The 115,343-nt window shown below is 72.9% G+C and carries 57 protein-coding genes and 1 pseudogene (2 of these 58 running past the window's edge); 36 read left to right on the top strand and 22 right to left on the bottom strand.

Features of this window, described 5'->3' with window-relative positions; translation table 11 throughout:
• The 6 genes and pseudogenes from DXZ73_RS38015 to DXZ73_RS09095 form a co-directional block, all read left to right on the top strand.
• On the top strand, window positions 1-2,667 hold the 3' end of the coding sequence (locus DXZ73_RS38015) for a type I polyketide synthase (RefSeq protein WP_425315907.1). It extends 17,748 nt beyond the left edge of the window; the window shows 2,667 of its 20,415 coding nt (coding positions 17,749-20,415); its start codon lies off the left edge, out of view; its stop codon occupies window positions 2,665-2,667.
• A gap of 130 nt (window positions 2,668-2,797) precedes the next feature.
• Window positions 2,798-22,171, top strand: coding sequence for a type I polyketide synthase (locus DXZ73_RS09110; protein ID WP_116210515.1), 19,374 nt, complete (start codon window positions 2,798-2,800; stop codon window positions 22,169-22,171).
• Window positions 22,172-22,214: 43 nt separating this feature from the next.
• A complete protein-coding gene (locus tag DXZ73_RS09105; protein WP_116210514.1) occupies window positions 22,215-33,011 on the top strand; it encodes a type I polyketide synthase in 10,797 nt (3,598 codons plus the stop codon).
• 99 nt (window positions 33,012-33,110) lie between these two features.
• Window positions 33,111-48,869: pseudogene (locus DXZ73_RS09100) on the top strand (type I polyketide synthase); the annotation flags it as partial.
• A 132-nt stretch (window positions 48,870-49,001) separates the two neighbouring features.
• Window positions 49,002-49,763, top strand: coding sequence for a thioesterase domain-containing protein (locus DXZ73_RS40555; protein WP_425315906.1), 762 nt, complete (start codon window positions 49,002-49,004; stop codon window positions 49,761-49,763).
• Between the two features lie 110 nt (window positions 49,764-49,873).
• Window positions 49,874-50,719, top strand: a complete 846-nt coding sequence (locus DXZ73_RS09095; protein WP_116210512.1) for an SAM-dependent methyltransferase — start codon at window positions 49,874-49,876, stop codon at window positions 50,717-50,719.
• 57 nt (window positions 50,720-50,776) lie between these two features.
• Here the strand turns inward: DXZ73_RS09095 and DXZ73_RS09090 are convergent, their stop codons facing one another.
• On the bottom strand, window positions 50,777-51,100 hold the full coding sequence (locus tag DXZ73_RS09090) for a nuclear transport factor 2 family protein (protein WP_116210511.1): 324 nt from the start codon (window positions 51,098-51,100) through the stop codon (window positions 50,777-50,779).
• 74 nt (window positions 51,101-51,174) lie between these two features.
• Between DXZ73_RS09090 and DXZ73_RS38010 the strand changes: the two genes are divergently transcribed.
• Window positions 51,175-51,324, top strand: a complete 150-nt coding sequence (locus DXZ73_RS38010; RefSeq protein ID WP_162890125.1) for a hypothetical protein — start codon at window positions 51,175-51,177, stop codon at window positions 51,322-51,324.
• 25 nt (window positions 51,325-51,349) lie between these two features.
• Here DXZ73_RS38010 and DXZ73_RS09085 read toward each other — a convergent pair whose 3' ends face one another.
• On the bottom strand, window positions 51,350-52,060 hold the full coding sequence (locus tag DXZ73_RS09085; RefSeq protein ID WP_116210510.1) for a TVP38/TMEM64 family protein: 711 nt from the start codon (window positions 52,058-52,060) through the stop codon (window positions 51,350-51,352).
• Window positions 52,061-52,490: 430 nt separating this feature from the next.
• Here DXZ73_RS09085 and DXZ73_RS09080 point away from each other — a divergent pair, with 430 nt between their 5' ends.
• Together DXZ73_RS09080 and DXZ73_RS09075 are read left to right on the top strand one after the other, a co-directional pair.
• Window positions 52,491-53,615 carry a GTP-binding protein gene (locus tag DXZ73_RS09080; RefSeq protein ID WP_116210509.1) on the top strand — a complete coding sequence of 375 codons (1,125 nt, stop codon included), beginning with the start codon at window positions 52,491-52,493 and terminating at the stop codon, window positions 53,613-53,615.
• Between the two features lie 78 nt (window positions 53,616-53,693).
• Window positions 53,694-54,539 (top strand): spermidine synthase, encoded by an 846-nt coding sequence (locus tag DXZ73_RS09075; protein WP_116210508.1) that lies wholly within the window; start codon window positions 53,694-53,696, stop codon window positions 54,537-54,539.
• Between the two features lie 21 nt (window positions 54,540-54,560).
• Here DXZ73_RS09075 and DXZ73_RS09070 read toward each other — a convergent pair whose 3' ends face one another.
• A complete protein-coding gene (locus tag DXZ73_RS09070; protein ID WP_116210507.1) occupies window positions 54,561-55,583 on the bottom strand; it encodes a hypothetical protein in 1,023 nt (340 codons plus the stop codon).
• 83 nt (window positions 55,584-55,666) lie between these two features.
• On the opposite strand from DXZ73_RS09070, the gene DXZ73_RS09065 reads away from it, so the two are divergent.
• Complete coding sequence (locus tag DXZ73_RS09065; protein ID WP_116210506.1) at window positions 55,667-56,119, top strand: DUF4442 domain-containing protein; 453 nt, start codon at window positions 55,667-55,669, stop codon at window positions 56,117-56,119.
• Window positions 56,120-56,168: 49 nt separating this feature from the next.
• On the opposite strand, the gene DXZ73_RS09060 is transcribed toward DXZ73_RS09065, so the two are convergent.
• A complete protein-coding gene (locus DXZ73_RS09060) occupies window positions 56,169-59,555 on the bottom strand; it encodes a BTAD domain-containing putative transcriptional regulator (protein ID WP_240351275.1) in 3,387 nt (1,128 codons plus the stop codon).
• 355 nt (window positions 59,556-59,910) lie between these two features.
• On the opposite strand from DXZ73_RS09060, the gene DXZ73_RS09055 reads away from it, so the two are divergent.
• The 6 genes from DXZ73_RS09055 to DXZ73_RS09030 all read left to right on the top strand — a co-directional run bounded on the left by DXZ73_RS09055 (window position 59,911) and on the right by DXZ73_RS09030 (window position 67,612).
• Complete coding sequence (locus tag DXZ73_RS09055) at window positions 59,911-62,061, top strand: BTAD domain-containing putative transcriptional regulator (protein WP_162890124.1); 2,151 nt, start codon at window positions 59,911-59,913, stop codon at window positions 62,059-62,061.
• Window positions 62,062-62,250: 189 nt separating this feature from the next.
• On the top strand, window positions 62,251-63,654 hold the full coding sequence (locus DXZ73_RS09050; protein WP_116210503.1) for an aspartate aminotransferase family protein: 1,404 nt from the start codon (window positions 62,251-62,253) through the stop codon (window positions 63,652-63,654).
• A 63-nt stretch (window positions 63,655-63,717) separates the two neighbouring features.
• Window positions 63,718-64,362, top strand: coding sequence for a nitroreductase family protein (locus DXZ73_RS09045; protein ID WP_116210502.1), 645 nt, complete (start codon window positions 63,718-63,720; stop codon window positions 64,360-64,362).
• Window positions 64,363-64,414: 52 nt separating this feature from the next.
• Complete coding sequence (locus tag DXZ73_RS09040) at window positions 64,415-65,419, top strand: aldo/keto reductase (RefSeq protein ID WP_116210501.1); 1,005 nt, start codon at window positions 64,415-64,417, stop codon at window positions 65,417-65,419.
• Window positions 65,420-65,458: 39 nt separating this feature from the next.
• The gene (locus DXZ73_RS09035; protein WP_116210500.1) at window positions 65,459-66,598 is read left to right on the top strand and encodes an acyl-CoA dehydrogenase family protein; all 1,140 of its coding nucleotides are present in this window, start codon (window positions 65,459-65,461) and stop codon (window positions 66,596-66,598) included.
• Window positions 66,599-66,652: 54 nt separating this feature from the next.
• Window positions 66,653-67,612 (top strand): 3-oxoacyl-ACP synthase III family protein, encoded by a 960-nt coding sequence (locus DXZ73_RS09030; RefSeq protein WP_116210499.1) that lies wholly within the window; start codon window positions 66,653-66,655, stop codon window positions 67,610-67,612.
• Between the two features lie 60 nt (window positions 67,613-67,672).
• Here the strand turns inward: DXZ73_RS09030 and argJ are convergent, their stop codons facing one another.
• From argJ to DXZ73_RS09005, 5 genes are all read right to left on the bottom strand, one after another.
• Window positions 67,673-68,854 (bottom strand): bifunctional glutamate N-acetyltransferase/amino-acid acetyltransferase ArgJ, encoded by a 1,182-nt coding sequence (gene argJ, locus DXZ73_RS09025; RefSeq protein WP_116210498.1) that lies wholly within the window; start codon window positions 68,852-68,854, stop codon window positions 67,673-67,675.
• Window positions 68,855-68,967: 113 nt separating this feature from the next.
• Window positions 68,968-69,942 carry a clavaminate synthase Cs1 gene (cs1, locus tag DXZ73_RS09020; RefSeq protein ID WP_116210497.1) on the bottom strand — a complete coding sequence of 325 codons (975 nt, stop codon included), beginning with the start codon at window positions 69,940-69,942 and terminating at the stop codon, window positions 68,968-68,970.
• Window positions 69,939-70,889: an agmatinase gene (gene speB / locus DXZ73_RS09015; RefSeq protein ID WP_116210496.1), complete on the bottom strand. Its 951-nt coding sequence runs from the start codon at window positions 70,887-70,889 to the stop codon at window positions 69,939-69,941. The genes cs1 and speB overlap by 4 nt, the downstream gene beginning before the upstream one ends.
• 70 nt (window positions 70,890-70,959) lie before the next feature.
• The gene (locus DXZ73_RS09010) at window positions 70,960-72,492 is read right to left on the bottom strand and encodes an asparagine synthase-related protein (protein ID WP_116215506.1); all 1,533 of its coding nucleotides are present in this window, start codon (window positions 72,490-72,492) and stop codon (window positions 70,960-70,962) included.
• Complete coding sequence (locus DXZ73_RS09005; RefSeq protein ID WP_116210495.1) at window positions 72,492-74,210, bottom strand: thiamine pyrophosphate-binding protein; 1,719 nt, start codon at window positions 74,208-74,210, stop codon at window positions 72,492-72,494. Before DXZ73_RS09005 ends, DXZ73_RS09010 begins: the two co-directional genes overlap by 1 nt.
• Window positions 74,211-74,560: 350 nt before the next feature.
• Between DXZ73_RS09005 and DXZ73_RS09000 the strand changes: the two genes are divergently transcribed.
• A complete protein-coding gene (locus DXZ73_RS09000) occupies window positions 74,561-75,220 on the top strand; it encodes a DedA family protein (RefSeq protein WP_116210494.1) in 660 nt (219 codons plus the stop codon).
• An 82-nt stretch (window positions 75,221-75,302) separates the two neighbouring features.
• Here DXZ73_RS09000 and DXZ73_RS08995 read toward each other — a convergent pair whose 3' ends face one another.
• Complete coding sequence (locus DXZ73_RS08995; protein WP_116210493.1) at window positions 75,303-75,518, bottom strand: response regulator transcription factor; 216 nt, start codon at window positions 75,516-75,518, stop codon at window positions 75,303-75,305.
• A gap of 297 nt (window positions 75,519-75,815) precedes the next feature.
• Here DXZ73_RS08995 and DXZ73_RS08990 point away from each other — a divergent pair, with 297 nt between their 5' ends.
• Genes DXZ73_RS08990 through DXZ73_RS08975 form a run of 4 tightly spaced genes read left to right on the top strand, consistent with a single transcriptional unit; the run spans window position 75,816 to window position 88,340 of the window.
• Window positions 75,816-77,111: an MFS transporter gene (locus DXZ73_RS08990; RefSeq protein WP_116210492.1), complete on the top strand. Its 1,296-nt coding sequence runs from the start codon at window positions 75,816-75,818 to the stop codon at window positions 77,109-77,111.
• Complete coding sequence (locus tag DXZ73_RS08985) at window positions 77,108-80,338, top strand: type I polyketide synthase (RefSeq protein WP_116210491.1); 3,231 nt, start codon at window positions 77,108-77,110, stop codon at window positions 80,336-80,338. Before DXZ73_RS08990 ends, DXZ73_RS08985 begins: the two co-directional genes overlap by 4 nt.
• Window positions 80,335-87,522, top strand: coding sequence for a MupA/Atu3671 family FMN-dependent luciferase-like monooxygenase (locus DXZ73_RS08980; protein ID WP_240351274.1), 7,188 nt, complete (start codon window positions 80,335-80,337; stop codon window positions 87,520-87,522). The genes DXZ73_RS08985 and DXZ73_RS08980 overlap by 4 nt, the downstream gene beginning before the upstream one ends.
• 59 nt (window positions 87,523-87,581) lie before the next feature.
• Window positions 87,582-88,340, top strand: a complete 759-nt coding sequence (locus DXZ73_RS08975; RefSeq protein ID WP_116210490.1) for an acyltransferase — start codon at window positions 87,582-87,584, stop codon at window positions 88,338-88,340.
• A 106-nt stretch (window positions 88,341-88,446) separates the two neighbouring features.
• On the opposite strand, the gene DXZ73_RS08970 is transcribed toward DXZ73_RS08975, so the two are convergent.
• Window positions 88,447-89,316: an EamA family transporter gene (locus DXZ73_RS08970; RefSeq protein WP_116215504.1), complete on the bottom strand. Its 870-nt coding sequence runs from the start codon at window positions 89,314-89,316 to the stop codon at window positions 88,447-88,449.
• 118 nt (window positions 89,317-89,434) lie between these two features.
• Between DXZ73_RS08970 and DXZ73_RS08965 the strand changes: the two genes are divergently transcribed.
• From DXZ73_RS08965 to DXZ73_RS08955, 3 genes are all read left to right on the top strand, one after another.
• Window positions 89,435-90,007, top strand: coding sequence for a helix-turn-helix domain-containing protein (locus DXZ73_RS08965; protein ID WP_116210489.1), 573 nt, complete (start codon window positions 89,435-89,437; stop codon window positions 90,005-90,007).
• A 326-nt stretch (window positions 90,008-90,333) separates the two neighbouring features.
• Window positions 90,334-92,178 carry an asparagine synthase (glutamine-hydrolyzing) gene (gene asnB, locus DXZ73_RS08960; protein WP_116210488.1) on the top strand — a complete coding sequence of 615 codons (1,845 nt, stop codon included), beginning with the start codon at window positions 90,334-90,336 and terminating at the stop codon, window positions 92,176-92,178.
• Between the two features lie 31 nt (window positions 92,179-92,209).
• Window positions 92,210-92,638: a MarR family winged helix-turn-helix transcriptional regulator gene (locus DXZ73_RS08955; protein ID WP_116210487.1), complete on the top strand. Its 429-nt coding sequence runs from the start codon at window positions 92,210-92,212 to the stop codon at window positions 92,636-92,638.
• 18 nt (window positions 92,639-92,656) lie between these two features.
• Here the strand turns inward: DXZ73_RS08955 and DXZ73_RS08950 are convergent, their stop codons facing one another.
• Complete coding sequence (locus DXZ73_RS08950) at window positions 92,657-93,064, bottom strand: CoA-binding protein (protein ID WP_116210486.1); 408 nt, start codon at window positions 93,062-93,064, stop codon at window positions 92,657-92,659.
• Window positions 93,065-93,121: 57 nt separating this feature from the next.
• On the opposite strand from DXZ73_RS08950, the gene DXZ73_RS08945 reads away from it, so the two are divergent.
• On the top strand, window positions 93,122-93,748 hold the full coding sequence (locus tag DXZ73_RS08945; protein ID WP_116210485.1) for a YigZ family protein: 627 nt from the start codon (window positions 93,122-93,124) through the stop codon (window positions 93,746-93,748).
• Window positions 93,749-93,766: 18 nt separating this feature from the next.
• Here DXZ73_RS08945 and DXZ73_RS08940 read toward each other — a convergent pair whose 3' ends face one another.
• Window positions 93,767-94,660: a polysaccharide deacetylase family protein gene (locus DXZ73_RS08940; RefSeq protein ID WP_116210484.1), complete on the bottom strand. Its 894-nt coding sequence runs from the start codon at window positions 94,658-94,660 to the stop codon at window positions 93,767-93,769.
• Window positions 94,661-94,769: 109 nt separating this feature from the next.
• Window positions 94,770-95,663 carry a LysR family transcriptional regulator gene (locus DXZ73_RS08935; RefSeq protein ID WP_116215503.1) on the bottom strand — a complete coding sequence of 298 codons (894 nt, stop codon included), beginning with the start codon at window positions 95,661-95,663 and terminating at the stop codon, window positions 94,770-94,772.
• 121 nt (window positions 95,664-95,784) lie between these two features.
• Between DXZ73_RS08935 and DXZ73_RS08930 the strand changes: the two genes are divergently transcribed.
• Window positions 95,785-96,624, top strand: a complete 840-nt coding sequence (locus DXZ73_RS08930; protein WP_116210483.1) for an alpha/beta fold hydrolase — start codon at window positions 95,785-95,787, stop codon at window positions 96,622-96,624.
• A 4-nt stretch (window positions 96,625-96,628) separates the two neighbouring features.
• Here DXZ73_RS08930 and DXZ73_RS08925 read toward each other — a convergent pair whose 3' ends face one another.
• Both DXZ73_RS08925 and DXZ73_RS08920 read right to left on the bottom strand, forming a co-directional pair.
• Window positions 96,629-97,003: a hypothetical protein gene (locus tag DXZ73_RS08925; protein ID WP_116210482.1), complete on the bottom strand. Its 375-nt coding sequence runs from the start codon at window positions 97,001-97,003 to the stop codon at window positions 96,629-96,631.
• Window positions 97,004-97,080: 77 nt separating this feature from the next.
• Window positions 97,081-97,476, bottom strand: a complete 396-nt coding sequence (locus tag DXZ73_RS08920; protein WP_240351273.1) for a roadblock/LC7 domain-containing protein — start codon at window positions 97,474-97,476, stop codon at window positions 97,081-97,083.
• 333 nt (window positions 97,477-97,809) lie between these two features.
• Between DXZ73_RS08920 and DXZ73_RS08915 the strand changes: the two genes are divergently transcribed.
• Entirely contained in the window at window positions 97,810-98,976 is a 1,167-nt protein-coding gene (locus DXZ73_RS08915; protein WP_116210481.1) for an exonuclease SbcCD subunit D, read from the top strand.
• Complete coding sequence (locus DXZ73_RS08910; RefSeq protein ID WP_116210480.1) at window positions 98,973-102,026, top strand: AAA family ATPase; 3,054 nt, start codon at window positions 98,973-98,975, stop codon at window positions 102,024-102,026. Before DXZ73_RS08915 ends, DXZ73_RS08910 begins: the two co-directional genes overlap by 4 nt.
• On the opposite strand, the gene DXZ73_RS08905 is transcribed toward DXZ73_RS08910, so the two are convergent.
• Window positions 102,016-102,462, bottom strand: coding sequence for an Lrp/AsnC family transcriptional regulator (locus DXZ73_RS08905; RefSeq protein ID WP_116210479.1), 447 nt, complete (start codon window positions 102,460-102,462; stop codon window positions 102,016-102,018). The two genes, DXZ73_RS08910 and DXZ73_RS08905, sit on opposite strands and share 11 nt — an antisense overlap.
• A gap of 137 nt (window positions 102,463-102,599) precedes the next feature.
• Here DXZ73_RS08905 and DXZ73_RS08900 point away from each other — a divergent pair, with 137 nt between their 5' ends.
• Both DXZ73_RS08900 and DXZ73_RS08895 read left to right on the top strand, forming a co-directional pair.
• The gene (locus DXZ73_RS08900; protein WP_116210478.1) at window positions 102,600-102,830 is read left to right on the top strand and encodes a hypothetical protein; all 231 of its coding nucleotides are present in this window, start codon (window positions 102,600-102,602) and stop codon (window positions 102,828-102,830) included.
• Entirely contained in the window at window positions 102,830-103,201 is a 372-nt protein-coding gene (locus DXZ73_RS08895) for a toxin Doc (RefSeq protein ID WP_116210477.1), read from the top strand. Before DXZ73_RS08900 ends, DXZ73_RS08895 begins: the two co-directional genes overlap by 1 nt.
• A 58-nt stretch (window positions 103,202-103,259) precedes the next feature.
• On the opposite strand, the gene DXZ73_RS08890 is transcribed toward DXZ73_RS08895, so the two are convergent.
• The 3 genes from DXZ73_RS08890 to DXZ73_RS08880 form a co-directional block, all read right to left on the bottom strand.
• Entirely contained in the window at window positions 103,260-104,945 is a 1,686-nt protein-coding gene (locus DXZ73_RS08890; RefSeq protein WP_116215501.1) for a DUF885 domain-containing protein, read from the bottom strand.
• 75 nt (window positions 104,946-105,020) lie between these two features.
• Entirely contained in the window at window positions 105,021-106,406 is a 1,386-nt protein-coding gene (locus DXZ73_RS08885) for a GNAT family N-acetyltransferase (RefSeq protein ID WP_116210476.1), read from the bottom strand.
• Window positions 106,407-106,528: 122 nt separating this feature from the next.
• Window positions 106,529-107,917 (bottom strand): dihydrolipoyl dehydrogenase family protein, encoded by a 1,389-nt coding sequence (locus DXZ73_RS08880; RefSeq protein ID WP_116210475.1) that lies wholly within the window; start codon window positions 107,915-107,917, stop codon window positions 106,529-106,531.
• 176 nt (window positions 107,918-108,093) lie between these two features.
• On the opposite strand from DXZ73_RS08880, the gene purB reads away from it, so the two are divergent.
• From purB to DXZ73_RS08860, 4 genes are all read left to right on the top strand, one after another.
• On the top strand, window positions 108,094-109,536 hold the full coding sequence (gene purB / locus DXZ73_RS08875) for an adenylosuccinate lyase (protein WP_116210474.1): 1,443 nt from the start codon (window positions 108,094-108,096) through the stop codon (window positions 109,534-109,536).
• A 173-nt stretch (window positions 109,537-109,709) separates the two neighbouring features.
• Window positions 109,710-110,135, top strand: a complete 426-nt coding sequence (locus tag DXZ73_RS08870) for an MscL family protein (protein WP_116210473.1) — start codon at window positions 109,710-109,712, stop codon at window positions 110,133-110,135.
• 37 nt (window positions 110,136-110,172) lie between these two features.
• A complete protein-coding gene (mug, locus tag DXZ73_RS08865) occupies window positions 110,173-110,679 on the top strand; it encodes a G/U mismatch-specific DNA glycosylase (RefSeq protein ID WP_116210472.1) in 507 nt (168 codons plus the stop codon).
• A 193-nt stretch (window positions 110,680-110,872) separates the two neighbouring features.
• Window positions 110,873-112,039, top strand: coding sequence for an ROK family protein (locus tag DXZ73_RS08860; RefSeq protein WP_116210471.1), 1,167 nt, complete (start codon window positions 110,873-110,875; stop codon window positions 112,037-112,039).
• A gap of 19 nt (window positions 112,040-112,058) precedes the next feature.
• On the opposite strand, the gene DXZ73_RS08855 is transcribed toward DXZ73_RS08860, so the two are convergent.
• Complete coding sequence (locus DXZ73_RS08855) at window positions 112,059-112,799, bottom strand: GntR family transcriptional regulator (RefSeq protein WP_116210470.1); 741 nt, start codon at window positions 112,797-112,799, stop codon at window positions 112,059-112,061.
• A gap of 176 nt (window positions 112,800-112,975) precedes the next feature.
• Here DXZ73_RS08855 and DXZ73_RS08850 point away from each other — a divergent pair, with 176 nt between their 5' ends.
• Window positions 112,976-113,755 carry an SDR family NAD(P)-dependent oxidoreductase gene (locus DXZ73_RS08850; protein ID WP_116210469.1) on the top strand — a complete coding sequence of 260 codons (780 nt, stop codon included), beginning with the start codon at window positions 112,976-112,978 and terminating at the stop codon, window positions 113,753-113,755.
• A 17-nt stretch (window positions 113,756-113,772) separates the two neighbouring features.
• Here the strand turns inward: DXZ73_RS08850 and DXZ73_RS08845 are convergent, their stop codons facing one another.
• Complete coding sequence (locus tag DXZ73_RS08845; protein WP_116210468.1) at window positions 113,773-114,669, bottom strand: RNA polymerase sigma-70 factor; 897 nt, start codon at window positions 114,667-114,669, stop codon at window positions 113,773-113,775.
• Between the two features lie 147 nt (window positions 114,670-114,816).
• On the opposite strand from DXZ73_RS08845, the gene DXZ73_RS08840 reads away from it, so the two are divergent.
• A protein-coding gene (locus DXZ73_RS08840) for an alpha/beta fold hydrolase (protein ID WP_116210467.1) crosses the window boundary here: on the top strand, window positions 114,817-115,343 show its 5' portion. The gene runs 304 nt beyond the window's last position; the window shows 527 of its 831 coding nt (coding positions 1-527); it begins with the start codon at window positions 114,817-114,819; its stop codon lies off the right edge, out of view.

Here is a 115,343-nt window from a genome sequence, read left to right as displayed (position 1 = left end):
GTGACGCGGGGCGCCGTGCCGGTGGAATCCGGCCCGGACGTTTCCGTACGGGACCTCCCGGTGAGTGCCGCGCGCGGGCTGCTGCGGTCCGCGCAGTCCGAGCACCCGGGTCGCTTCACCCTCCTGGACGTGGACGGGAACGACCTGGCGTGGTCGGTGCTCGTACCCCTGCTGACCTCGGACGAACCGCAGATCGCGGTGCGTTCGGGCGTCGCGTACGTCGCACGGCTGGCCCGCGGAACCACCGCGACGCTCCCCGTCCCGGCCGCAGCGGGGGCCCACACCTCGTGGCGGTTGGAGGCGGGTGGTGGTGGCACGTTTGAGGGTTTGTCGTTGGTGGGGTGCCCGGATGGGGTGCGGGTGTTGGGGGAGTTGGAGGTTCGGGTCGCTGTGCGTGCGGCTGGGGTGAACTTCCGTGATGTGTTGATTTCTCTGGGGATGTATCCGGGGGAGGCGTTGCTGGGTGGTGAGGGTGCTGGTGTGGTGGTGGAGGTCGGTTCCGGTGTGACGGGGCTGGCTGTGGGTGATCGTGTGATGGGGTTGTTCTCGGGTGGTTTCGGGCCGTTGGCGGTGACGGATCACCGGATGCTCGTCCGTATCCCGCAAGGCTGGTCCTTTACTCGGGCCGCCGCCACTCCCACCGTCTTCGTGACGGCGCTCTACGCCCTGCGGGACCTCGCCGACCTGCGCCCGGGCGAGTCGTTGCTGGTGCACGCGGCTGCCGGTGGTGTGGGCATGGCGGCGGTGCAGTTGGCCCGCGCCTGGGGTGTCGAGGTCTTCGCCACCGCCAGTCCCGGAAAGTGGGACGTGCTGCGCTCGCTCGGACTGGACGACGCGCATATCGCCTCTTCCCGCACGCTCGAATTCGAAGAGAGCTTCGTCAAGACATCCGAGGGTCGTGGTGTGGATGTGGTGCTGGATTCGTTGGCGGGTGAGTTCGTCGATGCTTCCTTGCGGTTGTTGCCGCGTGGGGGGCGGTTTGTGGAGATGGGCAAGACGGATATTCGTGGTGCTGAGGATGTGGCGGTTTCTCATCCGGGTGTGCGGTATCGGGCGTTTGATCTGGTGGAGGCCGGTCCGGGTCGGATCGGTGAGATGCTCGTGGAGATTGTGGGGTTGTTCGAGGCGGGGGTTCTTGAGCCTTTGCCGGTGAGTGTGTGGGATGTGCGTCGGGCGCCGGAGGCGTTCCGGTTCATGAGTCAGGCGCGGCATGTGGGCAAGGTTGTGCTGAGTGTGCCGGCGGTGCTTGATGGTGGGGGCACGGTTCTGGTCACGGGTGCCACGGGTGTGCTGGGTGGTCTGGTGGCGCGGCATCTGGTGGCTGTGCATGGTGTGCGGCGTCTGTTGTTGGTGAGCCGGCGTGGTCGTGCGGCCGAGGGTATGGCGGAGCTTGAGGCCGAACTGTCGGCTGCTGGTGCGCAGGTGAGCATCGAGGCGTGTGATGTCGCGGACCGTGACGCTCTGGCTGATCTGCTGGCGGGGATCCCTGCGGGGTATCCGCTGACTGGTGTGGTGCATGCGGCGGGTGTTTTGGATGACGGTGTGGTGGAGTCGCTGACGCCGGAGCGTGTTGATGTGGTGTTGCGGGCGAAGGTGGATGCTGCGGTCAACTTGCATGAGTTGACGCTGGATTGTGATCTGGCGTTGTTTGCTTTGTTCTCGTCGGCGGCTGGTGTGCTGGGTGCTGCGGGGCAGGGTAATTACGCGGCGGCGAATGCTTTTGTCGATGCTCTGGCTGCGTGTCGTCGGTTTGTGGGTTTGCCTGCGGTGTCGTATGCGTGGGGTCTGTGGGCCGAGCGCAGTGCGATGACGGGGCATCTGGATACGGTGGATCTGGCGCGTATGGCGCGTGGGGGAATGGTCCCGCTGCCCTCCGACGAAGGACTCGCACTCTTTGATGCCGCCCAAGCGGCCGCCGACGCGGTCGTGGTGCCCGTACACCTCGACACGGCGGCCCTGGCCGACAGCGCCGATCCGCTGCTCCGCGGTCTCGCCGTCCGGCATCCGGCCGGGAGCGGGGCGGCCGTCACCCGGCGATCCGCGCGGACGGCGCCTCAGCAGGACGGGCCCGCCTCGTTGCGGCAGCGCCTGGCGGGGCTGGGCGAGACGGAACAGCAGCGCGTCGTCCTGCGGTTGGTGCGGGAGCACGCCGTCGCCGTCCTCGGACACACGTCGGCCAACTCCATCGCGCCGGACCGGGGCTTCCTCGAGCTCGGCTTCGACTCGCTGACCGCAGTGGAGCTGCGCAACCGCCTCAACGCGGCCACCGGCCTCCGGCTGCCCGCGACCCTCGTGTTCGACCACCCGACCCCGGCGTCCCTGGCCCGCCACATACGGGAAGAGGTCGCCCCGGCCGTCGAGGAGACGGCACCGGACGCCCCGCAGGCCGCCGGATCCGCGGCGGAATTGGCGGCCGAACTCGACCGACTGGAATCGGCGTTGCTCACCTCGGTGCGGCCCGACGACGCCACGCGGGAATCCGTCACGAACCGGCTGAAGAGCCTCCTCTCCCAATGGGAGGCGACTTCTTCGCCGACTGCCCCACCGGTGGTGAAGCAGTCTCCCGCCGACGTTCCCGAGAGCCCGGAAAGCGTCGCCGAGCAACTCGAATCGGTGTCGGCCGACGAGCTGTTCAAGTTCATCGACTCGGAATTCGGGGACTCCTGACCGTGCGATCCATCCCACTCCTGCCACGGGGCTCCGGCTCCGCACCCGGTGTCGGCACGCCCGGCCCCGGCCCGTGTCCCAAGCCCCTGAATTCCCCGAATTCTCTCCAGCACAATCTCGTGAGGTTCTGATGACGGATCAAGACAAGCTCCTTGGTTACCTCAAGCGGGTGACGGCTGATCTTCATCAGACGCGATCCCGTCTTCAGGAAGTGGAGGCCGCGGGCCGGGAGCCCATCGCCATCGTGTCGATGAGCTGCCGCTTCCCCGGCGGGGTGCGTTCCCCGGAAGCGCTGTGGGAACTGGTCAGGGACGGTGGGGACGCCATCTCCGGGTTCCCCACCGACCGCGGCTGGGACCTCGACGCCCTCTACGACCCGGATCCCGACCGGCCCGGCACCTCGTATGTGCGCGAAGGCGGCTTCCTGCACGATGTGGGCGACTTCGACCCGGCGTTCTTCGGGATCTCGCCGCGTGAGGCCCTCGCGATGGACCCGCAGCAGCGGCTGCTCCTGGAGACCTCCTGGGAGGCCGTCGAGCGGGCGGGTATCGACCCCGCCTCGATCAAGGGCAGCCGGGCCGGCGTCTTCGTGGGCGCCGTGGCTCCCGACTACGGGCCGCGTGTGCACGAGGCGCCCGACGGCGTCGAAGGGCACCTGGTCACCGGCAGCGCGATCAGTGTGGTCTCCGGCCGCATCGCCTACTCCCTCGGCCTCGAAGGCCCCGCCGTCACCGTCGACACGGCGTGCTCTTCGTCGCTCGTCGCCCTGCACCTGGCCGCGCAGGCGCTGCGCCAGGGCGAGTGCTCGCTGGCCCTCGTCGGCGGCGTGACCGTGATGGCGACGCCCGGCACCTTCACCGGGTTCAGCAGGCAGCGCGGGCTGGCCGCGGACGGCCGGTGCAAGCCCTTCGCCGCGGCCGCCGACGGCTTCGGCCCGGCAGAGGGCGCCGGAATGCTGCTGCTGGAGCGGCTCTCCGACGCCCGCCGCAACGGACACCCGGTGCTCGCCGTCGTGCGGGGCACCGCGACCAACCAGGACGGCGCGAGCAGCGGCCTCGCCGCGCCCAACGGCCCGTCGCAGCAGCGCGTCATCCGCCAGGCCCTGGAGAACGCCGGGCTCACCGCGGGCCAGGTCGACGTCGTCGAGGCGCACGGCACCGGCACCAAGCTCGGCGACCCGATCGAGGCACAGGCCCTGATGGCCACCTACGGCCGCGAGCGCTCGGCGGAACACCCGCTGTGGCTGGGCTCGGTGAAGTCGAACATCGGCCACACCCAGGCGGCCGCCGGTGTGGCGGGCGTGATCAAGATGGTGCTCGCCATGCGCCACGGCCTGATCCCGCAGTCACTGCACCTCGACGAGCCGTCGCCGCACGTGGACTGGTCCAGCGGCACGGTCCGGCTGCTCACCGAGGCGACGCCGTGGCCGGAGGGCGAGGAGCCGCGCCGCGCCGGTGTGTCCTCGTTCGGCATCAGCGGCACCAACGCGCACGCCATCATCGAGCAGGCCCCTGAGCCCGAGCCCGTCGCCTCCGAGACCGCCCCGGCCGCGGGGACCACGCCCCCGCCCGTCGTGCCCTGGGTGCTCTCGGGCCGGTCCGCGGCCGCCCTGCGCGCGCAGGCCGACCGGCTGCTGTCCCACGTACGGGCCGGCGTCGAGCAGGCCGACATCGGTCTCTCGCTGGTGGCGTCCCGCTCGAAGTTCGAGCACCGCGCCGTCGTGCTGGGCGCCGACCACGCGGACGCCGTCCGCGCGCTGGAGGCGCTGGCCCAGGGCGGGACGGCGGCCGGACTGGTCGAGGGCGTCGCCCGCCCGGCGGCGGACGTGGCCTTCGTCTTCCCCGGCCAGGGCTCGCAGTGGGCGGGCATGGCGGCCGGCCTGCTGGACGCCTCACCCGTCTTCGCCGAGCGCGTCGCCCAGTGCGAGGCCGCGCTGGCACCGCACGTGGACTGGTCGTTGACGGACGTGCTGCGAAACGCTCCCGGAGCCGCCTCGCTGGAGCGCGTGGACGTCGTCCAGCCCGTCCTGTTCGCCGTGATGGTCTCCCTGGCGGAGCTGTGGCGCTCGTACGGCGTGGAACCCGCGGCCGTCATCGGCCACTCGCAGGGCGAGATCGCCGCGGCGTGCGTCGCGGGCGCCCTCTCTCTGCAGGACGCGGCCAAGGTCGTCGCCCTGCGCAGCAAGGCGCTGCTGGCACTTTCCGGGCAGGGCGGCATGGTGTCCGTACCGCTGGCGCAGGCCGAGGTCGAGGCGCTGCTGAACGACCGGCTGTCCGTCGCGGCGGTGAACGGCCCGTCCTCGGTGGTGGTCTCCGGCGACACCGACGCGCTGGAAGAACTGCTCGCCACGTGCGAGGCGGACGGGATCCGCGCCCGCCGCATCCCGGTCGACTACGCCTCCCACTCCGCCCACGTCGAGCGGATCCGCACGGAGGTGCGCAACGCCCTCGCCGGGATCACCCCGCGCTCCTCGACCGTCCCGTTCTATTCGACGGTCGAGGCCGCGGAGATCGACACGGCGGTCATGGACGCCGACTACTGGTACCGCAACCTCCGTCGTACGGTCCGTTTCGACGAGACCGTACGCGCCCTCCTTTCCGACGGTGTCGGCGTCTTCGTCGAGGCCAGCGCGCACCCCGTGCTGACCGTCGGCATCCAGCAGACCACCGAGGCCACCGGGGCCGAGGCCACCGCCGTCGGCTCGCTGCGCCGTGACGAGGGCGGCCTGGACCGCTTCCTGACCTCGCTCGCCGAGGCGTACGCCGTCGGCGCCCCCGTCGACTGGCGCCCCCTCTTCGCGGGCGCCCGGCAGGTCGAACTCCCCACGTACGCCTTCCAGCACCAGCGCTACTGGATCGAGCTGTCGAAGGCGGCGGCCACGAGCAGCGGCGGCGACGCACTGGACACCGCCTTCTGGGACGCCGTCGAACGCGAGGACGCCGAAGCCGTCGCCGCCACGCTGCACTTCGACTCCGAGGAGCAGCAGGCGCTGCTGGGCACGTTCCTTCCGGCCCTCTCGCAGTGGCGCCGTCAGCGCCGCGCCGAGACCACTGTGGACGACTGGCGCTACCGCGTCACCTGGCGCCCCGCGGGCGCCGCACCGACCGCGACGCCGTCGCTCTCCGGCACCTGGCTGCTGGCCGTCCCCGCCGACGGCACCGGCGCCGAACTCGCCGCCGCGTGCCGGGAGCTGCTGGAGGAGCACGGCGCCGACGTCGAGACCCTGGAAACGGCGCTCGTGGACCGCGCGGCCCTCGCCGAGCGGCTGCGGGCGGCCGGCGCCGCCGGACGCCCCACCGGGATCCTCTCCCTGCTCGCCCTGGACGACGCACCGCACCCCGACCACCCCGGCGTCACCACCGGTCTCGCCCTGAACCTGGCCCTCGTCCAGGCGCTCGGTGACGCGGGCATCACCGCACCCCTGTGGTGCGCCACCCGCGGCGCCGTCTCCGTCGGCAACTCCGACCGCCCCGCCGACGCGGCACAGGCGGCGGTCTGGGGCATGGGCCGCGTGGCGGGCCTGGAGCACCCCGACCGCTGGGGCGGCCTCGTCGACCTGCCCGAAGACCTCGACCGGCGCGCCCGGGCCCGGGTCGCCGGAGTGCTGGCCGGCACCACCGGCGAGGACCAGGTCGCCGTCCGCGGCTCCGGGGTGATGGCGCGCCGACTGGAGCCGGCTCCGCTTGGCGACCGGCGCCCGCGCCGCGACTGGAAGCCGCGGGGCACCGTCCTGATCACCGGCGGCACGGGAGCGCTGGGCTCCCACCTCGCCCGCTGGCTGGCCCGCAACGGCGCCGGCCATCTGCTCCTCACCAGCCGCCGCGGCCCCGACGCGCCCGGCGCGGCCGAACTGGTCGCCGAGCTCGACGGACTCGGCACCCGCGCCACCGTCGTCGCCTGCGACGTCGCCGACCGGGCCGCCCTCGCGGCGGTCCTCGACGCGGTGCCCGGGGACCGCCCGCTCACGGCCGTCTTCCACGCCGCCGCCCACATCGACCTGGCCGGGCTCGCCGAGACCTCGCTCGCCGACTTCGCCGACGTCATCGGCGCGAAGGTCGCGGGCGCCGTACACCTCGACGCCCTGCTCGCCGACCGCCCGCTGGACGCCTTCGTCCTCTTCTCCTCCGTCTCCGGGGTCTGGGGCGTCGGTGACCACGGCGCGTACGCCGCGGCCAACGCCCACCTGGACGCCCTCGCCGAGGACCGGCGGGCACGCGGCCTGACCGCGACCTCCGTCGCCTGGGGCGTCTGGGACGCGACCGGCGACGAACTGCCCGAGGGCCTGGACCTCGACCAACTGCGCCGTCGCGGACTGCGGTTCATGGACCCTGACCTCGGCATCGACGCCCTGCGGCAGACACTGGACCACGACCAGACGTTCCTCGCCGTCGCCGACATGGACTGGGAGAGCTTCCTCCCGGTCTTCACCTCGGCCCGCCCGAGCCCGCTCTTCGACGAGCTGCCCGCGGCCCGGCGCCTGAAGGACGCGGCGGCCGCCGCCGGCACGGAGGACGCGACCGACGCGGCGTCCCGGCTGCGGCAGCGGCTGCGGGACATGACCCCGGCCGAGACCGGACACGCCCTGGTCGAGCTCGTCCGCACCCAGGTCGCCGCCGTGCTCGGCCACTCCACCCCCGACGCGGTCGACGCCGGGCGGGCGTTCAAGGAGCTGGGCTTCGACTCCCTCACGGCCGTCGAGCTCCGCAACCGCCTCAACACCGCCACCGGCCTGCGCCTCCCCGCGACCCTCGCCTTCGACTACCCCACGGCCACGGCACTCGCCGAGCACGTACGGGCCGAACTGCTCGGCGGGCAGCCGGAGACCGCGGACCGGCCGTCCGCCCCGGCACCCGTCGCCGTCGACGAGGACGACCCCGTCGCGATCGTCGCGATGAGCTGCCGCTACCCCGGCGGCGTGCGGTCCCCCGAGGAGCTGTGGCAGCTCATCATGGACGGCGGGGACGCGATCGGCGGGCTGCCCACCGACCGCGGCTGGGACCTCGACGGCATCTACGACACCGACCCGGAAAGCCCCGGGAAGACCTACGTCCGGCAAGGCGGATTCCTCTACGACGCAGGCGAGTTCGACGCGGACTTCTTCGGCATCTCGCCGCGTGAGGCCGTCGCCATGGACCCGCAGCAGCGACTGCTGCTGGAGGCGTCCTGGGAGGCGTTCGAGCGGGCCGGCATCGCGGCCCTGTCGATGCGGGGCAGCCACACGGGCGTCTTCATCGGCTCGAACTACCAGGAGTACGGCCCGCGCGTCCACGAGGCACCGGCGGGCTCGGAAGGCCACCTGATGACCGGCAGCGCGTCCAGCGTGGTGTCCGGCCGCATCGCCTACTCCCTCGGCCTCGAAGGTCCGGCGGTCACGGTGGACACGGCGTGTTCGTCGTCGCTGGTGGCGCTGCATCTGGCGGCGCAGGCGCTGCGCCAGGGCGAGTGCTCCCTCGCGCTCGCCGGTGGCGTGGCCATCATGCCCAACCCCGGTTCCTTCATCGGCTTCAGCCGGCAGGGCGGCCTCGCCCGCGACGGCCGGTGCAAGGCGTTCTCCGCCGACGCGGACGGCATGGGCCTCGCGGAGGGCGTGGGTGTGCTGCTGCTGGAGCGGCTGTCCGACGCGCGTCGCAACGGCCATGAGGTGTTGGCCGTGGTGCGTGGCAGTGCGGTGAATCAGGATGGTGCGTCGAATGGTTTGACGGCGCCGAATGGTCCTTCGCAGCAGCGGGTGATCCGGCAGGCGTTGGCGAGTGCGGGTCTTTCTGCTGCGGATGTCGATGCGGTGGAGGCGCACGGCACGGGTACGACGTTGGGCGACCCGATCGAGGCGCAGGCCCTGCTGGCGACGTACGGCCAGGAGCGGGCGGATGACCGTCCGTTGCTGCTGGGCTCGGTGAAGTCCAACATCGGTCACACCCAGGCTGCTGCCGGTGTGGCGGGTGTGATCAAGATGGTGCTGGCGATGCGGCAGGGAGTGCTGCCGCAGTCGCTGTATGCCGATGAGCCGTCGCCGCATGTGGATTGGTCGGCGGGTGCGGTGGAGTTGCTGGCGGAGTCGGTGCCGTGGCCGGAGGTGGAGCGGCCGCGTCGGGCGGGTGTGTCGTCGTTCGGTATCAGCGGTACGAACGCCCATGTCGTGCTGGAGCAGGCGCCCGAGCCGGTGGTTGAGGCGGATGTCGCCGAGCCGGTTGTGGGCGTGCTGCCGTGGGTGGTGTCGGGTCGTTCCGTGGCGGGTTTGCGGGCGCAGGCGGGGCGGTTGGTGCCGTTCGCGGGTGCTGATGTCCCGGTGGCGGGTGTGGCGCGTTCGCTGGTGGTGACGCGGTCGCATCTGGAGCATCGTGCGGTGGTGCTGGCCGACGGTCGTGAGGGTTTTGCGGCTGGGCTGGCTGGGTTGGCTGCGGGTGGGTCTGTGCCGGGTGTGGTGCAGGGGTCCGTGGTGGCTTCGGGTAAGTCGGCTGTGTTGTTCTCGGGTCAGGGGAGCCAGCGGGCGGGCATGGGCCGCGAGTTGTACGAGGCCTATCCCGTTTATGCCGAGGCTTTTGATGCTGTGTGTGCGCGGTTCGATCTTGAGCGGCCGTTGCGGGACGTCGTGTTCGGTGGGTCGGAGCTGCTGGATCAGACGGTGTTCACTCAGGCGGCTTTGTTCGCGGTTGAGGTGGCGTTGTTCCGGCTGGTGGAGTCGTGGGGTGTGCGTCCGGATTTCGTGGGCGGGCATTCGATCGGTGAGATCGCTGCCGCGCATGTGGCGGGTGTGCTCTCGTTGGATGATGCGTGTGTGTTGGTGGCCGCTCGCGGCCGTCTGATGCAGGCGCTTCCCGCTGGTGGTGCGATGGTGGCGGTGCAGGCTTCGGAGGCCGATGTGCTGCCGTTGCTGGTGGGTCGTGAGGCCGAGGTCGGTATTGCGGCGGTCAATGGGCCTGTGTCGGTGGTGCTTTCGGGTGTCGAGGACGCTGTCGAGGATGTGGCGTCGAAGCTTGCGGCGCAGGGCGTGAAGACGAAGCGGCTGCGGGTTTCGCACGCGTTCCACTCGCCGTTGATGGACCCGATGCTGGCCGACTTCGCGAAGGTCGCCGAAAGCCTGGCGTATGCGGCTCCCTCGATCCCGGTGGTCTCGAACCTCACCGGTGTCATCGCGTCCGCCGACGAACTCTGCTCTCCCGCGTACTGGGTGCGTCACGTCCGCGAGGCCGTCCGCTTCGCCGACGGTGTGCGGGCTCTCGCGGACCGGGACGTGGTCACGTACCTGGAGCTCGGGCCGGACGGTGTGCTGTCCGCGATGGGCCAGGACTGCCTGCCGGAAGCCGTGTTCGCCCCCGCCCTGCGCTCCGGTCGCGACGAGGTCGAGACCGTCTCCGAGGCGCTGGCACAGCTCTATGTCCATGGCGCGGCCGTCGACTGGACCGAGGTGCTGCGCGCGGGCGGCGTGACCGGCGGTCGCCGCGTCGAACTGCCGACGTACGCGTTCCAGCGTGAGCACTACTGGCTTGAGTCCACGACTCCGGCTGCTGCCGGGGAACCGGTGGACGCCGGGTTCTGGGATGCGGTGGAGCGTGAGGATCTTCCCGCGCTGGCCGACGCGTTGGACACTGAGAGCAGTGAGTCTCTCGCGGCTGTTCTTCCTGTTCTCTCCGCTTGGCGTCGGCAGTCCCGTGAGCGGTCGCTCGTGGACAGCTGGCGCTACCAGGTGACATGGTCGCCCGTCTCCGACGCGACGGTTCCGGTGTCCGGCGGTCGGTGGCTGGTTGTGGTTCCTGCCGGTCTCGCGGAGGATGCGTGGATCGCGGAGTGCGTCCGGGCGCTGGAGGTGTCCGGCGTCGGGTTGTCGGTGGTCGAGCTGGATGCCACGGTCGCCGACCGTGCTTCTGTGGCCGAGCGGCTTCGAGGAGTGCAGGCGTCGTACGACCGTGTGGTCTCCCTGCTCGGCGAGGCCGGGGGCCGGGACCCGTACGCGCCGTCCGTGCCGGCGGGTGTCGCGCTGACGCTCTCGCTGGTCCAGGCCCTCGGTGACGCCGATATCGACGCGCCCCTGTGGTGCGTCACCCGGGGTGCGGTATCCACCGGCTCCTCGGACCCTCTGCGCAATGCCGAGCAGGCCCAGATCTGGGGCCTCGGACAGGCAGTGGCGTTGGAACTGCCGGACCGCTGGGGCGGTCTGGTGGACCTGCCGGACACGCTGGACGAGCGGACGGTCGCCCGTCTCCTCGCCGTGGTCGGTGGAGCGACGGCGGAGGGGCAGGTCGCCCTCCGCACGGCAGGCGTGTTCGCCCGCCGTCTGACGCCCGCCGCCGCGCGGCCCGGCGCGGCCGAGTGGCGGCCGTCGGGAAGCGTGTTGGTCACTGGTGGTACGGGTGCCCTGGGTGGGCACGTAGCGCGTTGGCTGGCCGGTAGTGGTGCCGAGCATCTGGTGTTGGTGAGCCGTCGTGGTCTCGCTGCCGAAGGGGCGGGGGAGCTGGAGGCCGAGCTGACGGCTCTTGGCGTGCGGGTGACGGTGGCCGCGTGTGACGCGGGCGACCGCGACGCGCTTGCCGGGCTGCTCGCGGGCATCCCCGACCTGACTGCTGTGGTGCATACGGCGGGTGTTCTCGATGACGGTGTGCTGGACGCGCTGACGCCCGAGCGGTTCGAGGCCGTGCTGCGGGCCAAGGCCGAAGCGGCCCGGCACCTGCACGAGTTGACGCTGGACCGCGACCTGTCGGCCTTCGCGATGTTCTCGTCCGCGTCGGCCACGGTCGGCGGCGCCGGTCAGGCCAACTACGCGGCCGCGAACGCCTTTCTCGACGCGCTCGCCGAGCAGCGCCGGGCCGCGGGCCTGCCCGCCACGTCCATCGCCTGGGGCCCCTGGGCCGACGGCGGCATGGCCACCACCGGCAGCGAGGCGGACCGTACGCTCAAGCGCGGCGGGCTCACCGCCATGGCGCCCGAGTCGGCGATCGCCGCACTCCAGCAGGCCCTCGACCAGAACGACACCTTCCTCGCCGTGCTCGACGTCGAGTGGGAGCGGTTCGCCGGCGCCTTCGACGCGGAGCTCCTCCGGCGGCTGCTGGCCGAACTGCCGCAGCTCCGGCAGCTGAGGGCCGCCGACGCGGGCGCGTCCTCCGCCGACCCGGGTCACTCCGGCGGAGCCTCGGCCCTGGTGCGGAGTCTCACGGGCCTCTCGTCGGCCGAGCAGGAGCGAACGCTCCTGGATCTGGTGCGCGCCGACGTGGCCGTCGTGCTGGGACACACCGGGCCCGAAGCGGTGGGCGCGGGCCGTGCCTTCAAGGAGCTCGGCTTCGACTCCCTGACCGCCGTCGGACTGCGGAACCGGCTGAACACCGCCACCGGGCTGCAGTTGCCCGCCACGCTGGTGTTCGACTATCCCACCCCGACCGTGCTCGCCCAGCACCTGCGGACCGAACTGCTGGGCGCGCGGGCCACGGACGACGCCGTGGACACCCTGGCCCCGATGGACGACGACCCGATCGCGATCGTGTCCATGAGCTGCCGCTTCCCGGGCGACGTACGGTCCCCCGAGGAGCTGTGGCAGCTGCTCGCCGACGGCCGGGACGCCGTATCCGCTTTCCCGACGGACCGCGGCTGGGACCTCGACGGCCTCTACGACGCGGACCCGGAAGCGGTCGGCAAGAGCTATGTGCGCGAAGGCGCCTTCCTCTCCGGAGCGGACCGCTTCGACGCGGCCTTCTTCGGCATCTCCCCGCGTGAGGCCCTCGCGATGGACCCGCAGCAGCGGCTGCTGCTGGAGACCGCGTGGGAGCTCTGGGAGCGGGCGGGCATCGACCCGACGTCGGTCAACGGCACCCGGGCCGGTGTCTTCCTCGGCACCAACGGCCAGGAGTACGTGTCCCTCCTCGACCGGGCACCCGAGGTCGCCGAGGGCTACCTCGCCACCGGCAACGCCGCGAGCGTGGTCTCCGGCCGTATCTCGTACACCTTCGGTCTCGAAGGTCCGGCGGTCACGGTGGACACGGCGTGCTCGTCCTCGCTGGTGGCCCTGCACCTCGCCGCGCAGGCGCTGCGCCAGGGCGAATGCTCCCTGGCGCTCGCGGGCGGCGTGACCGTGATGGTCTCGCCGCGTGGCTTCGTCGAGTTCAGCAGGCAGCGCGGGCTGGCGGCCGACGGCCGCTGCAAGCCGTTCGCCGCGGCCGCCGACGGCACCGCCTGGGGCGAGGGCGTCGGCCTGCTCCTCCTGGAGCGGCTGTCCGACGCCCGCCGCAATGGCCACCCTGTGCTGGCCGTGGTGCGTGGCAGTGCGGTGAATCAGGATGGTGCGTCGAATGGTTTGACGGCGCCGAATGGTCCTTCGCAGCAGCGGGTGATCCGGCAGGCGTTGGCGAGTGCGGGTCTTTCTGCTGCGGATGTCGATGTGGTGGAGGCGCACGGTACGGGTACGACGCTGGGTGACCCGATCGAGGCGCAGGCCCTGCTGGCCACTTATGGCCAGGGCCGCGAAGAGGGCCGGCCGCTGTGGCTCGGCTCGATCAAGTCGAACATCGGTCACACGCAGGCTGCTGCCGGTGTGGCAGGTGTGATCAAGATGGTGCTGGCGATGCAGCAGGGTGTGCTGCCGCGGTCGTTGCACGTGGACGAGCCGTCGCCGCACGTCGACTGGTCGGCGGGTGCGGTGGAGTTGCTGGCGGAGGCGAGGGAGTGGCCCGGGAGCGGTGAGCCGCGTCGGGCCGGTGTGTCGGCCTTCGGCGTCAGCGGTACGAACGCCCACGTCATCCTGGAACAGGTTCCGAACGACGCCCCCGAGGAGCCGGACGCCCCGTCGCCGCGAACGCTCGTGCCGTGGCTGGTCTCGGCCAAGTCGAACGCGGCGCTGCGTGCCCAGGCCGAGCGCCTGAAGACGTACGCGGCCGACCACCCGGAGCTGTCGCCCGCCGACGTGGGGGCGGCGCTGACGGCCACGCGTGCCGTCTTCGACCACCGTGCGGTCCTGCTCGCGGAGGACCGGGACGGGTTCCTGAACGGTCTGACGGCACTGGCCGAGGGCCGCGACACGGTCGGCCTGGTGCAGGGTGCGCTCGCGCCCGAGGCCGGGGACCGGGCTGTGTTCGTCTTCCCGGGTCAGGGTTCGCAGTGGGTGGGGATGGCGGCGGGGCTGCTGGATGCCTCGCCGGTCTTTGCCGAGTGGATTCATGAGTGTGCGACTGCTCTGAGTGCTTATACGGACTGGTCGTTGGTCGATGTGCTGCGTGGTGCGGATGGTGCGGCGTCGCTTGAGCGGGTGGATGTTGTCCAGCCCGCGTTGTTCGCGGTGATGGTGTCGCTGGCGGAGCTGTGGCGCTCGTACGGTGTTGAGCCCGCGGCCGTGATCGGTCACTCGCAGGGCGAGATTGCCGCAGCGTGCGTCGCGGGTGCGCTGTCGCTGGACGATGCGGCGAAGGTGGTCGCGCTGCGGAGCAAGGCGTTGCTGGCGCTCTCCGGTCAGGGTGGGATGGTCTCGGTTGCCCTGCCTGTCGGTGAGGTCGAGGCGCTGCTGAATGACCGGCTGTCGGTCGCGGCGGTGAACGGCCCGTCCGCGGTGGTGGTTTCGGGCGATGTGGATGCTCTGGATGAGCTTCTGGCGACGTGCGAGGCGGGCGGGATTCGTGCCCGTCGTATCCCGGTGGATTACGCCTCGCATTCCGCGCATGTGGAGCGGATCGAGGGCGAGCTGCTGGAGATCCTGAAGGGGATCGAGCCGCGCTCGTCCTCGGTGCCGTTCTATTCCACGGTTTCCGCCGAGTTGATCGACACGTTGGTGATGGACGCGGGTTACTGGTACCGCAATCTGCGTCAGACGGTTCGTTTCGACGAGACCGTACGTGCCCTGCTGGCCGACGGTATCGGGATCTTCGTAGAGGCCAGTGCGCATCCCGTGCTGACCGTCGGTATCCAGCAGACCGCCGAGGACGCGCGCGTCGAGATCTCGGCCGTCGGCTCCCTCCGCCGTGACGAAGGCGGCCTGGACCGCTTCCTGACCTCCCTCGCCGAAGCACACATAGCCGGTGCCCCGGTGAACTGGGAGTCTCTCTTCGCCGGAGTGAGCGCGCGGCGCGTCGAGCTGCCGACGTACGCCTTCCAGAGCCGACGGTTCTGGGTGGAGCCCTCCGCTACCACGGGTGATGTGGCCTCGGCCGGTCTGGGGGCAGCCGACCACCCGCTGCTCGGTGCCGCCGTCGCGCTGCCCGCCTCGGAGGGGCACCTCTTCACCGGGCGCCTGTCCGTACAGTCGCACCCCTGGCTGGCGGACTACAGGATCTCCGGCGCGGTGCTGCTGCCCGGTACGACGTTCGTCGAGCTCGCGCTGCGGGCCGGTGACTCCGTCGGCTGCGACCGGGTCGAGGAACTGATCCTGGAGGCGCCGCTGGTGCTGCCGGAGCAGGGCGCGGTGCAGATCCAGTTGGCGGTCGGCGGGCCGGACGAGTCCGGGCGGCGTTCGCTGGACGTCCACTCCCGGCCGGAGGGCGCGGCGGACGATCTTCCGTGGACCCACCATGCGTCGGGTTCCTTGACCGTGGGTGGGCACCCGGAGCCCGCCGAGTTCGGCCAGTGGCCCCCGGTGGGCGCCGAGCCCGTCGACATCGACGGGCGCTACGAGGGACTCGCCCTCGCCGGCCTGGAGTACGGCCCTGCCTTCCAGGGCCTGCGGGCCGCCTGGCGGCGCGGTACGGAGTTCTTCGCCGAGGTCGCGCTCGCTGAGGAGCAGTCGGAGGAGGCGGCCCGGTTCGGGCTGCACCCGGCGCTGCTCGACGCCGCGCTGCACGCGGGGGAGGACGGCGAGACCGCACGGCTGCCGTTCGTGTGGAACGGCATCTCGCTGCACGCGACCGGTGCGACCGCACTGCGCGTGAAGCTGTCGGCCAACGACTCGGGCGACGTGTCGGTCCTGGTGGCCGACGAGGCGGGTCGGCCCGTCGCGTCGGTGGACTCGTTGACGGCCCGCCCGGTCGCACCGGAGCAGCTCGTGGGCGGCGGTCTGCCGCACAAGTCGCTGTTCCAGGTGGACTGGGTCGGCGCGCCCGCGCTGCCGGCCGCTGACACCGGGTCCACATGGGGCCTGGTCGGCACACCGGCCGAACTGCGGGCCCTCGAGTCGGCCATCGGTACCACCGGGCGGCAGTTCGAGAAGGCCGCCGACCTGGAGACGCTGGCCTCCCTCACCGTGCCCGAGCTGGTCTTCGTACCGTGCCTGACCGAGGACGGGGCCGAGTCGGGACGGCTCGCCGCGGCGACACGCGCGGCCACGCACCGGGTGCTGGCCCTGCTCCAGACGTGGCTGGCGGACGAGCGGTTCGCGGACTCCCGGATGGTGCTGGTCACGCGGGGCGCGGTGGCGGCCGCCGCGGACACGGACGTCACCGACCTGGCGGCGGCCTCCGTCTGGGGCCTGGTGCGCGCGGCGCAGTCCGAGCACCCGGGCCGTCTCACGCTGCTCGACCTGGACGACCAGGACGTCCCCTGGGACACGCTGGCGCCCGTCCTCGCGTCGGACGAGCCGCAGTTGGCGGTCCGGGAAGGCGCGGTGTCCGTGCCGCGCCTGGCCCGTCTGCGTACCTCCGGCGCTGTCGGCGAAGCTGTCTGGAACTCCGAGGGCACGGTGTTGATCACCGGCGCGAGCGGCACCCTCGGTGGTCTGGTGGCGCGGCATCTGGTGGCTGTGCACGGTGTGCGGCATCTGTTGTTGGTGAGCCGGCGTGGTCGTGCCGCTGAGGGTATGGCGGAGCTTGAGGCCGAACTGTCGGCTGCTGGTGCGCAGGTGAGCGTCGAGGCGTGTGATGTTGCGGACCGTGATGCTCTGGCTGGTGTGCTGGCGGGGATTCCTGCGGGGTATCCGCTGACTGGTGTGGTGCATGCGGCAGGTGTGCTGGACGACGGTGTGGTGGAGTCGCTGACGCCGGAGCGTATCGACGCTGTGTTGTGTCCGAAGGTGGATGCGGCGGTGAATCTGCATGAGTTGACGTCGGGTGTGGATCTGTCGGCGTTTGTGTTGTTCTCTTCGGCTGCTGCGACGTTCGGTGCGGCGGGTCAGGGTAATTACGCTGCGGCGAATGCGTTTTTGGATGGTCTGGCGTCGTCGCGTCGTGGTCTGGGTCTTGCGGGTGTGTCGTTGGCCTGGGGTTTCTGGGCCGAGCGCAGTGAGATGACCGGTCATCTGGGCGGCACCGACATGACCCGCATGGCACGCTTCGGCATGACACCGCTGTCGTCCGCCGAAGGTCTCGAACTGTTCGACGCGGCCCATGCCGTGGACGCCTCGTTGCTCGTACCGACCCACCTCGACGTCGCGACACTGCGCGCCCAGGCGAGGACCACGGCCATGCCCGCGCTGCTGCGCGGCCTCATCGGCGCCCCGGCGCGGCGGGCCGTGAGCACCGTCGCCACCAATGGCGACGCGAGCTCGTCCCTGGCCGCCCGGCTCGCCGGGCTGTCCCGGGCGGAGCGCGACCGCACGCTGCTGGAGCTGGTCTCCACCGGCGTCGCGTCCGTCCTCGGTCACGCCACCCCGGACGCGGTCGAGGCCGGCCGGGCCTTCAAGGAACTCGGCTTCGACTCCCTCACCGCGGTGGAGCTCCGCAACCGTCTGAACGCGGCCACCGGGCTCAAGCTCCCCGCCACGCTCGTCTTCGACCACCCGACGCCGGCCGCGGTCGCGCGCTACCTCCACACGGAGGTCATGGGCCCGGACACCGCGGCACCCACTGCCGCGCACCCGGCGCCGACCGCCGTGAACGATGACGAACCCATCGCCATCGTGGGCATGAGCTGCCGCTTCCCGGGCGGCGTGCGTTCCCCGGAGGAGCTGTGGCAGCTGCTCGCCCGAGGAGGGGACGCGATCGGCGGACTCCCCTCGGACCGAGGCTGGGACGTGGAGGGGCTGTACGACCCGGACCCCGACGCGCCCGGCAAGACGTACGCCCGCGAAGGCGGATTCCTCTACGACGCGGGCGACTTCGACCCGGCGTTCTTCGGGATCTCCCCGCGTGAGGCCCTCGCCATGGACCCCCAGCAGCGCCTGCTGCTGGAGACCTCGTGGGAAGCCCTCGAACGAGCGGGCATCGACCCGGAGACCGTGCGCGGCACCCAGACCGGTGTCTTCTGCGGTCTCACCTACCACGACTACAGCGCGGCCGTGCAGCAGGCGCAGGAGGCGTCCGAGGGCTATCTGCTGACCGGCAACGCGGGCAGCGTGGCCTCCGGCCGGATCTCCTACACCCTCGGCTTCGAGGGGCCGGCGGTCACGGTCGACACGGCGTGCTCGTCCTCGCTCGTCGCGCTGCACTGGGCGGCGCAGGCGCTGCGCCAGGGCGAGTGCTCGCTGGCCCTGGCCGGTGGCGCGACCGTGATGGCCAGCCCGGTGGCCTTCGTCGAGTTCAGCCGCCAGCGCGGGCTGGCGCCGGACGGCCGCTGCAAGCCCTTCGCCGCCGCCGCTGACGGCACCGGCTGGGGCGAGGGCGTCGGCATGCTGCTCCTGGAGCGTTTGTCGGACGCGCGCCGCAACGGTCACCAGGTGCTGGCCGTGGTCCGTGGCTCCGCCATCAACCAGGACGGCGCGAGCAACGGCCTCACCGCCCCGCACGGTCCGTCGCAGCAGCGCGTCATCCGCCAGGCGCTGGCGACCGCCGGCCTGTCGGCCGCCGAGGTCGACGCGGTGGAGGCGCACGGTACGGGTACGACGTTGGGCGACCCGATCGAGGCGCAGGCCCTGCTGGCGACGTACGGCCAGGAGCGCACCGGGGACGAGCCGCTCTGGCTGGGTTCCATCAAGTCCAACATCGGCCACGCACAGGCCGCGGCCGGTGTGGCCGGTGTGATCAAGATGGTGCTGGCCATGCAGCACGGCACGCTGCCGCAGTCGCTGCACGTGGACGAGCCGTCGCCGCACGTCGACTGGTCCGCGGGTGCCGTGGAACTGCTGGCCGAATCGGTGCCGTGGCCGGAGACCGGCCGCCCGCGCCGCGCGGGCGTGTCGTCGTTCGGCATCAGCGGTACGAACGCCCATGTCGTGCTGGAACAGGCGCCGGAGGCGCCGGTCGAGGACGACGCGAACGGCCCTGAGGCCGCGGATGGCGTACTGCCCTGGGTGATCTCCAGCCGTTCCGCGGCGGGCCTGCGGGCCCAGGCCGGGCGACTGCTGACGCACGTCAACTCCGAGCGGACCACCACGTCGGCGTCGGAGGTCGGGGTGTCGCTGGTGACGACGCGCTCGGCGTTCGATCATCGTGCGGTGGTGCTGGCCGGCGGTCGTGAGGGTTTTGAGGCTGGGCTGGCGGGGTTGGCTGTGGGTGGGTCTGTGCCGGGTGTGGTGCAGGGGTCCGTGGTGTCGGGTAAGTCGGCTGTGTTGTTCTCGGGTCAGGGGAGCCAGCGGGCTGGCATGGGCCGTGAGCTGTATGAGGCATACCCGGTGTATGCCGAGGCTTTCGATGCTGTGTGTGCGCGGTTCGATCTTGAGCGGCCGTTGCGTGATGTGGTGTTCGGTGGGTCGGATCTGCTGGATCAGACGGTGTTCACTCAGGCGGCTTTGTTCGCTGTTGAGGTGGCGTTGTTCCGGCTGGTGGAGTCGTGGGGTGTGCGCCCGGATTTCGTGGGCGGGCATTCGATCGGTGAGATCGCTGCCGCTCACGTTGCGGGTGTGCTCTCGTTGGATGATGCGTGTGTGTTGGTGGCCGCTCGTGGACGTCTGATGCAGGCGCTCCCCGCTGGTGGTGTGATGGTGGCGGTGCAGGCATCGGAGGCCGATGTGCTGCCGCTGCTGGTGGGTCGTGAGGCCGAGGTCGGTATCGCGGCGGTCAATGGGCCAGTTTCCGTGGTGCTTTCGGGTACTGAGAGTGCTGTCGAAGATGTGGCGTCCCAGCTCAAGGCGACGGGCGTGAAGACGAAGCGGCTGCGGGTTTCGCACGCGTTCCACTCGCCGTTGATGGATCCGATGCTGGCCGACTTCGCGAAGGTAGCGGAGGAACTGACGTATGCGGCTCCCTCGATCCCGGTGGTCTCGAACCTCACTGGTGTCCTCGCGTCTGCTGAGGAGCTGTGCTCTCCCGCGTACTGGGTGCGTCACGTCCGCGAGGCCGTCCGCTTCGCCGATGGCATCGAAGCCCTTGGCTCCGAAGGTGCTTCAACCTTCCTGGAGTTGGGTCCCGACGGTGTGCTGTCCGCGATGGGCCAGGACTGCCTGCCCGACGCGACCTTCACCCCCGCCCTCCGCACCGATCGTGCTGAGGCCGAGGCAGTGCTGCACGCGCTGGCGACGCTGCATGTCCGCGGTGTGACCGTGGACTGGATCAAGCTGTTCGGCGCCGACGGCCCGCCCGCTCGCCGGGCGGAGCTGCCGACGTACGCGTTCCAGCGCGAGCGCTACTGGCTGGCGCCCGCGGCCGCACCCGAGGCCGTGGCCGACCCGGCCGATGCCGGGTTCTGGGACGCGGTGGAACGTGAGGATCTGCCCGCGCTCGCAGGCACGTTGGACACCGAGAGCAGCGAGTCACTCGCGGCCGTCCTCCCCGTTCTCTCCGCCTGGCGTCGCCAGAGCCGGGAGCGGTCGCTGATCGACGGCTGGCGGTACCGGGTCTCCTGGTCGCCCGTCTCCGACACGGCGCCCCCGGCGCCGGGAAGCACCTGGCTCGTGGTCGTGCCCGGCGGGTCCGAGTGGATCGCCGAGTGCGCTCTCGCCCTGGCGCGGTACGGTGCCGAGCCGGTGACCGTGGAGCTCGCGGCCGGCGACGACCGGGTCACCGTGGCCGATCGGCTCCGCAAGGCCGTGGCGGACACCGGTGTACGGTTCGACGGCGTCGTGTCCTTGCTCGGCGAGGCCGGGGGCCGGGACCCGTACGCGCCGTCCGTGCCGACGGGTGTCGCGCTCACGCTCTCGCTGGTGCAGGCCCTCGGTGACGCCGATATCGACGCGCCCCTGTGGTGCGTGACGCGGGGCGCGGTGTCCGTGGGAGGAACCGAGGCACCGCGGAGCGCGGCGCAGGCCCAGCTGTGGGGCATGGGTGCCGTCGCGGCCGCCGAGCTCGCCGAGCGCTGGGGCGGTCTGGTCGACCTGCCCGAGGCGCTGGACGACCGGGCGGCGGAGCGTCTGGTCGCCGTGCTCGGCGGTGCGACGGGCGAGGACCAGGTCGCCGTGCGCGCGGCCGGTGTCTTCGCGCGGCGCGTGGTCCGGGCGGCGGTACGTCCCGGCACCACCGAGTGGCAGCCGTCGGGAAGCGTGTTGGTCACCGGCGGTACGGGCGCCCTGGGTGCTCATGTCGCGCGTTGGCTGGCTCGTAACGGTGCCGAGCACCTGATGTTGGTCAGCCGTCGTGGTCCCGCGGCCGAAGGGGCGGAGGAGCTGCGTACGGAGCTGACGGCTCTTGGCGTGCGGGTGACGGTGGCCGCGTGTGACGCGGGTGATCGTAAGGCGCTTGCGGGGCTGCTCGCGGGTGTCCCGGATCTGACTGCTGTGGTGCATACGGCGGGTGTTCTCGATGACGGTGTGCTGGACGCGTTGACGCCTGAGCGGTTCGAGACCGTGCTGCGGGCCAAGGCGGAAGCGGCCCGGCACCTGCACGAGTTGACGCTGGACCGCGACCTGTCGGCGTTCGTGATGTTCTCGTCGTTCTCGGGGACCGTGGGCGCGGCCGGTCAGGCCAACTACGCGGCCGCGAACGCCTTTCTCGACGCGCTCGCCGAGCAGCGCCGGGCCGCGGGCCTGCCCGCCACATCCGTGGCGTGGGGCCCCTGGGCCGACGGCGGCATGGCCGCCCAGGGCGTGGCCAGCAGCCGGATGGAGCGCTTCGGGCTCCCCGCGATGGACCCCGAGTCGGCGATCGCCGCACTCCAGCAGGCGGTGAATCAGGGCGAGGCCCGGGTGGCGGTCACCGACATCAACTGGCAGCGCTTCGGGGCGGAGCTGGGCGCGACGCGCCTCGGCCTGCTCTTCAGCGAGCTGCCCGAGGTGCGGCAGCTGCGGCAGGCGGCGCCGGGCACCGGCGGGGCCGGTGACAGCGCCCCGACCGACGGGCCCGCGCTCGCGCAGAGCCTGGCAGGCATGCCGGAGAACGAGCGTGAGCGCGTACTGCTCGACCTGGTGCGCACGCACACGGCGGCCGTGCTCGGACACACCTCGCACGAGGGCATCGACGCCGACCGCGGATTCTTCGAGATGGGTCTCGACTCGCTCACGGCCGTGGAGCTCCGCAACCGCCTTAACGCGGCCACCGGGCTGCGCCTCAACCCGACGACGCTGTTCGACTACGCGGCGCCCCTGGCGCTCGCCCGCCATCTCCGCGCGGAGTTGGTCCAGGACGGTGCGCCGGGCAGCGCCTCGCTGTCCGAGGAAATCGACAAGCTTGAATCCGTCATTTCCACAATTTCGCTCGATGGCATAGGACGGGCCAAGGCGGCGGTCCGACTCCAGGCATTGCTCGCGAAGTTGACCGAGGGTGAGAGCGCACCCGTTGATAACGTGAACTACGATCTCGAAGACGTGTCGGTGGACGAGCTCTTCGATGTCATCGACCGGGAACTCGGGGATGCCTGAGATGAGCACGGAATATCTGGTTTCTTCGAGGGGGCAGGGCTAGATGTCGAACGAAGAGAAGCTCGTCGATTACCTGAAGCGCGTCATGGGCGATCTCCGCCAGACACAGCGCCGACTGCGCGATGTCGAGGAGAAAGCGCGGGAGCCCATCGCGATCGTGGCGATGAGTTGCCGGTTTCCCGGTGGCGTGCGCTCCCCGGAAGAAATGTGGGAACTCCTGGCCCGGGGCGAGGACGCCGTCTCCGGATTCCCGGAGGACCGCGGCTGGGACATCGAGGCGCTCTACGACACCGACCCCGACCGCTCGGGCACGTCATATGTGCGCGAGGGCGGATTCCTTTACGAAGCCGGGGAGTTCGACCCGGCGTTCTTCGGGATATCCCCGCGTGAAGCGCTCGCCATGGACCCGCAGCAGCGGCTGCTCCTGGAGACGTCCTGGGAGACCCTCGAACGGGCCGGTATCGCGCCCGCGTCCCTGCGCGGCAGCAAGGCCGGCGTGTTCATGGGCACCAACGGCCAGGACTACGCGGTGGCCCTCCGGCAGGCGCCCGAAGGCGTCGAGGGCTACCTCGCCACCAGCAGCGCCGCCAGCGTGGTCTCCGGCCGGCTCTCCTACACCTTCGGCCTCGAAGGCCCGGCGGTCACGGTCGACACGGCGTGCTCGTCGTCGCTCGTGGCATTGCACCTGGCCGTACAGGCGCTGCGCCAGGGCGAGTGCTCCCTGGCGCTCGCGGGCGGTGTGACCGTGATGTCCACCCCTGGCCTGTTCGTCGAGTTCAGCAGACAGCGCGGGCTGGCCCCCGACGGCCGCTGCAAGCCCTTCGCGGCCGCGGCGGACGGCACAGGCTGGGGCGAGGGCGCGGGCGTCCTCCTGCTGGAGCGGCTCTCCGACGCCCAGCGCAACGGGCACCCGGTGCTGGCGGTCGTCCGTGGCTCCGCCGTCAACCAGGACGGCAGCAGCAGCGGCCTGACCGTCCCCAACGGCCTCTCGCAACAGCGCGTCATCCTGGAGGCCCTGGCCAACGCCCGGCTCTCGGCCACTGACGTCGATGCGGTGGAGGCGCACGGTACGGGTACGACGTTGGGCGACCCGATCGAGGCGCAGGCGCTGCTGGCCACTTATGGCCAGGACCGCGCCGAAGGACAGCCGTTGTGGCTGGGTTCGGTGAAGTCGAACATCGGTCATACGCAGGCTGCTGCCGGTGTGGCGGGTGTGATCAAGATGGTGCTGGCTATGCAGCAGGGTGTGCTGCCGCGGTCGTTGCACGTCGATGAGCCGTCGCCGCACGTCGACTGGTCGGCGGGTGCGGTGGAGTTGCTGGCGGAGGCGAGGGAGTGGACCGGGAGCGGTGAGCCGCGTCGGGCCGGTGTGTCGGCCTTCGGCGTCAGCGGTACGAACGCCCACGTCATCCTGGAAGAGGCCCCGGACGAGGCGGCGCCGGCCGATGCCGCGGACACGCGGGAGGCGCCGGGCGCGCTGCCTTGGGTGCTCTCGGGTCGTTCGGAGGCTGCGCTGCGGGCGCAGGCGGAGCGGTTGCGGGTGTTTGTGGATGGCCGTCCGGAGTTGAGTGTCGGCGATGTGGGTCTGTCGTTGGCGACGGGGCGGTCGGTGTTCGAGCACCGTGCGGTGGTGGTCGCCGGGGACCGGGCCGGATTCCTCGACGGTTTGGGCGCGTTGGCGGAGGGTCGTAGCGCTGCGGGTCTGGTCGAGGGTGTGGCTGGTGCCGGTGCCCGGGTGGCGTTGGTGTTCCCGGGTCAGGGTTCGCAGTGGGTGGGGATGGCGGCGGGGCTGTTGGACGCCTCGCCGGTCTTTGCGGAGCGGGTTGCTCAGTGTGAGGTTGCGCTGGCGCCGTATGTGGACTGGTCATTGACCGGTGTGCTGCGTGGTGCGGATGGTGCGGCGTCGCTTGAGCGGGTGGATGTGGTCCAGCCCGCGTTGTTCGCGGTGATGGTGTCGCTGGCGGAGCTGTGGCGTTCGTACGGTGTTGAGCCGGCGGCCGTCATCGGTCACTCGCAGGGTGAGATCGCTGCGGCGTGTGTGGCGGGCGCTCTCTCATTGGAGGACGCGGCGAAGGTCGTCGCGCTGCGGAGCAAGGCGTTGCTGGCGCTCTCCGGTCAGGGCGGGATGGTGTCCGTCTCCCTGCCTGTTGAGGACGTCGAGGCGCTGCTGAACGACCGTCTTTCGGTTGCTGCGGTGAACGGCCCGTCTGCGGTGGTGGTTTCGGGCGATGTGGATGCTCTGGATGAGCTTCTGGCGACGTGCGAGGCGGGCGGGATTCGTGCTCGTCGGATTCCGGTCGACTATGCCTCGCATTCCGCGCATGTGGAGCGGATCGAGGGCGAGCTGCTGGAGCTCCTGAAGGGCATCGAGCCGCGTTCCTCTTCGGTGCCGTTCTATTCCACAGTTTCCGCCGAGTTGATCGACACGTCGGTGATGGACGCGGGCTACTGGTACCGCAATCTGCGTCAGACGGTGCGTTTCGACGAGACCGTGCGTGCCCTGCTGGCCGACGGTATCGGGATCTTTGTAGAGGCCAGTGCGCATCCCGTGCTGACGGTCGGTATCCAGCAGACCGCCGAGGACGTGAACGTCGAGATCTCGGCCGTCGGCTCCCTCCGTCGTGACGAGGGCGGCCTCGATCGCTTCCTGACCTCTCTCGCCGAAGCGCACACAGCCGGCGCCCGCGTCAACTGGGAATCGGCGTTCCAGGGCGCCCGGCAAGTCGCCCTGCCGACCTATGCCTTCCAGCGTCAGCGCTTCTGGGTGCAGCCCCCGCCCTCCGCCGTGGGGGACGTCGCTTCCGCCGGGCTCGGTGCCGCCGATCACCCCCTGTTGGGTGCGGTGGTGTCGTTGGCGGACGCCGACGGGCTCGTCCTGACCGGGCGCCTCTCGCTGCGTACGCATCCGTGGCTGGCCGACCACGCCGTGCTGGGCACGGTCGTGGTGCCCGGAACCGCCCTGGTCGAGCTGGCGGTTCGAGCCGGTGACCAGGTGGGCTGCGACCGGGTCGAGGAACTGACCCTGGAGGCGCCGCTGGTGCTGCCCGAGCAGGGCGCGGTGCAGGTGCAGCTGGTCGTCGAGGGCCCGGACGGCTCGGGCCGCCGTGCCGTGACCGTCTACTCCCGCGCGGAGGACGCGCAGGCCTCGGACTGGACGCGGCACGCCACGGGAACCCTCGCCGTGGCCGGGACCACGGACGTTCCGGCGGATCTGAGCGCCTGGCCGCCTGCCGGTGCCGAGGCCGTCGGGATCGACGGCCTGTACGAGCGGCTGGCCGGGATCGGCTTGCAGTACGGCCCGGTGTTCCAGGGGCTGCGCGCGGCCTGGCGGCGTGGCGAGGAGGTGTTCGCCGAGGTCGTGCTCCCGGAGGGGCAGCGGCGTGAGGCGGCGCGCTTCGGCCTGCACCCCGCGCTGCTGGACTCCGCGCTGCACATGGCCGGGCTCGGCGGCTCCACGAGCACGGAGGACGGGACCGCCCGGCTGCCGTTCGCGTGGACCGGTGTGACGCTGTACGCGACCGGGGCCGACGCCCTGCGCGTACGCCTGGTGCCGCAGGGGAGCGAGGGGCTGTCGGTGCTGGTCGCCGACGCTGCGGGAGCGCCCGTGGCATCCGTCGACTCGCTGGTCGCGCGCCCGGTGGACCCCAAGCAGCTGACTGGCGCCCGCACGGCGCACGAGTCGCTGTTCGGGGTGGAGTGGGCGAGCGTGTCCGCCGCTTCCGCGACCGCCGACGCGGATCCGTGGGCGATCGTCGGAGCGGACGAGCTGGAGCTGGGCGCGGGCCTGGAGTCCGCCGGACGCCCGATCGAGGCGTACGCGGATCTGGAGGACCTGGCCGGGAGGGACGTACCGGCGCTCGTCCTCGCGCCGTTCGCGTCCGGAGACCGGACGGGCGGCATCGCCCCGGCCGCGCACGACGCGGCGCGCCGCGTGCTGGCTCTTCTCCAGGCGTGGCTGACGGACGAGCGGTTCGCCGGCTCACGGCTCGTCGTCGTGACGCGCGGTGCCGTGGCGGCCGTCGCCGACGCGGAGCTCACCGACCTGGCCTCGTCGACTGTCTGGGGCCTGGTGCGCACGGCGCAGACGGAACACCCGGGCAGATTCGCCCTGGTCGACGTGGACGAGGACGATGCCTCCCTCGCCGCCCTCGGGGCAGCGGTCGCCCAGGACGAGCCGCAGCTGGCCGTACGCGGCGGAGCCCTCTTCGCGCCGAGGCTCGTACGGGTGCCTGCCGTGACGGATGAGACGACGGACTCCGTCTGGGGCCCGGACGGGACCGTGCTCATCACCGGTTCCACGGGTGTGCTGGGTGGTCTGGTGGCGCGGCATCTGGTGGCTGTGCATGGTGTGCGGCATCTGTTGTTGGTGAGCCGGCGTGGCCGTGCCGCTGAGGGTATGGCGGAGCTTGAGGCCGAACTGTCGGCTGCTGGTGCGCAGGTGAGCATCGAGGCGTGTGATGTTGCGGACCGTGGTGCTCTGGCTGGTGTGCTGGCGGGGATTCCTGTGGATCGTCCGCTGACTGGTGTGGTGCATGCGGCGGGTGTTTTGGATGACGGTGTGGTGGAGTCGCTGACGCCGGAGCGTGTTGATGCGGTGTTGTGTCCGAAGGTGGATGCGGCGGTGAATCTGCATGAGTTGACGTTGGGTGTGGATCTGTCGGCGTTTGTGTTGTTTTCTTCGGCTGCTGCGACGTTCGGTGCGGCGGGGCAGGGTAATTACGCTGCGGCGAATGCGTTTTTGGATGGTCTGGCGTCGTCGCGTCGTGGTCTGGGTCTTGTGGGTGTGTCGTTGGCCTGGGGTTTCTGGGCCGAGCGCAGTGAGATGACCGGTCATCTGGGCGGCACCGACATGACCCGCATGGCACGCGGCGGAGTGATCCCGCTGTCCTCCGCCGAGGGCCTCGCTCTCTTCGACGTCGCGACCGCAGTGGACAGTGCCCTCCTTGTGCCGGCCCGCCTCGACCCCGCCGCCCTGCGCGGCGGACGCGGGCCCGTGCCGCCGCTGCTCCGCAAGCTGGTGAGCGCGTCGACGCGCCGGACCGCCAAGTCGGGTGCCGATTCGGACGATTCGCTGAGGCGACGCCTCGCCGGGGTGCCGGAGGCCGAGCGGGACCGTGTCCTCCTGGACCTCGTGAGCACCGCTGTGGGAGCCGTCCTCGGCTACGCGGAGAACGACGTCGTCGACGCCGGGCGGGCGTTCAAGGAACTGGGCTTCGACTCCCTCACCGCGGTCGAGCTCCGCAACCGCCTCAACGCGGCCACCGGCCTCCGGCTGCCCGCCACCCTCGTCTTCGACTACCCGACGCCGCTCGCCCTCGCCCGCCACCTGCACGGTGAACTGGCCGGGGACGAGCAGCGGTCCGGGGCGTCCGCGGCGGCACCGGCGCCCTTCGCCGCGTCGGACGACGAGGCGATCGCCATTGTGGGCATGAGCTGTAGGTACCCGGGCGGAGTGCGGTCCCCGGAAGAGCTGTGGCAGCTCGTCGTGCGCGGAGGGGACGCGATGTCCGACTTCCCCGACGACCGGGGCTGGGACCTGGAGCGCCTCTACCACCCGGACCCGGATCACCGGGGCACGGCTTATGCCCGACAGGGCGGATTCCTTTATGAAGCGGGCGAGTTCGACCCCGCGTTCTTCGGGATATCCCCGCGCGAGGCCATTGCCATGGATCCGCAGCAGCGACTTCTCCTGGAGACGTCCTGGGAGGCGATCGAGCGGGCCGGAATGGATCCGGAATCCCTGCGCGGCAGCCAGACCGGCGTCTTCGCCGGAATCATGCACCACGACTACGCCTCGGGAATTCGGACGGCCCCCGAGGACATCGAGGGATACATCGGCAACGGAACTGCCGGAAGCGTGGCATCGGGCCGGATCTCCTACACCTTCGGTTTCGAAGGACCGGCGGTCACGGTCGACACGGCGTGTTCTTCCTCGCTCGTGGCATTGCACCTGGCGGCGCAGGCGCTGCGCCAGGGCGAGTGCTCCCTCGCACTCGCGGGCGGCGTGACGGTGATGTCGACCCCGGGATTGTTCGTCGAATTCAGCCGCCAGCGCGGGCTTTCCCCGGATGGCCGCTGCAAGGCATTCGCGGACGCGGCGGACGGCACGGGATTCTCCGAAGGCGCCGGCGTGCTGCTGCTGGAGCGTTTGTCGGACGCGCGTCGCAACGGCCACGAGGTGCTGGCCGTGGTCCGTGGCTCCGCCATCAACCAGGACGGCGCTAGCAACGGCCTGACGGCGCCGAACGGCCCTTCGCAGCAGCGGGTGATCCGCCAGGCGCTGGCGAGCGCGCGGCTGTCGGTTGCGGATGTCGATGCGGTGGAGGCGCATGGTACGGGTACGACGTTGGGTGACCCGATCGAGGCGCAGGCTCTGTTGGCGACGTATGGGCAGGAGCGTGCGGACGGTCGTCCGTTGTTGCTGGGTTCGGTGAAGTCGAACATCGGTCATACGCAGGCTGCTGCCGGTGTGGCGGGTGTGATCAAGATGGTGCTGGCGATGCGGCACGGTGTGCTGCCGCAGACCTTGCACATCGACGAGCCCAGTACCCACGTGGACTGGTCCGCGGGCGCGGTCCGGCTCCTCGACGCTACGACGCCCTGGCCCGAGACCGGGCGGCCGCGCCGCGCGGGAATCTCCTCCTTCGGCGCCAGCGGCACCAACGCCCACGTGGTGCTCGAACAGGCCGAGACGGCGCCCGTCGCCGACAGCGCCGCCGTGCACGTCCCGGTCGTCCCCTGGCTGATCTCCAGCCGTTCCGCGGCGGGCCTGCGTGCCCAGGCCGGACGGCTGCTGCCGTACACCGATGCCGAAGCCGCCGTTTCCACGGCCGATGTGGCGCACTCGCTGGTGACGACGCGCTCGGCGTTCGATCATCGTGCGGTGGTGCTGGCTGGTGGTCGTGAGGGTTTTGCGGCTGGGCTGGCTGGGTTGGCTGCGGGTGGGTCTGTGCCGGGTGTGGTGCAGGGGTCCGTGGTGGCTTCGGGTAAGTCGGCTGTGTTGTTCTCGGGTCAGGGGAGCCAGCGGGCGGGCATGGGCCGCGAGTTGTACGAGGCCTATCCCGTGTATGCCGGGGCCTTTGATGCCGTGTGCGCGCGGTTCGATCTTGACCGGCCGTTGCGTGATGTGGTGTTCGGTGGGTCGGATCTGCTGGATCAGACGGTGTTCACCCAGGCGGCTTTGTTCGCGGTTGAGGTGGCGTTGTTCCGGCTGGTGGAGTCGTGGGGTGTGCGTCCGGACTTCGTGGGCGGGCATTCGATCGGCGAGATCGCTGCTGCTCACGTTGCGGGTGTGCTCTCGTTGGATGATGCGTGTGTGTTGGTGGCCGCTCGTGGCCGTCTGATGCAGGCGCTCCCCGCTGGTGGCGCCATGATCGCGGTGCAGGCATCGGAGACCGATGTGCTGCCGCTGCTGGTGGGTCGTGAGGCCGAGGTCGGTATCGCGGCGGTCAATGGGCCGGTGTCGGTGGTGCTTTCGGGTACCGAGAGTGCTGTCGAGGATGTGGCGTCCCAGCTCAAGGCGACGGGCGTGAAGACGAAGCGGTTGCGGGTTTCGCACGCGTTCCACTCGCCGTTGATGGATCCGATGCTGGCCGACTTCGCGAAGGTAGCGGAGGAACTGGCGTATGCGGCTCCCTCGATCCCGGTGGTCTCGAACCTGACGGGTTCGATTGCCGCGCCGGAGGAGCTGTGCTCTCCCGCGTACTGGGTGCGTCACGTCCGTGATTCCGTCCGATTCGCCGACGGCATCGAAGCCCTTGGCTCCGAAGGTGCTTCAACCTTCCTGGAGTTGGGTCCCGACGGTGTGCTGTCCGCGATGGGTCAGGACTGCCTGCCCGACGCGGCCTTCACCCCCGCCCTCCGCTCCGGTCGCGACGAGGTCACCGCCCTGTCCGAGGCGCTGGCACAGCTGTACGTGCGCGGCGCGGCCGTCGACTGGACCGAGGTGCTGCGCGCGGGCGGCGTGACCGGCGGTCGCCGCGTCGAACTGCCGACGTACGCCTTCCAGCGCGAGCACTACTGGCTGGAGTCCACGGCCGACGCGGTCGGCGACGTCGCCTCGGTCGGTCTCGGCACGGTGGAACACCCGCTGCTGGGCGCCGCCGTCGCTCTCCCGGACTCCGACGGATGGCTGTTCACCGGCCGCCTCTCGCTGCGTACACACGCCTGGCTCGCCGACCACACCGTCATGGGCTCGGCCGTGCTGCCGGGTACGGCTTATGTCGACATGGCGCTGCACGCGGGGGACCGGGTCGGGTGCGGGCGGCTGGCGGAGCTGGTGCTGGAGGCGCCGCTCGTCCTGCCGGAGCGCGACGGTGTCCACCTCCGGGTGGTCGTCGAAGGCCCCGCCGAGAGCGGCGACAGGCCCGTACGCGTGTACTCCCGGCCCGAGCAGGCGCACGACAGCGACCTGCCGTGGACGCGGCACGCCACCGGAACCCTCGCTCCCGGCACGGCCGAGGGCACGCCGGACCTGAGCGCCTGGCCGCCCGTGGGTGCCGAGGTGCTCGACACCGACGGCATGTACGAGAGCTTCGCCCTCGGCGGCCTCGGGTACGGGCCGGTGTTCCAGGGTGTCCGGGCTGCGTGGCGGCGTGGCGACGAGGTGTTCGCCGAGGTCGTGCTGCCGGAGGAGGAGCGGCGTGACGCGGCCGGGTTCGGCCTGCACCCGGCGCTCCTCGACGCGGCCCTGCACTCGGCGGGCCTGGCCGGGCGGCCGGAGCCGGAGGCGCGGCAGCAGGTGCGGCTGCCGTTCGCCTGGACCGGTGTGTCCCTGTACGCCACGGGCGCCTCCGCGCTCCGCGTACGCCTCGTGCCGGCCGGGGCCGACGGCATCGCCGTGGCCGTGGCCGACGAGTCCGGGCGGCCGGTGGCGTCGGTGGATTCCCTGGTCGTGCGCCCGGTCTCGCGCGAGCAGATCGACGAAGCGCGCGGCGGGTTCGCCGAGTCCATGTTCCGCGTGGAGTGGAAGAGCGTGCCGGTCCCGGCGGAGCCGCCGGCCGCCGCCACCCGCTGGGCCTTCGTGGACGCCCGGGCGGCGGCCTCGATCGCCGACGTCGACGCCTCACACACGGACGTCGTCTGCGTCTCCCTGGAGTCCGGGCACCCGGCCGACGCCCCTCTCGACCCCGCCGCCGTGCGGGCCGCGACCCACACGGCACTGGAACTGGTCCAGCGGTGGCTGGCGGACGAGCGGTTCACCGACACCCGCCTGGTCCTGGTGACCCGGGGCGCGGTCGCGGCGGGTCCCGGCGATCCCGTGCGCGACGTGACGTCGGCCGCCGTCTGGGGCCTGGTGCGCGCCGCGCAGTCCGAACACCCGGACCGCTTCGTCCTCGTGGACACCGACGAGGAAGGGACGCCCGCCGACAGGCTGGCCGCGGCCGTCGCCACCGGAGAGCCGCAGCTCGCCCTGCGCCGTGGCGCCGTCCTCGCCCCGCGCCTGAACCGGGCCGCGCCCGCCGCCGAAACGGCGGCCACCGGGTGGGACCCCGACGGCACCGTCCTGATCACCGGCGCGAGCGGCGCCCTCGGCGGGCTCGTCGCGCGGCACCTGGTCGCCGAGCGCGGCGTACGGCACGTGCTGCTCGTCAGCCGACGCGGTGCCGACGCGGCCGGAGCCGGGGAACTGGAGGCGCAGCTCGGCGCGCTGGGTGCCTCGGTGGCCTGGGCCGCCTGTGACGTGGCCGACCGTGGGGCCCTCGCCTCCGTCCTCGCCGCGATACCGGCGGCGCACCCGCTGACCGCCGTGGTGCACGCGGCCGGTGTGCTGGACGACGGGGTCGTCGAGTCCCTGACGCCCGGACGGCTGGACGCGGTGCTGCGCCCCAAGGCGGACGCCGCGGTGCATCTGCACGAGCTCACCCGGGACTCCGGGCCGGCGGCGTTCGTCCTGTTCTCCTCCGTGTCCGGCACGTTCGGCGGCGCCGGGCAGGGCAACTACGCGGCGGCGAACGCCTTCCTGGACGCACTCGTCGCCCACCGCAGGGACCAGGGCCTGCCCGGCGTGTCGCTGGCCTGGGGCCTGTGGGACCAGCAGGGCGGCATGACCGACGGGCTGGGCGCGGCCGACGTCCACCGCATGGGCCGGGCGGGGATCGGCGGACTGTCACCCGCCGAGGGCCTGGCGCTCTTCGACGCCGGGTGCGCGGGCGGGGAACCGGTGGCCGTACCGGTGCGCCTGGACCTCGCGGCCGTGCGCTCCGCCGCGCGGGAGTCCGGACAGCCGGTGCCGCACCTGCTGCGGGACCTCGTACGGGTCCCCGTCCGCCGCGCGGCCCTCGAAGGCGGCGCGGGCACGGGCGAGGACGCGGCGGCCGCGCTCCGGCAGCGGCTGTCCGGAGCCACCGGACCCGAGCGCGAACGGGCACTGCTCGACGCGGTGCGCGGACACGTCGCCGCCGTGCTCGGGCACGCCGACGCCGGGGCCGTCGAGCCGGAACGAGCCTTCAAGGACGTCGGGTTCGACTCGCTCACCGCCGTGGAGCTCCGCAACCGCCTCGACGCGGCCACCGGTCTGCGGCTCACCGCGACCCTCGTATTCGACTACCCCACACCCCTGGCCCTCGCCCAGCACCTCCACACGGCGCTGTTCCACGACGGCACGACGCGGGACGACGTCCCGGTCGCCGTGGAACTCGACCGGCTGGAAGCCGGGCTGGCGGCCATGGACTGGGAGGAGATCGGCCGCACCGGTGTCGTGGCGCGGCTGCGGGACCTTCTGACGAAATACGGCGACGCGCAGGACCTGTCGCACAGCACTGCCCTTGTCGACAAGCTCGATTCGGCGACCGACGACGAGCTCTTCAGCATGGTCGATCGGGACCTCGGTCTCTCCTGATCCGGTCATCCGAGCCAATCGCGACATGTCGACAGCAATATTCATGGGGGAAGCACGATGAGTAACGAAGACAAGCTCCGGGATTACCTCAAGCGGGCGATCGCCGATCTGCACCAGACGCGGGAACGCCTCCAGGAGGTGGAGTCCGCCGACCGCGAGCCGATCGCCATCGTGGCGATGAGCTGCCGCTACCCGGGCGGCGTACGGACCCCCGACGACCTGTGGCGGCTCGTATCCGCGGGTGAGGACGCCATCTCGACGTTCCCCACCGACCGCGGCTGGGACGTCGAGGGGCTGTACGACCCCGACCCGGGCACCCCCGGCAAGAGCTACGCCCGGGAAGGCGGCTTCCTGCACGCCGCGGGCGAGTTCGACCCGGCGTTCTTCGGGATCTCGCCCCGTGAGGCCCTCGCCATGGACCCCCAGCAGCGGCTGCTGCTGGAGACCTCCTGGGAGGCGTTCGAGCAGGCCGGGATCGACCCGGCCGGGATCCGCGGCAGCAAGACCGGTGTCTTCGCCGGCGTGATGTACCACGACTACGGATCCGGGCTCACCTCCGTGCCCGCCGGCGTCGAGGGCTACCTCGGCAACGGCACCGCGGGCAGTGTCGCGTCCGGCCGCGTCGCGTACACCTTCGGACTCGAAGGACCCGCCGTCACCATCGACACGGCCTGCTCCTCGTCCCTCGTGGCCCTGCACTGGGCGAGCCAGGCGCTGCGCCGTGGCGAGTGCACCCTCGCCCTCGCGGGCGGCGTCACCGTGATGTCCACCCCGGGCACCTTCGTCGAGTTCAGCCGCCAGCGCGGGCTGGCCCCCGACGGCCGCTGCAAGCCGTTCGCCGCGGCCGCCGACGGCACCGGCTGGGGCGAGGGCGCCGGAATGCTGCTGCTGGAGCGGCTCTCCGACGCACGCCGCAACGGACACCCCGTGCTCGCCGTCGTCCGCGGCTCCGCCATCAACCAGGACGGTGCCAGCAACGGCCTCACCGCCCCCAACGGCCCGTCGCAGCAGCGCGTCATCCGCCAGGCCCTGGCGAGCGCCCGGCTGTCCGCCAAGCAGGTCGACGCGGTCGAGGCCCACGGCACCGGCACGACCCTGGGCGACCCGATCGAGGCGCAGGCCCTGCTGGCCACCTACGGCCAGGACCGCGCCGACGACCGGCCGCTGTGGCTCGGCTCGGTCAAGTCCAACATCGGCCACACCCAGGCCGCCGCGGGCGTCGCCGGTGTGATGAAGATGGTGCTGGCGATGCGCCACGGTCTGCTCCCGCAGACCCGTCACGTGGACGCCCCCACCCCGCACGTCGACTGGTCGGCGGGCGCCGTGCGCCTGCTGACCGAGGCACAGGCATGGCCGGAGAGCGAGGAGCCCCGTCGCGCGGGTGTGTCCTCCTTCGGCATCAGCGGCACCAACGCCCACATCATCCTCGAACAGCCGCCGCTGGACGAGGCCGCCGAGGCCGACCGCGACGGCGAGCCGTCCACCGCGCTTCCCTGGCTGCTCTCCGGCAAGTCCGAGAGTGCCCTCCGGGCACAGGCCGCACACCTCCTCGCGTACGTCCAGGAGCGCCCGGAGCTCTCGGCCGCGGACGTCGGCCTCTCCCTGGCGACCACGCGTGCCGCGTTCGAGCGGCGTGCGGCGGTGGTCGCCGAGGACCGCGCCGGATTCCTCGACGGCCTGGCCGCGCTGGCGGAGGGCCGTGGCACGACCGGACTGGCCGAGGGCGCGGTGGTGCACACCGCGGACCGTCCGGTGCTGGTGTTCCCGGGTCAGGGTTCGCAGTGGGTGGGGATGGCGGCGGGGCTGCTGGATGCCTCGCCGGTGTTCGCGGAGCGGGTTGCTCAGTGTGAGGCTGCGCTGGCGCCGTATGTGGACTGGTCGTTGACCGATGTGCTGCGTGGTGCGGCGTTGCTTGAGCGGGTGGATGTTGTCCAGCCTGCGTTGTTCGCGGTGATGGTGTCGCTGGCGGAGTTGTGGCGTTCGTACGGTGTCGAGCCTGCGGCGGTGATCGGTCATTCGCAGGGTGAGATTGCTGCTGCGTGTGTGGCGGGTGCGCTGTCGCTGGACGATGCGGCAAAGGTGGTCGCGCTGCGGAGCAAGGCGCTGCTGGCGCTCTCCGGTCAGGGCGGGATGGTCTCGGTTTCCCTGCCGGTCGGTGAGGTCGAGGCGCTGCTGAACGACCGTCTTTCGGTCGCGGCTGTGAACGGCCCGTCCGCAGTGGTGGTTTCGGGTGATGCGGAGGCTCTTGACGAGCTGTTGGCTGCGTGTGAGACGAACGAGATCCGTGCTCGTCGTATCCCGGTGGATTACGCCTCGCATTCCGCGCATGTGGAGCGGATCGAGGGTGAGCTGCTGGAGATCCTGAAGGGGATCGAGCCGCGTTCGTCCTCGGTGCCGTTCTACTCCACGGTTTCCGCCGAGTTGATTGACACATCGGTGATGGACGCGGGCTACTGGTACCGCAACCTTCGCCAGACGGTGCGTTTCGACGAGACCGTACGTGCCCTGCTGGCCGACGGTGTCGGGATCTTTGTAGAGACCAGTGCGCATCCCGTGCTGACCGTCGGTATCCAGCAGACCGCCGAGGCCGTCGGCACACCTGCCGCCGCCATCGGTTCCCTCCGCCGTGACGAGGGCGGCCTGGACCGCTTCCTGACCTCCCTCGCCGAAGCACACACAGCCGGTGTCCGCATCAACTGGCGTGCGGTTTTCACCGGTTCCGGTGGCCGTCGCGTCGAGCTGCCCACGTACGCCTTCCAGCGGGAGCGGTACTGGCTGGAGGCCGACGGCTCGGTGGCCACCGCGGGCACGGCGGCGGGGCTCGGCCTCGGCACCGCCGACCACCCGCTGCTCGGCGCGGTCGTGGCCCTGGCGGACGCCGAAGGGTTCCTGCTCACCGGACGGCTGTCGCTGCGTACGCACCCCTGGCTCGCGGACCACGCCGTCGCCGACACCGTCCTGCTGCCCGGCACGGCCTTCGTCGAACTCGCGCTGCGCGCCGGGGACTCCGTCGGATGCGACCGGATCGAGGAGCTGACCCTGGAGGCGCCGCTGGTGCTGCCGGAGCGCGGTGGCGTACAGGTGCAGCTGGCGGTCGGCGGACCGGACGCGTCGGGGCGGCGCGCCCTGAGCGTCTACTCCCGGCTGGAAGAGACGGGGGACGCGCCGGAACAGCCGTGGACCCGGCACGCCAAGGGTGTGCTCGTGACCGGCGCGGCCACCGCCGAGGCCCCGGAGGGCCTCGCCGTCTGGCCGCCGGAGGGTGCGGAAGCGGTCGAGACGGCCGGGACGTACGAGCGGCTCGCCGGGATCGGCCTGGAGTACGGCCCGGTCTTCCAGGGGCTGCGCGCGGTCTGGCGGCGCGGCGACGAGGTGTTCGCCGAGGTCGTCCTGCCGGACGAACAGCGGCAGGACGCGGGCAGGTTCGGCCTGCACCCCGCGCTGCTGGACGCGGCCCTGCACGCGATGGCCTCGGGCGATGCCCGCGACGGCGCCGGGCAGCCGAGCCTGCCCTTCGTCTGGAGCGGGGTGTCGCTGTACGCCACGGGCGCGTCCACGCTGCGCGTGCGACTGTCCCCGGCCCCGGGCACGGAAGCGGTCGCCCTGCTGGTGACCGACGCCACCGGTGCGACGGTCGCCTCGGTGGACGCGCTGGTGACACGCCCCGTGTCCGCCGAGCAGATCGGTGCCGCCCGCAACGCCTTCCACGAGTCGCTGTTCCACGTGACCTGGAGCGAGGCCCGGTCCGCCGGGACGCCGGTGGCCGCCGGGACCTGGGCCGCCATCGGCGACAGCGCCGGTGCCGACATCGCCACCTACCCCGACGTGGCCTCCCTGGTGGCCGCCATCGGCGACGGCGCCCCGGCCCCCGATGCGGTACTGGCACCGATCGCGCCGAACGCGTCCGGCCTCTCCGACGCCGTGCACGCCGTGACCCACCAGGCGCTGCGCCTCGTCCAGGAATGGCTCGCGGACGAGCGGCTCGCCGGGTCGCGGCTGGTGATCGTGACGCGTGGCGCGGTCGCGGCCGGTGCCGCCGACGAGGTCGGCGACCCGGCGTCGGCGGCGGTGTGGGGCCTGATCAGGTCCGCCCAGTCCGAGCACCCGGACCGGTTCGTCCTCGTCGACGTGGACACCCCCGGGACGGCCGTCGACGCGCTGCGCGCCGCCGTGGCGTCGGGCGAGCCGCAGACGGCCGTGCGCCGGGGAACCCCGCACACCCCGAGGCTCGTACGGACCGCCGTCGAGGAGGACGGCTCGCGCGGCGGGTTCTCCTGGACCCCGGACGGCACGGTGCTGCTGACGGGCGCCGGTGGCACCCTCGGCGGCCTGATCGCCCGGCACCTCGTCGCCCGGCACGGCGTGCGCCACCTGGTGCTCGCCTCCCGCCGCGGCCGGGCCGCCGACGGCATGGCCGCGCTGGAGACCGAGCTGACGGCCCTGGGCGCGTCCGTGACCGTCGCGGCCTGCGACGCCGCGGACCGGGACGCGCTCGCCGCGCTGCTCGCCTCGATCCCCGCCGCGCACCCGCTGACCGGCGTGGTGCACGCGGCCGGTGTGCTCGACGACGGCGTGGTCGAGTCGCTGACCCCCGACCGCGTCGACGCGGTCCTGCGCCCCAAGGCCGATGCCGCGGTCAACCTGCATGAACTCACCGCGGGAATGGACCTGTCGGCGTTCGTGCTGTTCTCCTCCGCCGCCGGTACGTTCGGCGGCGCCGGCCAGGCCAACTACGCGGCGGCCAACGCCTTCCTCGACGCCCTCGCCGCACACCGGCGCGCCCAGGGCCTGCCTGCCGTCTCGTTGGGCTGGGGCTTCTGGGCCGAGCGCAGCGGCATGACCGGACACCTCGACGACGAGGACGTCCGGCGCATGCGTGAGGGCGGCATCACCCCGCTGACGTCGGAAGAGGGCCTCGCGCTGTTCGACGCCGCCGGGACCGTGGCCGAAGCGGCCCTCCTGCCCGTGCGCCTGGACATCCCCGTGCTCCGGGCCCGCGCCCTCACCGGCGGGGTGTCGGGACTGCTGCGTGGACTCGTCCGCGTACCCGCGCGGCGCGCGGTCGACACGGCCGCCGACGGCACGGGCGACTCGCCGCTCAAGCAGCGGCTCGCCGGCCTGTCGGAGAACGGGCGGGACACCCTGCTCCTGGAGCTCGTCCGCACCCATGTGGCCGCCGTGCTCGGCCATGCCGGGACGGACTCAGTCGAAGCCGGGCGGGCGTTCAAGGAGCTGGGCTTCGACTCCCTCACCGCCGTGGAGCTCCGCAACCGCCTGAACGCGGCCACCGGTCTGCGGCTCCCCGCCACCCTTGTCTTCGACCACCCCAGCCCCACCGCCCTCGCCCGGCACCTCAAGCGGGAACTGGCGGGCACCCGTACCGGTTCCACGGGCACGGCCCCGGCACGGGCCGCGCACGACGAGCCGATCGCGATCGTGGCCATGAGCTGCCGCTACCCGGGCGGGGTGACCTCCCCCGAGGAGCTGTGGCAGCTGCTCGCCGAGGGCGGGGACGCGATCTCCGGCTTCCCCGAGGACCGTGGCTGGAACGTGGAGGAGCTCTACGACCCCACCCCCGACACCCCCGGCAAGAGCTACGCCCGCGAAGGCGGATTCCTCTACGACGCGGGCGACTTCGACCCGGCGTTCTTCGGGATCTCCCCGCGCGAGGCCGTCGCCATGGACCCGCAGCAGCGCCTGCTGCTGGAGACGTCCTGGGAGGCGTTCGAGCGTGCGGGCATCGATCCGGAAATCGTGCGCGGCAGCCGTACTGGTGTCTTCGCCGGCGTGATGTACCACGACTACGGGCTCCAGCAGGGCCCGGACGGCGGACCGGGCAACCCCAGCGCCGGAAGCATCGTCTCCGGCCGCGTCTCGTACACCTTCGGGCTCGAAGGTCCGGCGGTCACGGTGGACACGGCGTGTTCGTCGTCGCTGGTGGCGTTGCATCTGGCGGCGCAGGCGCTGCGCCAGGGCGAGTGCACGCTGGCGCTCGCGGGCGGTGTGACCGTGATGTCGGCGCCGAGCCTGTTCGTGGAGTTCAGCCGTCAGCGCGGGCTTTCCCCGGACGGCCGCTGCAAGGCGTTCGCGGGCGCCGCGGACGGCACGGGCTTCTCCGAGGGCGCGGGTGTGCTGCTGCTGGAGCGGCTGTCCGACGCGCGTCGCAACGGGCACAAGGTGCTGGCTGTGGTGCGTGGTTCGGCTGTCAATCAGGATGGTGCGTCGAATGGTTTGACGGCGCCGAATGGTCCTTCGCAGCAGCGGGTGATCCGGCAGGCGTTGGCGAGTGCGGGTCTGTCTGCTGCGGATGTCGATGCGGTGGAGGCGCATGGTACGGGTACGACGCTGGGCGACCCGATCGAGGCGCAGGCCCTGCTGGCGACGTACGGCCAGGAGCGGGCGGACGATCGTCCGTTGCTGCTGGGCTCGGTGAAGTCCAACATCGGTCATACGCAGGCGGCTGCCGGTGTGGCGGGTGTGATGAAGATGGTGCTGGCGATGCAACACGGCATGCTGCCGCGGTCGTTGCACGTGGACGAGCCGTCGCCGCACGTCGACTGGTCGGCCGGCGCGGTCGAGCTGCTCACCGAGTCGGTGCCGTGGCCGGAGGCGGAGCGGCCGCGCCGTGCGGGCGTGTCCTCGTTCGGCATCAGCGGTACGAACGCCCACGTCGTACTGGAGCAGGCACCCGAGCCGGCGGTCGAGCCGGACACCGCCGAGCCTGTCGTCGGCCTGCTGCCGTGGGTCCTGTCGGCCAAGTCGGACGCGGCGCTTCGGGCACAGGCCGCACGACTGCTGACGCATGTGACGGGCCGGCCGGAGCTGACGGCGGCGGAGGTGGGGGCGTCGCTGGTGACCGCGCGCTCCTCCTTCGAACACCGCGCGGTGCTGCTGGGACGAGACGCGGAGGAATTCCGAGCCGGTCTGACGTCCTTGGCGGAGGGCCTCGGCACGCCGGACATGGTGCGCGGTGTCGCGGGCACGGGCGGCCGGGTGGCGCTTGTCTTCCCGGGTCAGGGTTCGCAGTGGGTGGGGATGGCGGCGGGGCTGTTGGATGCCTCGCCGGTCTTTGCGGAGCGGGTTGCTCAGTGTGAGGCTGCGCTGGCGCCGTATGTGGACTGGTCGTTGACCGATGTGCTGCGTGGCGCGGCGTTGCTTGAGCGGGTGGATGTTGTCCAGCCTGCGTTGTTCGCGGTGATGGTCTCCCTGGCGGAGTTGTGGCGCTCGTACGGTGTTGAGCCCGCGGCCGTGATCGGTCACTCGCAGGGCGAGATTGCCGCGGCGTGCGTCGCGGGTGCGCTGTCGCTGGACGATGCGGCGAAGGTGGTCGCGCTGCGGAGCAAGGCGTTGCTGGCGCTCTCCGGTCAGGGTGGGATGGTCTCGGTTTCCTTGCCTGTCGGTGAGGTCGAGGCGCTGCTGAGCGACCGTCTTTCGGTTGCTGCGGTGAACGGCCCGTCCGCAGTGGTGGTTTCGGGCGATGTAGACGCTCTGGGCGAGCTGCTTGCCACGTGTGAATCGAATGAGGTCCGCGCTCGTCGGATTCCGGTGGATTACGCCTCGCATTCCGCGCATGTGGAGCGGATCGAGGGCGAGCTGCTGGAGATCCTGTCCGGGATCGAGCCGCGTTCCTCTTCGGTGCCGTTCTATTCCACGGTCTCGGCTGAGTTGATCGACACGGCCGTCATGGACGCGGGGTACTGGTACCGCAACCTTCGTCAGACGGTCCGTTTCGACGAGACCGTACGTAGCATGCTGGCCGACGGCCTGGGCATCTTCATCGAGGCCAGCGCACACCCCGTGCTGACGGTCGGTATCCAGCAGACCGCCGAGGACGCGCACGTCGAGATCTCGGCCGTCGGCTCCCTCCGCCGTGACGAGGGCGGCCTCGACCGCTTCCTGACCTCCCTCGCCGAAGCACACACAGCCGGTGCGTCCGTCGACTGGCGCCCGCTCTTCGCGGGCGTCCGGCAGGTCGACCTTCCCACCTACGCCTTCCAGCACCGGCGCTACTGGCTCGAACCCTCGGCCGCCACTCCCGGCGATGTGACCTCGGCCGGGCTCGGCGCGACGGAACACCCGTTGCTGGGCGCGGTGGTGACGCTGGCCGACGCCCATGGTTCGGTGCTCACCGGCCGGCTGTCCCTGAAGTCGCACCCGTGGCTCGCCGATCACACGGTGCTGGGTCATGTGCTGCTGCCGGGAACCGCGTTCGTCGAGCTCGCGCTGCGGGCCGGTGACGCCGTCGGCTGCGACCGGGTGGAGGAACTGACCCTGGAGGCGCCGCTGGTGCTGCCCGAGCACGGTGCCGTCCACGTACAGCTCGTGGTCGGCGCGCCGGACGGGACCGACCGCCGGTCGGTGGGCGTGTACTCGCGGCCGGAGAGCGACGACGCCTCCGACGAGCCCTGGACGCGGCACGCCGCCGGCATGCTCGTCCCCGAAGCATCCGGTGCCGCCGGAGCGGTGGGCGCGAGCGGCCTGGCCGCCTGGCCGCCGCCCGGTGCCGAGCCCGTCGGGACCGGCGGTCTGTACGGGCAGTTGGCCGAGGCGGGCCTGGGGTACGGGCCCGCGTTCCAGGGGCTGCGCGCGGTGTGGCGCCGTGGCGACGACGTCTTCGCCGAGGTCGCCCTGCCGGAGGAGCAGCGCGCGGAGGCCGGAAGGTTCGGTGTCCACCCGGCGCTGCTCGACGCCGCCCTGCACGCCGTGGCGGCCGGCGCCGGTGCCGACGACCGCGAGGGGACCCGGCCCAGCCTCCCGTTCGTCTGGAACGGTGTGTCCCTGCGGGCCACCGGTGCCACCGCGCTGCGGGTGCGCCTGTCGCCGACGGGGCGGGGCGGGCTGTCGGTACTGGTGGCCGACGCGAGCGGCGAACCCGTCGCTTCTGTCGACGCCTTGGTGACCCGGCCCGTCTCGGCGGAGCAGCTGGGCACCGCTCGCGGGGTGGCGCGGGACGCGCTGTTCCGGGTGGACTGGGCCCGTGTCGAGGTTCCGGCGGAAACCGCCGTCGCCTCTTGGGCCGCCCTGGGCGGCGACGTCCTCCCCGGCGCGGCCGTCCTCCCCGACCTGGGGGCGCTGGACCGGGCCGTGGCCGCGGGCGAGCCGCTTCCCGGGACGGTGTTCGCCTCGTTCGCCCCGGCCGCCGCCATGGACGCCGCCGGGGTACGCGGCGCGCTGCACCGGGCGCTGGAGCTGGTGCGGTCGTGGCTGGCCGGCGAGCGGTTCGCGGCGGCCCGGCTGGTCGTGCTGACCCGGGGCGCGGTCGCGGCGGGTACGGGCGACGACGTACAGGATCCGGCGGCGGCCGCCGTGTGGGGCCTGCTGCGCTCCGCGCAGTCCGAGCACCCCGGCCGCTTCGTGCTGCTGGACGTGGACGACGACGCGCCCGCCGACGTGCTGCGCGCCGCCCTCGCCACGGACGAGCCGCAACTCGCGGTGCGTCGAGGCGACGTATTCGCACCCAGGCTGGCCCGTGCCGCGGTCTCCGAGGAGAGGTTCTCCTGGGACCCCGAAGGCACGGTCCTGCTGACCGGCGCGACCGGCACGCTGGGCGGCCTCGTGGCCCGTCACCTCGTCGCCGAGCACGGTGTACGGCACCTGTTGCTCGTCGGCCGTCGCGGGCGGGACGCCGAGGGCGCCGCCGAGCTGGAGGCCGAGCTGACCGCGGCCGGTGCTTCCGTGACGGTCGCGGCCTGTGACGCCGCCGATCGCGCCGCGCTGGCCGCCCTGCTGGAGTCGGTGCCCGCCGGCCACCCCCTGACGGGTGTCGTGCACGCCGCAGGTGTCCTCGACGACGGGGTCGTGGAGTCGCTGACCCCGGAACAGCTGGACGCGGTGCTGCGGCCCAAGGTCGACGCCGCGCTCAACCTGCACGAGCTCACGGCCGGTTCCGGCCTGTCGGCGTTCGTGCTGTTCTCGTCCGTCTCCGGGACCATCGGTGGCGCGGGCCAGGCCAACTACGCGGCGGCCAACGCCTTCGTGGACGCCCTCGCCGGGCACCGGCGCGCCCAGGGCCTGCCCGCGGTGTCGCTGGGCTGGGGCTTCTGGGCCGAGCGCAGCGGCATGACCGGGCACCTCGGTGACCGGCAGGTGCGGCGCATGCGGCAGGGCGGCGTCACCGCGCTGTCGTCCGCGGAGGGCCTGGCCCTGTTCGACGCGGCCGGGAGCGCGGACGACGCGGTGCTCCTGCCCGTACGGCTGGACCTCGCCGCCCTCCGTGCCCGGGCCGCTTCCGGGAGCGCCGTACCGGCGCTGCTGCGGGGCCTCGTGCGGGCCCCCGCGCGGCGGGCGGTGGAAGCGGTGTCCGGCGACGGCTCGCCGCTGGAACGGCGGCTGACCGGGCTGCCCGAGGCCGAGCGGGACGCCGTGCTGCTGGAGCTCGTACGGACCCAGGTGGCCGCCGTGCTCGGGCACGGCGACGCGCGGGACATCGAGGCCGGACGCGCCTTCAAGGAGCTCGGTTTCGACTCGCTGACCGCGGTCGAGCTGCGCAACCGGCTGAACGCCGAGACGGCCCTGCGGCTGCCCGCCACGCTCGTCTTCGACTACCCCACGCCCGCCGAACTCGCCCGGTACATACGGTCCGAGCTGCTCGGATCGGGTGCCGCCGCCGCGGCCGCGCCGCCCGTCGCGGCCGTTGTCACCGACGACGAGCCGATCGCGATCGTGGCCATGAGCTGCCGCTACCCCGGCGGGGTGACCTCCCCCGAGGAGCTGTGGCAGCTGCTCTCCGACGGCCGTGACGTGGTGTCCGGCTTCCCGGAGGACCGAGGCTGGGACCTGGAGAATCTCTACGACCCCGACCCCGACGCGCCCGGCAGGAGCTACGCCCGTGACGGCGGATTCCTGCACGACGCGGGGGAGTTCGACCCGGCGTTCTTCGGGATCTCGCCGCGCGAGGCCCTGGGGATGGACCCGCAGCAGCGGCTGCTGTTGGAGACGTCCTGGGAGGCATTCGAGCGTGCGGGCATCGACCCGGAGACCGTGCGCGGCAGCCGGACCGGTGTCTTCGCCGGTGTGATGTACCACGACTACGGGCTCGGCCAGGGGGCCGCCGGCAGCATCGTCTCCGGCCGGGTGTCCTACACCTTCGGGCTCGAAGGCCCCGCCGTCACCGTCGACACGGCGTGCTCGTCGTCCCTGGTGGCCCTCCACCTGGCGGCGCAGGCGCTGCGGCAGGGCGAGTGCACCCTCGCCCTGGCCGGGGGCGTGACGGTGATGTCCACGCCGGGCTCGTTCATCGAGTTCAGCCGCCAGCGCGGGCTGGCCCCGGACGGCCGCTGCAAGCCGTTCGCGGCCGCCGCCGACGGCACCGGCTTCTCCGAGGGCGCGGGCGTGCTGCTGCTGGAGCGGCTCTCCGACGCACGCCGCAACGGGCACCCCGTGCTCGCGGTCGTGCGCGGCTCCGCCGTCAACCAGGACGGCGCGAGCAACGGCCTCACCGCCCCCAACGGCCCCGCCCAGCAGCGGGTGATCCGCCAGGCGCTGTCGAGCGCCCGGCTGACGCCGCAGCAGGTCGACGCGGTCGAGGCGCACGGCACGGGCACCACGCTCGGCGACCCGATCGAGGCGGGCGCCCTCCTCGCCACCTACGGCCAGGAGCGCGCCGAGGACCGGCCGCTGCTCCTGGGGTCGGTGAAGTCCAACCTCGGGCACACCCAGGCGGCCGCCGGTGTCGCCGGTGTGATCAAGATGGTGCTGGCGATGCGGCACGGCGTGCTGCCGCGGTCGTTGCACGTGGACGAGCCGTCGCCGCACGTCGACTGGACGGCCGGAGCCGTACGGCTGTTGACCGAGACGGTGCCCTGGCCCGAGGGCGCGGAGCCGCGCCGGGCCGGTGTGTCCTCGTTCGGCATCAGCGGCACCAACGCCCACGTCATCGTGGAGGAGGCACCGGCCGGACCGGTGGAGCCCGTCGCGGACACCGCCGACGGCGGCCTCCTGCCGTGGGTGGTGTCGGGCCGGTCCGAGGCCGCGCTCCGCGGCCAGGCGCTGCGGCTGCTGTCGCTCGCCGGGCCCGGCTCCGGCGCGGCCGCCGCCGACGTCGCGTACTCCCTGGCGGCCACCCGGTCCCGACTGGACTGCCGGGCCGTGGTGCTGGCCGAGGACCGTGCGGGCTTCGCCGAGGCGCTGACGGCCCTGGCCGAGGACCGCTCCGCGCCGGGCCTGGTGCGCGGGTCCGTGGCCGAGGGCAGGCTGGCGGTCCTCTTCACCGGGCAGGGCAGCCAGCGCGTGGGCATGGGCCGCGAGCTGTACGGCGCCTTCCCCGTCTTCGCCGCCGCCTTCGACGCCGTGGTCACCGAGCTGGACCGGCACATGGCAGGGTCGGTGCGCGAGGTCGTCTGGGGCGGTGACGAAGAAGCGCTGGGCGGGACGGCGTTCACCCAGGCCGCGCTGTTCGCGGTGGAGGTGGCGCTGTTCCGGCTCGTGGAGTCCTGGGGCGTACGCCCGGACTTCGTGGGCGGGCACTCCATCGGTGAGCTGGTCGCCGCGCACGTCGCCGGAGTGCTGTCCCTGGAGGACGCGGCCCTGCTGGTCGCCACCCGCGGCCGGCTGATGCAGGCGCTGCCCGCGGGCGGTGCCATGGTCGCCGTGCAGGCGGGCGAGGACGAGGTGCTGCCGCTGCTCGACGGGCGGACGAGCGTCGCGGCCGTCAACGGCCCCTCGTCGGTGGTGGTCTCCGGCGACGAGGACGCCGTCCTGCGGGTCGCCGCCCGCTTCGAGGAGCGGGGGCGCAAGACCCGTCGGCTGCGGGTGTCGCACGCCTTCCACTCGCTGCTGATGGAGCCCATGCTCGCCGAATTCATGGCTGTGGCACGGGAATTGACGTACGACCGGCCCCGGATCCCGGTCGTGTCCAACGTCACCGGAAACCTCGCCGCGCCGGAGGAGCTGTGCTCCGCCGACTACTGGGTGCGGCACGTCCGCGAGGCCGTACGGTTCGCCGACGGCGTCCGGCGGCTCGCCGACGAGGGTGTGACCACCTTCCTGGAGCTCGGCCCGGACGGCGTGCTCTCGGCGCTCGGCGGGCAGTGCCTGCCCGACGGCACCGACGCGGTGTTCGCACCGGTGCTCGGCGCCGGGCGTGCTGAGACCGCGACGCTGCTGGAGGCGCTGGCCCGCGCCGATGTGCGGGGCGTGCCGGTCGACTGGGCCGCCGTGCCCGCCGCCGGTGGCCGGACCGTGCGCCGGGTGGAGCTGCCGACCTACGCGTTCCAGCGGCAGCGGTACTGGCTGGAGCCGGCCGCCGGGACCGGGGACGTCTCCTCGGCCGGGCTCGACGCCGCCGGACACCCGCTGCTGGGTGCCGCGGTGCCGCTGCCGGACTCCGAAGGGTTCCTCCTCACCGGCCGGCTGTCCCTGAAGACGCACCCCTGGCTGGCCGATCACGCGGTGGCGGACACCGTCCTGCTGCCGGGTACCGCCTTCGTGGAACTCGCCCTGCGGGCGGGCGACGCCGTCGGCTGCGACCGGGTGGAGGAGCTCACCATGGAGGCCCCGCTCGTGCTGCCCGAGCACGGCGCCGTCCAGCTCCAGCTGGTCGTCGGCGGGCCCGGGGAGGCGGGGCGCCGCCGCGTGAGCGTGTACTCCAGGCCGGAGGGCGCGCCCGCGGACGCCGACCCGCAGTGGGTCCGTCATGTGACCGGTGTCCTCGCCGCCCACGGCCCGGCCGACCGGGAGCCCCTGGACGTCTGGCCCCCGGCGGACGCCGAGCCGGTCGACGTCCGCGGCCTCTACGAGCGCTTCGCCGCCACCGGCCTCGGCTACGGGCCCGTCTTCCAGGGCCTGGGCGCCGCCTGGCGCCGTGGCGAGGAGGTCTTCGCCGAGGTCCGGCTGCCGGAGGAACAGGCGCAAGACGCGGCCCGCTTCGGCCTGCACCCCGCACTCCTGGACGCCGCGCTGCACGCGATGGCCCTCGGCGGCTTCCTCCAGCAGCCGGACGACGGAACGGGCGCCGGGCGGATCCGCCTCCCCTTCGCCTGGGAAGGCGTCGCCCTGCACGCCGTCGGAGCCGCCGCGCTGCGGGTCCGGCTCGCACCGGCCGGGACCGACGCGGTGTCCGTGACGGTGGCCGACGCCACCGGGCGCCCCGTGGCGTCGGTGGCCTCCCTCGCCGTCCGCTCGGTGGCCCCCGAGCAGCTGAAGGGTGCTCACACGGCCTTCCACGACGCGCTGTTCCGCCTCGACTGGACCGCCGTCCCCACCGGGCCGGCCCCGGCGGGCGCGACCCGCTGGGCCGCGCTCGGCGGTGACGGTTCGGAGCTGCTGCCCGCACTGAAGTCGGCGGGGGCGCCGGTCACCGCGTACGAGGACCTCGACGCGCTGCGCCACGGGCTCACCCCGGACGGCACCGCCCCGGACCTCGTGTTCGTGCCCTGTGACACGCGGCCTTCCGGCGCCCCCGTGCACAGCGCGGTCCACCGGGCGCTCGGCCTGGTGCAGTCCTGGCTGGGCGACGAGCGCTTCGTACGGTCCCGGCTGGTGCTGGTGACGCGCGGCGCGGTGGCGGTGCGGGCCGGTGCGGAGCTGACCGACCCGGCGCACGCCGCGGTGTGGGGCCTGGTGCGGTCGGCGCAGTCCGAACACCCGGACCGGTTCGTCCTGCTCGATCTCGACGGCCAGGACGCGTCGTTCACCGCCCTGCCCAAGGCGCTCGCCTCCGGCGAGCCGCAGCTGGCCGTCCGGGACGGCGGGGTCTTCGCGCCCCGCCTCGCCCGGGTGCCCGCCACCCCGGACGTGGACGACAGGACGGTGTTCGGCGGGCCGGAGGGGACGGTGCTCGTCACCGGCGCGACCGGCGTGCTCGGCGGCCTGGTCGCCCGGCACCTGGCGTCCGCGCACGCCATACGGCACCTGGTGCTGGCCGGCCGCCGCGGCCGCGAGGCCACGGGCGCGGTGGAGCTGGAGGCGGCGCTGACGGCCCTGGGCGCCACGGTGACCTGGGCCGCGTGCGACGCCGCGGACCGGGACGCGCTCGCCGCGCTGCTCGCTTCGATCCCCGCCGCGCACCCGCTGACCGGTGTGGTGCACGCGGCCGGTGTGCTCGACGACGGTGTGGTGGAGTCGCTGACCCCCGACCGTGTCGACGCGGTCCTGCGCCCCAAGGTGGACGGCGCGCTCAACCTGCATGAACTCACCGCGGGGATGGACCTGTCGGCGTTCGTGCTGTTCTCCTCCGCCTCGGGCACCTTCGGCGGCGCCGGCCAGGCCAACTACGCGGCGGCCAACGCCTTCCTCGACGCCCTCGCGCAGCAGCGCCGGGCCCAGGGGCTGCCCGCCGTCTCGCTGGCCTGGGGCCTGTGGGCCGAACGCAGCGGCATGACGGGGCAGATGGCCGACACCGACGTGGAGCGGATGAACCGCGCGGGTGTGGCCGCCTTCACCTCCGAGCAGGGCCTCGCCCTCCTCGACACCGCGGGCGCGGTGGACGAGGCGGTCCTGGTGCCCGTACGGCTGGACCTCCCGGCCCTGCGCGCCCAGGCCGCTTCCGGTGCGGTGCCGCCGCTGCTGCGGGGCCTGGTCCGGGTCCCGGCCCGGCGGGCCGCGGAGGCCGCGGCCCCGGCCGGGCCGTCGCTCGCCCAGCGGCTCGCCGGGCTGGGCGCGGCCGAGCAGGCGAAGGCCGTGCTCGACCTGGTCCGCACGCACGTGGCGACCGTGCTCGGCCACGCCACACCGGACGCGGTCGAACCAGGGCAGTCCCTCCTGGAGCTCGGGCTCAACTCGCTGACCGCCGTGGAGATCCGCAACCGGCTCGACCAGGCCACCGGCCTGAGCCTGCCGCCGACGCTGCTCTTCGACCAGGGCACGCCGGAGGCGGTCGCCGACCATCTGCGCTCGCAGCTGACCGGCGGGCAGCCGGGCGCGGCGGCGGACGGCGCCGCGCCGGCCCCGGGGGCTCCGGCGCCCGCGCGCACGGAGTCCGGGTCGACCGTCGAGGGCCTGTTCCGGCAGGCGCTCGCGGACGGGGAGTCGGTCGCCGGCACCCAACTGCTCATGGCCGCCTCGCGGCTGCGGCCGTCGTTCCGCACGGCTGCGGAGCTGGAGAACCCGCCGAAGCTGGTGCGGCTCTCCAAGGGGAATACGGGACCGCAGCTGATCTGCTTCCCGTCCCTCGTCGCCATCTCCGGTCCACGCGAATACGCGCGCTTCGCCGCGAGCTTCCGGGGGCGCCGGGACGTCACCGTCCTGCCCGAACCCGGATTCGTCAAGGGCGAATACCTCCCCGCGAATATCGACGCCATCGTGGAAATGCAGGCGGAGGCCGTACTGCGGTGCTCCGGCGACAAGCCCTTTGCCCTCGTGGGCCGTTCGTCGGGCGGCTGGATCGCACACGCCGTGGCGCAGCGGCTGGAGCAGCGGGGAATAGCGACGGCCGCCGTCGTATTGCTGGACACCTATCTGCCGCGTGGTGAAGCGCTGCCTTGGATCCAGACGACGCTCACGGGCAAGATGTTCGAGCGGGAGAAGATGTTCGGCGCGGTGGACGAGGCCAGGCTGACCGCGATGGGCGCCTACATGCGCCTGTTCATGGACTGGCATCCCACGCCGATCGCCGCCCCGGTGCTGTCCGTCGAGGCCACGGAGTCGTTCCCGACTTCCGCGGAAGGCGGTTCGGCGGCAAGCGCGCCGGAATCGTCGGCATGGGGTCCGGCTCATGCAGCCGTGAATGTCCCCGGCGACCACTTCACGATGATGGAGGATCACGCGGCCTTGGCGGCGGAAGCCGTTCAGCAATGGCTGACCGACCGGAATTAACAATTCCGTTAGCAGGAGGCCCAGTTGGCCGGGCCTCCTGCTAGGCTCGTGATCACCGAAATGCGTTGTTCATTTCGCAGCAATATTCGCTGTAACGGTGGGAGAAAGACATGACGACGACCGATTCCGCTGGTGTGACCGCTCAGGTCGGCGCCTTCTACGACCAGTTGGCCGGTCTCTTCGACGCGGCGCTCTACGGCCCGAACGTCCACGTCGGTTACTGGGAGAGCCTCGAGGACACCACCGGTCTCGCGGACGCCGCCGACCGCCTGACCGACATGCTGATAAAGCGGCTCGGCGTCGGCCCCGGCGACCGGGTGCTCGACATCGGCTGCGGCGTCGGCGGCCCCGCCGTCCGCCTCGCCGCCACCACGGGCGCCGAGGTCGTCGGCATCAACGTCAGCCGCAAGCAGGTGGAGAAGGCGACCGAGCTCGCTGAGTCCGCCGGGGTGAGCGACAAGGTGTCGTTCCAGCACGGCGACGCGATGGCCCTGCCGTTCGAGGACGCCTCCTTCGACGCCGTGTGGCTCGTGGAGTCCGTCATGCAGATGCCCGACCGCGCCACGGCCCTGGCCGAGGCGGCGCGCGTCCTGCGCCCGGGCGGCCGCCTGACGCTGACGGACAACTTCGAGCGGGAGCCGATCACCGAGGAGCGGCGCCCCGTCATCGAGAAGATCCTCAAGACCTACCTCACGCAGTCGGCCGCGAGCCTCGAGGCCTACCCCGCGCTGCTCCGCGAGGCCGGGCTGCGCTGCACGGAGATCCTCGACGTCAGCGAGCAGACCACCAAGCAGTCCGCCAAGCGCCTGACCGAGCACGCCATGAAGAACCTGGCGCAGCTGGAGGCCAAGGCGGGCGCCGAGATGATCGCCAAGCTCAAGCCGGCCGACGGCGAGAGCATGGAGATGCCCGAGCTGGGCTACCTCATCGCGACCGCGCGGCGCGTGCAGGGCTGACCCTCCGCGGTGACCCAAGGGTGCGGGACGGGCCGACCGGCCCGCCCCGCACCCGTGTCACGCCTGCCCGGTCTCGAAGCGGCTGACCTTGCCGCCGCCGTCGACCGTGAAATGCCACCGCGTGCGCATCGCGCCCCAGGTGTCGTTGCTGTAGCGGGCGACGAGCGAGCGCCCGCCGTCCGACTCGGACTCGATGTCCATGTGCCCGTGCGAGGAGAAGATCTCCTTGTCGGCCCACTGGGCGAGATCCCGGTCCGACCCGTCGTCGGACATGGTGGCCCCGGGCGTCAGCGCGGCCCGGAACGCCGCGACGTCATTGGTGTTGATGGCGTTCACCAGGGCCCGTACGGCAGGATCGGACAGGTCGTCGGTGGGGATCACGGGTCTGCTCCTCGCGGGTGCGCCTGATGTGCGGGCGTGTCCAGGACAGCATTCCCGGGTGGTGAACGCCCGTTGTGTTCCCCCGTCCGCGCACCGCCCGATACCACGTGGAGACCGGCACCAGCTCGGGCAGCAGCGAGGTGGGCGTGCGCAAGGACGAGTCCGCCGACGCGAAGCTGTCGGTCCGCACCAGCTCCGGCAACGTGAAGATCGACGCGAGCTGACGGCCCCGCGCGGCCGGCGGTCGGGTCACGTGCGGGACGCCCGCAGCGCCCGCCCCTTCCTGCGCCACGCCACGACCACCGCCGCGAGCCCGGTGACGGCGATGAACGCCGTCGCGCCGAGGAACGCCGGTGACGTCGGGGAGGACGCGTGGCTGCCGGCGACGACGTACGCGGCCGTGTTCGGCAGGCTGCCGAGCCCGGTCGCCAGCAGGAATGGCGCCCAGCCCATCCGGGAGACCGCGGCGCAGTAGTTCGCGGCCGCGAACGGCACCCCGGGAAACAGGCGGATCGCCAGCATCGACCGGAAGCCGTGCCGGCTCAGCTGCCGGTCCGCCGCCGTCAGCCACCGGCCGCGCAGCAGCGGCCGCAGCGCGTCCTGCCCCAGCAGCCGGCCCAGCCCGAAGGAGAGACCCGACCCCAGCACCGTGCCCACCACGGCGGCCGCCGTCCCGACCGGGCCGCCGAAGAGCGCGCCCGCCGCGAGGTTGAGGATCGGGCGCGGCACGAACGCCGCCGTGCACAGCCCGTACGCACCCGCGAACAGCACCACGGCCGCACCGCCGGACGTGTGCGGCGGCCAGCCGTCGGCGAGCAGCCGCTCCGGCCGGAACGCCAGCACGGCCGCCGCGGCACCGGCGAGCAGCGCGACGAGCAGCCCCAGGCGGAACCACGGGGACAGCAGCGCACGGGCGCGGCGTCCTGCGGGACCGGGGGAGGGCGGGGCGGATTCGAGCATCGCTGGAGCGTAACCGACCTGTGGGTAAAGCCGCTGTGATCACGGTGAGACGGTGCAGAACGCGCACATTCGGTCGTCGCCCGTTCGCCCGCCGGACACCGGGCCCGGAGCGATACGGGCAAATCGCCGCCCGGCCTCGCACACCCGCGGGGAGCACCAACACCCGTACAAGGGAAAACCATTCGACGCCCCGCACCCCGTGCGCGAGCATCGACAGCGTGTGCCGGCATGCCCACCCCCTGCCGACGCCCGCCCCCGCGGGCGCGCCGGAGGCTGCCGCCCGCCCCCGCCGGGCCGCGGACCCACTCGGCCACGACCTCAGGCGACGCCGACTCTCCCCGGATCGCTCCGCGGACCCCGAAGGGGAGGGTCGGCCCGGCCCTCGGGGTCCGCGCGAAGGCACGCACCACAGCACCCGGGGAAAGGAACCATGCCCAAGCAGGCATACGTGCGCACCAAGCCGCACCTGAACATCGCGACCATGGGACACACCGGCCATGGGAAGACCACGCTCACCACCGCCATCACCCGACTGCTCGGCGCCCGCCCCGCGCACCACGGCCCCGGCGCACCGCACGTCACCCACGTCGCCTACGAGACCGGCACCCGCCACTACGCCCACGCGGACCTGCCCGGCCGCGCCGACCGCGTCAAGCACATGATCGCCGCGGCCGCCGGGCTCGACGGGGCGATCCTCGTCGTCTCCGCGCTCGACGGCGTCGGACCGCAGACCGCCGAGCACCTCCTGCTCGCCCGCCAATGCGGAGTGCGGCACCTGGTCGTCGCCCTCGCCAAGGCGGACGCCGGCGGCCCGGAGATCACCGAACTCGTCGAACTCGACGTCCGCGCGCTTCTCACCGCGCACGGCTACGACGGGAACCGGACGCCCATCGTCCGCGTCTCCGCGCTGCGCGCCCTGGACGGAGATCCCCGCTGGACGGGGACGATCGAGGCGCTGCTCGACGCCGTCGACACCTATCTGCCCACGCCGGTGCGCCGCACGGACGGGCCTCTCCTGCTGCCCGTGGAGCGGGTGTTCACCCTCGCCGGACGGGGCACGGCCGTCGCCGGGGCCATCGAGCGCGGCACCGTCCGCCCCGGCGCGGCCGTCGACGTCGTCGGCCGCCCGGCGCGGCCCCGCGCCGCCCGCGTCACCGGCCTGGAGACCTTCGGGGAACCCATGGCCGCCGCGCGGGCCGGCGACAGCGTCGCGCTGCTCCTGCACGGGGTGGAGCGCCACGAGGTGCACCGCGGCGATGTCGTCGCCGCGCCCGGCAGCGTCCTGCCCCGTCGGCGCGTCCACGCCCGCGTGCGGCTGCTGCCGCCGGACGACGGCGGCCGCCCCCGGCCCCTGGCCACCGGCCGTCGGGTGCAGCTCCACTTCCGTACGGCCGACGTCCCCGGCACGGTCGACCTCGGACCGCACGGCTCCGCCCCGCCCGGCCGTCCGCTCACCCTCACGCTCACCCTGGACCGGGCCGCCCCGCTCGAACCGGGCCTTCCCGTCGTCCTCCGCGAATCCGGCCGCACGGTCGGTGTGGGCCGGGTCCTGTAGGCCGGACCCCGGAAGTGCCGCAGACCGGCGATCACGCGCGGGTCCGGGGGCGGAGCCCCGGCACCTCACAATGGGGGAGTGGACGAACCCATACCCGTGACCCAGGACGTCGACTGCGGCACCGCCAAACTGCTGCCCGACGTCGACCGCCGCCGAGCCTGGCTGCTCACCGTCGACGGCTCACCCCAGTCGTACGTGGACCTGGACGACCCGACCCACCTCGAATTCGAGTACACCCAGCGCATCGCCCACGTCCTGGACGCCGCCGCGGAACCCGGCCGCGCCCTGGACGTGCTGCACCTCGGCGGCGGAGCCCTCACCCTGCCCCGCTATGTCGCGGCCACCCGCCCCGGCTCCCGGCAGCGCGTCGCCGAGGCCGACCGCGGCCTCCTCGCCCTGGTCGCCGAACACCTCCCGCTGCGCGAGGGCTCCGGCGTCGACGTACGGGCCACCGACGCCCGTACGGAACTGGAGGCCGCGCCCGACGCCTCCGCGGACGTGATCGTCGCCGATGTCTTCGGCGGCTCCCGGGTGCCGGCCCACCTCACCTCGGTGGAGTTCGCGCGCTCGGCCGCCCGGGTGCTGCGCCGCGACGGCAGCTACGCCGCCAATCTCGCCGACGGCGCCCCCTTCACCTTCCTCCGGTCCCAGGTGGCGACCTTCCAGGAGGTCTTCGCGCACCTGTGCCTGATCGTCGAGCCCTCGGTGCTGCGGGGGCGGCGCTTCGGCAACGCCGTGCTCGTCGCCTCGCACACCGAACTCCCGGTGGCCGCCCTCGCCCGCCGTACCGCCGCCGACGCCTTCCCGGCGCGCGTGGAGCACGGGGAGGCGCTGGCGCGGTTCGCGGCGGGCGCGGCCGTGGTGGCGGACGCGGACGCCGTGGGCTCGCCGGAGCCGCCGGGCGGGGCGTTCAGCGTGGGCTGAGCGCCCCGGCGGCCGGCCTGCTCAGGAGCTCTTGAGCGGGCGCAGCGAGCTCATGATCTTCTTGACGGTGTCGTCCGGCAGCTCGCCGTCGACGCCCTTGTCCGCGTAGAGCACCCACGTCGCCAGGTCGCCGTTGGTGTCCTTGTACGTCACCGTGAAGGACTTGCCGTCGGACGAGCACTTCTCGGTCTTGGTCACCCCGGTCACCGTGGCGGAGGACGAGTAGCCGGTGAGGCCGTGGTCGCTCTTGAAGGGCTTGGCGTCGGTGCTGTCGAGCTTGCCGGTCTGCTTCTGGTCGTAGCCCGCGATCAGCCAGTTCTCGGCCTCGATCTTGGCGGCGCTCTCCTCGCTCTTCGCGCCCTGCGCGCCCTTGGTGCCGACCGCGGCCGACTGGGTGTTCTTCCCGCACACCCCCTGCTTGTAGTAGGCGGGGGAGCTCATGGTGATCAGGGGCTTGCCCTTGTCGTCCGAGAAGCCGACCGACATGCCGGGGCTGTCGACCGACCATTCCGCGGGGACGTCGTAGGCGATGTGCCGCTTGCTGCTGACGACCACCTTCCAGCCGTCGACGACCGGCTTGACGTCGTCGCCACCGCCGCGCGGGTTGTCCACGGGCGCGTCCGTGGAGCCGGAGGAGGGGGCCGGCGAGGACGGCGCGAGAGACGGGGCCGACGTGGGGTCCTTCTTGGCCACGGTCTCCTTGCCGTCGTCCTTCATGACGACGACGCCCGTGATCACGGCGGCGGCGACCACGGCCACCGCGGCGGTGATCGCGATGATCGTGGTGCGCCTGCTCCTGTCCTTCGGCGGCTGCGGGCCGCCGGGACCGGCCGGTCCGGTCCACTGCGGCGCGGTCTGCGCGGGCGCCCCCATGGGCGGGCCCGCCGGGGCGGGCTGCTGGTACGGGTTCGGCTGCGAAGGGCCGGGCTGTCCGTACCCCGGCTGCTGGTACGGGTTGGGCTGCTGTCGGTACCCCGGCTGCTGGTACGGATTCTGGTCCTGCGGGTTCTGCTCGCCCCCGGGCGGCTGCTGTCCTGGCCACATGGCGGATAACCATAGAGGGAGCCGGGGACCCGGGTGACGGGAGCCCCTTCCCGCCATTGCTACTGACTGGTAACTTCTGCGGTATGTCTGAGACCCAGCCCTCGATCGGCGACATGCTCGTGGCCACGGTGCCCATGGCCCGTACGCTCAACCTCGTCTTCGAGGAGACCACCGCGCAGCGTGCCGTCGTCCGCCTGCCCGACCAGCCCGACTACCACAACCACGTCGGAGGCCCGCACGCCGGCGCGATGTTCACCCTCGCCGAGTCCGCGAGCGGCGCCATCGTCCTCGCCGCCTTCGGCGACCAGCTCTCCCGCGCCGTGCCCTTGGCCGTGCGCGCCGAGATCGGCTACAAGAAGCTCGCCAAGGGCCCCGTCACCGCCACCGCCGAACTGGGCCGCCCGGCGGCCGAGGTCGTCGCGGAACTGGACGCGGGCGAGCGCCCGGAGTTCCCCGTCCGCGTCGCGATCACCCGCGAGGACGGCGCGGTGACCGGCGAGATGACCGTGGTCTGGACGCTGCGCCCGAATTCGTAGCATCCGGCCCGGGAAGCGGAAGATCTGCCGGCCGCGGCCGCCTGCCCCGTCACACGGCCTCCGCGGCGCCGCGCCCCAGGAGGTCGTGGAGGAGCCGGGTGGCGGGCAGGGAAGCGTGCAGATAGACGTGTTCCCGGTGCCGCTCCACGGCGGCGAGCAGGGTGCGGAAGGTCGTCCGCGCCTCCTCGGTCCGGCCGGCGTGGTGCTGGGCCTGGCCGAGCAGGCCCAGGTGGAGCGGGTGGCGGATGTGCGCATTGCAGCCGCGTAATCCGGTCAGCGAGGCGTGCATCAGGGACAGTCCGTCGTCCGCACGCCCGGAGTGGGCCAGGCCCCACCCTTCGAGCAGACCGAGCATGGCCTTCCAGTAGAGCAGCCCGTGTTCGCCCGCCAGGCGGGCGCCCCCGGAGCCGGAGGAACGCGCCGTGGCCGCGTCGCCCTCCCAGGCGGCCACGACCGCGTCCGCATAGAGGGCGAAGCACCGGTCGGAGGGCCTGCTTTCGAACCCGGTCAGGTGCAGCAGCTCGCGGCGGCGCGTCCCCGCGGTCCGCCGGTCGCCCATGAGCCAGTGGGTGAAGGCGGCATAGGAACGGCACGAGACGCGCGGGTCGTGCCGGAAGGTACGGGCCGGCGAATGGCCCTCCAGGGCGAAGCGGTCCGCCGTCTCGATGCCCTGTTCCAATTTGGCGAGCGCTTGTGGCAGTTGGCCGCGGACGTGCAGCACGATCCCCTCGCCGTAGGCCGCGCCGAGCAGCGCCACGGGCTCGCCGGTCCGTCGCGCGATCTCCCGCAGCCGGCCGGAGAAGCGGCGCGAGGCGTCGTAGCGGCCGGTGACCAGGGACGCCGCGCACAGGGCCCAGAGCGCCGACGGGTCCTCCGGGGCGTGGGCGGCCGCATCGAGGGTCCGCCCGTGCGCGAGCTGCGACTCGGCCTCGGGGTGGCCGTGGCCACGGGTGGTGGCCAGCACCTGGCCGAGCTGGATGTGCAGTTGCCGCTCCAGCCGCACGGCCGACGGATCGTCGGAAGGCAGCAGGCCGACCAGGTGCACCGCCCTGCGCAGCCAGGTCTCCACCTCCTCGTACGCCCAGTGCCGCTCGGCGTGTTCGGCCGCGCGCAGCAGCCGGGGGAGCGCCCGCGCGGCGGGAATCACGCACTGGGCGTGCCAGGTGTGATGGGCGACCCGCTCGATCTCCTCGTTCTCCACCCCCAGGGGCCTGCGGGCGCACAGCGCCTCGGAGACGGCGGCGTGCATGCGGTGCCGCTCCTCGTGCGCGAGTTCGTCGATGAGCGTCTCCCGGACCAGGGCGTGGGCGAAGTGGAGCCGTCCGGGGTGGTGCGGGTCCTCGTCGAGCAGCCCGGCGCCGATCGCCGCCTCCAGCGCGGCGGCGACGGGTTCGTCATCGGCCGCGGTGCGGCGCAGCAGGTCGGTGTCGACCTCGGTGCCGATGACGGCGCACAGCCGCAGCACCCGGAGCACCGGCTCGGGCAGCGCGGCGAACCGCTGGTGCAGCACCTCGCGCACGCCGGCCGGAACGCGGGTCAGGAGCACGTCCACCGCGTCGGGGCGGTGCAGGCCGCGGGCGTCGTCGAAGAGGGAGAGCAACTGCGTGACGAAGTACGGGTTTCCCTCGCTGCGCCGGTGCAGCACGTCGACCACTTCCGGGTTCACACCCGGCCCGGCCTGCGCCCCGACCAGGGCGGCGACGGCCTGCCGGGAGAGGCCGCCGAGCCGCAGGGTCTCGGTCCTGGGGCCGCGCAGGACCTCGGAGAGCGTCCGGCGCAGCGTGGGGTCGGACTCGGCCTCGAACTCGCGGGCGGTCAGCACGATCCCGAGCGGATGGCCCTGGCGGCGGATGCCCAGGAGTCCGAGCAGTTCCAGCGAGGCGGCGTCGGCCCAGTGCAGATCCTCCAGCAGCAGCACCAGCGGGCTCCGCCCGGCCAGGGCGAGCAGGACCTCGCAGACCGCGTCGTGCCTGAGGAACCGGGCCCGGCCCCGGTCGGAAGCGGGGCCCGGCCCCTCGGGCACGGCCGAGCGCTCGGGCAGCAGCGGGGCGAGCAGGGTGCCGAAGGGTTCCACCGCGTGGCGGAAGTCGTCCGGGCGGGTGGCCGAGAGCCGGCGCAGGATCTGGGTCCACAGCCAGTAGGGCGGGACGCCCTCGCCGGGGAAGCAGTGGCCCCAGACCACCTCGAGGCCGGTGCCGTCCCGGCCCGTGACGGCGGCTTCCAGCCGCGGGGCGAGTTCGAGGAGCAGCCGGGTCTTGCCGACGCCCGCCGGGCCGAGGACGCCGGCCACGTGTCCGTGACCGATGAGCGCGCTCGCCGCCGCGGTCGTCAGGCGGCGCAGTTCCCGGCCGCGGCCGGTGAACGGCGAGGGAGCGGCCGGCCGTTCGGACGTCGCACCGGCCGACGTCACTTCCGCGTCCTCGGTGGCCCGCCCCGGCCCGCTCGACCGCTGTATCCCGTCGGCCTCCCGGTCCACCTCGGCCTCGCCGGACCCACGCGTCCCCGGACCGTGGTCCGCGCGCCCACCGGCCGCCCCGGCGTCGTCGTCCCCGCCGTGCTCCCCCGATTCCCCGGCCTGCTCCGGCTCACCGTCCGGGTGCCCGGCGGGTCCGCCCGCCTCCGGTTCCCGGCGCAGGATGGCGGTCCTGATCCGGCGGAGTTCGGCGGCGGTGTCCACGCCGAACCGCTCGACCAGGTGGCCGCGGGTCCGTTCGTACACCTCCAGCGCCTCGGCCTGCCTCCCGAGCCGGGACAGCGCGGTCATCAAGTGGCCGACGAGGCGCTCGCGCGCGGGATGGCGGCGAACCTCCGCTTCCAGTTCCGTGGCCACCTCCTGGGCCGCCCCGAGGGCGAGGCGGGCCTCCGCGCGCGACTCCAGCGCGGTGAGCCGGACCTGTTCCAGCCGTGTGCTCTCGTCGTACAGCGCCGGATGGTTGTCGAACTCCGCGTAGGGCGTGCCGTGCCACAGCGTCAGCGCCGCGGTGAGCCGGTCGTGCGCGGCGAGCGGGTCGCCGCGTTCCAGCAGCCGCCGCCCGTCGGTCACCAGGCGTTCGAAGCGGCAGAAGTCGATGTGCTCGGGATCGAGTTCCAGGACGTAGCCGGGCGCCCGGTGGCGCAGCACCGGGGGGTGGCCCGGAGCGGCCGCCGGGTGCAGGGCGCGCCGCAGCCGGGAGAGATGGCTCTGGAGGCTGACGACGGCCTGGCGCGGCGGCCGTTCGCCCCAGAGTTCCTCGACGAGCAGCTCCGTGGGCACGACGCGGCCCAGACGTATCAACAGCAGGGCGAGCAGGGCGCGTTGGCGTGGCGGGCCGAGCGGGAGGTCGCGTCCGTCGTGGTGCACCGACATGGGGCCCAGAACGCGCAGCAGTGGTCCGGTCCGGTCGGCGGTCCGTGACGCGGCCGTGGTGGTCGGGCTCGGAGCCGGTGGTACGGGCATGTCGGTCCCTGTCGTTCTGGCACCTGCGACGGTGCTCGAAAGGCGGTCGGTGCCGCGCGGCGGACCGAGACGATCCGGATAGTTGCACAGGGTTTGGCGCATTCAAAGGCCCTGTTCAGTCGCCTGCAAGCGAACGTCAAGCAATCCACAAGGATTTTTCGGCACGGGCGGCGGGAAACCGCCTTTCCGCCACCGGCGAGGAATCGTTCGTCAGCGCCGGACCAGCTCACGGCAAGGGCGGTGACGCACGATGTCCGGCATCGGGGGAGCGCCGCCGGACGGAGGGAATCGTGTGCGGGCTATGGCTCAAGAATTCGCCGCCAGGGCCCAGGGCCCGAACGGGGAAGGAGAAAGAATGAGAAGGTCGGCCCGCTCCGGTCAACTCACCATGGAAAAACCGCATCGGATCCGCACATCGGCCGCCGGTGCCGCCCCCGCCGCGATATCCGCCTTCGGCAGAATGACCGTGCGGCTGCCCCAAGGGTCGCTGGAGCTGGGGCCGCCGCGGCGGCGCGCCGTGCTCGCGCTGCTGCTCATCAACGCCGGCAAGGTCGTGTCGACCTCGTCGATGATCCGGAGCATCTGGGAGACCGGGCCGCCCGATCACGCCGTCGCCACCCTGCAGTCGTACGTCTCCCGGTTGCGCAGGCTGATCGCCGCCCAACCGCTCTACGGCGGGGCGGCACTCCGGCTGGAATACCGCTCGCCGGGGTACGTGCTCGACGCGGCCCCGGACCACGTCGACGTCATGAGATTCGAGCAGACCGTGGGGCGGGGGCTCGTCGCCCAGCGCCGCGGCGAGCCGTCCGAGACCTTCGCGCTGCTGTCCGAGGCGCTGCGCCTGTGGGCCGCGCCGCCCTTCGAGGATCTCGCCGGCTACGAATTCGCGGACCAGGAGGCGGTACGGCTGGACCACCTCCGGCTGACCGCGGTGGAGACGCGCGCCGAAGCGGCCTTCGCCCTGGGCCGCAGCGAGGAAGTCCTGCCCGAGCTCGAAAGCGAGGCGACCCGCCATCCGATGCGCGAGCGGCTGGTGTCCCAGCTGATGCGCGCCCAGTACCGCGACGGCCGACAGGCCGACGCGCTGCGCCAGTTCGAGCACACCCGGCAGTACCTCGCGGATGAGCTCGGCGCGGACGTCGGCCCGGAGCTGCGGCGGGTCCACGAGGAGATCCTCCGTCACGACCCCTCGCTCGCCTCCACGTCCTTCCACCACGCGTCCGGGTCACCGTTCGTGACCGCGCGCCCCGCCCCCACCGAGGAGCCGCTCGCCGCTGCCGGGCCGTGCGGCACGCCGGAACAGCGGGCGGGCGGCGATTCCGCGGCGTTCGCCGGGCGGCGGAGCGAGTTGCGGCGATTGCTGGCCGCCGTGGAGGCGGGCCACCGCGGCGAAGGACGCACCGTGCTGGTCGCCGGGGAGGCCGGTGCGGGCAAGACCAGGCTCGTCCAGGAATTCGGGCGCCTGTGCCAGGAGGCCGGCACCGACGTCGTCACCGTCCACTGTCCGCCGTGCGACGACATGCCTCCCTACTGGCCGTGGACGCAGGGGCTGCGCAGGGCGGCGGCCCGCCGGCCGGACGCGGTCGAGGCCCTGCCGGAGAGCGTCCGGCACGTGCTGGCCTCCCTCGTGCCCGAGCTGGACCGGGACCGGAGGGCGGGCGACCGTCCGCTGCCGTCCGGGCCGGGCCGGTTCGAGTTCCACGACGCCTTGAGCCAGGCCCTGCTGGGGCTCTCCCGCCGACCGCTGGTGCTGGTGCTGGAGGACTTCCAGTGGGCCGACACCGCCTCGCTCTCCCTGCTGTCCTTCCTCACCCGCCAGTCGGCCGAATCGCGGTTCCTGCTCGTCGTCACGTCACGGACCTTCCGTATCGCCGACGACCCAGGTCACCGGGCGGCGCGGGCGGCGGTGCTCCAGTCGCTCAACGCCGAGGAGATACAACTCGGCGCACTCGCCCCGCAGCACACCGGGCAGATCGTCACGGCCGCCCGCGGCCATGACGTCGGCCCGGACCTGTGCGCCGCGCTCCACGAGCGCTCCGGAGGCAATCCGTACTTCCTGCTCGGCCTGGTGGAGGCGCTCCCGGACGGGGCGACGGCCGAGGACGTGCGCGACCTGGTGCCGACGGTGACACAGGAGGTGATCATCGAGCGGCTGTCCGGGCTTCCGGCGGACATCCTCGCGGTGCTCAACGTATGCGCCGTGCTCGGCCCGGACCGTGTCCACGGCGCGGTGGAGGACGTGGGGTCCGGCGACTGGAAGTCGTCCGACGCCGCCCGCAGGGCCGTGCGCGGCGGCCTGCTCGCGGTGGACGAGAGCGCTCCGGAGCGCATCGACTTCGTGCATCCGCTCGTACGGGACGTCGTGCGCCGGGAGCTGGCACCCGCGGAACTGAACCGCCGCACCGTCTGCTCGTTCGTGGCCGACGCCATGGATCTCGACAGGATGCGCGAGGTGACGCACGGGCGGGCGCACCACGGCTCCCTGCGGGCGGTGGCGTCGCCGTGAGCGCTCGACCCGCCTTGCGGGCCGCTTGACGTTCCGCTCGTGTTCCGTGTCAGCGGAACACAACGCCCGGCTGTAAAACTGCCTGCGATCCGGGAGCCGTTCGTCGCGACCGGGTGCACTCCCCCCGGTGGGGTCTTCCTCCCGCAGGTGTCAACGCGTCGAAGGACCATCCGCAAAGGAGCTTGCCTCATGCCCAATTCCCCGGCGGCATCGATTCCCGGTCCGGAGATTCCCGCTTCGGGGATTCCCGCTTCGGAGAGGACCGCACAGTGGGTCCGGGCCGACCGTGACCGGCTGATGCATCCCAATCTGCCGGACAGCCGCACGGAACGCACCGTCATGGTCGAGGGCCGCGGGTGCTATGTCCGCGACAGTTCGGGGAGGAAATACCTGGACGCCGCGGCAGTGCTCGGGATGATGCAGGTGGGTCACGGCCGGAGCGAGATCGTGGAGGCCGCCACCGCCCAGATGTCCTCCCTGGAGTGCTTCCACATCTGGGAGACCATGAGCAACGACAAGGCGATCGAGCTGGCCGTACGGCTGACCGATCTCGCACCGCCCGGCCTGGAGCGCGCGTACTTCACCAGCGGCGGGGCCGAGGGCAACGAGATCGCCCTGCGCATGGCGCGCTACTTCCACTACCGCAGGGAACAGCCCGAACGGACGTGGATCCTGTCGCGGAAGACGGCCTACCACGGCATCGGCTATGGCAGCGGCAGCGTTTCGGGGCTGCCGGTGTACCACCAGGGCTTCGGTCCCGTCATGCCGGACGTGCATCACCTGACGGCTCCCGACCCGTATCACTCCGAGGCGTACGGCGGCGAGGACGTCACCGAATTCTGCCTGCGGGAACTGCGGGAGACCATCGAGCGCATCGGGCCGGAGCGGATAGCGGCGATGATCGGCGAGCCGGTCATGAGCGTCGGCGGCGCGGTGATACCGCCGCCCGACTACTGGCCGCGGGTCGCGGAGCTGCTGCGGTCCCACGGCATCCTGCTGATCTTCGACGAGGTGGTGACGGGTTACGGCCGGACCGGGCGCTGGTTCGCCGCCGAACACTTCGGGGTGACCCCGGACATCATGGTCACCGCGAAGGGCATCACCTCCGGCTACGTCCCGCACGGCGCGGTGCTCGTCACCGATGAGGTGGCGGCCACGGTGACCGGTGCCACCGGCTTCCCCATCGGGTTCACCTACACCGGGCACCCCACCGCCTGCGCGGTCGCGCTCGCCAATCTGGACATCATCGAGGGGGAGAACCTGCTGGAGAACGCGGCGAAGACCGGCGGGTATCTCGCCGACCGGCTGGCGCCGCTCCGCGACCTGCCCGTCGTGGGAGACATCCGCCAGATCGGCCTGATGCTGGGCGTCGAGCTCGTCGCGGACAGGACGGCCCGGACGCAACTGCCCACCGGGGCGGCCCCGGTGGCCCAGGCCCTCCGGGAGGACGAGGGCATCATCGTGCGCGGCAACCCGCGGTCCCTTCTGATCAACCCCCCACTGGTGATGGACCGCGGCGAGGCGGACGAACTGGCCGACGGGCTGTTCTCGGTCCTCGAACGTGTCGGGCCCGACGGCACGGTCCGGCCCTAGCACCGCACCCGGCACCCGGCACCCCGTTCCCCGAGCCGCCCGAGAACACCGAAGGACCGCCTCATGTCGCTTTTGGACCTCACCCCGGACGAACTGCTGACGACCACCCGCTCCGTGCGCAAGAGGCTGGACCTGACCCGCCCGGTGCCGCTGGAACTCGTCAAGGAATGCATCCGCGTCGCCTTGCAGGCCCCGTCCGGGAGCAACCGGCAGACCTGGCACTGGATCGTCGTGACCGACGCGGAGCAGCGGGCCGCGATCGGCCGGTACTACCAGCGCGCCGTGCGGGCGTATCTGGAGTCCGAGGGGTCGTGCGCGTCGCTCTACCCGGACGACCCCGAGCGCCATGCGGTGCAGAAGCGCGTGGGCAGCAGCGTCGCCCACCTCGGCGACCGGATGGGCGATGTGCCCGTCCTCGTCATCCCCTGCCTGGACGTGAGCGCGGCCCCCGAGTACAACGAGGCCGGCAAGTGGGCGTCGGTCATCCCGGCCGCCTGGAGCTACATGCTCGCCGCCCGGGCACGCCGGCTGGGGACCGCCTGGACCACCCTGCACCTGATGTACGAGAAGGAGATCGCCGAACTGCTGGGCCTGCCCGAGGGCATCGTCCAGGCGGCGCTGATCCCGACGGCGTTCTCCCTCGGCACGGACTTCAAGCCCGCCGTGCGCCAGCCGCTCGAACAGGTCCTGCACATCGACTCGTGGTGAGACCCGGCTGTTCACGCAACGACGGCCGCCCGCGCGCATGAGGAGCAGACAGATGACGACCGACGACCCACCCCTGCCGACCCGCAGACTCGGCGAACTACAGGTACCCGCCCAGGGATTGGGCTGCTTGAGCATGACCTCCTTCTACGCGCGGTCCGACCCCGCCGAGGCCGTCGCCACCGTGCATCGGGCGATCGACCGGGGTGTCACCCTGCTGGACACTGCGGACGTCCAGGGACTCGGCGAGGGGGAGCGGCTGCTCGGGAAGGCCGTCGCGGGCCGGCGGGACCGGGTGCTGATCTCCACGAAGGTCGGCCTGGAGCGCGACCACAGCGGGGAGTTCCTCGGGGTCCGCGGCGACCGGGCCTACATCCGGGAGCGCTGCCACGGTTCGCTGCGCCGCCTCGGCGTCGACCACCTCGACCTGTACGTCAAGCACTGGGCGGCCCCCGGGGAGCGGATCGAAGAGGCGGTCGGCGCCCTGGCGGAACTCGTCGCCGAGGGCAAGGTGCGGCACCTGTGCCTGTCCGAGGTCTCCGCCGACACCATCCGCCGGGCCCACGCGGTGCATCCCGTCACCGCCGTGCAGAGCGAGTGGTCCCTGTGGAGCCGGGGCATCGAGGAGCAGGTCGTGGCCACGTGCCGGGAACTGGGCATCGGCATCATCGCCTCGTGCCCCCTCGGGCGCGGCTTCCTGACCGGCCGGATCGGCTCGACCGCCGACCTCGGCCCCGCGGAGGACTTCCGGCACACGCTCCCGCGGTTCTCCGGAACCGGCCTCCCGCGCAATCTGGCGGTCGTCGAGGCGCTGCGGCCACTGGCCGCGAAGCGCGGCATCACCGTCGCACAGCTCGCACTGGCCTGGCTGCACCACCAGGGCGACGACGTCGTGCCCATCCCGGGCACCGCCCGCCGCGACCACCTGGAGGAGAACCTCGCCGCCGCCCGGGTCGGACTCTCCCCCGAGGAGCGGGCGGCCGTGGAGGCCGCGGTCCCGGCCGCGGCCGTGCACGGCGACCGCTACCCGCCCTTCCTGATGCGGCTCGTCGACAACTGAAGCCGCACCCCGCCTACTCATGGAGGTACGTGAAAGAGCATGAAATTCCTGCAACTTGACCACGATGCCTGCGAAAAGCTCCTGCCCGGCCTCGCCGGCCGCCTCGCCGACGTGCCGTTCGACCGGCTGGAGTCCCCGGAGAGCCCCGCGATCCAGCTGTTCCGGGACCACGGCGGCACCAACCTCCTGGTGCCCCGCGCCTTCGGCGGCATCGGCGCCTCCGCCCTCGAAGCCGTCAGGGTCATCCGCGCGCTGGCATCGCTCGCCCCCTCACTGGCGGTGGCGACCGCGATGCACCACTTCTCGGTCGGCATGCTCTACTCCGTCGGCCCGCTCTACGAAAGCACCACCGGCATCCGCGCGTCCGTGCTCGACGTCCTGGCGAAGAACCGCTCGCTCATCGCCTCGGGCTTCGCGGAGGGCCGCTCCGGCCGCGGCATCCTCAGTCCGACGGTCCAGGCTCGGGAAGCGCCCGGTGGCTACCTCGTCACCGGCTCCAAGAAGCCCTGCAGTCTTTCGCGTTCGATGGACCTCCTCACCGCCAGCGTCGCGGTGCGCGGGGACGACGGCGCCACCGAGATGGGCCTGCTGGTGCTCCCCGCCGACAGACCGGGAATCTCCGTCCACGACTTCTGGTCGACCTTCCCGCTGGTCGCCGCGGAGAGCGACGAGGTCCGCCTCGACGACGTCTTCGTCGAGTCGGAGCACATTCTGCGGACCCCGCCGAACGCGGCCGAGAAGCTGGACGAGCTCAACGAGGCCGGCGTGATCTGGTTCCAGATGATCATCGCCGCCTCGTACACCGGCGTCGCCAGCGCACTGGTCGACCTGGTGCTGCGCAACGGGCGCGGGTCGGCGGCGGAGCGCGCGCAGCTCTGCCTCCTCGTCGAGACGGCGGCGTTCCTCGTGGAGGGGGTCGCCCGCAGGATCATGGACGGCGACCTCGGCAACGACTGCGCCGCGGCCTCCCTGTTCACCCGGTTCTCCGTGCAGGACATCATCACCAGGACCGTCGGCCAGGCAGTGGAGATGCTGGGCGGTATGGCGTACATAGCCTCCCCGAAGATCGCCTACCTGGCGTCCGCCGCGCAGGCCATCGTCTTCCACCCCCCGTCGCGGACGAGCATGAGCGAGGCGGTCGACGACTACTACGCCGGAAAGCCTCTGTTCTTCTCCTAGCCCGGGCCCCGGGCCGCATCCGACAAGAAGGCACGCACAGAGGTGGAGTGAGTCATGGTGGGAATAGTCGATTTCGAGATCTCGCTGCCGTCGTCGCGGATCACCGTCCGGCAGATGGCCGCGAAGTCCGGCCTGCCGGAGGAGGAGGTGCGAGCGGTCACCGGCTGCGACGGCATCCCCGTGCTCGGAGCCGGCGAGCGGGAGTGGGAGCTCGCCCTGCGGGCCGCCCGGACGGTGATGGAACGGACCCAGGTCCCGCCGTCGGCCGTCCGGACCGTGATCTATGCCGGCTCGGGCGAGTGGGACACCCCGTTCTGGTCCCCGGCGGCCAAGGTGGCCCACGAACTCGGGATCGAGCGGGCGTTCTGCTTCGAGCTGGCGAACTACTGCAACTCCGTGACGGCCGCGGTGCAGATCGCGTGCGACAAGACCGCGTCGAGGCCCGACGAGTACGCGCTCGTGCTGATCGGTGACCGGGTCAGCACGATGCTGGACTACGGTGAGCCCGGGGCCAAGGAGCTGTTCAACAACGGGGACGCGGGAGGCGCGCTCCTGCTGTCGGCGTCCGGCCGGGTGGCCGGGTTCCTGGGCGCTGAGATGCGCACCGACCCGAGCTGGTCCGACTACTACACGGGCGTCCGCGAGGGCGAGCGGATCGCCGTCCGGCGCCACGGCAGCCGCGACGGCCTGGGCGACGCCTACATCGAGAACTTCGCCGGGCTCACCACGGACCTGCTCGCCTCGATCGGCAGGGACATCACCGATGTCGCCTACATGCTGGTCACCCATGGCGACCGGCGGATCCACGAACGGCTGCTGCGGGAGCTGGGCCTGCCCGAGGCCAAGAGCGTCTTCAACTACCACCGGTTGGGGCACATGGGCAACGCGGACACCCTGATCGCGATGCAGGACCTGATCACCGGCAAGAGCCTCGGGCGCGGTGACCTCGTCCTGCACGCCACCAGCGCCCTGGGCTTCAGCTGGGGGGTCATGGCCATGGAGTACACCGGCTGACCGGCCGGCCGCGGCGGGCCGGCGGGACGTGCCGCGCCCGCCGGTCCGCCGAGCCTGTGCTCAGGTCGAGTAGTCGGCGTTGATCCGGACGTACCCTTCCGTCAGGTCGCAGCCGTACACGGTGAAGGCGCCGTCCGCGATGCCGAGATCGATGCCGATGACCACCTCGCTGCCCCGCATCCGCTCGGCGACGGCGGCGCGCACCGCGTCCTCGTCCTGGGTGCCGTGCCGGCCGGGCGGGTAGACGGCCACGTCGCCGAAGCGGATGACGACCTTGTCCTGGTCGATGTCGGTGTCGTCGGAGCACTTGCCGATCGCCATGGCCACCCGGCCCCAGTTGGGGTCGCCGCCGTGCACCGCGGTCTTCACCAGGGGCGAGTTGACGACGGCCTTGCCCACACGTTTGGCCTGCGCGGTGTCACGCGCCCCGCCCACGTGCACCTCGATGAGCCTGCCCGCGCCCTCGCCGTCACCGGCGATGTCCTTCACGAGTTTCAGCGCCACCTCGTGCAGGGCCTCCTCGAACTCCGCGGGGTCCACGGGGCCGGCCAGCCCGTTGGCGAACAGCGCCGCCGTGTCGCTCGTGGAGGTGTCCGTGTCGATGCTGACCGCGTTGAAGGTACGGTCCATGACCCGGCGGAAGATCCGGTCCTGCTCCTCGGGGTCCAGCCGGGCGTCCGTGGCGAAGAAGGTCAGCAGCGTGGCCATGTCGGGCTCCAGCATGCCGACCCCCTTGGCGATGCCGGTGATCACCGCCCGGCCGACCCGCGCGCAGGCCACCTTGGGCCGGGTGTCCGTGGTCATGATGGCCCGTGCCGCCCGGTCGAAGCCGCCGTCGGGGAACGGCGGGGACAGGGTCTTGATGTGGTCCCGGATCCGCTCCATCGGATACTGACGGCCGATCACACCCGTGGAGGCGATGAGCAGTTCGTCCTCGGGCAGGCCCACCGCCTGTGCCACCGAGGCGCGTACTTCACGCGCGTTGTCCTCGCCCTCCGCGCCGGTGGCGACGTTGGCGTTGCGGGCGAGCACCACGACTCCCCGGGCCGTGCGGTCGGCGGCCGCCGCGCGGCTCAGCGTCACGCTGGGGCCGACGAAGCGGGAGCGGGTGAAGACCGCGCTCACCACGGCCGGCGCGGTGGAGATCAGTACGGTGAAGTCGTCCCGCCCGTCGTCCGCCAGCCCGGCCGGCGCGGTGTGCACCGCGAATCCCCGCGGCTCATGGACTGTGCCACCCGTCATGAATATCCACTCCTCCGTATAAAGATGCTGGCTTTCAGCTTGGCAGACGGCCCGCCGGACGCGCCAGTGGGCCGCCTCCCGGCGGCCCACCGGCCTCTGTGCCGATCAGCGGGTCAGCGGCGCGGCACGAAGTCCACGACGTCCCCGGCCCGTTCCCCTCCGGACAGCTGCCCGTTGCGGTCGGTACGGATGTAGACGCGGTGCAGCCACCGGTCCTTGCCGTCCCACCGCGGTGCGAAGGGGGTGCGGGCGTGGGTGGTGCGGAAGTTGTCCACGATCAGGATGTCGCCGGGAACGAGGCGTACCGCCTCGCGCACCTCGTCGAGCGCCTTCGACAGCACGGCGACGGCTTCGACGTCGGCTGCCTCCCGCGGGGCGAGCAGCTCGCGGTCGTACCCGAGGAACGGGTCCCGCGGGTCGCCGTAGAGCGGCTTGACGTCGGCGATGGCCCCGGGGTCCTCGACGCCGCCGCGGAAGGCGACGTCCACGCAGCAGGGCACGGGCCGGTCGAAGAGGTGCGCGCGGACGTCGTCGGGTATGAGGGGCAGCGCCTTGCGGATCGAGCCCACGAGGGTGGCCGCCTTGCGCTCGTGGTCCGCCCGGGAGCAGGCGAGCATCACGTAGTTCGGCTGCCGCACGTGGTACGCCATCTCCGTGTGGAACTCCAGCAGGGTCTCGGAGGTCTCGGAGGAGAGGTGATGGGCACCGGGTGAGGGGTAGACGTCGTGGTAGACGGTGGCGGAGCGCAGTTCGCGGTAGCCGGTGTGCAGGCCCAGACGGCGGCCGACGATCGCGAGCATGGCCTCCTGGTTCAGCAGCGGGCGGTCCACCGGCGCGGGCGTGCTGTCGGGGGTGGGCGGCAGGGCGCCGTCCTCCTCCACCGGCAGGCCGCGCAGCAGCAGGTACCCGTTGTCGTTGCCGTGGGCGTTGAACTCGTCCAGCGCCGTCGCCAGGGGCTCGGGCAGCGCCGCGGCGGCGGCGTGTGCCGCGTCGAGGAAGCCGTACAGGTCCTCGCGGGGAACCCTGGGCAATCGCGCGGCCAGCGTGAGCAGTTCCGCGGAGTGTTCCGAGCAGTGCAGCACGGTCACGAGGAATTCCTTTCTCGGGTGTGTGCGCGGGCGTACTGGTACAGGAGCTCGGCGCCGATCTCGGTGGCCAGGACGGCGGTGATGCCGCCGTGGTCGTAGAGCGGCGAGACCTCCATGACGTCGAAGCCCACCGGACGCAGATCGCCGATGCCGCGCAGCAGGGCGAGCACCTCGCGCGAGGTGGGGCCGCCCGGGGCGGGGGTGCCGGTGCCCGGCGCGAACGCCGGGTCGACGACGTCGATGTCCACCGACACATAGACCGGCGCGTCGCCGACGAGGTCCCGCACCAGCGCACCGGTGGCCGCGGGGCCGAGCTCGCAGAACGCGTCGGAGGTGACGATCCGCACCCCGTGCCCGCGGGCGTAGTCCAGCGAGTCGGGCCGCGGGTTGTGGCCCCGGATCCCGATCTGCACCATGCGCCGCGGATCGACGAGCTTCTCGTCGATGGCGTGCCGGAACGGTGTGCCGTGGTGGTATTCGCCGCCGTAGAAGGCGGGGTTGGTGTCGGAGTGCGCGTCCAGGTGCAGGACGGCGACCGGCCCGTGCTTGGCCGCGACGGCGCGCAGGGCGGCCAGCGTCAGCGAGTGATCGCCGCCGATCATGAGGAAGGCGGCGTTGTCGGCGAGCAGGCCGCTCAGCCGCTCCTGCGCGGTGTCCATCGCGATGTGCATGTTGAACGGGGTCAGGTCGATGTCCCCGGCGTCGACGCAGTCGATCAGGTCGAAGGTGCCGGGCCCGCGGTCGATGCCCACGCCGTGGATGAGCCCGGACTCGTTCCGTACGGCTCGCGGGCCGAAGCGCGCGCCGGGCCGGTAGCTGGTGCCGCCGTCGTAGGGGGCGCCGATGACGACGACGTCCTTGCCCCGCGGCGACGGGTCGTGCGGAAGGCGCATGAACGTGGGGATCTGCGCGTAGCGGGGCGAGACGGTGGTGTCGATGCGTTCCACTGGGTGCTCCCTCCTCAATGTGCGGGCCGACGGTCGGCGACGGGCCGTCTCACGGCGGTCGTGGCCGGCGTCATCGCGGGACCGGCCGGGCGCCGGACATCAGCCGGTCGGTGACCAGCTCCACCACCGTGCCGGTGGCCACCTCGTCCGGATGCCGGCCCTCGACGACGACCTGGTCGAACAGCTCCTGGACGACCAGTTGCTTGGCGCGGCGCACCCGGTCCCGCGGGACACCGGCGTCGGTGAGCAGCCGGGTGAAGGACGAGGTGGTGCCCGACCCCTCGTGCACGCCGAGCTTGGGGCGGACGACGACCTCGTGCGGCAGGACGTCGCCCATGGCGGCGCGCAGGACCCACTTGTCCTGCCCGTAGCGGCGCTTCAGCCCGGCCTCCAGCGACACCAGGAGGTCGAGGACGTCGCGGTCCCAGTAGGGGTGGGTGGACCAGTGGCCGCCGATCCCGGAGAGGGCCGGCGTCATCTCGTTCAGCCCGTCGAAGGTGTCCATGTCCCGGCAGACGGCCGTGTCCAGCTCCGGCAGCCGGTCCTCGCGGTGCATGCCGCCGAGCGGGATGTCCGCCCCGTAGCCGGTGAGGATGCGCCGGCCCTGCTCTCCCAGCCGCAGGTACAGCGCGGTCAGCGGCAGCAGGTACTCGACGATGTCCGCGTCGAGGCACTCGGCCGCCCGGACCGTGTGGGGGAGCCGGCGCAGCAGGTCGGCGGTGGGGATGGTGATCTCCCGGTGCGCGGAGCCGATGTGCCCGGCGACGACACGCGCCTGCGGGAACTCGTCGGCCTCGTCGGTGCCCATCGAGACGGTGTCGATGGGCCCGGCCGACCGGCGGGCGGCCAGCGCCGCGACGGTGGAGGAGTCGATGCCGCCGGAGAGCACCACCAGGGGGATGTCCGCGCCCGTACGGACCCGCACCGCGTGTTCCACGGCGTGGCGGACGGACTCGACCGCCTCCTCCTCCCGCATGATCCGGCGGGCCAGCGGTGGTGCCCAGGTGCGGTGGGTGACGCAGTTCCCGGTGGCCACCTCGATGTCGAGCACCGTGCCGGCCGGGACCTGGTGGGTGCCGGGCAGCCGGCGGACCGGCCGGGCGGCGAGCGGCCGCCCGGCGGGGGCGGTCCGCAGCGCCTTCGCCTCCGTCGCCGCCAGCACCCGGCCGGGGGCGGCGGAGGCGTAGAGGGGCACCGAGCCCGCGTGATCGGTGGCGAGCACCGCTCGCCCGGGGGCCGCGACCAGCGCGGCGAACCGCCCGTTGAGCAGCCGGAAGGCGTGCGCGTCATAGGTGTCGAAGAGGGCGAGGACGAGAGCGGCGTCGGTGTCCGGCAGGGCGTGCCCGGCGGGCAGCAGCCGGAGCAGCTCGTCCTGGTTGTACAGCTCTCCGGCGAGCACCAGCGTCCTGCCCCGGGCGCGGGCGTGGGCCCCGTCCGGCGCCCCGGAGTGCAGGACGACGGTGCGCAGGCTCTGGTCGGCCGTCCGTTCCTTCAGCTCGGCCCGGGAGCCGAGGGAGGCGAAGACCGCGTCGAGGGGCCGGCCGCCGTCCTGGCGGACCTCGGCGAGGAAGCCGACGGCGGCGGGAAGCGTCGGCGCCATGATCAGATGCTCAGGGCGCCGAAGCCGCCGGCCTGGAAGTCGTAGTTCACCGGCACCTCGATCAGGAACGGCCGTCCGAGGCCGGCGCCCTTGCGGAGGGCGGACAGGAGCTCTTCGCGGGAGGAGGCCTTGACGGCCTCGACGCCATTGGCCTGCGCCAGGGCGACGAAGTCGACACCGGTGAACTTCACCGCGGGGTCGTGGCTGCGGTGGTGTCCCATGTTCTGGTAGAGCTCGATCAGGCCGTTGGTGTCGTTGTTGACGACGACGGTGACGATGGGCAGGTTGAGCCGGGCGATGGTCTCCAGGTCGGAGCTGTTGGAGTGGAAGCCGCCGTCTCCCGCGATGAGGAAGGTCGGCTGTCCCGGGCGGGCCAGCTGCGCGCCTATCGCGGCGGGGATGCCGTAGCCGAAGCTGGAGCAGCCGGCCGAGGTGAGGAAGCCGTACGGCTGGTCGGCACGGGCGAAGAGCACGCCGTAGTGGCGGAAGAAGCCGATGTCGGAGACGATCGTGCCCTCGCCGTCCTCGGCGGTCTCCTCCATCACCGTGTTCATGGAGTCCATGACCTGGTGCACCCGCATGCCGTCGTCGTAGGACGTGGGGTCGGCCAGGAACTCGGCGATCCGCTCCCGCAGCGGCGTGATGTCGTGCGGGGTCTTCGCGGCGAGGCCGGCGGTCGCCGCGTCGAGGTGCTCCACGAAGGCCAGCACGTCGGTGACGACGTCGACGTCCGGGCGGTAGACCCGCGGGATCGGGTTGGCGGTCGGCGAGATCCGGACCGTCGTCTTCTCCCCGCCGTGCCGCCACATGGAGGGCCGCAGGTCCTCGGCGTAGTCGTAGCCGACGGTGAGGATGACGTCCGCCGGACCGAACAGGGTCTCCAGGGCGGGGAAGGACAGGATGCCGTCCATGTAGCCGGTGACCGCGCCGTAGTTCAGCTCGTGCCCGTGCGGCAGCACGCCCTTGGCGATGTACGTGGTGATGACCGGGATGTTCAGCCGCTCGGCCAGCGCGCGGATCGCGGGCACCGCCCCGGAGCGGATCGCGGCCGCGCCGACGACCAGCACGGGGTGCTGCGCCGAGGCGACCAGCTCCGCGGCCCTGCCCGCCGCCTCCTGCCAGCCGTCCTCGACCGCGCCGATGGGCTTGGCCGGGGTCCTGGCCCCGGGGTGCTCCAGCGAGGTGTCGATCTCGCTGCCGAGGAGGTCGACGGGCAGGGAGATGAAGCTGGGCCCGACCGGCTCGGTCATCGCCGCGGAGACGGCCGAGTCCACCAGGTCGGTGATGTCGTCGGGGCGCTGGAGCTCCACCGCGTACTTGGTCATCGGCCGCATGACCGCCGCCGAGTCCAGGCACTGGTGGGTGTCGTTGGGGAAGATGTCGTGCGACTCGGACTGGGCGGCGAGCGCGATCACCGGCGACCGGTCGAGGACGGAGGTGGCGACGCCCGTGGACAGATTGGTCATGCCGGGGCCCAGCGTGGCCCAGCACGCCTGCGGCCGGCCGCTGATGCGGGCCAGCACGTCGGCCGCGACACCGGCGGTGAACTCGTGCCGGGTCAGGACGAAGTCGATGCCGTCCACCTCGTCGAAGAGGATCGACGCGGCCTCACGGCCGACCACCCCGAACACGGTGCGCACCCCGTGGTCGTGGAGGCGCCGCAACAGCGCGTGGGCGGTGGTCGGGTTCGTGCTCTTGCCGGTGGTGGAGACACGGGACATGGCTGCTCCTCTGCGTGGGAACGGTCCGCGACCGCGTCCGGGCATGCGGGCGGAAGGGAACCGGAAGGACTGTTCGGCGAGCACTGACCACTGTGCCGACCACACCTTGTGGGGGAATGGACGGTCTGCTTGCATCGCCCCTGACGCATGCGACATGTCACGTTATTGCCGGTTTGTGCGGATCGCGGGATCCGGTCCTCCCCGGTCGCCCGGCATCTGTGGCCGAACACATAGGCCATCGCTCGCAACCCGCGGGCCGCTGGGGGAGTCCTCTCCTCCAGTAGGCTTTCGCGGCGTGCGCCCGAACGGCGTGCGCCGGGTAAGGGTCGTCAACCGGGGAGGAACCGGCGTTGCACATCCAGGAGTGGCTCGAAACAGTACCGGCGGTCGCCGTCTACCTGTTGGTGGGCGGGGTCATCGGGCTGGAGAGCCTGGGTATCCCGCTTCCCGGTGAGATCGTCCTCGTCAGCGCCACGCTGATGGCCGCCACGCAGGACCACATCAACCCGTACGTCCTGGGGGTGTGCGCCGTCGCGGGCGCGATCATCGGCGACTCCATCGGCTATCTGATCGGCCGCAAGGGCGGCCAGCCGCTGCTGGACTGGCTCGGCCGGAAGTTCCCCAAGCACTTCGGCCCCCACCACGTGGCCACCGCCGAGCGCTCGTTCAAGAAGTGGGGCATGTGGGCGGTCTTCGTCGGCCGCTTCATCGCCCTGCTGCGGATCTTCGCCGGCCCGCTGGCGGGCGTGCTGAAGATGCCGTACTGGAAGTTCCTCATCGCCAACGTCCTCGGCGGCATCGTCTGGGCCGGCGGCACCGTCGCGGTGATCTACACCGTCGGCAAGGTCGCCGAGAAGTGGCTCAAGCAGTTCTCCTACCTCGGCCTCGTCGCCGCCGTGCTCTTCGGCCTGGGGTCGTTCGTCGTCATGCGGATCAAGGCCAAGAAGGCCGAGGCGGCGAAGCCCGCCGGGACGTCCTCCGAGACCGAGGCCGTGGCCACGGTCGACTGATCCACCACAGCCGAAGGCCCCCGGGCCCCTTCCGCCGGAGCGGCGAGGGGCCCGGGGGCCTTTTTCGCGCTCGCGGCCGGGGCTACGCCCCGCCGTCCTGCGTCAGGCTCAGGCGGACCAGGTCCGCCAGCGTCGGCGCCGGGCGCTTGGCCCGGATGCGGCGGGTGTAGGTGCCCACCGTGTGGACGCTGATGCCCAGCCGTGTGGCGATCTGGTGGTAGGTGAATCCGGCGCCGATGTGGGCGAGCACCTCGCGCTCGCGAGGGGACAGGCTCTGTACGACGCTGCGGCCGGGCATCTCTTCTCCATGAGCTGTTACGGCGGAGACGGCGGGTACGGGTGGGCCACCGGTGGACTAAGCACATCCCCTACCTGACGCACAAGGGGATCTAATCACGGACTCGGTGAAAAGCAAGCAAAAGGTGGCCGCCCGCCGCACAGTTGGCCGGTCGACGCCCTTATGAGGCGCGGTGACCACCTGTCAAGTCCCCAACACACGTGGCTCCATGACCGGCTCGAACCGGGCGACTGTGGACGTGTCCACCGCTGCCCGCGGCGGCGACCCGGCTGCCGAGCGGAGTGGAGGGGAACACGTATGGGCCATTTCCGGCTGCTCGTCATCGGCAACGGCGTCTCCGCGTACGGCAGCTACCTCAACATGGTGGCCCTGAACGTCTTCATCTACCACGTGACGGGCAGCGCGCTCACCGCGGGCCTCTTCATGGCCGTGCGCCTGCTGACCAACGTGGCGGCCGGGCTGGTGAGCGGGCGCCTCGTCTCCCGCTACGACCGCAAGCGGCTGATGGTCGGCGCCGACCTCACCCAGGCGCTGGCCCTGCTCCCGCTGTTGATCGCGCCCGGCGGCGCGCGGGTCGCGCTGCTCTTCGCGCTGGCCGTCGTGACCGGCGCCTGCTCGACCCTCTCCCAGGTCGCGCTCCGCAGCAGCGTCCCGGAGATCGTCGGCGCCGACCACCGGGCCCGTGCCAACGGTCTGCTGGTCACCGGCCGTTCCCTCGCCATGATCGCCGGATTCGCCTCGTCGGGCGTGGTCGTCGCCCGCTTCGGCTACTCCACGGCCTTCGCCCTGGACGCCGCCACGTTCGTCGTCTCCGCCGGGATCCTCTTCCTGCTGCCGGTCCGCACCCGGGCCGCCGCCGACACGGCGGGGGAGGGCGACGGCGCCGACGAGGGGGCGGGCCGGTCGGCGTACCGCGCGCTGCTGCGCACCGCGCCGCTCCTGGCGGTGATGATCGCCGTCCGCGCGGTCGACGGGCTGGGCTCCTCGTCCCACAACGTCGCCCTGCCCGTCTACTCCGACAGCCTGGACCCCGCTCATCCCGCCACGTTCGTCAGCCAGTTCTGGGCGACCTGGGCGCTGGGCAACATCGTCGCGCAGCAGCTGTGCGGCCGGCTGATGAACAAGTCCGGCCGCACCCCGGGCGAGCGCGCCTTCGCCGTCGGATCCTGCGTGATGTCCGCGGCGTTCATCCTGGTCTTCACCGGGCTGCCCACCGTGCCCGCCGTCGCGGCGGCGCTCGTCGCGGGAATGGCCGACGGCTTCACCGAGATCGTGTACGTCTCACGGCTCCAGGCCGCCCCCGACGAACAGCGCGGCCGCCTCTTCGGGCTGTCGGCCTCGGCCGAGAACACCGGCTTCGGCCTCGGAATGATCGTGAGCGCCGCCCTGCTCGACCGGTTCGCCCCCCTGCCGGTGGTCGCGCTCTTCCACGGCCTCGCGATCGTCCTGTGCGCCGCCCTCCTGGTCGTGCTCCTCCGGCGCGGCGGCACGTACGCGCGGCGGCAGGCCGGGCGGACGGCCGGCGGGCCGGCACCGGACACCGGGGGAGCGCCGGGCAGGGACGTCCCCACCGCGGAAGGACACAGCACATGAGCCCCTCCACCGACCCCCGCATCGCGGTCATCGGCATGGCCTTCCGGTTACCCGGGGCGGACACCCCCGAGGAGTTCTGGCGCGTCATCCGCGACGGCACGGACTGCGTCACCCGCTTCACCGACGAGGAGCTCGCGGCCGCCGGGGTGCCCGAGGAGCAGTACCGGTCACCGGAGTTCGTCGGCGCCTCCGGCATCCTCGACGACATCGCGGGATTCGACGACCGGCACTTCGGCATGAGCGCCCGCGAGGCCCAGCTCACCGACCCGCAGCACCGGATGTTCCTGGAGTGCGCCCAGCACGCCCTGGAGAACGCCGGATACCCCGGCGAGCGCGACGGCACCCGCGTCGGCGTCTACGCCAGCACGGGCTACCACCTGTACTCCATGGAGAACTACCTCCTCAACAACGTCCTCCAGGGCGCGCCCGGCGACGACTGGCTCTCCCGGATGCAGACCATGGTCGGCAACTACGCCGACTTCACCGCCACCCGCGTGGCCTTCCGGCTCGGCCTCACCGGCCCGGCGGTCAGCGTCCAGACCGGCTGTTCCAGCTCCCTGGTCGGGGTGCAACTCGCCGCGCAGTCCCTGCTCATGGGCGACTGCGACATCGCACTCGCCGGTGCCACCGCCGTGCACGTCCCCCAGGTGCTGGGCTACCGCTACGTCAAGGGCTCGATCCTCTCCAGGACCGGCCGGCTGCGTGCCTTCGACGCCGGGGCCGACGGCACCGTCGGCGGTACGGGCGTCGCCGCGGTCGTCCTCAAGCGGCTCGACCGGGCCCTCGCCGACGGCGACACCGTCCACGGCGTCATCCGCGGCTGGGGCGTCACCAACGACGGCTCGGACAAGAAGGCGTACACCGCCCCCAGCGCGAGCGGTCAGCGGGACGCCATCCGCCGCGCCCTGGACCGGGCCGGTGTCGGCGCCGGCACCATCGGCTATCTGGAGACCCACGGCACCGGGACGCTCAAGGGCGACCCGATCGAATTCGACGGCGCCACCGCCGCGTACCGCGAGGACACCGACCGGACCGGCTACTGCGCGCTCGGCTCGGTCAAGGCCAACATCGGCCACCTCGACGTCTGCGCGGGCCTGGCCGGACTGATCAAGACGCTGCTGGTCCTGCGGCACGGCGTCATCCCGCCGATGGCGAACTTCACCCGCCCCAACCCCCTGCTCGCCCTCGACGGCAGCCCCTTCCGCATCCCCCGCACCGCCACCCCGTGGCCCGAGGGCGACACCCCGCGCCGCGCCGGTCTCACCTCGCTGGGCGTCGGCGGCACCAACGTCCACCTCGTCCTCGAGGAGGCCCCCGCCCCCGCGCCCCGCACGGGGCGCACCGCACCGCCGGGAATCCTGGTGCTCTCCGGCAGCGGGGAAGCGGCCCTCGCGGCCAACGCCCGTGCCTTCCGCGACCGGTTGCGGCAGCGGCCCGGCACGGACCCGGCGGACCTCGTCACCACCGCGGCGCTCGGACGCACCCACCACCGGCACCGGCTGGCCGCCCGGGGCGACACCGCGGCCGAATTCGCCGACGCCCTCGACGCCTGGCTCGCGGACCAGCGCACCCCGGCCGTCACCACCGGCACGGCGCCCCGCGAGGAACGGGCCAGGACCGCCTTCCAGTTCACCGGCCAGGCCGCCCCCTACCCCGGCATGGCACAGGCCCTGCACGAGCGCTTCCCCGTCGTGCGCGAGACGCTCGACGCCTGCGAGCGCCACTACCGGGACCTGTACGGCGGCACCCTGCTCGACGGGCTGCTGGGCGGCGACGGCGCGGGCGGGATCTGGCACACGGACACCGCGCAGCCCGCTCTCTACGCGCTCCAGTGCGCGCTCGTGCGGCTGTGGCGGGACCTGGGCGTCACCCCGGACACCGTGACCGGACACAGCGTCGGCGAGTACGCGGCCCTGTACGCCGCCGGGGCGCTGTCCCTGGAGGACGGCCTGCGGGTCACCGCCGAGCGCGGCCGCCTCATGCAACGGCACTGCGCCGAGGGCGTGATGGTCGCGGTGCCCGTCGACCGCGCGACCGCGGACGCGCTGGCCGCCGAGGTCCCCGGCGTCGAGACGGCCGTGGCCAACGGCGAGCGCGCCCACGTCCTCGCCGGACCCGCCGCGGCCGCCCCGCGGCTGAGCGCGCTGCTGGAGGAGCGCGGCATCCGGGGCGAGCGGCTGCCGGTGGCACGCGCCTTCCACACCGCCCTGATGGACCCGGTGCTCGAACCCTTCCGCGCGGTGCTCGCCGCCGTGCCGTTCCGGCCGGTGACGGTCCCCTTCGTCAGCGGGCTCGACGGGATCGTCCGCCCGCCCGGCTGGACCCCCGACGCCGACCACCTCGTCCGCCACACCCGCGAACCCGTGCGCTTCGACGAGGTGTTGCGCACCCTCGGCACGCACCGCCTGGACGCCCTGGTCGAGATCGGCCCGCACACCACCCTCAGCGGTCTGGCCCGGCGGGCCCTCGCGGGCGTACGCGCCGTGCCCACGCTGCGCCGTGGCGCCGGGCTCGCGGCACTGTGGTCGGCGGTCGCGGAACTGCACTGCGCCGGGGCGGACATCGCCTGGAAGGCGCTGGTCGAGGGCACCGGCGGGCGCAGGATCCCGCTGCCCGGCCACCGATTCCAGCACAGGAACCACTGGACGGGACCGGAGCCGACGGCTGTCCGGTCCGGCACACCAGCGAGAAAGGGAGCCGTAGTGGCACAGCACGAGGCAGCGGCGGTCGAACGCGTCCTGCGGAGCATCGTCACACTCACCGCCCGGCATCTCGGCCATGGCCCCGAGGAGATCACCGGGGACACCTCCTTCTTCGACCTCGGCGCGGACTCGCTGCAGATGATCAGCGTGCTGCGGGAGCTTGAGCAGGAGCACCGGGTCAAGGTGTCGATGCGCGAACTCTTCGAGGAGACCGGCACACCGCGGCAGCTCGCGGAGCTCATCGTGCGCCGCCTCCCGCTCTCCCCGGGCGACGCGCCCGCGGGCCCGGCGGAGCATGCCCCCGAGCCGGTACGGGCCCCGGAGCCTGTACCGGTCGTCACGTACGAGCCCGTACCGCCCGCCTCCGAAGACGCCTACGCCACCCGCGGCGAGCTGGAGGACCTTGCCCAGAAGCTGCACCAGATAGCGCAGATCCAGCTCCAGATGATGTCCCAGCTGTCGCAGCTGCTCTCGCTCCAGACCGCTGCCGCCACCACCCGGATCAACGGCAAGGTCGCCCCGTGACCGGGCTCGCCGCCGCCTCCGCGGCCCTCGACCAGGATCTGGCCGCCATGGCCGAACTCTCCAAGCGCATCGCGGGCCAGCTGGCAGCCCCGGACGAGGCGCGGCCCGCCGGGCCGCAGCGCCCGCACGGCCCCCGCGTGAGCGTGCCGCGCTCCGCCGGGATGGTGCAGGGCGCCTCGCCGCGCTCCCAGCAGGAGCACCTCGACGATCTCGTGCGCCGCTACACCGCCCGGACCCCGACCTCCAAGGAGATCGCCCAGCGCCACCGCCGGGTCCTCGCCGACAGCCGGGCCGTCGTCGGCTTCCGCAGCGGCACCAAGGAGATGCTCTACCCCATCGCCGGGCGGCGGGCGAGCGGCTCGTGGCTGGAGGACATCGACGGCAACCGCTATGTCGACATCACCATGGGCTTCGGGGTGCTCCTCTTCGGCCACGAGCCGCAGTTCGTGACCGAAGCCGTCCGTGAACACCTGTCCCGCGGCATCCAGCTGGGCCCGCGCACGACCGAGACCGGCGAGGCGGCCGAACTGCTCGCCGAGCTCACCGGAATGGAGCGGGTGGCGTTCGCGAACTCCGGCACGGAGGCCAACTCCGCCGCGATCCGCCTGGCCCGCGCCGCCACCGGCCGGGACAGGGTGGTCGTCTTCAACGGCGCCTACCACGGGCACGCCGACACCGTGCTCGGCCGCTCCTCCGGGCCGGGGGACGACCGGGTCACCGTGCCCGTGTCCAGCGGCATCCCGCACAGCGCCGTCGCCGAACTCCTCGTCCTCGACTACGGCGCCGAGGCGAGCCTGGAGGCGATCGAGCGGCACGCCGCCGAGATCGCCGTGGTCGTCGTCGAGCCTGTGCAGAGCCGCCACCCGTCCCTCCAGCCCGTCGAGTTCGTGCGGAAGCTGCGCGAGCTGACGCGGCGCCACGGCATCGTGTTGATGTTCGACGAGATGCTGACGGGCTTCCGCCCGGCCCCGCGCGGCGCGCAGGAGCTCTACGGCGTCACGCCCGACCTGGCGACGTACGGGAAGCTGCTCGGCGGCGGCTTCCCGATCGGCGCCATCGCGGGCCGCGCCGACATCATGGACGGCGTCGACGGCGGCTACTGGAGCTACGGCGACGACAGCTACCCGCCCGCGGACACCACCTTCTTCGGCGGCACGTACATCCAGCACCCGGTGTCGATGGTCGCCGCCCGCGCCGTCCTCACCCACCTCAAGGAGCACAGCCCCACTCTCCAGCAGCGGCTCAACGCGCGGACGGCCGAGCTCGCGGCCACGCTCAACGGCTTCTTCGAGGAGGGGGAATTCCCGCTCCGGATGAGCCACTTCGGCTCGCAGTTCCGCTTCGACCACCGCGCCGACATGGAGCTGCTCTACCACCACCTGATGCTGCGCGGCGTCCACGTCTGGGAGTGGCGCAACTTCTTCCTGTCCACGGCCCACTCGGACGGCGACCTCGAATTCGTCGCTGAGGCGGTCAAGAGCTCGCTGCTGGAGCTCCGCGGGGCGGGCTTCTTCCCGGGCGCGAAGCGGGCCGCGCCCACGCCGCCGCCCGCGCCCGCACCGGCCGCCCCCGCCATGCCCTGGAACGCCGCCGCGCGGGCGGCCACCCGCACGGAACCCGTGGCGCCGGCCGTCCCGGCGCCACCCAGGAGGACCGCCCCCGACTTCAGCATCTACTTCTTCGGCGACTACCCCCAGGACGAGGCCCCCCGCCACGGCAAGTACGACCTCGTCCTCGAAACCGCGCGCTTCGCCGACCAACACGGCTTCCACGCGCTGTGGATGCCCGAACGGCACTTCCACTCCTTCGGCGGGCTCTTCCCCAACCCCGCCGTCCTCGCCGCGGCCCTCGCCCGGGAGACCGGGCGCATCCGGCTGAACGCCGGTTCCGTCGTCCTGCCCCTCCACGACCCGATCCGGGTCGCCGAGGAGTGGTCGATGGCCGACAACCTCTCCGCGGGCCGGATCGGCATCGGCGTGGCGAGCGGCTGGCACGCCCGCGACTTCGCCTTCTTCCCCGACCGCTTCGGCCGCCACAAGGAGACGATGTACGAGCAGGTGGAGGAGGTACGGCGGCTCTGGCGGGGCGAGGCGCTGAACCGGACCACCGGCGACGGCGAGGCCGCCGTCCGGCTCTTCCCCCGGCCCGTCCAGGACGCTCCGCCGATGTACACGGCCGTGGTCGGCAACCCCGCCTCGTACGAACTCGCCGCCCGCCACGACCTGGGCATCGTCACCAACCTCATGACCCAGACCGTCGACCGGCTCAGGGAGAACATCGCGCTCTACCGGCGCACCCGGGCCGCACACGGACTGGACCCGGACACCGGCCGCGTCGCCGTCCTGCTGCACACCTATCTGGCCGACGACCACGAGACGGCGCGCGCGGAGGCGTACGCACCCCTGTCGCGCTATATGCGCGCCTCGCTCTCGCTGTTCGGCGGCGTCACCGACAGCCTCGGGCACCGCGTCGACCCGGAGGCCCTCGGCGAGGACGACCTGGACGCGGTCTTCCGCCGCGCCTACGGCCGCTACTGCGACCAGCGCGCCCTCATCGGCACCGTCGACACCGTCTCGCCCGTGGTCGACGAGGTCACCGCGGCGGGCGCCGACGAGATCGTCTCGCTCGTGGACTTCGGGGTGGCGCCCGACGCCCTGCGCGCCTCCCTCACCCGCGTCGACGCGCTGCGCCGCCGCTACCGCCACACCCCGCCCCCGCCCACCCCCGCGCCCGCCCCGCTCTCACCCGGCCAGCAGCGCATCTGGTTCCTGGAACACCTGCTCCCGGGCCGCACCGCCTACAACGAGACCAAGGCCGTACGGCTCGACGGCCCCCTCGACGTGCCCGCCCTGCGCGCGGCCCTGCGCGCACTCGTCGAACGCCACGAAGGGCTGCGCACCGTCTTCCGGGAGGTCGACGGCGAGCCACGGCAGTTCGTACGGGCCCCGGGCGAACCGGACTTCGCGCTGGTCGACGGCGCGGACGGCACCGTGCGCGAGGTGCTGGCCGCCGAGAGCGCGCGCCGCTTCGACCTCGTCGACGGGCCCCTGTTCGTCACCCGGCTGGTGCGGGAGGCCGAGGACCGGCACGTCCTCGTCCTCTCCCTCCACCACATCGTCGTCGACGCGGCGTCCGCCGCCGTCCTGGCCCGCGACCTGTCCGCCCTCTACCGCGCCGAGCGCGACGGCACGCCCGCCGGGCTCCCCGCGCTGACGCGCGGCTACGCCGACCACGCCCGCGAGCAGCTCGCCGAGCAGGACGGACCCAAGTCGGCGGAGGACCTGGCCCATTGGCGGGCCGCGCTCGGCGGCGGGCTGCCGGTCCTGGACCTGCCGACCGACCGGCCGCGGCCCGAGACCATGACGTCCAACGGCCGGGCGGTCTTCCGCACCCTCGACCCGTCCCTGTCCGCGCGGCTGCGCGAGCTGAGCCGCGGCCGCCGCGCCACGCTCTTCATGACGCTGCTCGCCGGCTACGCGGCGATGCTGCACCGCGTCACCGGGCAGGAGGACATCGTCATCGGCACCCCGATGTCGAACCGGCCGCAGGACGCCGCGGACCTGCTCGGATTCTTCGTCAACACCCTCGCCCTGCGCGTCGACCTCACCGGCGACCCGGCCTTCACCACCCTGCTGGACCGGGTGCGGACCGTGGCCCTGGACGCGTACGACCACGCCGACGTGCCGTTCGAGACGGTGGTCCGCGAGCTCGCCCCGCCCCGCGCCACCGACCGCACGCCGGTCTTCCAGGTGCTCGCCGAGTTCGAGCGCAGCGAGCCGTTCCGCTTCGACCTGCCCGGCATCCGGGCCACTCCGCTGGAGGAGGGCCCGGACAAGGCCCTCACCGACCTCGCCGTCTACTTCACGGACCAGGCGGAGGGCATCCGCTGTCACCTGGAGTACAACACCGACCTCTTCGACGCGGAGACCGTCGACGGCTTCTTCGCGACCTTCCGCGAACTCCTCGCGGCGGCCGTCGAGGCGCCCGGGACCCCGCTGTCCCGGCTCGCCGCGCCGACCGCGCACGGCGACGCCGTACCGCGGCCGTGGGAGCGCGGCCCCGTCCGGCCCCTCGACGGCACGACCGTCCACGAGCTCGTCGCCCGGCAGGCGGCCGCGGCACCCGACCGCACCGCCGTGCTCTGCGGCGATGTCGCGCTGACCTACCGCGAACTGGACGCGCGCGCCGAACGGCTGGCCGCCGCGATCACGGAGCGCACCGGCCCCGCGGGCCCCGACGGCACGGTCGCCCTCTGGCTGCCGCGCTCCCCGGAACTCGTCGTCGCCATGCTCGCCGTCCTCAAGAGCGGTCACGCCTACCTCCCGCTCGACCCCGCCCTCGGCCGGGCGCGGGCCTCGGCGGTGATCGCGGAGTGCGGGCCCCGCGCCCTGATCGCCACCCCGTCCGGCACCGCCCTGCCGGACCTGCCCGACGGCCTGCCCGTCCTCGCCCCCGACGCGGCCCCGGCCACCACCACCGCTCCGGCCGCCGTCGGCCGCGAGTCACTGTGCTACGTCATCCACACCTCCGGCAGCACCGGCAGCCCCAAGGGCGTCGCCGTGCCCCACAGCGCCGTCCTGAACCTCTGCCAGTGGCACCACCGACGCTTCGGTTTCACCGCGGCCGACCGCGCCGCCGTCGTCTGCAGCCAGAGCTTCGACGCCTCGGTCCTGGAGATCTGGCCCGCGCTCACCGCGGGCGCCTCCCTCGCCATCGCCGAGGACGACGCCGTACGCAAGGACCCCCTGGCCCTGGCCCGTTGGTACCGGGCGCGGAACGTCACGTTCTCCGTCCTGCCCACCGCCCTCGGCGAGACCGTCCTGGAGCTCGCCCCGGACGACCAGCCCCCGCTGCGCCACCTGCTGATCGGCGGCGACGTCCTGCGCACCCGCCCGCACCCCGGCGCGCCGTACGAGACGCTCAACATCTACGGACCGACCGAGGCCACCGTGCTGTGCACGGCCGAGACGGTCGCACCGGACGGCCACGGCGCGATCGCGATCGGCCGCCCTGTCGACAACGTCCGCCTGCGGGTGCTCGACGCGGCGGGCGACGCCGTTCCGGTCGGCGCGGTGGGGGAGTTGTACGTCGCCGGTGCCGGCGTGGCCCGTGGCTATCTGGGCAGGCCCGACGCGACGCGGGAGCACTTCCGGCAGGACCCGGTGGCCGGCCGGGCGTACCGCACGGGCGACCTCGTCCGGTGGACCGAGGACGGGCGCCTGGAGTTCCGCGGCCGGACCGACGAGCAGGTGAAGATCCGCGGTTTCCGGGTCGAACCGGAGGAGACCGCCCGCACGCTCGAAGGACTCGACGGCGTACGGGACGCGGCCGTGCTCGCCCGGCGCGACGGCGGGGGCGAGGCCCGGCTCGCCGCCTACGCCGTGCCCGCCGACCCGGTCGGGGACACCGCCGCCGACCGGCGGGCGTTCGCCGACCTCATGGCGGACGAACTCGCCGCACGACTGCCGGAATACCTCGTACCGCGGGAGTGGGCGGTCCTGGCCGCCCTGCCGTACACGGCCAACGGCAAGCTGGACCGGGCGGCGCTGCCCCAGGCCGACATCGTGACCCGGGCCCCGGCGCACGAGGCCGCGATCCCGCCCGCCGGACCGGATGCCGATCCGCCCGCCGCCGATCCGCTCCCCGGCGTCGAGCGGCGCCTGCGGGCCCTGTGGGCCGCCCAGTTCGGCACCGACGCGGACGCCGTCCGGCCCGACGCCTCGTTCTTCGACCTCGGCGGCCACTCGATCACCGCGATCCGGCTGCTCAACCGGGTCCGCACGGAATTCGGCACGGACTACCCCATGGCCCGCTTCTACCAGGAGCCGACGGTCCGGGCCATGGCCGCCCGGCTGGCCGGGGCGCACCCGCACGCGGGGGAGCGGGCACCGGTCACGCCCCAGCAGACCGGCTACCTGACCGCCCACGAACAGCACGCCCTGCCCCAGGTGTTCAACGTCGCCCTGCGGATCGCCCTCACCGGCACCCTGGACGCATCCGCCCTGCGCACCGCGCTCACCCGGCTCGTCGGGCGCCACGACGGACTGCGGACCCGCTACGCCAAGGACGCCGGTCAGTGGTGGCAGGAGGTGCTGCCGCCCCGGCCGGTGGAACTGCCGGTCGAGGACCTCACGCCGTACGCCCCCGAGGCGCGCGCCGCCGAGGTGGAGCGCATCAGCGGGCAGGTCGCGAACACCCCCTTCGACCCCGCGGCCGGTGTCGCACCGGTCTTCCGGCTGCTGCGCACCGGCGGGACGAGCTGGGTGCTGCTCTGGGTCCTGCACCACTCCATGTGCGACGGATGGGCGGTCAGCGTCCTGCTGAAGGAATTCGCCGCCCTCTACACGGCCGCCGTGACGGGCGTCCCCGACGCGCTGCCGCAGCCGCCGCAGCCCGCCGCGTACGCCCGCAGGCAGCTCGACCACGCCCGGGAGCCGGACGACGGGCGCGAGCTGGCGTACTGGCTGCGCGAGTTCGACGGCGCGCCCCTGCGGCACGACCTGCCGCTCGACCGGCCGCGGCCACGGGTGCCGAGCGGGCGGGGCGCGGTGGTGACGTTCACCGTGCCCGCACGCACCCGGGCGGACGTCGAGGTGCTGGCCGCCGGCCGGGGCACCACCCCGTTCGCGGTCACGGCGGCCGCCGCGGCCCTGCTGTTCGCGGGGAAGTCCGGCCGCCCGGACGTCCTCTTCGCCGTGCCGTACGCCAATCGCGGGCGCCACGAGTTCGAGGCGCTGGTGGCCTGCACGACCCTGCCCTTCGGGCTGCGGGTCCGCACCGACCGGAGCCCCGCCTTCACCGACCTCGTGGACCAGGTCGCGCGGACCGCGATCCAGGGCATCGACCACGTCCTGCCGCCCGCGAGGATCGCCGAGGCCGTGCGCGAGCGGCTCGGCGTCGACATGTCGGCCCGGCTGCCGCTCGGCTTCGCCTACCAGAACTCGCTGGAGACGGACATCGAGCTGCCTGGCGTGACGACGGCCGTGGAGGATCTCGCCCCGTCCGGCTCCCGCGCGGAATTCAGCCTCGGGCTGGTGCCCGCCGGGGACGCCCTCACCGGATTCGTCGAATACGCCACCGACCTGTGGGACCGGACGACGGTGGAGCGCTGGGCGCGCGACTACACGCAGCTCCTGGCCGAGGAGGTCAGGCGGGCCCTGCGGGGGGCCGCCGACGGCGGGTAGGGGGAAGATCACAGCGCACCGCCTCGGCCGGGACGGACCCGGCTGAGTACGGTGAGCGGGTGCCGAAGAACCGGAACACGTTCTCATTCGACGCCCCCGAGGCTCTCCGGGCCTGGGGGCGTCGCGCCGCGTCCCGCGCGGTCCACCACGGCTGGCGCTGGGTCCAGCGGGCCGGCGCGGTCACCGCCGAACACCCCGGCCCGTACCGCTTCGCCCGCATCGGGCCCGCCACCCGGCTGGCGTTCCCCCTGGGCACGGTGTTCGGCGAGCAGTGGATCGAGCTGGGGGACCACTGCATCATCGGCGAGCAGGTCACCCTCACCGCGGGCATGATGCCCGGCCTCGACCTCGGCCCCGAACCCGTGCTGAGCCTGGGCAACGGCGTGGTCCTCGGCCGGGGCAGCCATGTGGTCGCGTCCCGGCGGGTGACCTTCGGCGACGACGTGTTCTGCGGCCCGTACGTCTACGTCACCAGCGACAACCACTCCTACGACGACCCCGACCAGCCCATAGGCAGGCAGTGGCCGCGCAGCGCGCCCGTCACGATCGGCTCGGGCAGCTGGCTCGGGACGGGCGCGGTGATCCTGCCGGGCGCGCGGCTCGGCCGGAACGTCGTCGTCGCGGCCGGCGCGGTGGTCCGCGGCGAGGTGCCGGACCACTGCGTGGTGGCGGGCACGCCCGCGAAGGTCGTACGGCGCTGGGAGCCGGAGACGGGCTGGACACCGCCGCTGCGCACGCCGACGCCGGTGCCGATCCCCGACGGGGTGACCCCGGAACAACTCCTGGCCCTGGAAGACCCGGGCCCCGGGACCCCCTGAAGCGACTGAGGACAAGCGGCGCAGCCGCTTCGGGGGTCCGGGGGTTTCCCCCGGTTTCGGGAAGGGGCGGGGCTGGGGAAAAAGCCCGCCGCAGGCGGAACACGGCTCAGCCCGCAGCCAAAAGCACCGTTCCCACCAACGCCAGCCCCGCGCCAGCGGCCTGCATCGAGCGCAGCCGCTCGCTGAGAACACCCCGCGCGGCCAGCGCGGTCACCACCGGATAGAGCGAGGCGAGGACGGCGGCCACGGTCACCGGCCCGCTGTTCGCGGCGAGGTTGTACGTGCCGTTCGCCGCGACGTCCGCGAGTCCGACGAAGGCGAGTGCGGGCAGCGCGGCCCGTACGGCGCCCGCGCCGCCGTCCTGCGGCAGGGCCCGGCCGCCGCGTCGTACGGACACCCACAGTGCGGTGCCGCCGACGAGCACGTTGCACACGCGCTGGACGAAGAGGGCGAGGAAGAGCCCGGTCAGGGTGGTCGACGCCTCGGCGATCAGGGCCATCACCGCGCCGAACCCGAAGGCCGCGCACACCGTGTGCACCAGCGTCTGCCGCTGGATGGGTGCGCCGCCGCGTGCCGGTCCGCTGGCGAGGACGACGCCGGCGACGGCGACGAGGATCCCGGCGAACTGGAGGAGTCCGGGCCGCTCCCCGGCGGCGATGCCGACGCCGACCGGCACCGCGACCCCGCCGAGTGCGCCCAGCGGTGCGACGACGCCCATCGGGCCGAGGGCCAGCGCGCGGTAGAAGCAGAGCATCGCGGCCGGGCCGATGAGGCCGGCGGCGGCCGCGAACCACAGCCGGGGTCCGGCCTCGGTCCAGCCGCCGGTGGCGACGACGATGGTGCCCAGCACGCCGACGGCCAGCAGCTGGGAGACCAGCACCACCGTCAGGGCGGGGATGCGACGGGTGAGCAGCCCGCCGCCGAAATCGGCCAGACCCCACAGGAGGCTGGTGGTCAGGGCGAAGACCGCTGTCATCGGAGAAACCTCGCAGTACAGTGTGCTGAACAGTGCGGTACAGCGCACCGTAGTGCAATTCATTAGACCGTGCCAATAAAATGTTGCACCGAAGAGCCCGAGGGAAAGACTGAAGACCGTGACGGACCTCGATCAGCTCACCCAGTCGCTCGCCCGCAACCTCAAGCGCTGGCGCGGCGAGCGCAACTTCACCCTCGACGCCCTGGCGGCCCGTTCCGGGGTCAGTCGCGGCATGATCATCCAGATCGAGCAGGCCCGCACCAATCCCAGCGTCGGGACGACCGTCAAGCTCGCCGACGCGCTCGGCGTCAGCATCACCACCCTCCTGGACCAGGAGCGCGGCGCGCGGGTCCGGCTCGTGCCCGGGGGCGAGGCCGTGCGCATGTGGTCGACGGAGGCGGGCAGTCACACCACGCTGCTCGTCGGCGCGCAGGGGCGGGGGCCGCTGGAGCTGTGGGACTGGCGCATCGCCCCCGGCGACAGCAACGACTCCGACCCCCACCCGCCCGGCACGGTCGAGCTGCTCACGGTGACGTCCGGCGATCTCACGCTCGTCGTGGACGGCGAGGAGTACGCCGTGCCCGCGGGGACATCCGCGACCTTCGACGGCGGTGTCCCGCACACCTACCGCAACGACGGCACGGAAGACGTCACGATGACGATGGCGGTGGCGGTCGCCCCCGCCCACTGACGGCCCCCGGCGGGGCCCGGGTGACCCCTCAGGTAAAACCTCTCCCACGCCCGCGCATCGCGCGGACCAACTCCGGCCGCCGAAGCGGACCGAGGCATACCGCAAAGCCGCAGTTCAGGGTCGGCTCCGCTCGTGCCCGTCCGGGTCGTGGCGGCGCGCGGCGCGGCTACGGGCGTGTTACGGCGAGGTTGACGGGGCCGCACCCGAGGCGGACGATTTATATAGGTGCTCGATACAACAGACATGCGGGGGTCGCCGTGCCGCCGCGCCTCATCGCGCCCGCTCACGGCGTCCGGCGGTCCCGCGTCGGATCAGGAGGGCATGGCATGTGTGGCATCACCGGCTGGATTTCCTTCGACCGTGATCTGCGCTCCGAACAGGAGACCGTGGACGCGATGACCGAGACGATGTCCTGCCGCGGGCCCGACGACCGCGGCACCTGGGTGAAGGGGCCCGCGGCGCTCGGCCACCGCCGCCTCGCGATCATCGACCTGGCCGGGGGGCGGCAGCCGATGACCGCCCGCAGGGCGGACGGCGGCGAGGTCGTCCTCGTCTACTCCGGCGAGGCGTACAACTTCACCGAACTGCGGGCGGAGTTGACCTCCAGGGGCCACCGCTTCACGACCGACTCCGACACCGAGGTCGTCCTGCGCGGATATCTCGAATGGGGCGAGGCCGTCGCCGAACGCCTCAACGGCATGGCCGCGTTCGCGATCTGGGACGACCGGGCCCAGCGGCTGGTCATGGTCCGCGACCGCATGGGCATCAAGCCGTTCTACTACCACCCCACCTCCGACGGCGTGCTGTTCGGCTCCGAGCCGAAGGCGATCCTCGCCAACCCGCTCGCCGAGCGGAAGGTCGGCCTCTCGGGGCTCCGCGAGCTGTTCTCGTTCATCAAGACGCCCGGCCACGCCGTCTGGGAGGGCATGCACGAGGTCGAGCCCGGCACCGTGGTCACCGTCGACCGCAACGGCCTGCGCACCCACGTCTACTGGGCGCTGCGGACTCGTCCCCACCCGCACGACAAGGACACCTCGATCGCGCACGTGCGCACGCTGCTCGACGACATCGTCCGCCGTCAGCTCGTCGCCGACGTGCCGCGCTGCACCCTGCTGTCCGGCGGTCTCGACTCCTCGGCCATGACCGCGCTGGCGGCCCGTCAACTGGGCGAGGTGGGCGAGACGGTGCGCAGCTTCGCCGTCGACTTCGTCGGCCGGACCGAGAACTTCGTGGCGGACGACCTGCGCGCCACCCCCGACACGCCGTACGTGCACGACGTGGCCCGCCTCGCCGGCACCGACCACCAGGACATCGTGCTGGACTCCACCGCCCTGGCCGACCCCGAGGTGCGCGCCAAGGTGATCCGGGCGCGGGACATCCCGGTGGGCTTCGGAGACATGGACTCCTCCCTCTACCTCCTGTTCAAGGAGATCCGCAAGCACTCCACGGTCGCCCTCTCCGGCGAGTCCGCCGACGAGGTCTTCGGCGGCTACAAGCAGTTCTTCGACGAGGAGGCCCGCCGGGCCGACACCTTCCCCTGGCTCGTCCGCCACGCGCGGGACTTCGGTGACGACAACAACATCCTGACCGCCCGCGTCGCAGGCGCCCTCGACCTGGACTCCTACGTCCAGGACGGCTACGACGCCGCGGTCAAGGACGTCGAACGCCTCGACGGGGAGAGCGACTTCGAGTTCCGCATGCGCAAGATCTGCTACCTCCACCTCACGCGCTTCGTGCGGATCCTCCTCGACCGCAAGGACCGCGCGAGCATGGCCGTCGGGCTGGAGGTGCGCGTGCCCTTCTGCGACCACCGGCTCGTCGAGTACGTCTACAACACGCCGTGGTCGCTGAAGTCCTTCGACGGACGCGAGAAGAGCCTGCTGCGGGAGGCCACCGCGGACGTCCTGCCGCAGTCGGTCTACGACCGGGTCAAGAGCCCCTACCCCTCGACCCAGGACCCGGAGTACGCCGTCGCCCTCCAGCGCCAGGCCAAGGACCTGCTGTCACGGCCCTCGCACACCGTCTTCGACATCGTCGACCGCGACTGGCTGCGGCGGGCGGCGGACCACGACTCGCCCCAGATCACCCAGGCGTCCCGGCACGGCCTCGAAAGGACCCTGGACCTGGCTCTGTGGTTGGACATGTACTCGCCCACTATCATGCTCCCCTGACCTGGACCGCACGGTGCGATGGGCTTGAGCCATGACGATCGGTGACGACGAGGCACTGCAACTGGTGATCTCCCTGCACCGGCTCACCCGCAGCCTGCGCAAGGCCTCCACGGCGGGCAGCCTCCAGCTGACGCACGTCGCCGTCCTGGCCCTGCTGGCCCAGAAGGGCCCCTCCCGGATCGGCGAGATCGCCGCCTGGGTGCCCTGCTCCCAGCCGACCGCCACCTCGGCCGTCCTCGGGATGGAGGCGTCGGGCCTGATCCGCCGCGAGCCCGACCCGACGGACGGCCGCGCCTGCCGGGTCACGCTCACCGAACACGGCGTCGCCGCGCTGGCCGGTCTCGCGCGCGGCGAGGCCGAGGTGCTCGCCAGGCGCCTCGCCTCGCTGCGCCCCGACGAGATCCGTCGGCTCGTCGAGGTGGGGCCGCTGCTGCGGCGGCTCGCGGAGACCACCGACTGAGAAGGGCCCGGCCCCCGGTCAGCGCAGGCGGGGGATCTCGATCGCCGGGCAGCGGTCCATCACCATCGAAAGACCGGCCGCACGGGTCCGCTCGTACGCCCCCTCGTCGACGACGCCCAGCTGGAACCACACCGCCTTCGCGCCGATCGCGACCGCCTCGTCCGCGACGCCGCCCGCGAGGTCGCTGTTGACGAAGACGTCCACCACGTCGACGGTAAAGGGGATCTCCGCGAGCGACGCGTACCCCTTCTCCCCGTGGACCGTCTCGGCTCTGGGATGGACGGGCACGATGCGCTTGCCGTGACGCTGCAACACCTCGGCGACGCCGTACGCCGCCCGGCCCTCGTTGGACGACAGACCGACGACCGCCCATGTGTCGCCGGTCTCCTCGATGATCCTGCGGATGATCCCCGCCTCTGCATACATGCCCGCTCAACGAGCATCCCCGCCGGACCATTCCCGAACTGCGCATAGGGTGGCGGGATGCAGGACCAGTACCGGACAGTGACGCGCGAAGGCGTGCACGAGATCGAGATCAACAAGTCGCGCTTCCTCTGCGCGCTCGCGCCCGCCGCGACCGAGGAGGAGGCCCAGGCTTTCATCGCGCGCATCCGCAAGGAGCACCCCACCGCCCGCCACCACTGCTTCGCGTACGTCCTCGGCGCCGACGGCTCCGTCCAGAAGGCGAGCGACGACGGGGAGCCGGGCGGCACGGCGGGCGTCCCCATGCTCCAGATGCTCGTGCGCCGCGAGGTCCGGTACGTGGTCGCCGTCGTCACCCGCTACTTCGGCGGCGTCAAGCTCGGCGCGGGCGGGCTGATCCGGGCGTACGGAGGCGTCGTCGGCGAGGCGCTCGACGTCCTCGGCACGGTGACCCGGCAGCGCTTCCGGCTGGCCACCGTCACCGTCGACCACCAGCGGGCCGGGAAGCTGGAGAACGACCTGCGGGCCACCGGCCGGGCCGTGCGCGAGGTGCGCTACGGCGCCGACGTCCGCATCGAGGTCGGCCTGCCCGAGGCCGAGGTCGAGGGCTTCAGGGCCTGGCTGGCCGACTCCACCGCGGGCACGGCGGGCCTGGAGCTCGGCGGCGAGGCGTACGGGGACGCCTGACCTCGCCGGCCCGCCGGGTCAGATGTAGTCCTCCAGCCGCGCCAGCGCGTAGCCCTGCTCCGTGGCCTTGCGCAGCACCGTGCGCAGCATGTCCGGCATGGTGGCGTTCCACGCCTGGGGGCCGTTGAAGTGCGTGAGGATGATGTCGCCGGGGTGGAACTGCGGGTCGTCCTCCCGGAAGTCGATCCGGTCCGGGAACGCCTCCTCGTTCCACAGCGGCGCGGCACGCGCGCCGCACTCCTCGGCGACGGCGAGGGTCCCGGCGTCGAAGTCGCCGAAGGGCGGCCGGAACAGCCACGGGCGGACGCCGATCTCGTTCTGGAGGATGTCCTGCTGGCCGCAGACCTCCGCGCGCTGCTCGTCCTCGGAGATCGTGATCATCTGCGGGTGGTGCAGCGTGTGGTTCTGGATGGACGCGCCCTGCGCGTGCAGGTCGCGGAAGTAGCCGTAGTCGTCCGCGGCGGACTCGTCGGTGAGGAACGCGGTGACCGGGACGTCGAGGTCCCGCAGCATCTGCAGGAACGAGTGGTCCTTCGCCGCCCCGTCGTCGATCGTCAGGAAGACGACCTTCTCGGTGGTCGGCACGCTGGCGAAGACGGGGATCAGCCCGGGGCCCTGGTCCGCCCAGTCGGGCGTGGTCAGCTGGGGTTTGACCTTGGGCGGGGGCGGTGCCACGAGCGGCGGCTGGTCCAGCCCCCACTTCTTGGCGGCCGCCATCCGCTCTTCCCGCGTCAGCAGCTGCGCCTGGACCTGACCGGCTTGCGCGTGCGCGTCGTCGTGGGCCTCGATGGGCGGGCCGCCCAGGGTGGAACAGGCGGTGGCGCCGGTGAGGAGCACAAACGCGGTCAGCAGATGGGTGACGGGACGTCGGCCTGCCGCCGGGGGCGTGCGTACGGAGCGTATGAGTCGCATAGTCCGGATCCTGGCAGTGCCGTCCGGCGGGCGCGCGCCCGGTTACGCCCATCGGGTCCGGCCGTCACGGGGTCGGCCGAACGGGGGTGGTCCTCCCGCGCGTACGGCGTCAGGACGGAACGGGCCGCCGGACGTGGCAGGCCTCGATCAGGGCCCGCAGCTCGGCGCGGGGAGGGTCGGGACGCACCGCGAGGTAGGTCGGCATCGAGGGGGCGGGGTTGCGCAGGGGGCGGAAGACCACGCCAGGCACGGTCAGTTGGCGGGCGTAGGGGGCGTAGTAGACCGTCCACGACGGCTTGCCGTAGCCGATGGTGGCCAGGGTGTCCTGATCGGTGGTGAACTCGGGGCCGAGGACCGGTTCGAACCTGGCCTCCCGGCAGGAGCGCGTGACCAGCTCGTACAGCGCGGGGTTCCTGGCGTGACCGGCCAGCCGCAGGGGCAGCCCGGCGAGGTCGGCCATGTCGATGGTGCCGCGCACGGCGAGGTCGTGGCGGGCGGGCAGCGCGACCATGAGGGCGTCCTCCCAGAGCGGCAGCAACTCCAGCTCCGGTACGTCCCTTTCGCCCCGCAGCAGTGTCGCGTCCAGCTCACCGGAGCGCACCCGCTTGAGCCGGTCGTCGGTGGCCGCCGTGACCAGTTCGAGCTGGGCGTGCGGGGCGAGCCCGGCGAACTCGGCGAGGATCGCCTCCAGCCGGGTGCCGAGCCCGGAGCTGGTGCCCAGCCGCAGCGTGGTGGCCCGCTCGGACCGCAGCTCGTCGATCGCCTCCCGCGCCCGCGCCTGCGCGGCCAGCACCTCCCTGGCGTGGGGCAGCAGCCGCCGGCCCGCCTCGGTCAGCCGCACGGCCCGGGTGGTGCGGTCGAACAGCTCCACCCCGAGCTCCCGCTCCAGCCTGCGCACCTGCTGGCTGACGGCCGACTGCACGATGTGCAGCCGCTCCGCGGCCCGGCCGAAGTGCAGCTCTTCCGCCACGGTCAGGAAGTAGCGCAACTGCCGTATCTCCATGCCCACCCCATTGATCAGCATCCGCGATGAGTGTAAGCGCGGTTCGCCTGTTGGCCGACGGCGCTGATCGCGGTGAAGTGGGGAGCGTCCCCGAAGGAACACCGAGGAAAGAGGAACACCGATGCCCAGGACCACCCTGCCGATCAGCGGCGGCACGGCCACCGTCGAGTACGACGTCACCGGGACCGGCCCGGGGCTCGTGCTCGTGCACGGCACCGCGGCCACCCGCGAGCAGTGGGTGCCGCTGACCGAGGCGGTCGCCGACCGGTTCACGGTGGTGGCCCCCGACCTCTCGGGGTCGGGCGGCACCACCGACCACGGCGGCCCGGTCACCCTCGCCGATCTCGCCGACGAGGTGCTCGCGGCGGCCGACCACGCCGGGCTCGACTCCTTCCACCTGGTCGGCCACTCGCTCGGCTCGGCCGTCGCGACCCACGTGGCGGGCACCCGCCCCGAGCGCGTCCGCTCCCTCGCGCTGCACGCGGGATGGGTGCGCACCGACGTCCGGATGGCGGCCGAATTCCGCTCCTGGCTGGAGATGCTGCGCGTGGACGCGGAGCACGGGACGGCCCTGTTCGCCCGGGCCGTCCCGCTGCTGGCCTTCGGCCCCCGCTACTGGGAACGCGTCGACACCCCGGCCCACGAGGAGTTCGTCCGCGTGTTCGCCGGGATGATCGGGGCGGGCGCGGCCCGGCAGACCGAGGTCGACCTCACGGTCGACCTGCGCCCCCTGCTCGGCCGGATCACCGCCCCCACGCTGGTGCTGGCCAGCTCCCACGACCGGGTGATCGGCCCCGAACAGCAGGAGGCGCTGGTGGCGGGCATCGCCCGGGCGCGCTACGCGGAGATCGACGCCGGGCACGGCGCGCCCGGCGAGGACCCGGCCGGTTTCGCGGCGAAGCTGACCGCCTATCTGGACGAGCGGCTCGCGGCGGACCGGGAGCCGGTGACCGCGCCCTGAAGGCTCAGACCTCCAGCTCCGCCTCTATCCGCTTCAGCTGGTGCCGGGCCATGGCGAGATTCGCCCGCTGGGCATCGAGGACGAGGTAGAGGAAGAGGCCGTTGCCGCCGCGCCCGGTCAGCAGCCGGATCAGGTGGTACTGGGAGCCGAGCGTGATGAGGATGTCCTCGATCCGGTCCTGGAGGCTGAGCATTTCCATGGCGCGGAGCTTGGCCCGTACGACATCCGTGTTCGCCGCGGCGGCGACGTTGAGGTCGAGCGACTGGGACCCGCCGAGGGTACCGAGCGCCATGCCGCTGCCGTAATCGACGAGGGCCACGCCGAGGGCCCCCTCGATCGAGCCCATCGCGTCCTTGAGTGCCATTTCCGTGTTCGCCATGACTGATCCGCTTTCGGTGTCGGTGATGGTGATGGGTTTCGGGTTCCGAGGTCTCGGTGCGGGGCGCCTGCGCCCGCTCACACCTGTCGCCGGTGCGCGGGCGACGCGTCGAGCAGAGCGGCTATCCGGGGGCAGGACCGGCGGGCCTCCAGATTCAGCCGGCCCACATTGGCGTCGGCGGCGGCCAGCAGCGTCAGCACGCTCGACGTACCGGCCGCGTAGGTGGCCACATAGCCGAATTCGCCGCTGACCAGCAGCTCGCGGAAGCCGCCGTGGCCCACGGCGTCCGTCAGCCGGGCGCCCACCCCGAGGGCCGCGGCGGTCAGCGCGGCCATGCCGTCGGGCTCCGCGTGGGAGAGAAGGTGCGCTATCACCAGCCCGTCCGTGCTCGCCACCATCGAACCGGTCAGATGGGGTACCCGGATCCGTAACTCCTGGAGCTCGGCGAGCACTTCGGGTGGTGCTGCGGTCATCGACTGCCTCCTTCCGGCGAACTGCCTCAAAGTGCGCCTCATCATGGGATCGGTCGAAACTGGCGGCTGCACGGCACGGTCACACATTCCTCTCCTGCCCGTGGGCGATTACCGGTGGCGTGTCCGTTGCGACGGAAGGTAACCGATCGTGCGGCTGTGGCTCAGGCTTTTGGCATTTGTCGCCGGAAAATCCGGCTCCGCCCTCCGGGCGCCTCCCGCATCGGATAGAGATGTCGTACCCGGGTGCGAAAATGGCCGCCGGTCCCCTCGAGCAGGCGCGCGGGGCCGGAGCAGAGCCGGAGGATCGAAAGACATGGAGGTCGGAGCCGCGACATGAGAATGCTGCACACCTCCGACTGGCACCTCGGGCGCTCCTTCCACCGCATCGGCCTGCTGAAGGCCCAGCGGCAGTTCATCGACCACCTCGTGAGCGCGGTCCACGAGCACGAGGCCGACGTGGTGCTCGTCTCCGGGGACGTCTACGACCGGGCGGTGCCACCGCTCGCCGCCGTCGAGCTGTTCGACGAGGCGCTGCACCGGCTCGCCGACGCCGGGGTGCCCACCGTGATGATCTCCGGCAACCACGACTCGCCCCGCCGCCTGGGCGTCGGCGCCGGGCTCATCGAGCGGGCGGGCATACACCTGCGCACCGACCCGGCGGGCTGCGGCACCCCCGTCCTGCTCACCGACGCGCACGGCGACGTCGCCTTCTACGGCCTGCCCTACCTGGAGCCCGCCCTCGTGCGCGAGGAGCTCGGCGCCCCCCGCGGCGGTCACCAGGCCGTGCTGCGGGCCGCCATGGACCGGGTCCGCGCCGACCTCGCCACGCGGCCCGCAGGGACCCGGTCCGTCATCCTCGCGCACGCCTTCGTCACGGGCGGCGCGGGCAGCGACAGCGAGCGCGACATCACCGTGGGCGGCGTCGCCTCCGTCTCCCCGGAGACCTTCGACGGCGTCGACTACGCCGCCCTCGGCCACCTCCACGGCTGTCAGACCATCACCGAGCGCGTCCGCTACTCCGGCTCGCCGCTGGCGTACTCCTTCTCCGAGGCCGACCACCGCAAGACCATGTGGCTCGTCGATCTCGGCGCCGGCGGCGCCCTGACCGCCGAGCGGCTGGACTGCCCCGTGCCGCGCCCGCTCGCCCGGATCCGCGGCCGCCTCGACGAGCTGCTGGGCGACCCGCGGCTCGAGAAGCACGAGCAGGCGTGGGTCGAGGCCACCCTCACCGACCCGCACCGCCCCGAGGAGCCCATGGCCCGCCTCGCCCGGCGCTTCCCGCACGTGGTCAGCCTCGTCCTCGAACCCGACCGGGCCCCCGAGGACCCCCACGCCTCCTACGCCCAGCGGCTCCGGGGCCGCACCGACCACCAGATCGCCGAGGACTTCGTCGCCCATGTGCGCGGCGGCCGGGGGGCCGACGACGCCGAGAGCACCGTGCTGACCGGCGCCATCGACGCCGTACGGCTGGCCGCGGCCCTCGGCGAGGAGGCCCGATGAGGCTGCACCGGCTCTCCCTCCACGCCTTCGGGCCCTTCGGCGGCTCCCAGGACATCGACTTCGACGCCCTGTCCTCCGCCGGGCTCTTCCTGCTGCACGGCCCCACCGGCGCCGGGAAGACCTCCGTCCTCGACGCGGTCTGCTACGCCCTCTACGGCGGGGTGCCCGGCGCCCGCCAGGGCAGCGGCCTGACCCTGCGCAGCGATCACGCCGACCCGGGCACCCTCACCGAGGTGACCCTCGACCTCACCGTCGGCGGCCGCCGGCTGGAGATCACCCGGCGGCCCGAGCAGCTCCGCCCCAAGAAACGGGGCGCCGGCCACACCCGGGAGAAGGCCCACAGCACGCTGCGCGAGCGCACCGACGACGGCCGGTGGCAGGGCCTCAGCCGCTCCCACCAGGAGATCGGCGAGGAGATCACCCAGCTGCTCGGCATGAGCCGTGAGCAGTTCTGCCAGGTCGTGCTGTTGCCGCAGGGCGACTTCGCGCGCTTCCTGCGCGCCGAGGACACCGCCCGCGGCAAGCTGCTCGGCAAGCTCTTCGACACCAGCCGCTTCGCCGCCGTCGAGGACCGCCTCGCCGAGCTGCGCCGGGCCGCCGAGAAGCAGGTCACCAGCGGCGACGAGCAGCTCCTGGCCCTCGTTCACCGGATGCAGCAGGCCGTCGCCGACCCGTCCCTGCCCGCCCTCGTCGCCGTGCCCGGGCAGCGCGCCTCCTCCCGTACGGCACCTCCCGGCGGAGCGACCCCGGCCCCCGGTGACGCCGGGCTGGCCGAGGCCGTGCTGGCCTGGGCGGCGCTGGCCCGCTCCGGCGCCCGGGAGCGGCGGGACGCCGCGGCCGTCGCCGTGCGCACCGCCGAGGCCGCCCACCGCGCCGCCCAGCACCACGCCGACGCCACCCGCGAACTGGCCGGACTCCAGCGCAGGCACGCCGCGGCCCGGCAGCGCGCCGCCGCCTTCGAGGAGCGCGCGGCCGAGGCCGAGCGGCTGCGCGAGCGCCTGGAGCGGGCGCACGCCGCCGAGTCCGTCGTCCCCGCCCTGGAGCTGTACGAGGAGGCCGGGCGCGCGCACCGCGCGGCCGCCGGCGCCGAAGCACACGCCCGCGACCGGCTCCCCGCCGACCACCGGAGCGCCGCCGCGGCCGAGCTCGCCGCCCTGGAGCGGACCCACCGCGAGGACCTCGGCTCGCTCTCGGCCGCCCGCCGCGCAGAACAGCGCGCCGCCGAGATCGCCGCCGAACTCGCCGACCTGGACCACGAGGCCCGCTCCGACGAGGACGCTCTCACCGAGGCCGCCGACTGGCTCGCCGGCCGGGAGGCCCGGCACGCCCACCACCGGCAGCGCGTCGAGCGCGCCCAGGAGGCGGCCACCCGGGCCGCCCGCCTGGAGGGCGAGGTGGCCCCCGCCGGGCGCAGGCTGGACGCCGCCCGGGAGCGCGACCGGCTGGCCGGGCAGGCCACCGGCGCCCGGGCCCGGCTGCTCGAGGCGCGCGAGCGGGCCACCGCGGCCCGCGAGCGCTGGCTCGACCTCAAGGAGCGCCGCCTGCTCGGCATCGCCGCCGAACTCGCCGCCGGGCTGACCCCCGGCACGGCCTGCAAGGTGTGCGGGGCCACCGAGCACCCCGACCCCGCCCGTACCACCGCCGGTCACGTCGACCGTGCCGACGAGGCCCGTGCCCTCGACCTCTCCCAGCACGCCGACGCCGCCCGCGAACGGTCCGAGCGGGAGCTCCAGGCGCTGTGCGACGCCCTCGCCCACGCCGAGACCGACGCCGGCCCGGCGACCGTCGCCGAACTGGCAGCGGCCGCCGAGGACATCCGGCGCTCCTTCGCCGAGGCCCGGGCCGCGGGGGCGGACGCGCACCACGCCCGCGAGGCGCTGCAGGGCGCCGAGCGGGAGTACGAGCTGCGCAGCGCCGGGCAGCGGGCGGCCCAGCTGCGCGTCACCGCCCGCACCGCCCGCAGGGAGCACCTCGACGCCGAACTGCGCGCGCTGGAGAAGGAACTGGCGAAGGCGCGCGGGGGAGCGGCGACCGTCGCCGCGCACGCCGCGCGGCTGGAGCGCCGCCTGACCCTCCTCGCCGACGCCGCCGAGGCCGTACGGGCCGCGGAGAGCGCGGCGGACGACCTGGCGAAGGCCGGGGCGAGGCTCGCCGGGGCGGCCGCCCGCGCCGGATTCGCCACGCCCTCGGACGCGGCCGGTGCCGTGCTCCCCGGCGCCGAGCAGCGCGCCCTGCGGCACCGCCTCGACGCCTGGCGGAGCGAGGAGGCGGCCGTCGCCGCCGAGCTGGCCGACCCGCGGAACGCGGCCGCCGCCGGGCGGCCTCCCGCCGACCCGGCCGCCGCCGACGCGCTGCTGGCCGCCGCGACCCGGCGGCTGCGCGAGACCTCCGCCGCCGAGTCCGCCGCCCGCACGCGCTGCGCGGAGCTGGACCGGCTCTCCGCGCAGGCCGCCGCCGACGTGCGCCGCCTCGCCCCGCTGCGCGAGGAGCACCACCGCGTGGCGGGCCTCGCGACGCTCGTCGCCGGGACGTCCGCCCACAACGAGCGGAAGATGCGCCTGGAGTCCTATGTGCTCGCCGCCCGGCTGGAGCAGGTCGCGGCCGCCGCGACCCTGCGGCTCCGGCGGATGTCGGGCGGGCGCTACACCCTCGTCCACTCCGACGCCCGGTCCGGAGCGCGCCGTTCGGGCCTCGGCCTGCATGTCGTCGACGCCTGGACCGGCCGCGAGCGCGACACCGCGACCCTCTCCGGCGGGGAGACCTTCTTCGCCTCCCTGGCCCTCGCCCTCGGTCTCGCCGACGTGGTGACGGAGGAGGCGGGCGGCATCCGGCTCGACACGCTCTTCATCGACGAGGGCTTCGGCAGCCTCGACGAGGAGACCCTCGACGAGGTGCTGGACGTGCTCGACTCCCTGCGCGAGCGGGACCGCACGGTCGGCATCGTCAGCCACGTCGCCGACCTCCGCCGGCGCGTCCCCGCTCAACTCCAGGTCGTCAAGGGCCGGTCGGGGTCCGCCGTGCGCCACCGCACGGCGGGGGTCACCGGCTGAGCGCCCGGCGGGCGAGCGGTGAGGAGTAGACCACGCTCGTGGTCACCGCGCCGAGAGCGCCGATCCGCCCGGCGACCTCCTCCAGGTGCCGCATCGACCGGGCCGCGACCTTGATCACGAAGCAGTCGTCGCCCGTGACGTGGTGCGCCTCCAGGATCTCCGGCGTGGTCGCCAGCAGATCGTGCAACGGCTCGTAGTTCCCGTTCGGACAGCGCAGCCGGACGAAGGCGAGGACGGGCAGCCCCAGCTTCTCGGGGTCGACGACGGCCGTGTACCCGCCGATGACACCCGCCTCCTCCAGCCTGCGGACCCGCTCGGTCACGGCGCTGGAGGACATCTCCACCGTGCGCGCCAACTCCGCGAAGCCCGCACGGCCGTTGCTCTGGAGGGCATCGAGGATGCGCCAGTCGGTGGCGTCGGGGGAATAGCCGGTCATGGGTGATGTCTACCGTGGAAACCCCAGCCGAACAAGGGTTTTACCGGGGATTGACCGTTCGACCGGCAGGCGCGGACGGATCCGCGAGGGCCGGTCGGCCCCTGCCGCGTCCGGTACTGGGCCGGTACCGTGGAGCCATGCCGGCACTCAACATTGAATTCACGGAAGAGGAGCTCGCGGCCATCCGTGAGGCCGCTGCCGCCGACGGGAAGAGCATCAAGGCCTATGTGCACGACCTGTCCGTGCGCGAGCAGCAGCGACGCCGCTTCGTGGAGCGTGCCGCGAAGTTCTGGAACGAACACATAGAGGAATTCGACGCCGCCTTCCCTGAGGAGGCACCTCCGTCCGAGGGCGGTGCGGCCGCCTGATGACGTTGCTCATCGATCTGCCCTGGCTCCTCGGTGTGCAGGAGCAGAAGCTGTACGAAGAGCCCGCCGTCCACGACTACACCGCCCTCGCCGCCGCGGTCTCCCGGCACGCCTTCGACGTCGCGAAGTTCGACCACGAGCCCGACGCCGCCTGGCGTGCCGCCGCCCTGATGCACACCCTGGTCCGGCTCCAGCCGCTGCCGGTGCGCAGCAGTCTCTACGCCTGCATGGTCGTCGTCGCCTATATGGCCGCCGCGGGCGAGGGCATCGACCCGCCCTACGGCTCCATAGTCGATCTCGCCCGGGACATCAAGGAATACCGCGTCGACGTCTACGAATGCGCCGACCGCATCCGGACCTGGCGCATCTGAGCCGCCCCGCGCGGGGCGGGCCCGGATGCTGCACCGGGCCCGCCCCCGCGTCCGTGCGTCAGAGCGCCGAGAGCTCCGCCAGCAGGTCGTCCAGGCCCAGTGATCCCTGTGACAGCGCCGCCATGTGCCAGGCCTTCGCGTCGAACGCGTCACCGTGCGCCTTGCGGGCCGCGTCGCGCCCGGCCAGCCAGGCCCGCTCGCCGAGCTTGTAGCCGATGGCCTGGCCCGGCAGACCGAGGTAGCGCACCAGCTCGCTGTCGACGAAGCCCGCCGGGCGGCCGCTGTGCAGCCCGAAGAACTCCCGTGCCAGCTCGGGCGTCCACCGCTCGCCGGGGTGGAACGGCGAGTGCTCCGGGATCCGCAGCTCCAGGTGCATCCCGATGTCGATGATCACCCGCGTGGAGCGCATCATCTGGGCGTCCAGATAACCCAGTCGGCGCCCGGGGTCGGTGAGGAAGCCCAGCTCGTCCATGAGCCGCTCCGCGTACAGCGCCCAGCCCTCGCAGTTGGCGCTGACGTTGCCGATCGTGGTCTGGTAGCGCGAGAGCCGTTCCGCCACGTGCGCCCACTGCGCGAGCTGGAGGTGGTGGCCGGGCACGCCCTCGTGGTACCAGGTGGACACCAGGTCGTACTCCGGGAACCGGGTCTCGCCCATCGTCGGCAGCCACGTCCGGCCCGGGCGCGAGAAGTCCTCGGACGGCGAGCTGTAGTACGGGGCCGCGGCGCTGCCCTCGGGCGCGATCCGGGACTCCACCCGCTTGACCCGCTCGGCCAGCTCGAAGTGGGTGCCGTCCAGCGCCTCGATGGTCTCGTCCATCAGCCGCTGGAGCCACACCCGCACCTCCTCGACGCCCTCGATGTGCGGCCCATGGACGTCGAGATGGGCCAGCGCCTCCCACGGGGACTTCGCGCCGGGCAGGATCTTCTCGGCCTCGGTGCGCATCTCGGCGAGGATGCGGTGGAACTCCGACCAGCCGTACGCGTACGCCTCGTCGAGGTCGAGGTCCGTGCCGTTCCACAGGCGCGACCAGCGGGCGTACCGCTCGCGGCCCACCACCTCGGGGGCGCCCTCGACGGCCGGGGCGTAGACGTCGCGCAGCCAGTCGCGCAGCGCGACGAGCCCGCCGGTCGCGGTGGCGGCGCTCCCCTCCAGCTCCGCGCGCAGCTCCTCGGGTCCCTGCGCGACGAACTCCGCGAACCAGCCGCCGTCCGTGCCGATCCACTCGCCCAACTGCCCGATGACGGTGGTCACCTGGCTCGGACCGGCGGGCAGCTTCTGCGCGAGGCCCTCGGCGAGGGCCTCGCGGTAGGACTCCAGCGCCGCGGGCACGGCCCGCAGCCGCTCGGCGACCGCCGACCAGTCCTCGGCGCTCTCCGTCGGCATCATGGTGAACGCCTGCCGCACGGAGTGCACCGGGGAGTGGATATTGCTCACCGCGCGCAGCTGCTCGCCCGCCTCGTGGACGGCGAGTTCGGCGGTGAGCCGCTCCCGCAGCAAGCGGGCGCAGCGCCGCTCGATGTCGCTGTCCGCGCCCGGCCGCCGCTCCGCCTCGGCCAGCCGGCCGAGGGTCGTGCGGGCCAGGTCGGCCAGCGCCCGCCCGCCCGCGGGCGAGAAGTCCGGCAGCCGCCGCGAGGACTCCGCCACCCCGAGGTAGGTGCCGGCGAGCGGGTCGAGTTCGATGAACGCGTCGACGTAGGCGTCGGCGACCTGGCGGGGAAGCGGGTTCACGGTGTTGTTCGGCATGCGGTCATCCTCGTACGCGTGGGGCGGCCGCGTCACCGGCATTTCGGGATCCGGATCCCGGAGCGGGGCGGCTTTTCAGCGCTTGCGGGCGGAAGATCCCGTACGGGTCGCGGGCCCGGCCGGTGCCGGGGCGAGGCGGGCCGTGACGACCAGCGTGCCCTCCTCGATCAGATAGTCCAGCGGCAGGTCCAGCGCGCGCATCGCCGCCACCATCGCGGTGTTGGACGCCTGGGTGACGGCGTAGACGCTCTCGCACCCCGCGTCGGCGGCCATCGCCACCAGCCTGCCCAGCAGTTCGCCGCCGACTCCGCGCCGCTGCCACGCGTCCTCGACGAGCAGCGAGATCTCGGTCTCCTCGCCGTCCCACAACAGATGGCCGAGCGCCACCAGCCGGCCGGACGCCGTGTACGCGGCCAGGGTGCGGCCGAAGCGCGGGCTCAGCAGGTGGCGGAGATAGCGGTCGGCGTCACCGACCGGTCCGTGGTAGCGCCGGGACAGCGTCGCGGCGGAGCAGCGCTCGTGCATCTCGCGCGCCGCGGTGAGATCGTCGAGTCCGGCGCGGCGCACGGTGATCTCGTTGCCCTCGGGCAGCGTCAGCACATCGCTGCGCGGCGGGACGCGCGGGCCGAGGCGGGCGTCCAGCTCGACCAGCGCGCGGGCCCGCGCGAACTCGGTGGGAGTGAAGGGGAGATGGGGGCGCTCGATGGTGATCGTCCCGCCCGAGGGGTCCGGCAGCCGCATCACCGTCTCCTCCCACACCCCCTCCGGGGGTACCGCCGGATCCGGGCCGCCGTCGGCGGCGGGCACCGAGCGGATGGCGCAGCGGCCGAACAACTGCCGCAGCGCGAGCGGGAGTTCCGCCGCGTCGAGGGCCGTGCGGGTGGCGAGTGTGAGCGCCCGGGTCGGGGCGTCCACGAGATCGTGGGCGTCGGCGCGCTCCAGCCAGGTGCCGCTGCCGCCACCGGCGGCAGCGGCGTCCGCCAGCTCGGCGGGCGTCAGGGCGTCCGGGGCGCGCAGCAGGAGCTCGTCCACGGCGCCGTCGGCCAGCGGATGCGTCTGGAGCGCGAGGATGTCGACGTGGTGGTGGGCCAGCGCCATGCACAGCGCGGCGAGACTGCCGGGCTCGTCCCGCACGGTCGTCCGCATCCGCCACAGGGCGGTGCTCTGCCCGGTGACGGACGAGGGTGCCGTGCCGACTTCGCCGTTCGCGACGGGGAGGGCCTTGCCGGGCCGCGGGGGAGCGGCGTGGTGCCGCCGCGCCCACCAGGTGTGGAAGCCCGCCGTGGCGAGCAGCGCGGCGGCAGAGGAGACCAGCAGGACGGGGCCGTCCGGGCCGTGCGCGACCGTGTTGGCCACGGAGTCGGCGGCGGCGACCGCGGTGAACAGGGCGGCCAGCTCCACCAGATCCCGCCGCCAGTGATGGCGCGCGTGCGCGCTCTTCGCACGGGTCTCGTCAGTCATGGGCCCACCCTGACCGAACGGTGTTGCGTGATCACGAACGGCTTGTGACCGACGGGTTAAGGTCGGCCTTGTCGCCAACTGTCCGGGTTACCGGCGGTCCGGGTTGTCAGCGGTCCGGGTCGTCAACGGTCCGCCGCCCCGTGGTCGTCGCCCGACCGGAGGTCGGCGAGCGCGGCCTCCACGCCCCGGTGGAAGGTCGGGTACGCGTAGATCATGTGGCGCAGGGCCTCCACCGGCACCTCCGCCTGGACCGCCACCGCCAGGCCGTACATCACCTCGCCGCCCATCGGACCGACCGTGGTCGCCCCGACCAGGACGCCGCGGTCCGCGTCCTCGACCAGCTTGACCAGACCGTCGTTGCCCGCCTTGTGGATCCAGCCGCGCGTCGACGACGGCACCCGCGCGAGGCCGGTGCGCACGCGCAGCCCCTTCTCCCGTGCCTGATGCTCCGTCAGCCCCACGGCCCCGGCCTCCGGGTCGGTGAACGTCACCCTGGGCAGCGCGCGGTAGTCGGCTTCGGGCCCCGCCTCGCCCAGCACCGCGCGGATCACGATCTCGGCCTCGTACATCGCGACGTGCGTGAACGCCCCGTGCCCCGTCACGTCGCCCACGCCCCACAGCGCGTGCCCCGCCAGCAGCCGGCCGTCGACCTTCAGCGACCGCGCCCGCGGATCGAGCCCCACGGTCTCCAGGCCCAGGTCCGCGAGGTCGACCCGGCGGCCCGTGGCCACCAGCAGCCGGTCGGCCGTCAGCTCCGTGCCGTCCTCCAGGGTGAGCGTGAAGGTGTCCACGTCATGCCGCACCCCGGCCGCCCGGGCGCCGGTCCGGATGCGCAGCCCCTCCCGGCGCAGCACCTCCGCCAGCAGCTCGCCCGCCTCCGGCTCCTCGGCCGGGATCAGCCCCGCCATGGCCTCCACGATCTCGACACGGGTACCGAACCGGGCGTAGACCTGCGCGAGTTCCAGCCCGATGGCACCGCCGCCGAGCACGAGCAGCGAGCCCGGCGCCTCCTTCGCGGACACCGCGTCGCGATTCGTCCAGTACGGCACCTCCGCCAGGCCCGGCACCGGCGGGACGGACGGCTTGGTGCCGGTCGCGATCACGACCCCGCGCCGGGCCTCGAAGACCTCGCCGTCCACCTCGACCCGGCCGGGCCCGGCCAGCCGCCCGCGCCCCCGGACCAGGCGGCCGCCCTTGCCGGTGAAGCGGTCGGCCGCCACCCGGTCGTTCCAGTCGTCGGTGGCCTCGTCACGGATCCGGCGGGCCAGCGGCGCCCAGTCCGGCATCACCTGCGACGCCCCGGCCATGCCGGGGATCCGGCGCCCCTCCGCCAGCAGGTTCCCCGCCCGGATCATCATCTTGCTCGGCACGCACCCCCAGTACGGGCACTCGCCGCCGACCAGCTCCGCCTCGACGCCCACCACGCTCAGCCCGGCCTCGGCCAGCCGCCCCGCCACGTGCTCGCCGCCCGGCCCCATGCCGATGACGACGACATCCACCTGCTCGGCCATGGCGCGCAACCTTCCGTCGGCGTTCCCCGGTGTACGCGCACCACCATCCCACCCGCCGCCGCGCCCGGCACGCGCACGACGCGTCCCGCGGCTCCCCTCTCGTAGCAACTCTCGTAGCAACGCACGAACCGAGCCGGGGCGCTGGCCTGCGGGAACCGCCAGTAGACTCTGGTCGTGTGACAGCTGCGCCTTTGAAGCCCCGCATCCCCAACGTCCTCGCCGGCCGCTACGCCTCCGCCGAGCTCGCCGTCCTGTGGTCCCCCGAGTACAAGGTCACCCTGGAGCGCAGGCTCTGGCTGGCCGTGCTGCGCGCCCAGAAGGACCTGGGTATCGAGGTGCCGGACGCCGCCCTCGCCGACTACGAGCGCGTCCTGGACCAGGTCGACCTGGCCTCGATCGCCGAGCGCGAGAAGGTCACCCGCCACGACGTGAAGGCCCGGATCGAGGAGTTCAACGCCCTCGCCGGCCATGAGCACGTCCACAAGGGCATGACGTCCCGCGACCTCACGGAGAACGTCGAGCAGCTCCAGATCCGGCTCTCGCTGGAGCTCGTCCGCGACCGCGCCGTCGCCGTGCTGGCCCGGCTGGGCAAGCTGGCCGGCGAGCACGCCGAGCTGGTCATGGCGGGCCGCTCGCACAACGTCGCCGCCCAGGCCACCACCCTCGGCAAGCGCTTCGCCACCACGGCCGACGAGCTGCTCGTCGCCCACGGGCGGCTGGAGGAGCTGCTGGGCCGCTATCCGCTGCGCGGCATCAAGGGCCCGGTCGGCACCGCCCAGGACATGCTCGACCTGCTCGGCGGCGACGCCGCGAAGCTGGACGAGCTGGAGCGCCGGATCGCGGGCCACCTCGGCTTCGCGCAGGCCTTCACCTCCGTCGGCCAGGTCTACCCGCGCTCCCTCGACTACGACGTCGTCACCGCGCTGGTGCAGCTCGCCGCGGCCCCCTCCTCGCTCGCCAAGACGATCCGGCTGATGGCCGGCCACGAGCTGGTGACCGAGGGCTTCAAGCCCGGCCAGGTCGGCTCGTCCGCGATGCCGCACAAGATGAACACCCGCTCCTGCGAGCGCGTCAACGGCCTCATGGTCATCCTGCGCGGCTACGCCTCGATGACCGGCGAGCTGGCGGGCGACCAGTGGAACGAGGGCGACGTCTCCTGCTCGGTGGTGCGCCGTGTCGCGCTGCCGGACGCGTTCTTCGCGCTCGACGGCCTGCTGGAGACCTTCCTGACGGTCCTCGACGAGTTCGGCGCCTTCCCCGCGGTCGTCGCCCGCGAGCTGGACCGCTACCTCCCCTTCCTCGCCACCACCAAGGTGCTGATGGCCGCGGTGCGGGCCGGGGTCGGCCGGGAGGTCGCGCACGAGGCCATCAAGGAGCACGCGGTGGCCTCCGCGCTGGCCATGCGCGAGCAGGGCGCCGAGCGCAACGAGCTGCTCGACAAGCTGGCGGCCGACGACCGCATCCCGCTGGACCGGGCGGGCCTGGACGCGCTGATGGCCGACAAGCTGTCCTTCAGCGGTGCCGCCGCCGACCAGGTCGCCCTGGTCGTCGCCCGCATCGAGGAGATCGCCAAGCGGCACCCGGAGGCGGCCGCCTACACCCCGGGGTCGATCCTCTAGCCCCGGCGGGTCCTTCACGAGCTCCGGCCGCCCGTGGCGGTGTCCTCCCCGAGGGGGACACCGCCACGGGCGGTCCGTGTATCCGGGTCGGCCGCGCCGTACCACCGGAGGCGGAAGCCCGGAATGTACCGTTCTGCGTGGTCTCATCGGATGCCCGACGCTAGGAGACGGCCGTGCTCAAGGGATTCAAGAACTTCATCATGCGCGGTGACATCGTCACCGTGGCCGTGGGCCTGATCATCGCCCTCGCGATGAGCACGCTCATCAAGGCGTTCACCGACTTCGTGGTCAACCCGGTCATCACCCGTGCCCAGGGCGGCCACTCCATGGGGCTCGGCTGGCAGCTCGGCCGGACCGGCAACCGCGCCACCTACCTCGACCTCGGGGCGTTCCTCTCCGCCGTCGTGTACTTCCTCATCTTCATGGCCGTCGTCTACTTCCTCATCGTCGTCCCCTACAAGCACGTCCAGGCGCGGCGCGGGCTCGTCGTCTTCGGCGATCCGGGACCGCTCAAGACCTGCCCGGCCTGCCTGTCCGAGGACCTCCCGGAGCGAGCCCGCAAGTGCCTCCACTGCGGCACGGAGCAGCCCGCGGTATAGGGTTCCCGGGAACTCGGAAAAGGGGAGGGGGCGCCCGGTGGTACCCGATGTCGTCGCGGAGGATCTCCGCGTGCTCTTCTGCGGCATCAACCCGGGCCTGCTGTCCGAGGCCACCGGCCACCACTTCGCCCGCCCCGGCAACCGGTTCTGGCCCGTCCTCCACCTCTCCGGCTTCACCCCGCGCCGCCTCGCCCCGGCCGAGCAGGACGAACTGCTCTCGTACGGCCTGGGCATCACCAACGTCGTCGCGCGCCCCTCCGCGCGGGCGGACGAGCTGAGCGACGAGGAGTTCCGCGAGGGCGGCCGCATCCTCACCGAGAAGGTCGCCCGGCTGCGCCCGCGCTGGCTGGCCGTCGTGGGCATCACCGCCTACCGCGTCGCCTTCGACGACAAGCGAGCCCGGATCGGCCCGCAGGACCGCACGATCGGCGCCACCCGGATCTGGGCACTGCCCAACCCCAGCGGCCTCAACGCCCACTGGCCGCTCCCGAAGATGACCGAGGAGTTCGAGCGGCTGCGCGCCGCGACGGGGCTCCCCGGCTGACCGGACTCCGCCGTCGGCCGCCCGGGACGGCGAAGAGGCACGTCAGCGTCGTCCCGGGCGGGCCGGGGGCGCGGGAGCGGACCCGGCCGGGATCCGTCACCCACGGGTGAGGTCCCGAGGCTCGCCGCCCTCCCCGGCACCGGATACCATCCGACCCGACAGCAAAGGGCACGCAAAGCGAGGAGGCGGCACGTTGGGGCGGCTCACCGGTGGGGATCCGTCTCTGCTGCGGCGGATCAATTCGGCCGTGGTGCTGCACGCGCTGCGCGCGGCGGCTCCTCCCGCTTCCCCCACGCTCACCGACCTGACCAAGGTGACGGGCCTGTCCCGGCCCACCGTCGAGGGTGTGGTCGAGGGGCTGATGGAGTCCGGCCTGGTGGTGGAGGTGCCCGCCGAGGAGGGCGAGGCCCGGCGCCAGGGCCGCCCGGCGCGGCGCTTCCGCTTCCGCGTGGAGGCCGGCCACCTGATGGGCATCGAGATCGGCCCGCACCGGATCGCCGCCCTGATGGCCGACCTCGGCGGGCGGGTCATGGGCGCGACGTCCCTCGACGTCGCGGAGACCGCCTCGGCGGACGAGCGCCTGGGGTGCGTACGGGTCGCGGTCGCCGACCTGCTGGAGCGCTCGGGCGTGCCCCGCAGCAGGCTGCGGGCCGTCGGCGTGGCCAGCCCCGGCATCGTGGAGGCCGACGGGACCGTACGGCTGGGGACCGCCCTGCCGGGCTGGACGGGCCTGCCGCTGGGGGAGCGGCTGCAACGCTCGTTCCGCTGCCCGGTGCTGGTCGAGAACGACGCCAACGCGGCCGCCGTGGCCGAGCACTGGAAGGGCGCGGCCACCGGCTCGGACGACGTGGTGTTCGTCCTGGCCGGGCTGAGCCCGGGCGCCGGTTCGCTGATCGGCGGCCGGCTGCACCGGGGGTACGGCGGCGCGGCCGGGGAGATCGGCGCGCTGCACCTCCTGGGCCGGGAGGCCACCCCCGAGGTGGTGCTGTCCACGACGGGCGAACCCCTGCACCCGCTGGACGAGGCGCAGGTGGCACGGGTCTTCACGCTGGCCCGGGAGGGCGACGAGCGCGCCCGTGCGGCCGTCGACCGGTTCATCCGGCGGCTGGTGCACGACGTGGCCGCCCTGGTGCTGGCGCTCGACCCGGAGCTCGTCGTGGTGGGCGGCTGGGCCGCGGGCCTCAGCGGCGTCCTGGAACCCCTGCGCACGGAGCTGGCCCGCTACTGCCTGCGCCCGCCGCGGGTGGTGCAGTCGCTGCTGGGCGAGGCGGCGGTCGCGACGGGCGCGCTGCGCCTGGCCCTCGACCACGTGGAGGAGCAACTGTTCGCGGTCGAGAGCACGGTGACGGCGCGGCGCTGAGCCACGCCCGCGCCCGCCGTCAGCCGGCCAGCAGCTGCATCCCCGAGTCGCCGAAGGTGAGCCTGCAGGTGTCGGCCCGGTAGGTGGCCACCGCCACCGCTCCCGTGCGGCCCGCCGTGAAATAGCGGGTGGTCACGACGAGCACGGGAGCGCCGGGCAGCCGGTCGAGCTGCTTGGCGTCGTCGGCGCGGGCGGAGCCGAGCTCCACGGCCTGGTCCTGGCCGTCGAGCTCCAGGCGCTGCAGTTCCCGCAGCACGGCGCGGGCGCGGGCCGCGCCCGACGGCGCGTCGATGCCGGCGAGCCCCGGCACGCTGCTCGGCGGGACGTACAGCAACTCGGCGGCCACGGGCTGGCCGTGGGTGCGGCGGGTGCGGCGGACGGTGTGCACGATCTCGCCGCTGCCGGTGTCCAGGAGGCGGGCGACGGCCGCGGGCGGTGCCGCGTCCGCGCAGTCGACGGCCAGCCAGGCGTCCGGACCGGCGCCGGGCCAGGAGTGCTCGGTGTCACCGACGGCGACGCCCATGCGCGGCGGGGCGACGGTGGTGCCGACGCCGCGGCGGCGCTGGAGGCGCCCTTCCAGCTCGAGCTGTTCGAGGGCCTGGCGGAGCGTGGCCCTCGCGACGCCGAAACGGGCCGCGAGCTCGCGCTCGTTCGGCAGGATCTCGCCCACCGCGAACTCGGAGTCGAGTGCGTCGGTGAGCACGGTCTTCAGGTGCCAGTACTTCGGCTCCGGCACCGTGTCCAGCTGCGTGGTCCCCACCCTGATCCTCCGCAAAGGCTTTTCGCGCGCTTCTTTATTAAAGGTTGTTGCAGTATGCCTGCGACCATAAGGCGGCACACAGACTTGGTCAAGACCAATGCCGTGATTGTCGGACCGGGCGGGCACGGGCCCGGGCCGGGCGCCGTCCGCGGGGGCGCGCCGTCTAGGGTGCGGGCATGACTGCGCGGGCGTATCTCTCCGAACTGTTCTCGCTGGACGGCCGGGTGGCCGTGGTGACCGGCGGGAGTTCCGGCATCGGCCGGGCCATCGCCGGGGCCCTCGCGCGTGCCGGGGCGGGCGTCGTGGTCGTGGCGCGCAGGGAGGCGGAGCTGACCGCCACGGTCGACGAGCTGACGGCCGACGGCTGCCGCGCGGGCTGGTTGAGCGCCGACCTGGGCACCCGCGACGGTGTGCGCGCCGCGGCCGAGGAGGCGGCCGGGGTGTTCGGGGAGCCCGACATCCTCGTCAACTGTGCCGGGGTCAATCTGCGGCCGCCGATGGGCGAGCTGGGCGACGAGGTCTGGGACGCCACGATGACGGTGAACCTGGAGGCGCCCTATCTGCTGGGGCAGCGGTTCGGCCCCGGCATGGCCGAGCGCGGCTTCGGCCGGATCATCCACATCACCTCCCAGCAGGCGCACCGGGCGTTCGTCCAGAGCGGCGCCTACGGTGTCTCCAAGGGGGCGCTGGAATCACTGGCCCGCTCACAGGCGGAGGCGTGGTCCCGGTACGGCGTCACCTGCAACACGCTCGTGCCGGGCTTCGTGATGACGCCGCTGAACGAACGGCTGTCGTCCGACCCTACGAGGGTGGCGGCGCTTGCGGCGCGCACGATGGTCGGACGCAACGGCCTGGCCGAGGACTTCGCCGGCGCGGCGGTGTTCCTCGCGAGCCGCGCCTCCGCCTATGTCACCGGCCAGTCGATCTTCGTCGACGGCGGTTTCTCCGTGCACTGAGCCATGTGACACCGGGGTCAGGGCGCGAGCCCCGCGAGCTTGTCGGGGTTGCGCTGGATGTAGACGGCCGCGATCCGGCCGTCGCCGGAGAGCTCGACGCTGAGGACGCTGTCCGGCCGGCCCGCCGACAGGACGAGCAGCGCGGGCCCGCCGTTGAGCTCCAGGAAGCGGAACTCCGGCTCGGCCACGCCCGTCCGGGACACCGCGAAGAGGAACCGCCCGACCTTGTCGGCGCTCTCCAGGACCCGCAGCGGGGCCTTGGACTTCCCGCCGCTGTCGCCCACGAGCCGCACGTCGGGCGCGAGCAGCGCCAGCAGGTCCTCGATGCTCCCGCCGGTGGCGGCCGCCAGGAACTTCTCGGTGAGGGCGCGCTGTTCGGCCGCGTCCACCGGGAACCGCGGCCTGCCCTCGTCGACATGGCGGCGCGCCCGTCCGGCGAGCTGCCGCACGGCCGCCTCGGAGCGGTCGAGCACGGCGGCGATCTCCTGATGCGGGAAGGCGAATGCCTCGCGGAGCACGAAGACCGCGCGCTCCAGCGGCGAGAGCGACTCGAGGACGACCAGCATGCCCAGCGAGACGGACTCGGCGAGCACGGCCCGCTCGGCGGTGTCGGGGACGCTCGCCCCGAAGTCCGTGGCGAGCGGCTCCGGGAGCCACGGGCCGACGTAGGTCTCGCGCCGGGACTGCACCTGGCGCAGTCGGTCGATGGCCAGATGGGTGGTGACACGCACCAGGAACCCGCGGGCGTCGCGGACCTCCTCGCGGTCGGCGCGCGACCAGCGCAGCCACGCCTCCTGCACGACGTCCTCGGCGTCCGCGACGCGGCCCAGCATGCGATAGGCCACGCCGGTCAGGACGCCGCGGTGCTCCTCGAAGGTGTCGAGCACGGGATCACGTACGGTCACGGGGTCCATCCCACCGTGGCCGGGCCGGAGTTGTCCATATGAGCCGTCTCTCACCCGCGGCAGCCGTGCCGCTCCGGGGTCTACCCAGCGGTAATCGTTGCTGACATCCTGTCTCAACAGCCCAGCAGTGACCCGTGGATGACGAGGAGCCGCCCCATGGCCGACACGGTCGCCTTCCCCATCGACACCCCCGCCGGAGAGCGGACCGTCGAGGTGTCCTACGAACGGCTCGGCGGCGGGGAGCCCCTGGTCCTGCTGCACGGCATCGGCCACCACCTCCAGGCGTGGGACCCCGTCGCGGGCATCCTCGCGGCCGAGCGCGACGTCATAGCCGTCGACCTGCCGGGCTTCGGCCGCTCCCCGGCGCTGCCCGACGGGATCCGCTACGACCTCCACGGCGTGCCCCCCGTCCTGGCCGCGCTCTTCGAGGCGCTCGACGTGCGGCAGCCGCACGTCGTGGGCAACTCCCTCGGCGGGCTGCTCGCCCTCCAGCTCGGCCACGACAAGCTCGTACGCTCCGTCACGGCGCTCTCGCCCGCCGGGTTCTGGAACGAGGCCGAGCGCCGTTACGCCTTCGGGGTGCTCAGAGGGATGCGGCGCGGCGCCGTGACCATGCCCCCGCAGCTGGTGGCCCGGCTGGCCCGTACGGCTGCCGGCCGGGCGGCGCTGGCCGGGGCCATCTA

Origin of the sequence: Streptoverticillium olivoreticuli subsp. olivoreticuli (assembly GCF_003391135.1) — a bacterium.
GTDB classification, from domain to species: Bacteria; Actinomycetota; Actinomycetes; order Streptomycetales; family Streptomycetaceae; genus Streptomyces; species Streptomyces blastmyceticus.
Note: the sequence above shows the minus strand (reverse complement) of the source record. Positions and strands in the feature narration are given on the sequence as shown.

Excerpts from the sequence above, each read along its gene's own strand:
- DXZ73_RS09110 (WP_116210515.1), top strand. The coding sequence starts at position 2,798 with ATGACGGATCAAGACAAGCTCCTTGGTTACCTCAAGCGGGTGACGGCT.
- DXZ73_RS09105 (WP_116210514.1), top strand. The coding sequence starts at position 22,215 with ATGTCGAACGAAGAGAAGCTCGTCGATTACCTGAAGCGCGTCATGGGC.
- DXZ73_RS40555 (WP_425315906.1), top strand. The coding sequence starts at position 49,002 with ATGGCCGCCTCGCGGCTGCGGCCGTCGTTCCGCACGGCTGCGGAGCTG.
- DXZ73_RS09095 (WP_116210512.1), top strand. The coding sequence starts at position 49,874 with ATGACGACGACCGATTCCGCTGGTGTGACCGCTCAGGTCGGCGCCTTC.
- DXZ73_RS09085 (WP_116210510.1), bottom strand. The coding sequence starts at position 52,060 with ATGCTCGAATCCGCCCCGCCCTCCCCCGGTCCCGCAGGACGCCGCGCC.
- DXZ73_RS09080 (WP_116210509.1), top strand. The coding sequence starts at position 52,491 with ATGCCCAAGCAGGCATACGTGCGCACCAAGCCGCACCTGAACATCGCG.
- DXZ73_RS09070 (WP_116210507.1), bottom strand. The coding sequence starts at position 55,583 with ATGTGGCCAGGACAGCAGCCGCCCGGGGGCGAGCAGAACCCGCAGGAC.
- DXZ73_RS09065 (WP_116210506.1), top strand. The coding sequence starts at position 55,667 with ATGTCTGAGACCCAGCCCTCGATCGGCGACATGCTCGTGGCCACGGTG.
- DXZ73_RS09060 (WP_240351275.1), bottom strand. The coding sequence starts at position 59,555 with ATGCCCGTACCACCGGCTCCGAGCCCGACCACCACGGCCGCGTCACGG.
- DXZ73_RS09055 (WP_162890124.1), top strand. The coding sequence starts at position 59,911 with ATGAGAAGGTCGGCCCGCTCCGGTCAACTCACCATGGAAAAACCGCAT.
- DXZ73_RS09050 (WP_116210503.1), top strand. The coding sequence starts at position 62,251 with ATGCCCAATTCCCCGGCGGCATCGATTCCCGGTCCGGAGATTCCCGCT.
- DXZ73_RS09045 (WP_116210502.1), top strand. The coding sequence starts at position 63,718 with ATGTCGCTTTTGGACCTCACCCCGGACGAACTGCTGACGACCACCCGC.
- DXZ73_RS09040 (WP_116210501.1), top strand. The coding sequence starts at position 64,415 with ATGACGACCGACGACCCACCCCTGCCGACCCGCAGACTCGGCGAACTA.
- DXZ73_RS09035 (WP_116210500.1), top strand. The coding sequence starts at position 65,459 with ATGAAATTCCTGCAACTTGACCACGATGCCTGCGAAAAGCTCCTGCCC.
- DXZ73_RS09030 (WP_116210499.1), top strand. The coding sequence starts at position 66,653 with ATGGTGGGAATAGTCGATTTCGAGATCTCGCTGCCGTCGTCGCGGATC.
- argJ (WP_116210498.1), bottom strand. The coding sequence starts at position 68,854 with ATGACGGGTGGCACAGTCCATGAGCCGCGGGGATTCGCGGTGCACACC.
- DXZ73_RS09005 (WP_116210495.1), bottom strand. The coding sequence starts at position 74,210 with ATGTCCCGTGTCTCCACCACCGGCAAGAGCACGAACCCGACCACCGCC.
- DXZ73_RS08995 (WP_116210493.1), bottom strand. The coding sequence starts at position 75,518 with ATGCCCGGCCGCAGCGTCGTACAGAGCCTGTCCCCTCGCGAGCGCGAG.
- DXZ73_RS08990 (WP_116210492.1), top strand. The coding sequence starts at position 75,816 with ATGGGCCATTTCCGGCTGCTCGTCATCGGCAACGGCGTCTCCGCGTAC.
- DXZ73_RS08985 (WP_116210491.1), top strand. The coding sequence starts at position 77,108 with ATGAGCCCCTCCACCGACCCCCGCATCGCGGTCATCGGCATGGCCTTC.
- DXZ73_RS08970 (WP_116215504.1), bottom strand. The coding sequence starts at position 89,316 with ATGACAGCGGTCTTCGCCCTGACCACCAGCCTCCTGTGGGGTCTGGCC.
- asnB (WP_116210488.1), top strand. The coding sequence starts at position 90,334 with ATGTGTGGCATCACCGGCTGGATTTCCTTCGACCGTGATCTGCGCTCC.
- DXZ73_RS08955 (WP_116210487.1), top strand. The coding sequence starts at position 92,210 with ATGACGATCGGTGACGACGAGGCACTGCAACTGGTGATCTCCCTGCAC.
- DXZ73_RS08950 (WP_116210486.1), bottom strand. The coding sequence starts at position 93,064 with ATGTATGCAGAGGCGGGGATCATCCGCAGGATCATCGAGGAGACCGGC.
- DXZ73_RS08945 (WP_116210485.1), top strand. The coding sequence starts at position 93,122 with ATGCAGGACCAGTACCGGACAGTGACGCGCGAAGGCGTGCACGAGATC.
- DXZ73_RS08940 (WP_116210484.1), bottom strand. The coding sequence starts at position 94,660 with ATGCGACTCATACGCTCCGTACGCACGCCCCCGGCGGCAGGCCGACGT.
- DXZ73_RS08935 (WP_116215503.1), bottom strand. The coding sequence starts at position 95,663 with ATGGAGATACGGCAGTTGCGCTACTTCCTGACCGTGGCGGAAGAGCTG.
- DXZ73_RS08930 (WP_116210483.1), top strand. The coding sequence starts at position 95,785 with ATGCCCAGGACCACCCTGCCGATCAGCGGCGGCACGGCCACCGTCGAG.
- DXZ73_RS08925 (WP_116210482.1), bottom strand. The coding sequence starts at position 97,003 with ATGGCGAACACGGAAATGGCACTCAAGGACGCGATGGGCTCGATCGAG.
- DXZ73_RS08920 (WP_240351273.1), bottom strand. The coding sequence starts at position 97,476 with ATGACCGCAGCACCACCCGAAGTGCTCGCCGAGCTCCAGGAGTTACGG.
- DXZ73_RS08915 (WP_116210481.1), top strand. The coding sequence starts at position 97,810 with ATGAGAATGCTGCACACCTCCGACTGGCACCTCGGGCGCTCCTTCCAC.
- DXZ73_RS08910 (WP_116210480.1), top strand. The coding sequence starts at position 98,973 with ATGAGGCTGCACCGGCTCTCCCTCCACGCCTTCGGGCCCTTCGGCGGC.
- DXZ73_RS08905 (WP_116210479.1), bottom strand. The coding sequence starts at position 102,462 with ATGACCGGCTATTCCCCCGACGCCACCGACTGGCGCATCCTCGATGCC.
- DXZ73_RS08900 (WP_116210478.1), top strand. The coding sequence starts at position 102,600 with ATGCCGGCACTCAACATTGAATTCACGGAAGAGGAGCTCGCGGCCATC.
- DXZ73_RS08895 (WP_116210477.1), top strand. The coding sequence starts at position 102,830 with ATGACGTTGCTCATCGATCTGCCCTGGCTCCTCGGTGTGCAGGAGCAG.
- DXZ73_RS08890 (WP_116215501.1), bottom strand. The coding sequence starts at position 104,945 with ATGCCGAACAACACCGTGAACCCGCTTCCCCGCCAGGTCGCCGACGCC.
- DXZ73_RS08885 (WP_116210476.1), bottom strand. The coding sequence starts at position 106,406 with ATGACTGACGAGACCCGTGCGAAGAGCGCGCACGCGCGCCATCACTGG.
- DXZ73_RS08880 (WP_116210475.1), bottom strand. The coding sequence starts at position 107,917 with ATGGCCGAGCAGGTGGATGTCGTCGTCATCGGCATGGGGCCGGGCGGC.
- DXZ73_RS08850 (WP_116210469.1), top strand. The coding sequence starts at position 112,976 with ATGACTGCGCGGGCGTATCTCTCCGAACTGTTCTCGCTGGACGGCCGG.
- DXZ73_RS08845 (WP_116210468.1), bottom strand. The coding sequence starts at position 114,669 with ATGGACCCCGTGACCGTACGTGATCCCGTGCTCGACACCTTCGAGGAG.